This window comes from Nonomuraea sp. NPDC052265 (assembly GCF_044547985.1).
Lineage (GTDB): Bacteria > Actinomycetota > Actinomycetes > Streptosporangiales > Streptosporangiaceae > Nonomuraea.
In genome coordinates this window covers 1-112,016 of record NZ_JBIUBJ010000015.1, presented here as the reverse complement: position 1 = coordinate 112,016, position 112,016 = coordinate 1, and the positions used below count along the sequence as shown (strand labels likewise).

The window sequence follows — 112,016 nt, the reverse complement described above, 5'->3', positions numbered from 1 at the left end:
TCGCGGCGGTCAGGACGGTCGTGTCGGACTTCACCCAGCTCTACCACTCCGGCCGGATGGGCTCCGGGCCCGCCGGCGTCGTGGAGGTCCTGGCCGGGGAGGAGGCCGTCAAGCGGATGATCACCGAGCTCCAGCGCACGGTCGCGATGGAACTGCTCGGCTTCGACCGTCCCCCGTACGTGGGACGCCCCGACGACTCCCACGACACCAACGAGTCCGAGCTGGACGGCACCCGGCAACTGCTGGCGCGCGGCGTGGACATCCGCGTCGTGTACTGCGCCGAGTCCCTGGACCGGCCCGGCCGCCTGGAGACCCTGATCCGGCTGGCCGAGGAGGGCGAGCGGTCCCGGTTCGTCGCCCACCTGCCGTTCAAGCTGCGCATCGCCGACCGCAGGATCGGCCTGTTCCCGCTGGTGGACGGGGTCTACGACAACATCGCCCTGCTGCACCCCTCCCGGCTGCTGGACGCGCTGGTCGAGCTGTTCGACGTCTACTGGGAGCGCGGCCGGCCGCTGGCCGGACTGCCGAAGGCGGCGCAGGAACGCCCGGCGGAGGCGGACCTGCTCGTCCTGCGCCTGCTCAACGCCGGGCTCAAGGACGAGGCCATCGGCCGCCACCTCGGCGTCAGCGCCAGGACGGCCACCCGCAAGATCGCCGCCGTGGTGGAGAGCCTCGGCGTGAGCAGCCGCTTCCAGGCGGGCGCGGAGGCGGCCGCCCGCGGCTGGCTCTGACCCCGTACCGGCGCACTTCGGTCGATCTTCGCTTACTGTGCATCTCGGGGGGTGCGCTGCGGGAGAATGTCCTAGCCGCGCACCGGTGCACGGCCTACGGGGAAATCACGGAGGATGACGTCGAGGATGAGTGCTCAGACGCAGGAGCATCTCGGCCCTTACCGGGTGATCAGGAAGATCGGCGAGGGCGGCATGGGGGTCGCCCACCTCGGTCTCGACGGCGCGGGGCGCCAGGTCGCGATCAAGGTGCTGCATCCGCACGTCGCCGCCGACCTCAAGGCGCGCGACCGCCTGGTGCGCGAGGTGGAGACCATGCGCCGGGTGCGCAGCCGGTACGTCGCCGAGGTCGTCGACGCCGAGTTCGACGCGGACAGGCCCTACGTCGTGACGCGCTTCGCCGACGGCCGCACGCTTGAGCAGACCGTCCTGACCGACGGCCCGCTGGGGGCCCGCGCGGTCGTCCAGCTCGCGCGGGGGCTGTGCCAGGCGCTGGTCGACATCCACGCGGCGGGCGTGATCCACCGCGACCTCAAACCGGCCAACGTCATGCTGGTCGGCGGCGAGCCGCTGGTCATCGACTTCGGCATCGCCCACCTGGTCGACGCGGCCCGGCTCACGCAGTCCGGCATGTTCGTCGGCACGCCCGGCTACCTGGCGCCGGAGATCATCCGGGCCTCGCAGGTCACCCCCGCGGCCGACGTGCACGCGCTGGCCTCGACGGTGTTCTTCGCCGCCACGGGGCTGCCGCCGTTCGGCACCGGGTCGTTCGAGGCCGTCTGCTTCAACACCATGGAGGGACGGGCCCGGCTCGACGAGGCGCCCGCGTGGCTGCGCGGCTGGCTGGCCGGCGCGCTGCGCGTCGACCCGGCGGCCCGGCCCGGCGCCCGGGAACTGCTGCGGCAGGCCGGCGCGCTCGACCCGGGCGACCGTCCGCTCATGGCCGAACGGCCCGCCGCGAGCACGCTGACCATGGACGTCGTCTCCGCCCTGCTCCCGCCGGTCGAGTACGCGCCGCGCGGCCACGAGCAGCCGCCGCCCCCCGCCCCCACCGTCCACGCGGACCGGCCGGAGGAACGCCCCCGGCGTCCCGCCGAGCCCCCGGCGCCCGCCGAACCCTTCGACCTGCGGCGGTTCGTGACCAGCAGCGGGTTCGTCGGCGTGCTGGCGCTGGTGACGCTGTCGGCCTCGACCGTCGTCACCCCGGTCGTCGGCGGCCTGCTGGCGGTGGCGCTGTCGCTGGCGTTGCGCGCCACCGACCACTTCCTCACCGAGGAGCGGCCGGCGCCGGCCCGCGCCGCGCTCGTGGCCATGGGCAACCTGCTCCTGTCGCTGGCCTGCGGCCTGGGCGTGGCCGGCCTGCTGGAGGCGGCCGGGTCGAGCACCAGCCACGCCGAGGCCCTGGCCGCCGGCGGGTTCACGCTGGGGCTGTTCGTGCTGCCCGGCGCGGGTCCGGTGCGGCGCAGGGCCGCGCGCGTGCTGGCCCGTCTCCTGCCCGGCCGCAGCGCGACCGTGGTGACGGTGGCCGTCATGGGGCCGATCGCGCTGCTGGCGACGATCGCGGCGCTGCTCCAGGGCTGACCGGCTCAGCCGGCCGCCGGCGATCCACACCTCGCACCCGGCCGCGCGCACCCGCAGCAGCTCGTCTGCATTGAAGATCATTCGGGGTGGCGTACGGCTCAACGCGGTGCTCGAACAGCAGCCGGGGAAGCGGCGTGTGCATGAGAAGACCCCCTACCGGTGGTTACGCGGAGAGGTGCCGCGTCCCCCCGTTCCTGACATCGTCGTAAATCTGCTGGTCCACGCCTTGGGCCAGCCCATTTTCCTTCGACATGGTGTGGCCCGCACCGGCGCAGCCCTCCCCGTCACCGCTCGGGCCCGGCATCGATGTTGACGTACTGTGGGACCACACGGGGCTACAGCACCTGCTAGGGGCTTGCATTCGACACCTAGGTACAGGTTTACCGTCGAGGTATGACACAGAACGTTGCCCTTGACCTGGGATGGGCCCCTTCCGCCTGCACGCTGCCCACCGCCGAGCAGCCGCTGCGTGTGGCCGAGTTCGACGCCTTGTTCGCCGAGGCGGTGCAGGGCGTGGCACGGCCCGAGCACACCCGGCTGCGGCTGGAGCTCGTCTTCGGCCCGGACAACGCCGCCCGTGCGGCAGAGCTGGCCGCGCGGGAGAACGGCTGCTGCTCCTTCTTCACCTTCACTCTCGCCATCGCCGACGGCAGCCTGGCACTGGAGGTGACGGTCCCGGCCGAGCACGTCGACGTGCTGGACGCACTGGAGGGCCGCGCGGGCGCCGCGGTCTCCCGTTGAGTCCGGAGACGATGGTGAACCACCGCATCAGCCGCCAGGACCTGCTCGCACTCCTGGAGGCTGGGACCGTACAACTGGTGGAGGCGCTGCCGGCCGACGCCTTCGCCGCCGAGCACCCGCCCGGCGTCCGCAACGTGCCCGGCCAGGTGTCCGCCGAGCTGGCCGCGCAGGTCGCCCCCGATCGGGTGGCCCCGGTGGTGGTCTACTGCTCGGGCCCGTACTGCAACCGCTCCAAGATCGCCGCCGCTGCGTTCGCCCGGCTCGGCTACGCCGACGTGCGTGTCTACGCCGGAGGCAAACAGGACTGGGCCGAGGCCGGGCCGGCCTTCGACGGCAGCCGCGCGAGCGCCGGGGTGGGGCGGCCGGCGTGAGACAGCACATCGCACTCCAGGACTCAGGCGGGCCATACCTGCGCAGCGGACAGGTGGCCGAGCAGGCCGGGGTCAACCTGCAGACGCTGCGCTACTACGAGCGCCGCGGGCTGATCGCCGAACCAGCGCGCAGCCCGGGCGGGCACCGCGCCTACCCGCCCGAGGCCGTCACCCTGCTGACGGTCATCAAAGCGGCGCAGCGGCTCGGCTTCACCCTGGAGGCGGTGGCCGAGCCGATCGACACCGGCCGGCGCGGTCACCCCACCCCGGACCTGCGCGAGCGCGCCCAGGAAAAGATCGCTGAGGTGGACGCGCGGATCGCCGACCTGACCACCATCCGGAGCGCGCTCAGCGCGGTGGTCAGCGCCGGTTGCGACAGCCTGGCCCACTGCACCTGCCTCGACTGCCCGCTGCCGTTTGCGGACCTGGCCACGAGCCGTACCCCCGAGGAGAACTGACCACAGTGAGCACTCACCATGACCATCGCGCCCCCGCCGGGCCCGTCCCGGTGATCCTTTCTGCTCCCGGCCGACAGCCTGGAGCGGCGGGCGACCCGGACACCGACGGCGGCGGGCCACCGCTACGCAGCAAGGTCACCGCGGCCCTGGCCGTACTGGCGTGCGCCGCCTGCTGCGCGTTGCTAATCGGCGCCGGACTTCTCACGGGCGCCGGCGCCGCGCTGACCGAACAGACACTGCTGGCCGCCTCCGGGCTCCTGGTCGCCGCCGCGGCGATCATGTGGTGGCTGCACCGCCGCCGCACCTCGCGCGGGGTCGGCGGGGCCGCTGCGGCCGGAAGCTGCGGATGCGGCGGGAACAGCTGCGGATGCTGAATACCTGCCACGCCGCGCCATGACGACTGACCGGTGAATCGCCGGCGACGACGGGGAGCTGGGCCCAAGGTCCGTTGTCCATGTGCACAGGTGCACGATCCGTTGCCGCTCTATTGGCGCAGGCGCGCGCGAACGGCGTGCACGTGCACACTGCGCCAGCGCTCACTGACTGGCCGCCCGGCCGTGACCGGATGCAACTTTTTTCCACAGGATCAGGCGTCGCAGGTCTCGGGCCGCATCATGGGCCGTCAGTCGGCGACCCTGCCGAACAGGTGGTTGGCGGGAGCGTCCGGGTCGTTGCCGTAGAAGAACTCCGTGACCGCCTGATGGAATTCGGCGCGGTCCAGCACACCGGAGCCGTCTCGGTCCAAAGCGGCGAAGACCGCGGCGCAGTCCTCGCCGGGAACGCCGCCGACCGAGTCGAACATCTGCTGGAACTCCGCCTGGTCGATCTTGCCGTCTCCGTTGAGGTCGGCGAGGTCGAAGAAGCAGTCGGTCACCGGCTCGATCTGTTCCGGGTACAGGGCGGGGTCGGTCAGGGCCCGCCTGAACCCTTCGGTCATCTCCTGCAGATCGACCTTCCCGTCACCGTCGTGATCCATCGGGGCGATCACGTTCGTCCAGAACATGTCCATGCTCCCGGTGAGCAGGCGGGCGGTCTCGGAGTCCGGCGCGGCGCCGCGGGCGGCGATGTAACGCTCGCTCATCATCCGGACGTCCCGCTGGGTGATGAACCCGTCGCCGTCGACATCGGCGCCCCTGAACCACCGGCCGTACTTGAGGTTTTGAAGTGCAGTCACGGTTACGTAAAGTATTCGATCGATTACGATGAACGCAAGCGGCCGGAGCCGGCCTGGTACGCGCCGGACGATGTGCAGCGGAAACGCGCTCGAAGCGGCAGCAGGCTTTCGTGTCACTGTTCGAGGTGTGGTGGGGTGAAGGCGAGCACATCGGGATGTGGGCCGCCGTAGGGCTCAACGTCGACCAGCGCGCTGAGAGCACTCGGTCCTTGGGACAGGGTCGAGCACGGCCGATCCGCCGTGAGGACATTGGGGTTGCCGTGGCGGTCCAATGTTCCGCTCACGCCTGGCTGGACCGGATCCCACCACGCTCCGGTGGACAGTTGTACGACGCCTGGCATGACGTCGTCCGACAGGACCGCGCCCGCCAGACAGCTACCGCGGTCGTTGTGGACACGTACGATCATGCCGTTCTCGATGCCGCGCGACGCGGCATCCAACGGATTGATCGTCACGGGCTCACGGCCACGGATCTTTGAACTGAGGCTGTGGCCACCGTTGTCGTACTGGCTGTGCAGGCGTGAGGCGGGCTGATTCGAGATCAGATGCAGCGGGAATCGGCCCGACGGATCGGCGCCGAGCCACTCCACTGGTTCGAACCACATCGGATGCCCGGCACAGTCGTCGTAGCCGAATGAGTCGATCTCCTCGGAGAAGATCTCGATCCGGCCCGACGGCGTCGGCAGGGGGAAACGCTGCGGATCCGAGCGGAGCGCCTCGAAGCTGCCGGGAAACGGTCCGGTCAACTTCGGCAGCTCAGCGGTGGAGCTGTGCCAGAAGTCGTCGAAGCTCGGCAGGGCGGCATCGTCGCCGAGTTTGTCCCTCGTCTGCTCGTACAGGTGTCGGACCCATTCGATCTCGGAGCGCGACTGCGTGAACTCCTGCTCGTATCCGAGCCGGGAGGCCAAGGCGGTGAAGATGTGATGGTCGGTGCGTGACTCTCCCGCCAGCTCGCGGACCTTGGGCATCGCGACGAGGTGCGGATCTGAGAATCCGGCGGCGAAGTCGTCGCGCTCCAAGCTGGTGGCGACAGGGAGGACGATGTCCGCGAACTTGGCCGTGGTGTTCCACCAGGCTTCGTGAACCACCACCGTGTCAGGGGTCTGCCAGGCTCGGGCCAGCCGATGGAGATCCTGGTGGTGGTGGAACGGGTTCCCACCGCACCAGTAGATCAGGCGAAGCTCCGGCAACGTGAGGCGCCGGCCGTCGTAGTCGATGGTCTTGCCCGGATGCAGCAGGGTGTCGGCGATCCTTGCGACAGGGATGAAGTCCGGGACAGGGTTGGAAACCCCGGGTATCCCAGCCACGCTGGGGCGGCCTCGGGCAACGCCGGTCGCGTCCATCGTCGCGTAACCTGCTCCCCAGCCACAGCCTGGCCGACCCATCGAGCCCGCTATGGCGGCCAGCACGACAGACATCCAGATCGGCTGTTCGCCGTGGTCTGCCCGCTGCACCGCGTAGTTGACCATGATGAGAGAACGTTGCGCGGTAAGGCGGCGAGCGAGGTCGATGATCGCCTCGCGACTGATACCCGTGATCCTCGCTGCCCAGGCAGCGTCCTTGGGGACGCCGTCGAGCTCGCCGGTCACGTAGGAGGCGAAGCGGTCGAACCCGACGCAGCACCGGCGAAGGAAGTCCTCATCGTGCCACCCGTTGACCAGCATCGTGTGGGCGATGCCGAGCATCGCGGCGGTGTCGGTGTTGGGGATGACGGGCAGCCACTCGGCGTCGAGGAAGCCGGTGACGTCGCTGCGAATGGGGCTGACGTTCACGAACCGCACCCCGGCCGCGCGGCACTGTCGCTGCAGGTTCTGCGTCTGGTGCCTGGCCAGCCCACCAGGGTTGATCTGGCTGTTCTTGAGGGCCAGCCCGCCGAACGCCACCACAAGCTCACAGTTGTCGGCTATCTCGTCCCACATCGGCATCCGGGATTGGTAGCTCCACGGATGCCCGCCGATCACATGGGGGAGGATGACCTCCAACGCCGCAGTGCTGTAGGTGTTGCGAGAGTCGGTGTATCCTCCGCCCAGCGCCAGGAAACGGTGGAGTTGACTCTGCGCGTTGTGGAACACGCCCGCGCTCGCCCAGCCGTAGGACCCGCCGAACACCGCGCTGTCTTCGTGCTGTGAACGCACTCGACGGAGTTCATCGCTCACCAGCGCGATCGCGTCGTCCCAGCTCACCTCCACGAAGGCGTCCGCGCCTCTGACCATGTCGTGGATGCGCGGCTCGCCGTTGAGCCAGCCCTTGCGCACCGCGGGGCGCAACACGCGAGCGCTATCGTCGGCGGCTGTCACCATTCCGGGGCCGATGGGCGACGGCGCGGGGTCATCGCCCCTCGGCTCAATTCGCACTAACCGCCCGGACTCGACCACCGCGATGAAACTGCCCCAGTGCGTCGCAACCGACATGCGTCGTTCCACCGTGCACCAACTCCATCCCTGAAGTTCCCCGTGCTTTCGACCAGCGGTTGCTCACGTCGCAGGGGCCTGCACCTCAGTCGACGGCCCGCAGGACGGAGACTTCCCCCATGCCCTGCTGCCCAACCCCGCCGGTGCGCACCGGCTCGTTCGGCGATCTCCTGCCCGTGGCCGCCTGCGGTGCGTCTCGCGCACCCGGTGACCCGGAGAGGGTCGGGGCGTACTGGGTGGCCGGGCGGCTCGGTGAGGGCGGCCAGGGAGTGGTGTACGAGGCCTACGACGCCGACGGCCGGAGGGTCGCCGTCAAGGTGTTGCGAGGGGCGCTCGGCGATCGGGTGGACAAGGAGATCCGTGCCGCGCAGCAGGTGGCCTCGTTCTGCACCGCCAAGCTGTTGCACGCCGACACGGAGGCCGAGCCCGCCTACCTGGTCAGCGAGTACGTCGAGGGGCCGAGCCTGCGGCAGGACGTCCGAGAGGGCGGCGCGTTCGAGGGAGATCGGCTGCGCAGGCCGGCGATCGCCGTCGCGACCGCGCTGACCGCGATCCACGAGGCGGGCGTGATCCACCGGGATCTCAAGCCTGACACGTGCTGCTGAGCCCGGACGGTCCCGGCCAGTGTCCTAAACGCGCCCGCGGCGGAGAAGACGGCCAGGGCCATGAGGTGACTCACTCCAGCCAGCAGCACACGCTCCACCACCATGGCCGACGCCGTACGACGTCACGGCCCCAGCTACCACCAATGCTCCCAATCGACAGGACCCGGTCACAGCAGCATGCGGAAGGCGCCGCCGCACAGGGCGGTCATGACGACGTGGCGGCCAGCTCCGCTTCCACCAGGGAGACGATCATCGCGGCCCGGCTCGACGCCGGCGCGGTCAGCGTCAACGACGCCGCGCTGACCGCGCTCGTCCACGAGGGCGAGAAGAACTCCTTCGGCCTGTCGGGGCTCGGCGGCTCACGCATGGGCGCCGCCTCGATCGGCCGGTTCCTGCGCCGCAGGGCGTACCTGATCAACTGGTCAGGGGCCGCAGACCCCTGGTGGCACCCGAGGAAGGGATAGAGCATGGGACTGCGCGCCGAGATGCCACTGCTGGCCCGCCACGAGGGCGAGTGGGCCGGCGAGTACGTGCACGTCGACAAGGACGGCGCCGTGATCGACCGGCACCACGTCGAGATGACCTGCGCGATCGTCGGCGACACCGGCTACCACCAGACCAACCGCTACCGCTGGGACGACGGCCGCACCGAGGTGCACGAGTTCCCCGGCACGTACCTGGGCGGCGGCCGGTGCGCCTTCGACACCGAACGGCTGAGCGGCCAGTTCTGGGAGCTCGACGACAACACCATCTACCTGACCTGGCGCTTCAAGGCCGAAGGCGACGACCTGCGGCTGTTCGAGCTGATCGTGCTGAGCGCGGACGGCGACTCCCGCAGCCGTACCTGGCAGTGGATCAGGAACGGCGAGTGCGTCCGGCGCACCCTCATCGACGAGCGCCGGACGGCCTGACATGACCGCCTGCACCGCCCTGGCGCTCCAGATCCAGGCCAGGGCCGTCACCGACCGCGCCGACCTGGCCGCCGCCGTCGAACGCGTCGGCGCGCGCGTCGGCGGCAGCAAGGCGTGGCTCGGCCCCGCGCTGCGGCTGGTGGTGCTGCCGGAGTACGTCCTGACCGGCTTCCCCGCCCGGCAGGGCCCGGCCGAGTGGCGCGAGAAGGCCGCCCTCGACGTGGACGGGCCCGAGTACCTGGCGCTGGGCGCGATCGCCGCGGCGAACGACGTGTTCCTCTGCGTGAACGCCTACGAGCGCGACGAGCACTTCCCCGGCCGGTACTTCCAGGCGTGCGTGATCCTGTCCCCGGCGGGGGAGGCGGTGTTGCGCTACCGGCGGCTGCACTCGATGTTCACGCCCACGCCGTACGACGTGTGGGAGTGCTACCTCGACCGCTACGGCCTCGGCGGCGTGCTGCCGGTCGCGCGCACCGAAATCGGGAACCTGGCGGCGCTCGCCTCGGAGGAGATTCTGGTGCCCGAACTGGCCAGGGCGCCGGCCCTGCGCGGCGCGGAGGTGTTCTGCGACCCGACCTCCGAGGCGTACTCGCCGGGCCTGACCCCCAAGGCCGTGGCCCGCCGCGCACGACGTCGAACGGCCCGGCGAGCTGGCCGAGGCCCCGGACCGCGCGTTCTACACCGCCCGGCAGCACGAGGTCATCGAACGGCTGCACGGCCGGGAGTGAACGTCAGGCGCGGGCGTAGCGGCGCAGCAGCCCCCGCTCGGCCGTCAGGAAGACCGAGTTGAGCGCCACGCCCAGCACACCCAGCAGCACGATCCCGGCCCACATGGCCGGGATGTCGAACTGGCTCTGCGCCTCCAGCAGGCGGTGGCCGATGCCCTCGCTGCTGCCGTAGAGCTCGGAGATCACCATCATGATCAGCGCCAGCGAGACGCTGAGCCGCAGGCCCGCCAGGATCTTCGGCGCGGCGGCGGGCAGGACGACGTGGAACAGGCGGGTGGCCGCCGACAGGCGGAAGACCTGGCCGGTGTCGAGGTAGCCGCGGTCGACGTGGCGGCCCCCGTCCATCGAGTTGATCAGTACGGGCCACACGACCCCGTACACGATCGAGGCGAGCTGCATCGGGGTGCCGATCTTGAACAGCAGCAGGAACACCGGCAGCAGCGCCGCGGGCGGCACCGAACGGCCGAGGTGCAGCAGCGGCTCGGCCAGCGCCGCCAGCCAGGCCACGCGGCCCAGGGCCAGGCCGAGCGCGACCCCCGCCACCGCCGCCAGCGCCCACCCCGCCACCAGCCGCCCCAGGCTGGGCAGCAGGTCGGCGACCGCCTCGTCGGTCAGGAACAGCCGGCCCGGCGAGCCGGAGAACCACATCTCGCGCAGCCGCGTCAGGATCGTGCTGGGCGGCGGGAAGTAGACGGCCCCCGCCCGCCGGGCGACCAGCTCCCACAACACCGCCACCACGGGCAGCAGCCAGTGGCGGCGCGCCCACCGCCGGATGCCCGCCGCGACCCCGCCCGGCCCGGACCGGGTCACGCCGCGACCTGCGCGCGGGCGTGGTGCCAGCGGAACAGGCGCCGCTCGGCCGTCGTGACCAGCAGGTTGGCCGCCAGCCCGAGCAGGCCCGCCCACAACGTGCCGGCCAGCACCCGGTCGACGTGGTTGGCGCTGCCGGCCTGGAGCAGGAACGTGCCGATGCCGTCGCCGCCCGCGATGAGCTCCACGCTGACGGCGACGATGAGGGTGACCCCGACGGAGATCCGCACGCCGGTGACGACGAACGGCGCGGCACTCGGCAGCGAGACCCGCAGCACGACCGCCGGCGGGCCGAAGCCGAAGCTGCGCAGCGTCTCCTTGGCCTGCGGGTCGACGTCGGACAGGCCGTACATGGTGTTGACGAGCAGCGGCCAGCAGCAGGTGTAGACGATGAGCGAGGTCTTGGCGTCGGAGCTGTCGGGGAACAGGAACATGGCCAGCGGGATCAGCGACACCGACGGGATCGGCCGCAGGAACTCCACCAGCGGCCGCGCCGAGCGCTCCACCGCGGGCACCGTGCCGAGCAGCAGCCCGGCCGGCACCGCCAGCGCGATCGCGATCAGCAGGCCCGCCGCGCACGCGCCCAGCGTGGCCAGCACCTGCGCGCGGAACCCGCCGTCGGCCGCCAGCCCGGCCGCGGCGGCCAGGACGTCGGAGGTGTACGGCAGCACGCCCGGGTCGATGAGCCCCGCCCGCCCCGCGGCCTCGGTCAGGACGAGCACCCCGGCGACCCCCGCGACCCCGAGCACCAGCCGCCTGCCCCGCGTGATCATCCCAGGCCGGTCGCGATCTGCTGGGCGACGACCGGCCTGCTCTTCAGGTAGCCGTAGCCGACGAGCAGGTCGGCCAGCTTCTGGAAGCCCTCCAGGGGCGGCTCCATCGAGAAGGCGCCGAGCTTCATGGCGGCCGCGCTCGCCGCGTCGATCTGCGTGTACGTCGGGATGACCTCGTCGATCGCCCCGCGGTCGGCGGCGGCGATCTGTTGGGCCTCGGCCAGGGCCCGGTGGAAGGCGGCGGCGGTGCGGGGGTTCCTGGTCAGCCAGTCCTCGGACACGCCCCAGCCGTCGATCGGGATGCCCGCGGTCGGGCCCGACATGGTGTCGATCACCTCGGTGCCGCCCGCCTTCTTGGCCGCGGTCAGGAACGGCTCGACCAGCCAGGCGGCGTCGACCTTGCCCGAGGCCAGCGCGCCGAGCTGCTCGTTGAACGGCATCGCCACGTACTTGACGTCGTCGGGCGCGAGGCCGGTCTGCTGGAGGTGGGCGTTGGTGACCGTCTGGCCCAGCGCCTTGAGCACGTTGACCGCGATCGTGCGGCCCTTGAGGTCGGTGGCGGACCTGACCGGCGACCCCTTGGGCACGACGACGCCCGCGACGCCGGGCGCGGACTCCTGGCTGTGCTGGAACAGCTTGAGCCTGGCCGCGCCGGAATCGTTGATGGACAGCAGCGAGACATAGGACGTCAGGAACGCGTCCATGCTGCCGTTCAGTATTTTCGGCATGACCGCCTGAGGGGCCTGGATGATCTCCGTTTTGACGGTCAGGCCCTCGGCCTTGAACAAGCCGCGTTTCTCGGCGATGAACAGCGGCGCCGCCGACGGCACCGGCACCACGCCGACGAGGAGCTGGGTCTTCTCCAGCCCGCCGGAACCGCTGGTGGCGGTGGGGGCCGCGGCGCCGCCGCAGGCCGCGAGGCCCGCGACGAGGGCCAGCGCGGCGGTTGCGTGTGCGATCTTCACGAGGCTCTCTCCTGACTGCCGGCGCGTTTCCTGGCCGGGCAATGCGAGAATCGCGGCACGCGCACGGACAAACGCGGGCCCGAATCGCACGATCCCCCCGACGCATTCGGCACCACCGGAACCCCCGCTGCCACGAATGGCGATCGTACAGCAGGAGCCGCTACCGCCGCCATGAAACAAACGCGGCATTTATCCGAATAGCCTTACTGTCGGTATAAGTTGCGGTAAATCGGTAATCCGCGCATATTTCTGGCCATTGTGGGATCAATTCTCGACCGCCGCGCCCGCCGCCACGGAGTCATTGCCGCTCCTTGGACGTGCGATGAGACCCGGGTTGAGAGCATGTGGGCGGCAGGACCCGGGCGAGACCGGTGAGGGGGTGGGGGCCCTGCGGCCGCTTCGGCTCTCGGTCCAGGCGCGGCTCATCCTGGCCACCGCCGTGTTGTCGCTCATCGTCTGCGCGGCCGTCGGCGCCGCCCTCGACCTGCTGATCCGCGAGAGGATCCGGCAGGACGTCTTCGCCGACACCCAGCGCGCCACCACCGAATGGATCGGCTCGATGGGCACCGCCTTCCCGCCCCCGGTCACGACCTCGTACGTCGACCTCCTCCAACTCGTGGACGCCCGCGGCCACGTGGTCGCGGCCAGCCGCGCCGCCTCCGGCAGGCCGCCCATCAGCACCCTTTGGCCCGCCTCCGACAACCGCATCCGGCACGGCGTGGCCTGCGGGCGGGGCGAGTGCGTGATGTTCACCGCCACCAGGCCCTCGCCGCAGGAGGAGCAGTTCCTGTGGCACGGCGCGCCCCACGTCGTCTACGCCGCACGGACGGAGCCGGCCCTCCTGGCCACCCACCGCCTGGAGCAGATCATCACCGCCGGGGGCCTGGCCGTCAGCGCGCTGCTCACCTGGATCGCCGCGTTCCTGATCGGGCGTACGCTGCGGCCGGTCGAGGCGATGCGGGCCCGGCTGGCCGAGATCACCGTCACCGACCTGAGCATGCGGGTGCCCGAGCCGCCCGGCGACGACGCGGTCGCCCAGCTCGCCCGCACCGCCAACAGCACGCTGGCGCGCCTGGAGGAGGCCGTCGAGCAGCAGCGCAACTTCTCCTCCATGGTCTCCCACGAGCTGCGCACGCCGCTGACCGGCCTGCGCGTCCGGCTGGAGGAGGCCCTGACCTACCCCGACGTCGACGCCCGCGCCGCCCTGCGCGACGCGCTGTCCACGGCCGACCGGTTCCAGGCGATCATCGAGGAGATGCTGCTGCTGGCCCGCGTCCGCACGGCGCCCCCGGGCGACCGGGAGCCGGTGCGGCTGGGCGAGCTGGTCCGGGAGGAGGTCGCGAGCCGGCGGGCGGGGGCGCTGATCCGGGTGGACGTCGCCGAGGATCTCCCGGTGCTCGGCAACCGCGTCCAGCTCGGGGAGGTGCTGACGAACCTGCTGGTCAACGCCCAGCGGCACACCCGTACGGTGGTCGAGGTCCGGGTGGAGCGCCGCGACGGCCAGGCGGTGGTCTCCGTCCGCGACGACGGCTCCGGCGTCGTGCCCGAGGATCGCGAGCGGGTCTTCCAGCCCTTCGTACGCCTGCCCGAGGGACGCCGGCGCGACCCCGGGGGCAGCGGCCTCGGCCTGGCCATCTCCCGCGCCATCGCCCGCGCCCACCAGGGCGACCTGGACATCGAGGACTTCCCGGACGGCCCCCGGTTCGTCCTGCGCCTCCCGCTGCCCGCGCCCGGACCGGACGGCCCGCCGCCCTGAGCAGCGCCGCCCGCCGCCTCGCGCGTCCTCAGGACGCGGTCACTGGCACTTGCCCTTCAGCCACGAGCTGAACTCCGCCGTGTAGTCGGTGGCCACCCGCTTGGCCCCGCTCGCGAGCGCCGACTTCCACACGTTCTGGTTCAGGGTCCAGGAGGGCGGCGGCTCCTCCCACTTGGTCACCTCCGGCCAGATCGGGCCGCCGGTCAGCACCTGGCTCAGGCCCGCGGCGGTCACGCGGCTCTTGAGCTCGGCGGCGATCGCGCTGTCGTGCGAGTACAGGATGATCTCCTGTGACCGGTAGTTCTCCTTGACCGGGTCGAGCACCTCCTTCCACGCCTGCGCCTTGATCGTGGCGTTGGAGCTGAGCAGCGACTGGCGGGCCTCGGTCTTGACCTCGACCAGCCCGATCATGCCGGCCGACCTCATCGCGGCCAGCCACTCGCGGAAGGTGTAGACCGTCTCGCCCTTGAACAGGCCGCGCACGATCGTCCGGCCCTTGAGCGCGGTGTCGCCCGCCGCCCACCAGATCTCGGTGATGTTCTTCTTCGTGCCCGACAGGCCCCACGTCGAGGTGTTGTGCCACATGACGGCCTTGGTGCCGTCCTTGGTGAGCTGGAGGTCGGCCTCGACGCCGGAGGCGCCCCAGCCCTTGTAACGCCGTACGGCGGTGGGGTTGTTGGGCTGGCGCACCTGGTCCCGCTCCCAGGCGTCGGCGCCGGTGGGGTAGCCGCCGTGCCCGAAGATCTGCGGGCAGGCGGGCAGCGCGGCGGACGGAGAGGTGAGCAGGGAGGCCAGCGTCAAGGCGGCGAGGGAGCCGGCGAGGGGGACTGCCAAGGCACGCACCTTTCGATCTTGTGGTTCACCGCACTCTGCCACATTCACGGACGTTCCGTTCTGGGGGAGCGGCTTCGAGGGCGAGGGCTGCGCGGGCGCGAGGCGGGTCGCCGGTACAGTCGTCGGTACAGTGGCGGCCTTGTGGCAGGGTGCCACGGGAACCGGCGCTCGAACCCTGTGGCGGGGTCACTTTTTGTGGGATCCGCACAAAGCAGGAGCCCCGGCGTGCACTATGCGGACATTGGTACACGCGGCGGTGATCGAGCACGGTAGAGACAGTGACGGGCGAGGCCCCGGGGACCACCCCGGACTCGCCTTCTTGTACGGGGTACGTGGGAGGCTCAACCGGTGTTCAATCGTGTCGCCATCGTCAACCGCGGAGAGGCCGCGATGCGGCTCATCCACGCCGTCCGGGATCTTTCGGCGGAGACCGGCAAGCGGATCGAGACGATCGCGCTCTACACCGACGCCGATCGCGACGCGACCTTCGTCCGCGAGGCGGATGTCGCCTACTCGCTGGGGCCCGCCTCGGCGCGCCCGTACCTCGACCACGCCGTGCTGGAGCGGGCGCTGATCGAGACCGGGGCCGACGCCGCGTGGGTCGGCTGGGGGTTCGTCGCCGAGGACCCGGCCTTCGCCGAGCTGTGCGAGAAGATCGGCGTCACCTTCGTCGGGCCGAGCGCGGAGGCGATGCGCCGGCTCGGTGACAAGATCGGCGCCAAGCTCATCGCCGAGGAGGTCGGCGTGCCCGTCGCGCCGTGGAGCCGCGGCGAGGTGGCCACGCTCAAGGACGCCCTGCGCGCCGGCGACGAGATCGGCTACCCCCTGATGCTCAAGGCGACCGCGGGCGGCGGCGGGCGCGGCATCCGCATGGTCGCCTCGGCCGACGAGCTGGCCGACGCCTACGAGCGCACCAGCCAGGAGGCCGCGCGCGCGTTCGGTTCGGGCGTGGTCTTCCTGGAGCGCCTGGTCACCGGCGCCCGCCACGTCGAGGTGCAGGTCATCGCCGACGGCCAGGGCACGGCGTGGGCGCTGGGCGTGCGCGACTGCTCGGTGCAGCGGCGCAACCAGAAGATCATCGAGGAGTCCGCCTCCCCGGTCCTGAGCGACGACCAGACCGACGAGCTGAAGGCGTCGGCCGCGCGGCTCGCCGTGGCCGTCGGCTACCGCGGCGCCTGCACCGTCGAGTTCCTCTACCACCCCGGCGACAAGATGTTCGCCTTCCTGGAGGTCAACACCCGGCTCCAGGTCGAGCACCCGATCACCGAGCTGACCACCGACACCGACCTGGTCCGGCTGCAGCTGCACGTCGCCGCCGGCGGACGCCTGGAAGGCCCGCAGCCGCGCGAGAGCGGCCACGCCGTGGAGGCCCGGCTCAACGCCGAGGACCCCGACCGCGACTTCGCTCCCGCGCCGGGCCGCATCGCCCGCCTGGTGCTGCCCACCGGGCCCGGCGTCCGCGTCGACACCGGCGTCAGCGAGGGCGACACCATCCCCGCCGACTTCGACTCGATGATCGCCAAGATCATCGCCTACGGCCGCGACCGCGAGCAGGCCCTGGCCCGCCTGCGCCGCGCGATGGCCGCCACCACGGTGATCATCGAGGGCGGCGCCACCAACAAGAGCTTCGTGCTCGACCTGCTCGACCAGCCCGAGGTCGTCGACGCCGTCGCCGACACCGGCTGGATCGACCGCGTGCGCGCCGAAGGGCGCCTGGTCAGCCACCGCCACTCCGCGGTCGCCCTGGCCGCCGCCGCGATCGAGGCGTACCAGGACGAGGAGGAGGTCAGCCGCAACCGGCTGCTGGCCACCGCCCACGGCGGGCGCCCGCAGGTGCAGCACGAGAGCGGCCGTCCGCTGACACTCAAGCTCCGCGGCGCCGGCTACCGGCTCCAGGTGGCCAGGGCCGGGCAGCGGCGCTTCCGCGTCGGCATCTCCGACGGCGACCGGTCCCACCCGCTCGACGTCGAGATCGACCGCTTCGACGAGCACAGCGGCCGCATCACGGTGAACGGCCGCCGCTTCCGCCTGATGTCGGCCACCCACGGCCCGATCCACCTGGTCGAGGTCGACGGTGTCACCCACCGCATCAGCCGCGACGAGGGCGGCGTCGTCCGCTCGCCCGCGCCCGCGCTGGTCGTGGCGACGCCCCTGTCGGCCGGTGACGAGGTCGAGGCGGGCGCGCCGATCCTGGTGCTGGAGAGCATGAAGATGGAGACGGTGCTGCGCGCGCCGTTCCGTGCCCGGGTCCGCGAGTGCGGCGTCTCGGTCGGCAGCCAGGTCGAGGCCGGCGCGCCGCTGATGCGCCTGGAACCCCTCGCGGGCGCCGAGGCCGAACAGGCCGCCGCCGCGACCGCCGCCCCCGAGATCGACCTGCCCGCCGCCCCACCGCGGGCCTCGGCCGCCGAACAGGCCGAGCGCGGCGTGCAGGACCTGCGCGACCTGCTGCTCGGCTTCGACGCCGACCCGCACGACCGCCGGCGGATGGTGTCGCACTACCTGGCCGCGCGGGCCGAGCTCGACGACCGCGTGATCGAGGGCGAGCTCGACCTGCTCACCGTCTTCGCCGACCTGTCGGAGCTGAGCCGCAACAAGCCGGGCGGCGAGCTCGACGTCGAGCCGGGCAGCCCGGTGCACAGCCCGCGCGAGTACTTCCACAGCTACCTGCAGAGCCTCGACGTCGAACGCGCCGGCCTGCCGGAGGCGTTCCAGGCCAAGCTGCGCCGCATGCTCAGGCACTACGGCGTCGAGGAGCTCGACCGTACGCCCGAGCTGGAGGCCGCGGTCTTCCGGATCTTCCTGGCCCAGCAGCAGATGACCGCCGGCGTCACCGTCATGTCGGAGCTGCTGCGCGCCTGGCTGGCCGGCGCCTCCCCGCGCGAGTCGCTCGGCGAGCGGGCCGGGCTCGCGCTGGAGCACCTGGTCGAGGCCACGCAGGTGCGCTTCCCCGTGGTCGCCGACCTGGCCCGCGGCGTGGTGTTCCGCTGGTTCGCCCAGCCGCTGCTGCGCCGCAACCGCGCCAAGGTCTACGCCGCCGTCCGCGACGAGCTGCGGCACCTCGACCGCGATCCCGGCGCGCCCGACCGCGCCGAGCGCATCCAGGCCATGGTGGCCAGCTCCGAGCCGCTCGTCCGGCTGCTCGGCCAGCGCATCGGCCGGCCCGAGCGCGACCTGGCCCCCCTGCTGGAGGTCCTGACCCGCCGCTACTACGGCAACCGCGGGTTGTCGCAGGTCACCACCCGCGACAGCGCGGGCTGCCGGTTCGTCACCGCCGAGCACACCGGCCCGCGCGGCGCGACCCGCCTGGTCACCACCGCCGTCGACATCGCCGCCCTGCCCGACGCCATCGACGCCGTGGGCGCGCTGGCCGACGGGGTGGGCGGGCGCGGGCTCGTCGCCGACCTCTACCTCACCTGGGACGACCAGCCCGACGCCGAGGAGATGGCCGTACGGCTCGGGCAGGCCCTGGCCGAGCGCCCGCAGCCCGCGGGCATCCGGCGGATCACGACCACCGTCGTGGGCACCAGCGGCGCGGTGATGCACCACCACTTCACCTTCCGCCCCGACGGCGCCGGCTTCGCCGAGGACCGCCTGATCCGCGGCCTGCACCCGCAGATCGCCCAGCGCCTGCAACTGCACCGGCTGCAGGAGTTCGACCTCACCCGGCTGCCGTCGGCCGACGAGGAGATCTACCTGTTCAGGGCCGTCGCCAAGAGCAACCCGGCCGACGAACGGCTCATCGCCATGGGCCAGGTCCGCGACCTGACGCCGCTGCGCGAGGCCGACGGCCGCCTGGTCGCGCTGCCCGCCGTGGAGGACGCGCTCACCGCCGGCCTCGACGCGATCCGCAACATCCAGGCCCAGCGCCCCCAGAACAAGCGGTTCGACACCAACCGCATCATGATGTACGTCTGGCCCTCGACCGAGCTGACCACCGACGAGCTGAACATGCTGGTCCAGCGCATCCTGCCGACCACGGCGGGCGCGGGGCTGGAGGAGGTCCAGTTCGTGGCCCGCCAGCGCACCCCCTCGGGCGAGCTGAGCGAGGTCGCCGTGCGCATCACCCTCGGCCCCGGCCACGGCGCGAGCCTCCAGGTCGGCAAGCCGTCGGACGAGCCGGTCCAGCCGCTGGACGACTACCGCCTGAAGGTGCTGCGCGCCGCCCGGCGCGGCAACGCCTACCCCTACGAGCTGACCGGCCTGCTGACCGGCCCCGAGGGCCGCTTCGTCGAGCACGACCTCGACGCCGGCGGCGTGCTCGTCCCGGTCGACCGGCCCAAGGGCAACAACTCCGCGGCGATCGTGGCCGGCGTGGTCACCACGCCGACCGCCCGCCATCCCGAAGGCGTCACCCGGGTGGTGCTGCTCGGCGACCCGACCAAGGCGCTGGGCGCGCTGTCGGAGCCGGAGTGCTCGCGGGTGATCGCGGCACTCGACCTGGCCGAACGCATGCGCGTGCCCCTGGAGTGGTTCGCGCTGTCGGCCGGCGCCCGGATCTCGATGACCTCGGGCACCGAGAACATGGACTGGGTGGCGGCGGCCCTCAAGCGCATCGTCACCTTCACCCAGGCCGGCGGCGAGATCAACATCGTGGTCGCGGGGATCACCGTGGGGGCGCAGCCGTACTGGAACGCCGAGGCGACGATGCTCATGCACACCAAGGGCATCCTGGTCATGACCCCCGACTCGGCGATGGTGCTCACCGGCAAGCAGTCGCTCGACTTCTCCGGAGGCGTCTCGGCCGAGGACAACTTCGGCATCGGCGGCTACGACCGCGTCATGGGCCCCAACGGCCAGGCCCAGTACTGGGCGCCCAACCTGCCGGCCGCCCGCGACGTGCTGATGGCCCACTACGACCACACCTACGTCGTGCCCGGCGAGAGCGGCCCCCGCAAGGCCACCACCGCCGACCCGGCCGACCGGGACGTCCGCGACTACCCGCACGCCGTGGCGGGCAGCGACTTCACCACCGTGGGCCAGATCTTCTCCGTCGAGCACAACCCCGACCGCAAGAAGCCCTTCGACATCCGCACGGTGATGCGCGCCCTGTCCGACCAGGACCACCCGGTGCTGGAACGCTGGGCGGGCATGGCCGACGCCGACACCTCGGCCGTCCAGGACGTGCACATCGGCGGCCGGCCGGTCTGCCTGATCGGCATCGAGTCGCGGCCGGTGCCGCGGCGCGGCTTCCCGCCCGCCGACGGGCCGGACGCGTACACGGCCGGCACGTTGTTCCCGCGCTCGTCGAAGAAGACCGCGCGGGCGATCAACGCGGCCTCCGGCAACCGGCCGCTGGTGGTGCTGGCGAACCTGTCCGGCTTCGACGGCTCGCCCGAGTCGATGCGCAAGCTCCAGCTCGAGTACGGCGCGGAGATCGGCCGGGCGATCGTCAACTTCGAGGGCCCGATCGTGTTCTGCGTCATCTCCCGCTACCACGGCGGCGCGTTCGTGGTCTTCTCCAAGGCGCTCAACCCGAACATGACCGTGCTGGCGCTGGAGGGCTCGTTCGCCTCGGTGCTCGGCGGCGCCCCGGCCGCGGCGGTGGTCTTCTCCGGCGAGGTGAACAACCGCACCGCGACCGACCCGCGCGTGAGCGAGCTGCAGCGGCAGGTCGCGGCGGCCAGCGGCGCCGAGCGGGCCGCGCTCAACGCCCGCCTGGCCGAGGTCCAGCCGGCCGTACGGGCGGAGAAGCTCGGTGAGGTCGCCGCGGAGTTCGACCGGGTGCACAACATCCGGCGCGCGGTCGAGGTCGGTTCGGTCGACGCGATCGTCAGCGCCGCCGAGCTGCGTCCGCGGATCATCGAGGCCATCGAACACGGCATCGCCCGCCTGCACCGGGGCTCCTGACCGACGACCCGCCCGGCCCCTCCGAGGGGCCGGGCGCTCCATGCCCGACAGGTCGGGCATAGAGCCGAGGTGGGCAGGGGAGGGCGTGGCCGTCGCCCGAGGGGCCGCGGGGGCGCGGTCTCCGGCACCGGGGCGGTGAACGTCCCGCTCTACGTGAGCCCCATGACGACGAACGTGGCGATCAGGCGTGTTCACGCCCTCCTTTGTACGCCGCCGGGATCACGTCGTCGTGTGGCCCGGCGTGGCGTCTGCCCGTCCCAGGGGCGAAGTGGCCAGAATGGAACCATCTGGTGACTTACCGTGAGGGGAAAGATGCGGTCGATCACATTGCTGGCGGCGGTCGCCCTCGCGAGCGTCCCCGCGGGTCCCGCCGCCCTCGCCGAGGCGGCCTCCGGCCAGGACGGGGACACCTCCTGGAAGAAGCTCACGTCCTTCCGGGTCTCGCCGGCGGCGCCGCACCAGAACGACGCCATCCGGCTGCTCGTCCACTGCCCCACCCAGGCCAACCACGCCGTCGTCGGGTCCACCGCGTTCCCCGTCAAGGGGTCGTGGCGGATGTTCCGCGAGGTGGGGATCGGGCTGGGAGGGATGGGGTTCGGCAAGAAGGGCGTCGTCATCTCCCGGTTCGCGCCGCCGGGGGAGCACGAGGTGCAGCTGAAGTGCGTCAAGGTGACGGCGGACTGGCTGACCGGCCTGAGGAAGGTCAAGGTCCTCAGCCGCTCCTCGGTCCCGCTCGTGGTGCGCCCGTTCCGCCTCGGCCAGTTCTTCTGACACGCCGAGGCCATGGTGATTCGGGGTCATATACCCGTACGGGGTTCTGGTTGCCCGAGGTGGGCGGCTCCCGTATCCTGCTCGTTCGTAAGAGCCGGGGCTACGGGGGAGGGCTGGTGGGGATCCTGCGGCGGGGTGCGCGCGCACTCCTGCTCGTCGTCCTCGCCCTCGGCGTGTGCGGGATGCACACGCTCGGACACGTGAACGCCCGGCACGACCTGGCGATCGCCCACGAGGCCCCCGCCGCCGCGCTCGCGGGGCTGCATCCCGGCCACGAGATGCCGGGGCTCGATCCGGCCGGGGTGTGCCTGGCCGTCCTGACCTCGCTGCTCGTCGTGGCGCTGCTGGCCTTCTGGGTCGGCACACGGCGGCGGACCGGTGGCGGCGCCGGCGCGGAGCCGTCCCTCCGGCCGGTCGCGCGGCCACCGCCACGGCCCACGTCCCTGAGGCTGGCCCACCTCTCGATCCTGCGCATATAGGCCGGCAGCCGGCGCGGACGCCCTCGGCGGCGGTCCGCGCGAACCTGCCGACTGTTCCAGCGAACGAGAGATCACATCAGCATGTCCAGCAACCGTAAGTTCACCCTCGCCGTCGCCGCGGGCGCGCTCGCCCTGCTCACCGCCTGCGGCGGGACCGACGCCGCCTCCACGGCCGCGCCCGAGGCGTCCGCCTCCGCCGGTGCCGCCGCCAGCGCCCAGCCGTCGCGGGGATCGTTCAACGACGCGGACGTCATGTTCGCCCAGATGATGATCCCGCACCACCAGCAGGCGGTCGAGATGGCCGAGCTGGCTCCGCGGCGGGCGGAGGACCCCGAGATCAAGGAGCTCGCGGCCGAGATCAAGGCCGCCCAGGACCCGGAGATCCAGACCATGAAGGGCTGGCTGGCCGAGTGGGGCAAGCCCGTCCCGTCCGGCGGGATGGGGCACGACATGCCCGGGATCATGTCCGGTGAGGACATGAAGAAGCTCGAAGGCGCCGAGGGGGCCGCCTTCGACCGGCTGTTCGCGCAGCAGATGATCGCCCACCACGAGGGAGCGATCGAGATGGCGCGTACCGAGCAGGCGGGCGGGGTGAACCCGCAGGCCAAGGAGTTGGCCAAGGGCATCGAGAGCGCGCAGCGGGCCGAGGTGGCCCAGCTCCGCAGGCTCCTCGAACGCCTCTGATCCCACGTGCCGCCCGGGCGCTCGCGGCGTCCGGGCGGCACGGGGAGCGTCGGCCCGGCGGTCACTGCCGTCGCAGGGCGAGTGATCACGTGCCTGGGCGTAGGGCCGCCTCGCGTGCAGGGGGCGGCCCGGGTCGCTCCCACGTGCGTCCGGGGTGGTGTTGCGGTGCCTGGTCGGCAGCGCGGGGGTTTGTGTGGATTTGGGGGGTGTGTCTGCGGCGGGGATGTGAACGGTAGGGGTTGGTTCGGGGTGAAGGGTTGCGGAAGGGGATGTTCTTGTTTAGCGTCCGCTGTGAGGGTTAGGAAAGTTTCCTAACGCCCGTCCATCGATCACGGTCCACCTGCGGATGGCCCCATGGCACCCCCTATCCGAAGGATCAACGCATGATCAGACGTCCTGAGCGGCGCCCCCGGCGGTCGTCGCTGCTCGTCACGGCCCTGGTCGCGGCACTGATGGCGGCGGCGCCCCTGGCACCGCCGGCCACGGCCGCGGCCGGTTCCGCCAACGCCGACACGCTTCTGTCCCGCGGCAAACCGGTCACCTCCTCCTCGATCGAGGGCAGCGGCTTCGAGGCGGCCAAGGCGGTGGACGGCAACGCCTCCACCCGCTGGGCCAGCGTCGAAGGGCACGACCCCGAATGGATCAGGGTCGACCTCGGTGACACCTACAACGTCTCCCGGGTGAAGCTGACCTGGGAGGCGGCGTACGGCAAGTCGTACAAGATCCAGACCTCTCCCGACGGCGGCACCTGGACCGACGTCTACTCCACCACCTCCGGCAACGGCGCGACCGACGACCTGACGGTCAGCGGCAGCGGCCGGTACGTGCGCATGTACGGCACCGCCCGCGGCACGACGTACGGCTACTCGCTGTACGAACTGGAGGTCTACGGCAGCGGCGGCGGCGGGGGCACCGACACCACCCCGCCCTCCACCCCGGGCAACCTGCGCGCGACCGGCACCACCTCCACCAGCGTGTCCCTGGCCTGGGACGCCGCCACCGACGACGTGGGCGTCACCGGCTACCTCGTCTACCGGGGCTCGACCCTGGTGACCACCGTGGCGGGCACCACGTACACCGACACCGGCCTGACCCCCGCCACCGCCTACGGCTACACCGTCAAGGCTCGCGACGCCGCGGGCAACCAGTCGGCGGCCAGCGGCGGCGTCACGGCGACCACCCAGCCCGGCGGCGGGGGCGGCCCCGCGGTGCCCTTCGGCAGCCACACCATCCCGTACGCGGCGGGCATGCTGCGTCCCACGGGCGACCAGGCCGCGCTGGACGCGCGGGTGGTCGACTACTACAAGCGGTGGAAGGCCGCCTTCGTCCGGCAGAACTGCGGGAACGGCTGGTACGAGGTCATCTCGCCCGACGCCGACCACCCGTACGTGGCCGAGGCCCAGGGCTACGGCATGGCGGTCGTCGCGACCATGGCCGGGGCCGACCCCGATGCCAAGAAGATCTTCGACGGCATGGTCAAGTGGATGATCGACCACCCGTCGTCCATCAACCCCGACCTGCTGGCCGCCGAGCAGGACACCGCCTGCAAGAGCGTCGACGGCAGCGACGGCGCCACCGACGGCGACATGGACGTCGCCTACGGCCTGCTCCTGGCCCACCGGCAGTGGGGCAGCTCGGGCACGTACAACTACCTCGACCTGGCGGTCAAGCACATCAACGCCATCAAGAAGGACGAGATCAACCCGTCCACGAACCTGCTGAAACTGGGTGACTGGAGCAGTTCGGGCGACCAGTACTACTACATCACCCGTACCTCCGACTGGATGATCGACCACTTCAGGGCCTTCAGGAAGGCGACCGGCAACAGCGCCTGGGACACGATCAGGACCGCGCACCAGAACCTGATCACCACCCTCCAGGCCGACTACGCCTCCGCGACCGGCCTGCTGCCGGACTTCGTGGTCAACACCAACACCACCGCCAAGCCGGCTCCCGGCCAGGTCCTGGAGGACCCGAACGACGGCCAGTACTGGTGGAACGCCTGCCGCACCCCGTGGCGCATCGCCGACGACGCCGTGACGAGCGGGGACGCCAAGTCGCTCGCCTCGGCCAGGAAGCTCAACTCCTGGATCAAGAGCAAGACCGGCGGCGACCCCGCCAAGATCGCGATCGGCTACAAGCTGAACGGCACGCAGATCTCCAGCGGCAGCGAGGCCGCCTTCTTCGCGCCGTTCGCGGTGGCGGCGATGACGGACTCCGGCAGCCAGGCGTGGCTGGACGCACTGTGGAACAAGATGCTCGGCACGCCGATCGACGCGAGCAGCTACTACTCGGCCAGCATCCAGCTCCAGGTCATGATCACGGTGACCGGCAACCACTGGGTGCCCTGACCGGCGGCGGAACCCTCGGCCGGGCCCGCGGACGGCGTCCGCGGGCCCGGCCCCCGAAGGGAGGAACCCCATGAGACGGACCCTGCTGACCGGCCTGCTGCCGCTCCTGCTCTCGGCGCCCGCCGCCACGATGCCGGCTGCCGCGACGTCGATCGCCGGAGCGGCGACCGGCGCCGCCGTGGGCGGTATGGGCGCTGTAGGCGCGGCGGTCAAGGTGGGTGATGTGGTCGACGTGTCCACGGCGGCCCAGCTCGCGAGCGCGCTGGCCGGGGCGGTACCCGGGCAGACCATCAGGCTCGCTCCCGGCGAGTACCACGGCGTCTTCGTCGCCCAGCGCGCCGGGACGGCCGCCGCGCCGATCACGCTGACCGGCCCGGCGGGCGCCGTCCTGGTCAACGACGGCCCCTCCGGCACCGCGCCGTCCTGCCCCGCGCCCGGCGGCGGCTGGGACTCCGGCTACGGGCTCTGGCTGTACGGAGCGCCGTACTGGCGGCTCGCCGGGTTCACCGTCAAGGACTCCAAGAAGGGCATCGTCCTGGACGCCTCCGCCCACGTGGTGATCGACGGCGTGTACGTCCACCACGTCGAGGACGAGGGCGTGCACTTCCGGCGCAGCTCGTCCGACGGCGTCCTGAGGAACTCCCGCATCGCCTACACGGGCCTCGTCCAGCCCGGCTACGGCGAGGGCGTCTACCTCGGCTCGGCCGGCTCGAACTGGGGCTGCCACGGCAACACCGGCGGCGTGGACCGGTCGGACCGCGTCCAGGTCACGGGCAACACGATCGGCCCGTACGTCGCCGCCGAGCACATCGACGTCAAGGAGGGCACGAGCGGCGGCCTGATCGGCGGCAACACCTTCGACGGCACCGGCGTCAGCGGCCAGAACTCCGCCGACTCCTGGGTGGACGTCAAGGGCTCCGGCTACACGATCGAGAACAACACGGGCACGTTCACCCCGCCCGGCACCTTCGCCAACGGCTACGAGACGCACAATCCGGCCACGACGCCGTCCTTCCTCAACGGCTGCGGGAACCTCTGGCGCGGCAACCGCTCCGACCTCGGCGGGGTCGGGGCGTACGCCATCAAGATCACCTCGACGTCCAAATGCACGGCCGACCCGAACGTCGTGCACTCCTCCAACACCGTCACAGGCGCCACCCGTGGCCTGACGAACGTCCCGGTGACCCCGGGCTGACGGGCGGCCAAGACCCGCCGCCCGTCAGCCCGGGCGGCGGCCTCGGCGTGCCGTGCGGCGGCCGGGTGAACCCCGCCCAGCAGGGTTAAGAAAGCTTCCTAACTTTGTTGACAGCCCTCCGCGCCCTGCGCCACGATCCCGGTAAGCGGCTCGGCGCGGCTTCCCACGAGGAGGTGACGCGCTCAGCGAAAGACTCCTGACCCGGCCGCCCACCGGACCGTGCTCCGATCTCTCACCCCCAGGAGAATCGCCATGTCCAGAGTCCGCCTGGCCGTCATGGCCGTGATCGGCCTGGTGGCCGGCCTGCTCGTGGCCGCCACCGCCTCGGCCGGCACCGCCGAGACGCTGCTCTCGCAGGGCAAACCCGCCACCTCCTCCTCCAAGGAAGCCTCCTCCTACGCCGCCGCGAAGGCCTTCGACGGCGACCTCGCCGCCACCCGGTGGGCCTCGGCCGAAGGCCACGACCCCGAATGGCTGCGGGTGGACCTCGGCGCCTCCCAGCAGATCAGCCGGGTCAAGCTGACCTGGGAGGACGCCTACGGCAAGTCGTACAAGATCCAGACCTCCGCAGACGGCAGCGCCTGGACCGACGTCTACTCCACCACCTCGGGCGACGGCGGCGTGGACGACCTCGCCCTGACCGCCACCGGCCGCTACGTCCGCATGTACGGGACCGCGCGCGGCACCTCCTACGGCTACTCCCTGTGGGAGATGCAGGTCTACGGCGGCGGCACCCAGCCCACCGACCCGCCCACCGACCCGCCGGGCGACACGTTCGTGGTGGCCGCCGCCGGTGACATCGCCGAGCAGTGCACCGCGAGCTCCTCCTCCTGCGTGCACCCGAAGACGGCCGCCCTGGTCGAGTCGATGAACCCCGAGTTCGTCATCACCATGGGCGACAACCAGTACGACGACGCCCTCCTGTCCGACTTCCGCACCTACTACGACAAGACGTGGGGCAGGTTCAAGGCCAAGACCCACCCGGTCCCCGGCAACCACGAGACCTACGACCCGGCCGGGTCCGAGGCGGGGTACAAGTCGTACTTCGGCGCCATCGCCTTCCCGCAGGGCAAGAGCTACTACAGCTACGACCGGGGCAACTGGCACTTCGTCGCGCTCGACTCCAACCACTTCGACCAGTCGGCCCAGCTCACCTGGCTCAAGAACGACCTCGCCGCCACCACCAAGCCGTGCGTGGCCGCGTACTGGCACCACCCGCTGTTCAGCTCCGGCGAGCACGGCAACGACCCGGTCTCCAAGCCCGTCTGGCAGGCGCTGTACGCGGCCGGCGCCGAGCTGGTGCTCAACGGGCACGACCACCACTACGAGCGGTTCGGGCCGCAGAACCCCAGCGCCCAGGCCGACACCGCGATGGGCATCGTCGAGGTGCTCGGCGGGATGGGCGGCGCGTCGCCGTACCAGATCGAGAACGTGCAGCCGAACAGCCAGAAGCGGCTGAGCGGCACGTTCGGCGTGCTGAAGCTGACGTTCACCGGCAGCACGTTCGGCTGGCAGCTCGTCGGGACCGACGGCTCGGTCAAGGACAGCAGCCCGACCTACTCCTGCCACTAGATGTACATCTCGCTTCTCGGCACCCGGCTGACCAGGGCGGTGCCTGCCAACGTGGTGGCGCTCGGCCTGGTCAGCCTGGTCACGGACGTCTCGTCGGAGATGGTCACCGCGGTGCTGCCGCTGTACCTGGTGGGCGCGCTCGGGCTCAGCCTGGTGCAGTTCGGGTTGCTGGACGGCCTGTACTTCGGCGTCACCGCGCTGGTCAGGCTGGCCGGCGGGCACGCCGCCGACCGGTGGAGCCGCCGCAAGCTGGTCGCGGGGCTCGGGTACGGGCTCTCGGCCGTGTGCAAGCTGGGCCTGCTCGCGGCCGGCGGGTCGGCCGCGGCGCTCGGCCTGGTGCTGGCCGCCGACCGTACCGGCAAGGGGCTGCGCACCGCGCCCAGGGACGCGCTCATCACGCTGAGCGCCCCGCCCGAACGGCTGGGCGGCGCGTTCGGGGTGCACCGGGCGATGGACACCGTGGGCGCCTTCCTCGGGCCGCTGGCCGCGTTCGCGGTGCTGACGGCGACGGCGGGCGCCTACGACGCGGTGTTCGTGACGAGCTTCTGCGTGGCCGCGCTCGGCGTGCTGCTGCTGGTTCTGTACGTACGGGACCGGCGCGGCCCCCTGACCGCCCGGGTACGGCTGCGGGCGGCGGTGGCACGGGAGCCCGGGTTCCGCCGGGCCTGCCTGGTGGCGGTGGCACTCGGCCTGGTGACGGTCAGCGACTCGTTCGTCTACCTCCTGCTGCAACGGCGGCTGGCGATCGCGCCCGAGCTGTTCCCGCTGCTGCCGCTCGGCACGGCGGGCGCCTACCTGCTGCTGGCGGTGCCGCTCGGCAGGTTGTCGGACCGGTTCGGGCGCGCGACGGTGTTCGTCGCCGGGCACGTGGCGCTGCTCGCGGTCTACCTGGTGCTGCTGGGCCCGGCCTGGCTGGTGCCCGCGCTGCTGCTGCACGGCCTGTTCTACGCCGCCACCGACGGCGTGCTCATGGCCCTGACCGGGCCGATGCTGCCCGAGGGCGCGCGTACCGGCGGGCTGGCGCTGCTCCAGACCGGGCAGGCCACGGCCCGGATGGTGTCGTCCATCCTGTTCGGCCTGTTGTGGGCGGGGACGGGGGAGGGGCCGGCGCTGGCGGTGATGGCCGCCGGGCTGGTGACGGCGTCCGTGATCGCCTGGCGGGCGCTGCGAGGACAGGGAGGTGCCGCATGAGAAGGGTGCTCGTTCTCGTCGCCGCGGTGGTTCTGCTGGCGGGCGGCGCGACCGCGTACGCCACCTGGGCGGCGTCCTCGCGCCAGGCCGCGCCCGCCGTCGCGGGGTTCGACGCCGCCGAGCCGGGCCGGGTGCTGGTGCGCAGCGGCGGACGCGTCGCGTCCGTGCCCCTCGCCGACCCGGGCGCGCCGCCGCGGGTCAGCTCCCGGGCCTGCGACCGCTTCTACACGGCGAACGGCACCACCCTCTGCCTGGTCACCCGGCCCGGCCCGCTGCCGAAGACCGAGGCGCTCGTCCTGGACCGGTCGCTCAAGGAGACCCGCCGGATCAACCTGGCCGGGGTGCCGAGCCGGGCCCGCGTGTCCGCCAGCGGCCGGATGGCCTCCTGGACGGTGTTCGTCACCGGCGACTCCTACAGCACCGGCGGCTTCTCCACCTGGACCGGCATCCTCGACACCCGGACCGGCTACCTCATCACGAACATGGAGGACATCCCGCTCTACCTCGACGGCCGCCGCTACCACTCCGCCGACGTCAACTACTGGGGGGTCACGTTCGCCGCCGACGACAACCGCTTCTACGCGACCGTCTCGACCAAGGGCAGGACGTACCTGGTGGAAGGCGACTTCGGGGCCTGGCGGGCGCGCGCGCTCAGGGAGAACGCCGAGTGCCCGTCCCTGTCGCCGGACGGGACCCGGCTGGTGTTCAAGAAGCGGGTCTCGCCCGGCCCGTGGCGGCTGCACCTGCTGGACCTGGCCACCATGCGGGAGAGCCCGCTGGGGGAGCGCGCCAGCATCGACGACCAGGCCGCCTGGCTGGACGACCGCACGGTCATGTACGCCAAGGACGGCGACGTGTGGGCGGCCGACGTCGGCGGCGGCCCGCCCCACCGGCTCGTCCCCGGCGGGACCTCCCCCGCCGCCGTCCGCTGACGCCCGGCCCGGACCCCTGGCGGCCGGAGCGCTCAGGGGAGGCGGATGAGGCGTCGCTCGACCGCGGCCGTGACGGCGGCCGTGCGCGTCTCCACGCCGAGCTTGTCGTAGATGTGCACGAGATGCGTCTTGACCGTCGCCTCGGTGATGTAGAGCCGCCGGGCGATCTCCCGGTTGCTCGCCCCGCTGGCCAGCAGCTCCAGCAGCTCGACCTCGCGGGCGCTCAGCGCCGGGCCGGGCTCGCGCATGCGCCGCATCATCCGGGTCGCCACCTTGGCCGACAGCACGCTCTCGCCCCTGGCCGCGGCCCGGATGCCCTGGAACAGCTCCTCCGGCGGGCACGCCTTGAGCAGGTAGCCGATGGCCCCGGCGTCCACGGCCCGCATGATGTCGGCGTCGCTCTCGTACGTCGTCAGCACCAGCACCTGAGGCGGCGCGGGCAGCTCGCGCACCCGCCGGGTGACCTCCACGCCGTCGATGCCCTCGCCTAGCTGCAGGTCCATGAGCACGACGTCGGGGGACCGGGCGGCGATGCCGCGCAGCGCCTCGGCCCCGTCGGCCGCCTCGCCGACGATCTCCATGTCGTCCTCGCCGCCGAGCAGGGCCGCCAGCCCCGCCCGGACCACCGGATGGTCGTCGACCAGGAACAGCCTCATGCCGGGCCGCCGCCGTCCAGGACGCGCGGGGGGCAGGCGGCGGGCACCCGGGCCGCGACCGCCGTGCCCTCGCCGGGCGCGCTCTCGACCACCAGGACGCCGTGCACCTCCGCCAGCCGGTCGCGCATCGCCCGCAGCCCGTAGCCGCGGCCGGGAGCGGGGGCGGGCTCGGCGAAGCCGACGCCGTCGTCGAACACGTCGAGCGTGACCTCACCGTCGAGATAGGACAGCGTCACCGTGGCCGTCACCGTGGCCGTCGCTGTGGTCGTCGCTGTGGCCGCCGGTGTGCCTGCCGCTGTGGTGGCCGCCGGAGGGCCGGCGTGGTCGCGTACGTTGGCCAGCGCCGCCTGCGCCACCCGCAGCAGCGCCGCCTGCACCTCCGGCGCCAGCGGGTACTCCTCGCCCGACAGCCGGAAGCGCACCCGCGGCCCGGTGCCGTCGGCGTCCGCGCAGAGCCGGGCCAGCGCCTCGGGCAGCGAGACGTCCACCAAGCCGGGCGGCTGGAGGCCGCGGACGAACCGCCGCGCCTCGTCGAGGTTGCCGGCGGCGGCCGCGGCGGCCCGCCGTACGTGGGCGCGGGCCTGGTCGGGGTCGGTCACCCACATGCGGTCGGCGGCCTGGAGCAGGATGCCCATGCTGGTCAGGCCCTGGGCGAGCGTGTCGTGGATCTCCCTGGCCAGCCGCTCGCGCTCCTCCAGGACGCCCGTGCGGTGGCGCGAGTCGGCCAGCGTGCCGCGGGCGCTGATCAGGTCGTCGATGAGCAGTTGCCGGGCGGCGCTCTCGCGTTGCAACTCCCCGAAGATCACCGCCGTCATGGCCGCGATGCCGACCGGCGCGAGGATCAGGCTGACGTCGAGCTCCCGGGCGATCTCCAACTGGGCCACGATCACCACCAGGGTCAGCGCAGCGGCGGCCACCGCGAAGCCGCGCGCGTCGAGCAGCCGCAGGCACAGGAAGAGCAAGGGGACCGCGCACCAGCTGAACGACGGCGCCAGCACCACCAGCGCCAGCCAGACCGCCGCCACGCCGCCCAGCCAGACGAGCCGCCCCTGCCGCCCCAGCCGGTTCCACCACACGATCCCGGCCGCGTACGCCAGCGCGAGCAGGCCGCAGACGGCCAGCGACGTCACTGTCTGCGGGACCATGCCGTGACGGGACACCAGCCGCAGGGCCGAGGCGGCGAGCAGCAGGTAGAACCCCACGTGCATGGCCCAGTTGAGCCAGGTGCGCTCCCTCATCGCCCTCCCCGGTCGCCGCGCCCTCCGACACTATCCCCTGCCCGAGAGTGGCCCCCACCAGCGCGGGAGCGCATCAACCGATCGGTTGACCCGGCGCTCGGCCGGTCGGCGCGCGGGGATCGCCCGCGCTCCCGATGGCCCGGGGCGGTCCGCCCGGAACCCTTGAGGTGTCCGACTTCGCCCTGCCGAACTGGAGAAACCATGAACATCCGTACTCGCCTGGTCGCCGGCTCGCTGTCGGGGCTGGCCGTGCTGGCCGTCGCCGCCACCTCGCCCGCCCGGGCCGCCGACGCCGCCCACACCTCCCGCCTCGCCCGCGTCGCCGCGGCCGAGCCCGTCGTGCAGACCGGGACGCTCTCCGCCGACGCCGCCCTGAAGATCGCCGACGCCGCGATGAAGGAGGCCGTCAAGCAGAAGCAGCGTGTCTCCGTCGTGATCGTCGACCGGTCCGGCGCGACCCGGCTGGTGCTGAAGGGCGACGGCGCGGGCCCGCAGACCGAGGAGTCGGCCAGGCGCAAGGCGTTCACCGCGGTCTCCTTCGGCCGGACGACCGCCGAGCTCGGCAAGGGCCTCACCGGCGGCGGGCCGTCCATCGCCGACATCCCGGGCACCCTCTTCCTCGGCGGCGGCGTGCCCGTCGCCTCGGGCGGCGCTCCCGTCGCGGGCATCGGCGTCGGCGGCGCCCCCAGCGGCGACATCGACGAGTCCATCGCCCAGGCGGGTCTCAAGGCGGTCGCCGGGCAGCTCCGCTGACCGGCCCTGCCCGGCCCCCGGCGCGCGGCCGGGGGCGGGAAGGCGGAAGGATGAGGGGATGAACCGCCGAGCCTTCCTGACCTGGGGACTCGGTCTGATGCTCGCGGCCTGCGGCGGGCGCGAGGTGAAAGGAGCGGCAATGGCCGACGAGGAACTGCTGGCGGGAGCCGCGCGCGGGGACGCCGCCGCCGTCCGGGACGCGCTGGGCGCCGGGGCCGACGTCGAGGCGCGCGACGCGCAACGCCGTACGGCGCTGCTGCTCGCGGCGGCGGCCGACCACGTCGAGGTGGCCAAGGTGCTGGTCGCGGCGGGCGCCGACCCCGACGCCCAGGACTTCAGGAAGGACACGCCCTGGCTGGTCACCGGCGTCACCGGGAGCGTCGCGATGCTCAGGGCGCTGCTGCCGGCCGGGCCCGACCTGACCAAGCGCAACCGCTACGGCGGCGTCTCCCTCATCCCCGCCTGCGAGCGCGGGCACGTCGAGTACGTCCGCGAGGTGCTGAGGACCGGCATCGACGTCGACCACGTCAACGACCTGGGCTGGACGGGCCTGCTGGAGGCGGTCATCCTGGGCGACGGCGGTGAGCGTCACCAGGAGATCGTCCGGCTGCTGATCGCCGCGGGCGCCGACGTCGACCTGGCCGACCGCGAGGGCGTCACCCCGCTCGGGCACGCCGTGTCCAAGGGCCAGAAGGAAGTGGCCGCCCTGCTCCGCGCGGCCGGAGCCCACTGACACCTCACGCAGGAAGGCTCCCGTGATCCCGGCCGGGGGCCTTCCCGGGTGTGAACCGCACGATGGACGCCTGCTATGGTGTGAAATGCTTGTGATCCTCAGCTAGGAGACCAGACATGGCAGGTGACGACGACATCTCCGGGTGATACCGGAGGGTGATCGGCCCCGGCGTGAGCGCGTGAGCGCCGCCGGTGTGGCCCTGTTCGTCGTTTCCTGAATCCCTGTCCTTTCACCGGGCGGCTTCGGCGTGCCCGCGTTCTCCGTTGAGGTCTTCTTCACATGTCCGACGCGTTCATCGTCTGCTCCAACCTGTCCTTCTCCTGGCCTGACGACACCCCTGTCTTCAGCGACCTGTCCTTCAGCGTGCCCGGCGGCCGTACGGGGCTGGTCGCCCCCAACGGCGCGGGCAAGAGCACGCTGCTCAAGCTCATCGCCGGGGAGTACCGGCCGCGCGCCGGCAGCGTGTCCGTCAACGGCGTGCTCGGCTACCTGCCGCAGAGCCTGCCGCTGGCCGGCGACCTGAACGTGGCCGAGGTCCTGGGCATCGCCCCGGTGATCGCCGCGCTCAACGCCATCGAGGCGGGGGACACCGCTGAGGAGCACTTCACCACCATCGGCAACGACTGGGACATCGAGGAGCGCACCCGCGCCCAGCTCGACCGGCTCGGCCTCGGGCACCTCGACTTCGCCCGCACGCTGCGCACGCTGAGCGGCGGGCAGGTCGTCTCGCTCGGCCTGGCCGCGCAACTGCTCAGGCGGCCCGACGTCCTGCTGCTCGACGAGCCCACCAACAACCTCGACCTCGACGCCCGCGACCGGCTGCACGCCGTGCTCGGCGACTGGAGGGGCTGCCTGCTCGTGGTCAGCCACGACCGCGCCCTGCTCGACCGCATGGACCGCATCGCCGAGCTGGAAGGGGGTGAGGTCCGCTTCTACGGCGGCGACTTCACCGCCTACGAGGAGGCCGTACGCACCGAGCAGGAGGCTGCCGAGCGCAACGTGCGCACGGCCGAGCAGGAGCTCAAGCGCGAGAAGCGGGAGATGCAGCAGGCCCGCGAGCGCGCCGAGCGCAGGGCCGGCAACGCCGCCCGCAACCTCAAGAACGCCGGCCTGCCGCGCATCTTCGCCGGGAACATGAAGCGCGGCGCCCAGGAGTCGGCCGGCCGGGCGGGCCAGACGCACGCCGCCCGCGTCAGCGACGCCAAGGCCCGGCTGGACGAGGCCGGCCGCGCCCTGCGTGACGACCAGCGCATCTCCCTGCAACTGCCCGGCACCAACGTGCCCGCCGGGCGTACGGTCTTCCAGGGCGAGCACCTCATGGCCCGCGGCCTGTTCGCCGACCCCGGCCTCGACCTGGTCGTCCGCGGGCCCGAGCGGATCGCGCTGACCGGCCCCAACGGCGTCGGAAAATCCACGCTGCTGCGCCTGATCGCCGGCGAGCTGGAGCCCGACGGCGGCACCACCAGGCGGGCCGACGGCCGGGTGGCCTACCTGTCGCAGCGGCTCGACCTGCTCGACGACGAGCTCACCGTCGCCGGGAACCTGGCCGCCTTCGCCCCCGCGATGCCGGCCGCCGAGCGGATGAACCTGCTGGCCCGCTTCCTGTTCCGGGGAGCACGGGCCCACCTGCGGGTAGGTGTGCTGTCGGGCGGAGAACGGCTGCGCGCCACGCTGGCCTGCGTGCTGTGCGCGGAGCCGGCGCCCCAGCTCCTGCTGCTGGACGAGCCGACCAACAACCTCGACCTGGTCAGCGTGGGCCAGCTGGAGAGCGCGCTCGGCGCGTACGAGGGGGCGTTCGTGGTGGTCAGTCACGACGAGCGGTTCCTGGAGGAGATCCGGGTGGGCCGCAGGCTGGAGCTGTCCGGCGGGCGGCTGCTGGAAGCCGGGGGTCCGGCCCTGGGGTGATGTCCCTTCTGGGGGAACATTTCCGGATATCTTACGAAACTTGGATGGTTCGTTCTCTTGTGTCATTCAGGTTTGTATAGGTAGGTTTGGCGGCTATGACCGCATCGAACGCTCCGACGACCGCCGAGGAGCTGCGTGGCGTCGGGCTGCGGGTGACCGCGGCCCGGGTCGCGCTGCTGGAGACCGTCCGGGACGGTGACCACCTCGGGGTCGAGGCGATCGCCTCCGGGGTGCGCGAGCGCGTGGGTCATATCTCGTTGCAGGCCGTGTACGACGCCCTCCACGCGCTCACCGCCGCGGGGCTCGTCCGCCGCATCGACCCCCCGGGCAGCTCGGCCCGGTACGAGGGCCGCGTCGGGGACAACCACCACCATCTCGTGTGCCGGTCGTGCGGCGCCGTGGCCGACGTCGACTGCGCCGTCGGCCACGCGCCCTGCCTGACCGCCTCCGACGACCACGGCTTCGCCATCGACGAGGCCGAGGTCATCTATTGGGGCCTGTGCCCCGCCTGTTCCACCGGCAGCAGTTCCTGAGCAGCAGATCCGCCTAGTCCGGAAGGATTCCCATGTCTGAGAACCATGATGCGATCGTCACAGACGCCAAGTCGGAGGACGGCGGCGGCTGCCCGGTCGCGCACGAGCGCGCCCCCCACCCGACCCAGGGCGGCGGCAACCGCCAGTGGTGGCCGGAGCGGCTCAACCTGAAGATCCTGGCCAAGAACCCGGCCGTGGCCAACCCGTTCGGCGAGGACTTCGACTACGCCGCGGAGTTCGAGAGCCTCGACCTCGCGGCCGTCAAGCGGGACATCGCCGAGGTGCTGACGACCTCGCAGGACTGGTGGCCGGCCGACTTCGGCCACTACGGCCCGTTCATGATCCGGATGGCGTGGCACAGCGCGGGCACGTACCGGATCAGCGACGGACGCGGCGGCGCCGGGGCCGGGCAGCAGCGCTTCGCGCCGCTCAACAGCTGGCCGGACAACGGCAACCTCGACAAGGCCCGCCGCCTGCTGTGGCCGGTCAAGAAGAAGTACGGCCGCAAGATCTCCTGGGCCGACCTGCTGATCCTCACCGGCAACGTGGCCCTGGAGTCGATGGGCTTCACCACCTTCGGCTACGCCGGCGGCCGCGAGGACGCCTGGGAACCCGACGAGGACGTCTACTGGGGCCCCGAGTCCACCTGGCTCGGCGACCAGCGCTACACCGGCGACCGTGAGCTGGAGAACCCGCTGGCCGCGGTCCAGATGGGCCTCATCTACGTCAACCCCGAGGGCCCCAACGGCAACCCCGACCCGCTCGCCGCGGCCCGCGACATCCGCGAGACCTTCCGCCGCATGGCGATGAACGACGAGGAGACCGCCGCCCTGATCGTGGGCGGCCACACCTTCGGCAAGACCCACGGCGCGGGCCCGGCCGACAACGTCGGCCCCGACCCCGAGGCCGCCCCGATCGAGCAGATGGGCCTCGGCTGGCGCAACAGCTTCGGCACCGGCAAGGGCGGCGACGCGATCACCAGCGGCCTTGAGGGCATCTGGACGGACACCCCCACGACCTGGGACAACAGCTTCCTGGAGATCCTGTACGGCTACGAGTGGGAGCTGTTCGAGAGCCCCGCCGGCGCCAACCAGTGGCGGCCGAAGGACGGCGCCGGGGCCGGCACCGTCCCCGACGCCCACGACCCGGCCAGGCGGCACGCCCCGACGATGCTGACGACCGACCTGTCGCTGCGCGTGGACCCGATCTACGAGCAGATCACCCGCCGCTGGCTGGAGCACCCCGACGAGCTCGCCGACGCCTTCGCCCGCGCGTGGTTCAAGCTGACCCACCGCGACATGGGCCCGGTCGCGCGCTACCTCGGCCCGGAGGTCCCGTCCGAGACGCTGCTGTGGCAGGACCCGCTGCCCGCGGTGACGCACGAGCTCGTCGACGCGGCCGACGTCGCCGCCCTCAAGGAGCAGATCCTCGCCTCGGGGCTGTCGGTGTCGGAGCTGGTGTCCACCGCGTGGGCGTCGGCCTCCTCCTTCCGGGGCAGCGACAAGCGCGGCGGCGCCGACGGCGGACGCCTCCGCCTGCAGCCGCAGAGCGCGTGGGAGGTCAACGACCCCGACCGTCTGGCGACCGTCCTGGGCACTTTGGAGGGCATTCAGAAGGCGTTCAACGGCGCCCAGGCCGGCGGCAAGCAGATCTCGCTGGCCGACCTGATCGTGCTCGGCGGGTGCGCGGGCGTCGAGCGGGCCGCCAAGGAGGCCGGCTTCGACGTCCAGGTGCCCTTCACGCCGGGACGGGCCGACGCCACGCAGGAGCAGACCGACGTGGAGTCGTTCGCCGCGCTGGAGCCGGCCGCCGACGGCTTCCGCAACTACCTCGGCAAGGGCAACCGCCTGCCGGCCGAGTACCTGCTGCTCGACCGGGCCAACCTGCTGACGCTGAGCGCGCCGGAGATGACCGTCCTGGTGGGCGGCCTGCGCGTGCTGGGCGCCAACCACCGGCAGTCGACGCTCGGCGTCCTCACCACGACCCCCGGGACGCTGACCAACGACTTCTTCGTCAACCTGCTCGACCTGGGCACGACGTGGCACTCGACGCAGGACGCCAACGTCTTCGAGGCCCGCGACGCCGCCACGGGCGAGGTGCGCTGGACCGGCACCCGCGCCGACCTCGTCTTCGGCGCGAACTCCGAGCTGCGCGCGGTCGCGGAGGTCTACGCGAGCGACGACGCGAAGGAGAAGTTCGTCCGTGACTTCGTCGCGGCGTGGGACAAGGTCATGAACCTCGACCGGTTCGACCTGGCCTGAGCCTGACCGGACCGCCCGGGGCGTTCCGCCCCGGGCCGTTAGGCGGTGAGCAGGGCGTGGGCGGTGACGCGCAGGTCGGCCACGGCCGCCGCCGCCCGCGCGGTGCCGAAGGCGGGGTCGCATAGGCGTTGTTCCAGGTCGGCCAGCACCACGACGACGTGCAGGTCGAGCACCCGCAGACGTTCCTGCGTCAGGCCGGGCAGCCGCCGCCGCAGCAGGCCGGACAGCTCGCCGACACCGGGATGGTGGTCGCCGGAGTAGGGCCAGGACCGGTAGGCGCCCGACAGCACGTACCGGCTGGTGAAGCGCAGGTACCAGCTCGCGCCGCCGTGGGTGAGCACGTGCTCGGCGAGCGGGGCGAGGTAGGCCCGGAGCAGGGCGGGAAGATCCTCCTCCAGGCCGCGGGCGCGCAGGTCGTCGATCAGCTCGCGGCGGCGGTGGCTGAGGGGGGTCATGCGGTGGGCGTACAGGGCGTCGATCAGGCCGGCCTTGCCGTCGAAGTGGTACTGGACCGCCGAATGGTTGCCCTGCCCGGCCGCGACGGCGATCTCCCGGAGCGAGACGTCGAGACCGCGCTCGGCGAAGAGCCGTTCGGCCGCCAGGAGAATTTTCTCTTTGGCCTGCATTCCCACCTTTTCCGGATCGCCGAGGTATCGTCGCGGATTAAGACAACCCGTCTTACTCTTGTGCCGTCTGCTGTCCAAGACCGTACGCCTGTCCTGGCGGGAGCCTCGCCGTGACCGCAGAACCGGGCTTCCGCCGGGCCGGCCGCCCACCGGACCGCGCTCCACGCCGACTGACGGCCCTTCCCGCGGGACGGGGTGGCGGGTGATGGTGTGGTCCGAAATCGGCCGGTACCTGGGACGTCATGCCTGGTTGGCTGGTTCGCCGTAGATCATTCCCTGTCCGGAACGGAACCATGGCAACCACCACCCTCGCCCCGCCGCGCCCGCCGCTGATCTCCTGGCTCGCGGTCGCCTCGATCACCCTGGGCATCTTCGCCATCGTCACCAGCGAGATCCTGCCCATCGGCCTGCTGACCACCATCGGCGCCGACTTCCGCGTCAGCGACGGCACCGCCGGGCTGACCATGACGCTGCCCGGGTTCGTCGCCGCGGTCGCGGCCCCCGTCCTGACCGTGGCCACCGGCCGCCTGGACCGCCGCGTGATGCTCTGCGTCCTGATGGTGGTGCTGGCCGCCGCCGACGTCCTGGCGGCCGTGGCCGGGGCCTACTGGGTCGTGCTGGTCTCGCGGGTGCTCGTCGGCCTCACCATCGGCGGCTTCTGGTCGATCGCGGCGGGGCTGGCGTCCCGGCTGGTGCCGCCGCCCGCCGTGGGCGCCGCCACGGCCCTGATCTTCTCGGCCGTGCCGCTGGGCTCGGTGCTCGGGGTGCCGGCCGGAACCCTCATCGGCCACCTGGCGGGCTGGCGGACGGCGTTCCTGGTGCTGGCCGGGCTGGCCGTGCTCGTGCTGCTCGCGCTGCTGGCCCTGCTGCCGCCGCTGCCCGCCCGTCAGGTCACCGGCCCGCGCGTCCTGCTGGACCTGCTGCGCCTGCACGGCACCAGGATCGCCCTGCTGGCCACGTTCCTCGTCGTGCTGGCGCACTTCGGCACCTACACCTACGTCACCCCGTTCCTGGAGCACGTCACCCGGCTGCCCCCGGCCGCCGTCAGCGCCGTCCTGCTGGCGTACGGCGCGGCGGGGATCGCGGGCAACTTCCTGGCGGGCCGGGCCGTGGCCACCGGCCCGCGCCTGGCCTTCGCCGTCTGCGGCGGCCTGATCGCGGCGGCCACCGTACTGCTGCCCCTGGCCGGCACCTCGCAGGCGGGCGCGGTCGTGCTGCTGGTGCTGTGGGGGCTGGCCTACGGGGGAGTGCCGGTCTGCTCCCAGGCGTGGTTCCTGCGGGCCGCGCCCGGCACGCCGGAGGCCGCGACCGTCATCTTCACCTCGTCGTTCCAGGCGACCTTCGCCCTGGGCGCGCTCCTGGGCGGCGTGATCGTCGACGCCTTCTCGGTGTCGGTCGTGATGGTCGCCGGCGGGCTGGTCGCGCTGGTGATGGCGGTGTCGTTCTCCTGGCTCACCCGTCCCCGCCGGGCCGCATGATCGTGGCGGGGACGGGCGGTCAGCCGTCGAGGTGGTCGCGCAGCGCGTCGAGGCGGCCGTCCCAGTCGCTCGCCAGCGCGGCCAGGAACTGCTGGGCCACCTGCATCGGGGCCGAGCGCAGCCGGTAGCGCACACGACGGCGCTCGCCCGGCTCGGCCGTCACCAGCCCCGCCTCGGCCAGCAGCGTCAAATGCTTGGCGATCGCCTGCCGGGTGATCGGCAGGCGGGCGGCCAGGTCGGTCGCCGTGGCCGGGCCCCGGGAGGCCAGCGCGGCCAGGATGGCGCGCCGGCTCGGGTCGGCCAGGGCGACGAAGACCTGCTCGGCCACCGCCTCGATGTCAGGCGGCGTCAAGGTGCCCGGCCAGCTCGCCCAGCTCGCTCGCCCACCCCTCGGTGTGGGCGTCGTACGCCTTGCGGTGGTGGTCGTCCGGCAGCTGGGCGAAGCCGGTCTCGACGACGGTCAGCCGCGTGCCCGTGCCGGCCGGTTCGAGGGTGAACTCGACGTACGTGCGGCGCGGGTCGTCCTCCGGCATGCCGAAGACCGGCCAGGTGAAGCCGAACACCGACGGCTCCTCCACGCGCTCCACGCGCAGGTCGACCGCGTGCCCCTGGCTCCAGCTCATCCGCGCCGGCCCGCCGGGACGCAGCTCGATCGCCGCCTCCTGGCCGAACCAGGCGGCCAGCCCCTCGGGGGTGGTGAGCGCGGCCCACACCTTGCCGGGCGCGTGGGCCAGCTCGACGGTCCGCTCGATACGATCAGGGAATCCCATGAAGACCTCCATATGCAGCAGGAAAAGGTTGCCACACCTTGCGGCGACCGGGTGACGGTCACTGCTCCGGCCGCGGGTGCCGGCGCAGGCCGTACGCGATGAGGGCGACGGCGGCGAGCGTCACCGCGACGTCCACCAGCAGCGCCAGGCGGATGCCGGTCAGGTCCCCGCCGCGCGTGGCGGCGACGGCGCCGAGGAGCGGGATGCCGACGGTGATGGCCACCTGCTGCGTCATCGACGTCAGGCCGGTCGCCAGCCCCTGCTCCTCGTCCGGCAGGCCCGAGGTCCCGGTGACGGTGTAGGCGACGATCGCGGTGACGTGTCCGAAGAAGCCGACGAACAGCGCGGGGACCAGCACCGCGAGCGCCGTCCAGCCGGTCCCGAGCAGGACGGTGGGAAGCGTCGCCAGAGCCTGGACCGTCATGCCCGCGACCAGCACCAGGCGGCTGCCGAAGCGCCCGACGAACCGCCCGGCGATCACTCCGGCGCCCACCGACGCCAGCCCGGGGAGCCCGAACACCAGGCCCGTGGCCAGCGGCGACAGCCCCAGGACGCGTTGCAGGTACAGCGTCACCAGGAAGATCATGGCCGGCTCCATGGTGAAGATCACGAACCCGGCGAAGTTGCCCCACTTCACCGTGGGCCGCCGCAGGATGCGCACCGGCGCGAGCGGCGCCGGCGAGCGCAGCTCGATCATCCAGAACGCGCCCAGCAGCACCACGCCCACGACCGCCGCCACCAGGTCGGTCTCGACGGCCGCGTAGATCACGGCCAGCAGGCCGCCGGTCACGGTGACCGCGCCGGGCAGGTCCAGCCGCACCCGCTCCGGCAGCACGCTCTCGCGGATCAGGAACGGCGCCAGCAGCACGATCGCCACCGCGACCGGCACGTTGAACAGGAACGCCGCCCGCCAGCTCAGCAGGCTGACCAGGGCGCCGCCGAGCAGCGCGCCGACGGTGAACCCGCCGGACAGCAGGGCGCCGTTCAGCCCCAGGACGCGGGCGCGCAGCGGGCCCTCCTTGAAGGTGGTGGTGAGCAGCGACAACGCGGCGGGGATCGTCATCGCCGTGGCCAGGCCCTGCAGCACGCGGGCGGTCAGGAGCGTCCCCGGCCCGCCGGCGAAGCCGCCGAGGAGGGAGGCCCCGGCCAGCACGACCATGCCGGCGAGGAACAACTTCCGGCGGCCGAACAGGTCCGCCGTCCGGCCGAACACGAGGGTGAACCCGGCCGCCGGCAGCGCGTACGCCGAGGCGATCCAGGGCCACTGGGCCGGGCTCAGCCCGACGCCCGCGCCGGCCTGGGGGAGGGCGACGTTCAAGATCGAGAAGTCGACCGCCAGCATGAAGCCGGCGCCGAGCAGGACGAACGCGATCAACCGCTGCCTGGTGTCGAGGCGTGGCGGGGTGGTCTCAATGGTCGCGACAGGAACACTCATGGCGGCCTCCAGCTAGTAGCAACCGAACGGTTGCCACGTTATGGCAACCACTTGGTTGCGTCAATGGCGGGCGGTTGGCGGCGAACTTCCGTTTTCCGGAACGGTGGTCTAACCTTCGGAACATGCCCGACAGCGACGCCAGGCTCGTGGGAGCCGACCGCGTGCTGGCCGTGCTGGCCGAGCTCGCCCGGCACCCCGACGGGATCGGCCTGGAGGAGATGGCCCGCGCGGTGTCCAGCCCGAAGCCGACCGCCCACCGCGCCCTGGCCGCGCTGCGCCGCGCCGGGTTCGCCGTCCAGAACGGCCACGGCCGCTACGTGCTCGGCGACGAGTTCCTGCGCATGGCCTTCGCCCACCACGAGGCCCGGCCCGACCACGTCCGCGTCACCCCGATCCTCAAGGCGCTGTGCGACCGCTACGGCGAGACCGTGCACTACGCGGTGCTGGAGGGCGCGTCGGTGGTCTACCGGTCCAAGCTCGACCCGCCGTCCGGCGCGGTGCGGCTGACCTCGGTCGTAGGCGGGCGCAACCCGGCCCACTGCACCGGCGTCGGCAAGGTGCTGCTGGCCGAGACCCTGCGGGACGAGGCCGCGGTGCGCGCCTGGGTGGGCGACCGGCGGCTGGAACGGCCCACCGAGCGCTCGATCGGCACCGCCGAGGAGCTGCACGCCGAGCTGGAGCGCGTCCGCGAGCAGGGCTACGCGGCCGACGACCAGGAGAACGAGCCGGGCGTCAACTGCGTGGCGGTCCCGGCGTACCTGACCTCGCCCACCGTGCCGAGCGGCGCGATCAGCATCAGCGGCCTGGCCTACCGCACGCCCCTGCGAACGCTCGTGGACGACGTGCCGGCCATCCGCGCGCTCGCCGCCGGACAGCACCTTCCCTGATCACCACCGAACTGGAGAGAATCCCTTGTACCTGATGCGCATCGGCGCGCCCGGCGCCGAGAAGCCGGTCGTCCGCGTCGACGACGACCACTACGTCGACGTCTCCGACCTCACCCCCGACTTCGACGAGCGCTTCTTCGCCGCGGGCGGCCCCGCCCGGCTCGCCGACCGGGTCGCCGCCGGCCCGCGGCAGGCGTTCGCCGGCGAGCGGGTCGGCGCGCCGATCGCCCGCCCGCACCAGATCCTGTGCATCGGCCTGAACTACAGCGACCACGCCGCCGAGACCGGCCAGGCCGTCCCCGCCGAGCCGATCCTGTTCACCAAGTCGCCCAACACCCTGGTCGGCCCGCACGACGACGTGCGCATCCCGCGCGGCGCCACCAAGACCGACTGGGAGGTGGAGCTCGGCATCGTGATCGGCCGCCGCACCTCCTACCTGGACTCGCCGGAACAGGCCAGGGACGCGATCGCCGGCTACTGCGTGGTCAACGACGTCAGCGAGCGCGCCTTCCAGATGGAACGCGGCGGCCAGTGGAGCAAGGGCAAGTCGGCCGAGACGTTCAACCCGGCCGGCCCCTGGCTGGTCACCCCCGACGAGCTCGCCGACGTCCGCGATCTGGGCATGTGGCTGGACGTCAACGGCGTACGCCGCCAGACCGGCAGCACCAAGACGATGATCTTCGACCCGTACGTCATCGTCCACCACCTGAGCCAGTTCATGGTGCTGGAGCCCGGCGACCTGATCAACACCGGCACCCCGCCCGGCGTCGGCATGGGCCACGACCCGCAGATCTGGCTGCGGCCCGGCGACGTGATGGAGCTCGGCATCGACGGGCTCGGCAGCCAGCGCCAGCGGGTCGTGGAGCCCCGGTAGTGCGGGCACTCGTCCTGACCGGGCCGGGCGCGGCCGAGGTCCAGGAGGTCGAGCCCCCCTCCGCCGGGCCCGGCCAGGTGGTCGTGGACGTCGAGCGCGCCGGCGTCTGCGGCACCGACATGGAGCTGTTCAGCGGCGAGATGAGCTACCTGCGCACCGGCCGCTCCCGCTACCCGCTGCGCCCCGGCCACGAGTGGTGCGGGCGCGTCGCTGAGCTGGGCCAGGGCGTGGACCCGTCGTGGCTGGGACGGCGGGTCGTCGGCGACACCATGCTCGGCTGCGGGCGCTGCGACCGCTGCCGCCAGGGCCGCCACCACGTGTGCCCCGACCTGGCCGAGCTCGGCATCAGCGGGGGCGCCGCGGGGGCGCTGGCCGAGCGGCTGGCCGTCCCGGTCGCGGCGCTCCACGCGCTGCCCGATACGGTGGACGCGACCTTGGGCGCGCTGGTCGAGCCCGGTGGCAACGCCTTACGCGCCGTCCGCGCGGCGGGGCTGGAGGCGGGGGAGCGGTTGCTGGTTCTGGGCACGGGCACGATCGGCCTGCTGGCCGCGCTGTTCGCGCGCGCCGGCGGCGCCGAGGTGCACCTCATGGGCCGCGCCGAGCCCGACCTGCGCCCGGCCGCGGAGCTGGGCTTCCGGCACGCCTGGACGCGGGCGACGCTGCCCGCCCTGCCCTGGCACGCCGTCCTCGACGCCACCAACGCCGCCGAGCTGCCCGCGTTCGCCCTCGACCTGGCCGAACCCGCCCGCCGCGTCGTCTACATCGGCCTGGCCGGCACGCCGTCCACGCTCGACACCCGCGACCTGGTGCTCAAGGACGTCACCGCGGTCGGCGTCCTGGGCGGCTCGGCGGGCCTGGCCGGGACCATCGACGCCTTCGCCGGCGGCGCGGTGGACGCCCGTCCGCTGGTGGCCGCCACGGTCGGGCTGGCGGACACGGCCGGCGTCCTGGCCGGACGGCGGCCGTCCGGCGCCGGCCCGGGACCCAAGATCCACATCGACCCCCGGCAATGAACCTGGAAGAGAGCACGAGCATGACCCACCGTGAACCGCGACGGCTGAACGCGCCGGACGCCGCCGTCCTGGCGGCGGTCGAGACGGCCGTCCCGGGGATCACCCGCGCCCGCGCGAGCGACCGGCTCGGCATGGCCCACGACGCCTCCCACTACCTGCTGACCCCGCAGGCCGTGCTGGTGGCCGAGAGCGCCGGCCAGGTCGCCGCGCTGCTGCGCACCGGCCTGCCGCTGACCTTCCGCTCGGGGGGCACCAGCCTGAGCGGCCAGGGCGTCAGCGAGCACCTGCTCGTGGACACCCGCCGGCACTTCCGCTCGATCGAGGTCCTCGACGGCGGCGCCCGGGTACGGGTCCAGCCCGGCGCGGTGCTGCGGCAGGTCAACGCCCGCCTGGCCCCGTACGGGCGCAAGCTCGGCCCCGACCCGGCCAGCGAGTCGGCCTGCACGATCGGCGGCGTCGTGGCCAACAACTCCAGCGGCATGACCTGCGGCACGCACGCCAACACCTACCGGACGCTGGAGTCGATGACGCTGGTGCTGCCGAGCGGCACCGTCGTCGACACCGGCGCCCCCGACGCCGACGAGCGGCTGCGCGCCCTGGAACCCGACCTCGCGGCCGGCCTGGAACGGCTGCGCGACCGCGTCCGCGGCAACCCCGACTCGGTGCGCCGCGTCCAGGCCCAGTTCGCGCTGAAGAACACCATGGGCTACGGCCTGAACAGCTTCCTCGACCACGACGGCCCCGCGCAGCTCCTCGCCCACCTGGTCATCGGCAGCGAGGGCACCCTCGGCTTCGTCGCCGAGGCCGTCTTCCGCACCGTCCCCGCCCACCGCCTGGCCGCCACCGGCCTGCTCGTCTTCCCGACGCTGCGGGAGGCGATGGCCACGATGCCGGAGCTGGTGGAGGCCGGGCCCGCCGCCGTCGAGCTGCTGGACGCCGAGTCCCTGCGCGTCGCCCAGACCGACCCCAAGGCCGACGACACGCTGCGCGCGCTGGCCGTCGCCGAGCACGCCGCGCTGCTGATCGAATGGCAGGAGCCCGACGCCGAGCTGCTCACCGAGCGCGAGCAGGCCGCCGAGCGGCTCTTCGCCGGGCTGCGCCTGGCCGCCCCCGCCCGGCTGAGCAGGGAGGCCGGCGGCCGGGCCGCGCTGTGGCACATCCGCAAGGGCCTGTACGCCACCGTCGCCGGCGCCCGCCCCAGCGGCACGACCGCCCTGCTGGAGGACGTCGCCGTCCCCGTGCCCGCCCTGGCCGACCTGTGCGACGACCTGACCCGCCTGTTCGCCGAGCACCGCTACGAGCGCAGCGTCGTCTTCGGCCACGCCAAGGACGGCAACCTGCACTTCATGCTCAACGAGCGCTTCGCCACCGACCTAGACCGCTACGCCGAGTTCACCGAGGACATGGTCGAGGCCGTCCTGGCCAGGGGCGGCACGCTGAAGGCCGAGCACGGCACCGGCCGCGTCATGGCGCCGTTCGTGCGCCGCCAGTACGGCGACGAGCTGTACGAGGTGATGCGCGAGGTCAAACGCCTGTGCGACCCGGCCGGCACGCTCAACCCCGGCGTCGTCCTCACCGACGACCCCGAGGCCCACCTGCGCGACCTCAAGACCGTCGTGACCGTCGAGCCCGAGGTCGACCGCTGCGTCGAGTGCGGCTACTGCGAGCCGGTCTGCCCCAGCCGCGACCTGACCACCACCCCGCGCCAGCGCATCGTGCTGCGCCGCGAGCTGGCCGCGGCGCGGGCGGCCGGCGACGACGCGCTGGCCCGCGAGCTGGAGGACGCCTACGCCTACGACGCCGTCGACACCTGCGCCGTGGACGGCATGTGCGCCACCGCCTGCCCGGTCCTCATCAACACCGGCGACCTGACCAAACGCCTGCGCGCCGAGCGCCACGGCCGCGCCGCCCGCCGGGCCTGGACGAGCGCCGCCCGCCACTGGGACGGCGTCACCCGCGCGATGAACCTGGCCCTCGACACCGCCGCCGCCGTCCCGCCCGCGCTCCCGGAGGCCGCCTCCCGGGCCGCCCGCGCCCTGGCCGGCGCGGACGACGTCCCGAGCTGGAGCCGCGACCTGCCGCGCGGCGGGACCAGGCGCCGCCCGTCCCCGGCCGGGGGCGCCGACGCCGTCTACCTGCCGTCCTGCCTGAACACCCTGTTCGCCCCGGCGGACGGCGGCCCCGGCGTGATGACCGCCTTCCAGCGCCTGGCCGCCCGCGCTGGGCTGACGCTGCACGTCCCGGAGAAGATCGCGAGCCTGTGCTGCGGCACCCCGTGGTCGTCCAAGGGCTTCGCCGGGGGCCAGCAGGCCATGGGCGAGCGCGTCGGGGACGTGCTCGCGCGAGCCACCGACGGCGGCCGCCTGCCCGTGGTCAGCGACGCCGCCTCCTGCACCGAGGGCTACGCCCACCTGGTGCCCGGCCTCCAGGTGGTCGACGCGGTCGCCTTCACCGCCGAGCACGTCCTGCCCCGCCTGCCCGAGGCGCGCCGCCTGCCGTCGCTGGCGCTCCACCCGACCTGCTCCTCCACCCGCCTCGGCCTGGACGCCGCCGTCGCCCGCGTCGCCGAGGCGGTCGCCGAGAAGGTGGTGATCCCGGACGGGTGGCAGTGCTGCGCCTTCGCCGGCGACCGCGGCCTGCTGCACCCCGAGCTGACCGCCTCGGCCACCCGCGCCGAGGCCGCCTCCGTGGCCGAGGCGGGCTGCGCCGCCCACGCCTCGGTCAACCGCACCTGCGAGCTGGGCCTGACCCGCGCCACCGGCCAGACCTACCGGCATCTCCTGGAGCTCCTCGACGAAGCGACCGCCTGAGAGGGGCGCGCTTTACACCGATGGTCAATAAGATCGTCGCTGTTGCGAAGATCCGGCGATCGGGAGCACGATGAGCGACCCCGGCGGTTTCGGCCCCCTGGAGATGGACGAGCACGAGCGGATCGGTCCCTACCGGATCGTGGGCCGGATGGGCGCGGGCGGCATGGGCGTCGTCCACGCGGGGGTCGCGCCCGACGGCTTACGGGTCGCGGTCAAGGTCATCCATCCGGGGCTGGCCGCCGACCCGCACTTCCACGACCGGTTCGTCCGCGAGGTGGAGGTGTTGTCGCGGGTGCGCGGGCGGTGCACGGTCGCGGTCCTGTCCGCCGACACCGCCGCCTCGCCGCCGTGGCTGGCCACCGAGTTCGTGCCCGGCCCGACGCTGACCGAGCACGTACGCGACCACGGGCCGCTGCCGCCGGACGACCTGGTCGCGTTCGGGGTGGACATCGCCGAGGCGCTCACCGACATCCACCGGGCCGGGATCGTCCATCGCGACCTCAAGCCCGGCAACGTGATCCTGGCCGCGTCCGGGGCGAAGGTGCTCGACTTCGGCATCGCCCGCGCCCTCGACGAGAGCGGGCTGACCGGCACCGGCGCGCTCATCGGCTCGCCCGGCTGGATCAGCCCCGAGCAGTACCGGGGCGACCAGGCCGACGCCGCCGCCGACGTCTTCGCCTGGGGCGCGCTGATGGCCTACGCCGCGACCGGGCGGCCGCCGTTCGGCACCGGGGCGCCCGACGTGCTCGCCTACCGCGTCATGAGCGTCGATCCCGATCTGTCCGGGGTGCCCGAGGGCGTGCGCGACCTGGTCCGGATGGCGCTGGCCAAGGACAGGGCGGCGCGTCCCGGGGCGGAGGAACTGCTCGCCGCGCTCCGGTCGGGCACGCTCCTCCTGCCGCGCCCCCCGTCCGGCACGCTCCCCCTGACGCCGCCGCCGCCTCCGCCCGGCACACTGCCCCTGACGCCGCCCCCGTCTGGCGGGCGGGGACCGCTGACGCCGCCGTCGTCCGGGGGGCGGGCGCAGCTGTGGCCGGTGGCGGCCGCCGTGGTCGCGGTCGTCGCGGTCGTGGCCGTCGGCGCGGCGTTCGCGCTGAACGCGGCCGGCACGCCGGAGGCGCTGCAGTCCCCGGACGACGGGCCCACCACCTCCTCCTACACCGACCCGCCCGCCACCTCCGCGGACCCGGACCCGACGGACACCCCCGAGGAGAGCGAGACCCCCGAGGAGAGCCACACCCCGGAGGACACCCCGACCGAGACCGACACCCCGGAGGAGACGCCCGAGGAGACGCCCGAGGAGACGCCCACCAAGAGCAGGCCCCGCACGTTGCCGTGCGCCTCCTCGGGCTCGATCCTGCGCGAGGCCGCCGCGCTGAACGGCGGCAGTCTCCCGCAGGACGCCGTGGTCGCGCGCAAGCGCTGCGTCGGCTCCTGGGTCGCCGCGGAGCTCGACTCCCCGAGCGTCGGCGGCATCGACCTGATCGCCCGGCGCGACGCCACGCGGTTCCTCGACGCCGACATCGGCAGCAACTTCTGCTCCCAGCAGGGCCGCCCGGCGTTGCTGGCGAGCGCGCCCGCCTCGATCAAGAGCTTCCTGTGCCCCCAGGGGTTCGGCTGACCCCGTCCGCGTGCCTTCCGCCCCCCACCGGCGGGAGGCACGCGCCCCCGGTCAGACGGCGTCCGTGCAGACCTGGGAGCCCGTCCCCGCGGCGCGGCGGACGCGCGCAGGCTCGACGCAGGCCCGCGCCGGGACGCTGGGCGCGTACACCTGGTCGGAGTAGATGACCCCGGTGCCCTCGTCGCCGCCCGAATACTGGGTGAGGCTCTTGTCGTCGTAGCCGGCCGAGCGGCCGACCGGCGTGCGCTCCACCCACACGTTGTAGTGCCTGCCCTGCCCCTGCTTGGTGAACCTGGCCCAGTTGACCTGGCAGGTACGGCCCCGGCCGGGGCCGTACCGCAGTTCGAGGTAGCCGTCGAAGGCCTGGACGCGCCTGGACGCCACGGTGTAGGACCCGGCGTTGCAGCCCGTCAGCGCCGGGTCCTTGCCGTCGCAGGCCGTGCCGGAGCAGCTTCGGGCGGCCGCCCGGCCGTTCGCGGGGCCGTCGTCCGCGGCCGCCCCCGTGAACGGGAACAGGGCCAGGGCCGCCACCGCCAGCACGGCCGCCGTCCGGTGTGATCGCATGCCGCCACCTCCAGGGAGAGTTCGGGTTCGTCGGCACGATTGTGGACCGGGCGGCGGGCCCGGGTCTGTCATGCGGCCTGTGGTGCGTTGGCGGGACCTCATTCGCCGGACGGGAGCGGGATGCGCACCGACACCAGCGTCCCCTCGCCGGGAGCGGTCTCGACGTCGGCGCTGCCGCCCACCGCGCGGCCCGCTGCCGACGGCCTGCCGCACGACCTCCTCCAGGGCGGCCACGACGTCCTCGGCCGGATCGCCGTCGTCGCCGCGCAGGAAGGCGCGCAGCCACTGCGACTCCTCCGCCACCCGCGCCCTGACCGAGGCGTCGGCGATCCAGCCGTCGCGGGTCAGCGCCTCCATCGCCCATCCGGCGGCCCACCTGGGCATGGGTGAAGCCCTGGGCGATGTAGGACAGGGTCTCCTCCTACCGGGCCGACAGACGGGGACGGACCTCGGCGTCCTCGGCGTCCTCACCGTCCTCGTCCCGGCGGGCGGGCGGGTGGCGTCGTCCAGCTCGCTCTGCAGGATGTCGGCCAGGCCCGCCGAGAGGTAGAAGCCGCCCGCGGCCACCGTGCGCATGGCGGCGACGATGAGCTCGGAGGGGGCGTCCTTGGTGACGTAGCCGTTGGCCCCGCCGCGGATCGCCGCCAGCACGTCGGCGGGCCGTCCCGAGGCCGACACGATGAGGACCCGCGTGACGGCCGCCAGCTCCTTGACCGCGGCCAGGCAGGGCCGGTCCTCGGCCAGGTAGAGGTCGAGGATCAGCACGTCGTACCCGGCGTCGAAGCCGCGCAGGTCCTCGACGGACGAGCCCCGCAGCACCACCTTCAGGTCCTCGTGCCGGTGAAGGAGGTACTCCAGCCCATGGCGGATCAGCTCGTGGTCGTCGATCACGGCGATCCGGATCACGTCTTGCTCCGCGGCAGGCTGCGAACGTGGTGACATGTCAACAACGGTGATCAGAAGTGCACGGGACCGGCAAGTCCCGCAAAACCACTACAAGTTCGTAGTGTAGATCATCAATCCTGTGGTGCACGGGCCTTCGCGCGGTAGCCGTCGGTGGCCCTGACGAGCTCGTGCAGCGTGCCCGGTTCGGCGCCGCCGTGGCCGGCGTCCTCGACGATCCGCAGCTCGGCCTCCGGCCAGGCGCGGTGCAGCTCCCAGGCGGCGTCGGGCGGCGTCTTCATGTCGTAGCGGCCGTTGACGATGACGCAGGGGACGTGCCGGATCGCCGCCACGTCGAGCAGCTCGCCCTCCTCCAGGAAGCAGCGCTGCGTGAAGTAGTGCGCCTCGATCCGGGCGAAGCCCAGCACCTCCCGGTCCTCCAGGGGCGGGGGAGCGGCGGGCAGCAGCGTGTTGGCCGCCAGCTCCCAGGCCGCCCACGCCCGCGCCGCCGGCAGGTGCACCTCCGGGTCCGGGTCGAACAGGCGGCGGTGGTAGGCGGCGAGCAGGTCGTCCCGCTCGGCCTCCGGGATCGCGTCGCGGAAGGCCGCCCACTCCGCAGGGAACAGCCGGGCCGCCCCCGAGCCGGTGAACGCCCACGCCTCGTCGGCCGCGCTCGCCAGGTAGACGCCGCGCAGCACCAGCTCGGTCACCCGGTGCGGGTGCCGGCGCGCGTAGGCCAGGGCCAGGGTCGTCCCCCACGAGCCGCCGAACACCTGCCAGCGGTCGATCCCGAGCCGCCGCCTGAGCAGTTCCATGTCCGCGACCAGGTGCCAGGTCGTGTTGGCCGCCAGTGACACCCCGGGGTCGCCGGCGTGCGGCCGGCTGCGCCCGCAGTTGCGCTGGTCGAACAGGACGATCCGGTAGGCGCCGGGGTCGAAGAAGCGGCGCTGCACCGGCAGCAGGCCGCCGCCGGGGCCGCCGTGCAGGAGGACGACCGGCTTGCCGTCGGGGTTGCCGCAGGTCTCCCAGTAGATCTCGTTGCCGTCGCCGACGTCGAGCAGACCGGTCTCGTAGGGCTCGACGGGCGGGTAGAACGTCATCAGCGTCATGGCTACCAGACCTACTCGCCCGGGACGCCCGGCGCGCGGCAGATCTACAATGTAAAGGCGGCCAGTTCGGTCAGCGTGCGGCGGACCAGCCGGGCGGCCAGGACCGGTTTGAACCCGTTGTGCCGCAGCGGACGGGCGCCGTCCAGGGCCAGGCTCGCGGCCCGCTCGAAGGAGGCCGTGTCCGGCGGCGCGCCGGTCAGCAGGTCCTCGGCCGCGCGGGCGCGCCACGGCTTGTGCGCCACCCCGCCGAGCGCGACCCGCGCGTGCGCGATCCGGCCGTCCTCGACGTGCAGCAGCACGGCCGTGCTCACCAGCGCGAACGCGAACCCGGCCCGGTCCCTGACCTTGGCGTAGGCCCCGCGTCCCGGCGGCTCGGGCGGCAGGTCCACGCTCGTGACCAGTTCGCCGTCCCGCAGCACGGTCTCCACCTGCGGCGTCGCGCCGGGCAGGAGGTGGAAGCCGCTGAACGGGACGCTTCGCGCGCCCTCGGGCCCCGTCAGGTTGACGGTCGCGTCGAGGACGGCCAGGGCCACGCACATGTCCGACGGGTGGACGGCCACGCAGCTCGGGCTCGCCCCCAGCACGGCGTGCGCGCGGTTGAAGCCCTCCAGCGCGTCGCAGCCCGCGCCGGGCGTGCGCTTGTTGCAGGCGGCGTCGGTGTCGTAGAAGTAGCGGCAGCGCGTACGTTGCAGCAGGTTGCCGCCCACGGTCGCCCGGTTGCGCAACTGCGGCGAGGCACCCGCCAGGATGGCGCGGGCGAGCACCGGATACCGCCGCCGCACCCGTGCGTCGGCCGCGACCTGCGTGTTGCCGGCCAGCGCGCCGAGCCGCAGGCCGCCGCCGGGCAGGTCCTCGACGGCCGACAGCGGCAGGCGCGAGATGTCCACGACCCTGGCCGGGCGCTCGACGTCCTCCCGCAGGAGGTCGACCAGGTTCGTCCCGCCGGCCAGGTAGCGGGCCGGGCCGTCGGCCGAGGCCATCGCGACGGCCTCCGCCACGCTCGCCGCGCGCAGGTAGGCGAACTCCCTCACGTCGCGGCCACCTCCCTGATGGCGGCGGCGATGTGGGGGTACGTCCCGCACCGGCACACGTTGCCCGCCATGCGCTCGCCGAGCTCGGCGTCGGTCAGTTCCCCCGGGGGAGCGGTCAGGTCGGGCGTCGCGGCGCTGGGCACGCCGTCCCGGAGCTCGGTCAACAGGCCGACGACCGAGCAGACCTGGCCGGGCGTGCAGTAGCCGCACTGCAGGGCGTCGTGCCGGACGAACGCCTCCTGCACCCGCGCGCCCAGCTCGTCGCCGGCCAGGCCCTCGACGGTGACGATCTCCATCCCCGCGCACTGGACGGTGAGCAGCAGGCACGCGTAGACCCGCCGGCCGTCGGCCAGCACGGTGCAGGTGCCGCAGGCCCCCTGGTCGCAGCCCTTCTTCGTGCCGGTCAGGCGGAGGTGGTCGTGCAGGAAGTCGAGCAGGGACACGCGCGGGTCCGCCGGAGGCTCGTACGGCTGCCCGTTGACGCGCAGCCGGAGTGGGGCACGGTCGTCCATCCCACCCCTCCGGCCGTACGGACAGTGGTGATCACCGTAACCCGCGCGGGGGCGGAGCGGCGGGGCGCCTGACCTGGTCGAGGGGCAAAAGGGTACCGAACATTGCCGAATACAGGTGGGGGTATAGGTTTGCGCGGGTTGAGATGTGTCTGTTTGAGCTAGAAGGTAGCAATGTCGGAATCAATGAGCCACGGCCGGCATGACCCCGGTCATCACGCCCCCCACCCCCACGACCACGACGCTCCCGGTGACCACGACGCTGCCCACGGCTCTCACGCCCACCGTCAGGAGTCCGCCCACGGTGACCACGCGCGCCACGAGGGTGCGGAGCATGGTCATGCGATGCGCGCGACCTGGGGAGTGGCCGCCTCCGCCACTCTGCACTGCCTCACCGGGTGCGCCATCGGCGAGGTGCTCGGCATGGTGATCGCCACCGCCCTGGGCTGGCACAACCTGCCCAGCGTCGTCCTGGCCATCGTCCTGGCGTTCTTCTTCGGGTACGCGCTCACCCTGCGCGGGCTGTTCAAGGCCGGCGTGGACTGGCGCAACGCGCTGCGCCTGGCCCTGGCCGCCGACACTCTGTCCATCCTCGTCATGGAGATCGTCGACAACGGCGTCATGCTGGTCATCCCGGGCGCGATGGACGCGGGGCTCGCGTCCCTGCTGTTCTGGACGGCGCTGGCGATCTCGCTGGTGGTGGCGTTCCTCGTCACGACCCCGATCAACAAGTGGATCATCGGACGCGGCAAGGGCCACGCCGTCGTCCACGCCTACCACCACTGATCCCGTGCGCCGCGGGTTCCCCGGTGGCGCACCTCCCGCTCATCCCCGGGCGCTCAGGGCCTCGGCGACCGTCAGGCTGTCCTCGTAGATGTGGCTACGGGTGATCAGCCCGTCCTCGACGGTCAGATGCAGCGCGAACGGCGACGTGTAGGAAACCCCGGTGGCGCGCACGGTCTGCACGATCTGCCCCAGCACCACGGCGTCCGGCCCGTCCACCAGAATCTGCCGGACCGTGGTGCCGTTCAGCTCCGGCACGTGATGCGCCCCGAGCGCGCGGTAGTGATCGGCCACCTCGGTCCGCCCGGACCGGGGTCGGATCCACGGCACCGCCGGATGCCCCTCGGCGGGCCAGCTGAGCTGCCAGTCGACCGGCTCGGCGAACAACTCCGACGTCCGCTCGGGATCGCCCTCGACGATCCGCCGCAGCAACTCTTCCACGATGTCCCGCGTGTTCCTCGTCATTCCTCCAGTCTTCCGATGCGCCTGCATGCCGTCGATTACTCCGCAGGTAATGCGATCCGTGCACGGCCGGATTCGAGCTGCGGGGTCAGGTGATCGCCGGCGGATTCCAAAGGAATCCTTGACATCGGGGTGGAGGCGGCCGAACATTCCAAGCATGTCCTTGGAATCCTCGGGACGGCGGCTGGTCCTCAACGATCCCGCCGCGATGCGGGCGTTCGCCCATCCGGTCCGGCTGGCGTTGCACGAGCTGCTGTTGCGGGCGGGCGCGACCACCGCCGCCGACGCCGCCCGCGAGGTCGGGATCAGCCAGGCGCTGGCCTCCTACCACCTACGGCAACTGGCCAAGTACGGCCTGGTGGAGCAGGCCGAGGCGCGCGACGAGCGGGAGCGGCCCTGGAAGGTCACCGTCAGCGTCCAGGTGTGGGACGACGACGTGGCGGGGGCGGAGCAGTCGGCCGCCCGAAGCCTGCTGGAGCAGGTCATGGCCGAGCGGGCGTTGTCGCGGCTGGTGGAGTGGCAGCAGGCCCGGCGGGACGAGGAGGAGCCCTGGCGGGGCGTCGGCGGCATCGGCAACACCTACCTCTACGTCACCCCGGAGGAGGTCGCGGCGCTCGGCAACGCCGTCGCGGACCTGCTGCGGCCGTTGATGGCCCGCGTGGACGACGCGGCGGCCCGTCCCGCAGGGGCCCGGCCGGTGCTGATGACGCAGATGGTGATCCCGCTCGCTCCGACGGCCTCCGGTGACTGAGCGCCCCGGCCTGACCGGGCCGGCCGCCGACCGTGCCGGTGATCGGCCGCCTGCGGAGCAGCCGTTCGCGGAGCAGCCGTTCGGGGGGCAGCCGTCTGCGGAGCCGCCGGGCCGGGATGGTGGGGTTCGGGCGCTGGTGGGTGGAGGGCGGGGGTTCGGGCGGCTGCTGGCCGCGTCCGTCGTGTCCCAGACGGGCGACTGGGTGATCAGCACCGGGCTGGCGTTCCACGTCTACCGCCTGACCGGCTCCACCCTGTCCACCGCGATCATGCTGCTGGTCTCCCGGATGCCCGACGTCCTGCTCGGGTCCGTGGCCGGGGTGCTGGCCGACCGCTGGGACCGCCGCCGGCTGCTGGTCCTCACCGACGTGCTGCTCGGACTCGGGTTGCTGCCCCTGCTGGCGGTACGCGACCCGAGCCAGGTCTGGATCGTCTACGCGGTCGGCCTGTGGACCGGCGTGCTCGGCACCCTGCTCGCCCCGGCGCAACGGGCGCTCGTCCCACAGCTGGTGCCCGCCTCCGGGCTCGTCCGGGCCAACGCCCTGCACGGCCAGAGCGGCCAGCTCGCCCGTCTGCTCGGCGCGATGCTGGGCGGCGTCGCCGTCACGGCGGGCGGCCTGCCCGCGATCGTCCTGCTCGACGCGGCCAGCTTCATGATCTCGGCCGCCCTGCAGGTGAGCCTGCGCGTCCCGGCCCGGCCGCCGTCCGAGGGGCGGGCGCCGTCCGTCCGTGCCCAGTGGGCCTCCGGGGTGCGGCTGGCCATGGGGAACGCCGGGATCCGGCTGCTGGTCGCGTACATGGTGATCACAGGAGTGGGCGAAGGGATCTTCGCCACGCTCGCCGCCCCCTTCGTGGCGGACGTGCTGGGCGGCCAGGGTGACGCGTACGGCCTGTTCCTGTCGGTGCAGGCGGTCGGCGGCCTGGCCGGCGCGCTGGCCGTGGCCTTACCCCGGCGCAGCCTCTCGCCGCGGACGCTCCTCGGCTGGGGGACGGTCGCGTTCGGGCTGCTGGACCTCGCGCTGTTCGCCTACCCCCTCGCACTGGACGCGTTGTGGCCCGCGCTGGTGCTGATCGCGCTGGCCGGGCTGCCCGCCGCGGCCGCGATGGCCGGGTTCGCGACGCTGGCCCAGACGGCCACCACCGACGAGCGGCGGGGCGGCGTGATCGGGCTGCTCGGCAGCGCCCAGGCCGTCACCTCGCTGCTCGGCATGGCGGCGGCCGGGGTGCTGGGGGAGGTCGCGGGCATCGTCCCGGCGTTGTGCGTGCACGCCGCCGGACTCGTCACCGCAGGCATCCTCGTCCTGACCCACCGCCCACCCCCTACCCCCGCCCCGTGCACCCCTCGCCCCACCTGATGCCACCGCTCCCCACTACCTGATCTCCGGGTGACGACCTGGGCCATGACGTTTGTCATGTCGGCGTCTCTGACGCCTGGCACTACACCCGGCGCGACCCCTCCCAGCAGGCTGTTCCCATGCTGAGAATCAAGGACGGCAGCCCCCGGCGGTCGCCGCGCCGGCCGCCGGGCGTTACCGTCGGGCCCTGTGACGGGTGACGCGGCGGTGCGGGAGCTGGAGGTCGGCCGGGGCCGGACGGCGGCGCGCGCCGGGTCGTGCGTGTGGCTGCTGCTGTTGTGGTGGCCGCTGTGGTCGTTCTTCTCCTCGCGTCCCGGCGTGCTCGCGGTGGTGTGGGTGGTCGCGGCGGTGGCGGTCTTCGCGGCGTGCTGGCTGCGGATCATGTGGCGGGCGCTCAGCGCCCTGGGCGCGGCGACGCTGACCTGGCCGCTGGTCGGGCTGGTGGCCGCCGCGCCGGCGCTGCTGCCGGTGCTGCGGGCGCCATGGGCGTACGTCGGGTTCGTGTTCGTGGTCAGCGCCCTGTCGGCCTGCCTCAGGCCGGCCGCCTTCGCCGCGTCGGTGGCGGCGACGACGGCCGTGGTGGTGGCCGCGCTGACGGCGTACGGGCGGCCGTTCGGGCAGGTCTGGTGGGTGCCGCTGGTGATTGTGGTCGAGGCGGTGACGGTGGCGAGCCTGAAGCACCTGGGCGAGATGGTCGCCCGGCTCGACGCGGCCCGCGCCCACGTCGCCCGGCTCGCCGTGGACAACGAACGCCTGCGCTTCGCCCGCGACCTGCATGACACGCTCGGCCACACGCTGACCTCGATCACCATCAGGAGCCAGCTCGCCGCGCGGCTGGCCCGTACCGACCCGGAACGGGCCGCCCGCGAGATGGCCGACGTGGAACGCGCCGCCCGCCAGGCGCTCGACGAGGTGCGCCACGCCGTGGCCGGCTACCGCGCCCCTTCTCTGTCGGGCGAGCTGCGCACGGCGGCCCACAGCCTGGGCCTGGCCGGGATCCGGCTGGAGGTCTCGCCCGCCGGCGGGCCCGTCCCGGCCGCCGCCGAGACGCTGCTCGCCTGGACCGTACGGGAGGCCGCCACGAACGTCGTGCGCCACAGCCGCGCCCGCCACTGCCGCATCGACCTCGGCGTGGACCACCACACCGCCACCGTCGAGATTCGCGACGACGGCCCAGGCCCCGCCGCCGCCACCGAACCCGCCAGGACCGAACCCGCCGCGCCCGAACCCCCCGAACCCCCCGAGGCTCAGGCCGCCGGTGCCAAGGTTCAGGGGGTTGAGGGGGCCGGGGCTGAGGGTGAGGGCAGGGGTGCCGGAGCAAAAGCCGATGGGGCCGGGGGTTCGGGGGCCGTTGGTGGCAACGGCCTGACCGGGCTCGCGGAGCGGGTCGCCGCTGCCGGGGGCCGGTTGGAGGCCGGGGCGCTGCCCGGCGGCGGGTACCGGCTGTACGCCCGGGTCCCCCTGGAGAGCCCGTGATCCGCGTCCTCATCGCCGACGACCAGGACCTCGTCCGGGGCGGCCTGGCCGCGTTGCTCGCCCTGGAGGACGGCATCGAGGTGGTGGCCGAGGTCGGCCGGGGCGACCTGGTCGAACGAGCGGTGGACGAGCACCGCCCCGACGTGGTCCTGCTCGACATCGAGATGCCCGGCATGTCCGGCCTGGAGGTCGCCGAACGGCTGCGCGGCCACCGGGTGGTCATCGTCACCACGTTCGGCAGGCCCGGCTACCTCAGCCGCGCGCTCGACGCGGGCGTGTCCGGGTTCGTGGTCAAGGACGCGCCGGTGGCCGAGCTGACCGCGGCCGTACGCCGGGTGATGGCGGGGGAGACGGTGATCGACCCCAAGCTGGCGGTGTCCGCCCTGACCGTCGGGCCGAGTCCGCTCACCCAGCGCGAGGCCGAGGTCCTGCGGACCGCCTCCGGCGGCGCCACCGTGGCCGACATCGCCCGGACCCTGTTCCTGACCGAGGGCACCGTACGCAACTACCTGTCCTCGGCGATCAGCAAGACCGGCGCGCGCAACCGCGCCGAGGCCGTCCGCGTGGCCGAGTCCCGCGGCTGGCTCTGAATCCCGCAACCCTCTCCGGATCCCGTAACGCAGGCGGGATCCCGCAACCTCCTTAGGATCCAGCAACCCCTTGAAGGAGCTTCGCCATGCCCTCAGACGACTTCCGCCCGCCCGGACCGGAGGTGTTCGACTACCCCGCCCTGTGGGACGGCGCCCCGCTCTGGCTCACCAAACCGGTGCTGCTGGCCGCCGCCGGCGTGCTCGTGGTGTGCGCGCTGGCCTGGGGCGCCTTCTCCCGGCCCAGGCTGGTGCCGCGCGGCATGCAGAACGCGGGCGAGTACGCCTACCTGTTCGTCCGCGACCAGATCGCCCGCCCCTCGCTGGGCGCGGACGCCGACCGCTGGATGCCGCTGCTGCTCACGCTCTTCCTGCTGATCCTGCTCTGGAACGTGATGGGCGTGATCCCGCTGCTCCAGTTCCCGGTCACCGCCCACGTCGCCTTCCCCTGGGTGCTGGCCGGCGTGGTCTACGTGCTCAAGCTCTACCTGGGCTTCAGGCACCAGGGCCTGGCCGGCTACCTCAGGAACGCCATGTTCCCCGAGGGCCTGCCCAAGGCTCTGGCGATCACCCTGTACGCGCCGCTCGAACTGTTCTACATCTTCGTCACCGCGCCCTTCACCCACGCCGTGCGGCTGTTCGCGAACATGTTCGCCGGGCACACCCTGCTGGCCTTCTTCAGCGCGGTCGGCTACTGGTTCCTGGTGGAGCGGCCGACCGTGGGCGGCGTGGCGGTGGGCGTGCTGGGCGTGTTCATGACGTGCGTGCTGACCGCGTTCGAGATCTTCGTCATGTTCCTCCAGGCGTACCTGTTCACCATGCTCACCGCCATGTACCTCGGCCAGTCCCTGCACCCCGAGCACTGAACGGGGTCAGGCCGGGGGCGGCGCCAGGACCCGCCAGGCGGCCGGCCGCACGATCCAGGTACGCCTCTGCGCCACCTGCTCCAGCTCACCGTCCACGCTGGCCGGGACGGGGCCGCCCGCGACGGTGATCCGCCTGCCCCGGTAGGTCCGCACGTCAGGGCGGTCGGGATGCCGGCCCCGCCGCAGCCCGGCGGCGAAGGCCAGCCGCGCCAGCGGTCCCGTGGCGTAGGACACCACCACCTCGGCCAGCCCGTCGTCGGGCCGGGCCGCCGGGGCCAGCGGTGTGCCGCCGCCGATCGTGGCGCCGTTCCCGACGCCGGCCATGAGCACGCGGCGGCGGCCGGTGCACACCTGGGCGCCGTCCACCCTGATCCGCAGCCGCCATCCGCCCGTCGCCGCGCCGGCCAGCACCGCGCCCACCGCGTACGCGGCCCGGCTCAGCAGCGGCTTCAGCGGCGCGGCCCGTTCGGCGGCGTGCGCGCCCACGCCGAGGTGCGCCGCGTTGACCACGATCCCGCCGTCGTCGTCGATCAGCAGGTCCACGGGCCGTTCGTGCCCCGCCAGCACGACGCGGGCCGCCTCGGCCGGGTCGAGCGGGATGCCCAGGGAGCGGGCCAGGTCGTTGCCGGTGCCCATGGGGATCAGGCCGATCGGGCCGGCGTCCAGCCGACCGTGCTCCAGCAGCGCGGCGACCAGCGCGTGCACGCTGCCGTCGCCGCCCATCACCACCGGGACCCGGTCGTCGCGCGCCCGCGCGGCCTCCTCCGCGCCGCCGTCGCAGACCCGCACGTCGGCCTCCGCCCGCAGCAGCCGCAGCACCTCCCGCGTGCCGTCCTCGCCGACGCCGCCGGCCTGCCGGTTGCAGATCACCAGAAGTCTCACGGGTCCTCGCCTTCCCTTCCGCCGGGCGGATGGGTCTCTTCCCCGAGCACCCGGCACAATTCCCCGCCGCCGGAGCTCGTTCGCGGCGGGGTGTGCGCTTCTATGGCGTTTCTAAGGTTCCCCGACGGTGGGGTGAAGGTGGTCGCGGTTGAGTTGCCGCAGCGGGCCGGGCCACTGGGGGCCGGCCGCCAGAAGGGCAACCGACATGAACGCACGAAAGACCGCGCTGGCCCTCGGGACGGCGGCGGCGCTGACGCTGGCCGGCTCCGGGGCGGTACCGGCCGCGATGACCGCCACCGGGACGGCAAGCCCGGCTGCGGCCCGGACAAGACCAGCGGGCTGTCTCCAACCTGGTGGACAACGCGATCAAGTGGAGCCCGCCCGGGGGCGCGGTGCTCGTACGGGTGGACGCGGCGGGCGTGCTGTCGGTGGCCGACCAGGGGCCCGGCATCGCGCCTGACGACCTGCCGTTCGTGTTCGACCGGTTCTACCGCGCCGAGTCGGCCCGCTCGCTGCCGGGTTCGGGGCTCGGCCTGGCCATCGTCCGGCAGATCGCGGAGGCGCACGCCGGATCGGTCCGCGCCGAGCCGCTGCGGCCCGGCGTCCGGCTGGTCCTCGCGCTCCCCGCGGCGACCTGACACCCCGATGAGGGCGCGACCGCGGACGCGGACCCCCGCACCCGCGGCCGCGCCGGTCCTGGAGGGGCCGGTCAGTGGGCCCCCGGCGCGGCGACGGGCACCGCGGGCGCGGCGGGCGCGGCCGGGCGAGGCATCGGGCGCGGCGGCAGAGCCGTCAGGACCAGGCCGAGCACCGCCCACAGGCCGAGCACCGTCAGCGGGACGGCCAGGGCGGCGCCGTCGAAGTAGACCACGCTGCGCACCAGTTCGAGCGCCGACCGGGTGGGCAGCACGTACCCGAGCGCGGCGTACCAGGGCTCGATGAACGCGGCGCCGAACGGGCCGCCGCTGGCCGGCAGGCCGATGGGGATGAACAGCACCGCCGCCGCGATCACGCCGCGCGGCCCGAAGCGGCGCATCAGCCCGTTCACCGCCACCGAGACCAGGAAGATCACCGCGCAGGAGACGGCCAGGAGCCCGAGCGGGGCGCCGGTGAGCGCGCCGAGCAGGCCGTCCACGACCCAGGTGAGCGCCAGGCCGCCGGTCACCGCGCCGAGCGCGAGCACGGCCAGCCGCAGCCCCCGGTTGAGCATCGGCTGCATCCGCATGGTGAGCACGGTCGTCGCCAGCGCCGTCAGCAGCAGGCCCAGTACGTAGAACATGCCGGACACGCCGGAGGAGTCGCCCTCGGCCAGCGGCCGCACGTCCTCGACGGCGAGCTGCCGCCCGGCGGCGCGCTGTACCAGGGCGGTGAAGTGCGGGGCCGCGGTGTCGCCGCCCGCGCTCGCGACCAGGAGGCGGCCCTCGCCACCCAGGTAGGCGGCCTCGACCTCGCGCCGGAGCAGCGCCGCCCGCGCGGCCGCCGCGTCGGCGTACGGGCGCGCGTCCACGGCCCCGCCCGCGGCCTGCTGCAGCCGGGCGGCGTCCGGGCCCACCACGGCGAGCGGCACGCCGTGCGGAACCGGGTGGTGCAACGCGCCGACGAACGAGCCGATGATCACGGCGCCGACGACCGCGGACACCAGATAGGCGACCGCGACTCGAACAGCGGGATTCTTCATGACGCTCCTCAGTTCTCCACCTCGGCTCAGGTCCTGGTGGCGGTCCGCACGACGGGCGCCGCCGCCCTCACCCTGCCGGTTAGAGCGCGCGCTAAGTCAAGGCGTCGCTCTCGGATCTGGCCCGCGAATGTTCCAGGAAGTTGAACGTCATCACCACGAGCACCAGCGCGGCCACGGACAGCAGCGCCGGCGCCTGCAACGCGATCGGGATGATCGCCAGGATGGCCACCGGCATGGCGAGCTGCGGCCTCGACCACTTGCCGAAGATGTGCCAGCGGGCGTAGCAGAACGTCGTGAAGTACAGCGCGCAGCCGCCGAACAGCAACGCGGTCACGGGGGCGCTGAAGACCTGGCCGGGATGGGAGACGACCTCGGCCATGCCCACCGCCATCGCCATGATCGACCCGATGAAGGCCAGGTGGCCGTAGGAGAAGACACGCCGGATCAGGTCGGTGCGGATCACGGCCTCGTCCAGGGCCTTGGGCAGCGACTCGGCGGCGAAGATGAAGTACACCCACCACAGCGCGCAGGCCAGCACGAACGTCGCGGCGACCGCGGTGATCGAGCCGACGGCGAGCGGGCGCGCCGACGACGCCTGGGCGCCGATGGCCAGGATCGGTTCGCCCATCGCGATGATCAGCAGCAGGCCGAACCGCTCGGGTAAGTGATGGGGGTGGAAGGTGACGCGTACCAGGTGGCTGCGGGTCAGCACCGGCGCGGCCAGGTCGATCGCGGCGGCCGCGGCCCAGACCCACACCCGGGTGCCGCTGTCGAGCAGGCCCCCGGCCAGCAGCAGTGGCCCCGTCACGCACACCGAGAGCGTGAAGGGGTTGACCAGCTCGAACGGCCGGCCGCGGAAGTACAGGGCGGCCAGCAGCGAGCGCTGGGCGAAGTAGGCGGCGCCGAACATCAGGCCGCGCTCCTCGTAGGCCAGCGGGGTGGCCAGCGCCATGAACAGGCCGCACAGGCTGAGCGCCAGGATGCCCAGCCGGTCGGGGGTGTTGTTGACGTCGCGGGTGTTGGCGTGCACCGCCATGCCCACCCAGGCCCAGTACGTCGGCACCAGCACGACGACGGCCTGCCCCACGCTGCCCCAGCCGTGCCCCCGGTGGAGCAGGTCGGACAGCTGGGTGACGGCGAACACGAAGACCAGGTCGAAGAAGAGCTCGACCCAGGTGACCTGCTTGTCTGCTTTCGGCTTCATCGAGCGGTGTGACTCCTCGTGCGTCGTGCGGGTGCTCACGCGGGCAGCAGCGCGGGCTCGGCGCCGGCGGCCAGCCGCCAGCGCACGTCGAAGGCGTAGGCGGCCGAGGCCAGCGTGACGTGGTGGTGCCAGCCGTGGAAGGAACGGCCCTCGTAGTCGAACAGCCCGAACCCCCCGGCCAGCTCGCCGATGGCGTGGGCCGCCCGCCAGCGGGACTTGGCCAGCGCGACCAGCTCCCGCGCCGGCACGGACATGTTCGTCAGCCAGAACGCGCGCGGCCGCGGCCGGCCGAGCGGCCACTCGATCAGCAGCCGGCGCGAGCGCGCCTGCTCGTCGGAGACCGGCAGGAGGACGAACTGCGAACGCAGCGACCGCCCCCGCGGCCCCTCCCACCAGGCCACCGTGCGCCGCTCCACGCCGGCCGCGGCCTGCGCCGCCTCGGCCAGCGCGACGCGGGCCCGCGGGCCGCCCCCGCGCACCACGCTCATCGAGGCCCTGACCCGGTGGCGGGCGTCCACCTGGACCACGTAGTCCAGGCCGCGGTCCTCCAGGCCGCGCAGCAGGTCGGCGGCGCCCCGGACGTGGGTGAGGTCGGCCACCAGCGGCGCGACGGGGGTGCCCCAGTCGAGCGTCAGGTCGTCGACCAGGTCGATCACGTGCTCGCCGAAGGGCCGGTGCCGCTCCTGGTCGGGCACGTGCGCCTTGGCCCGCCGGTCGTGGTCGGCCTCCCATGACTGCGGCAGGCACAACCGCCAGTTGACCGGCACGGCCGCCTCGCCGGAGCTCATCAGCACCGCCGCGCCCACCTGGCAGTTGACCGTACGGCCGAGGCCGCGCACGTACTGGCGCTCCACGCCCGCCGACCAGCGGCCGTGCTTGGCGAAGGCCACCTCCTCCACCAGCCACGCGGCCGGGGGCGCGCCGGCCGACAGCACGTCGGCGACGGAGCGGCGGACCGGCCGCGGGTCCCAGCGGCTCTGGTTGACGAACTGCTGCAGCGACTGCCCGTTGTGCGGGCCGCCCACCTCGTCGGCGATGCGCTGGATGGACTTGCGCCCGCCCGCGTGCAGCAGCCCGAGCACGTAGGACTCGGCCGCGCTACGCTGGTCGGAGCGCGGCAGTGAGGTGATCTCAACGAATTGCGAGCAGGTAGTCGTGCTCGAAATGGGTGAGGACAAGTGCCGCGCGAGCGATGTGGCCGATTCGGCTTGGGCTGACGGTGATGTGCTGGAGGGTTCGCCAGCGGCCTTTGAGCAGGGCGAAGCCACGTTCGCCCGGGCAGCGTAGGGCGCGTAGAAGGCGGTTGTAGGTGCGGTTGTCCGGGCTGAGGACTTGGTTGCCTCCCGGCTGTTTGATCGGTGTGTGGATGCCGATTCCGGCGCCGTCGTAGCCGCTGTCGGCGAGGGTGGGCAGGCCGCGTGTGGCTGCGGCGTAGAGCGCGCCCAGCACCTGTGCACGGGCGGCGGTCAGATCGTGGGTGGAGCCGGGTTCGACGTCGGCGATCCACAAGGGCAGCCCGTTCGGTGCGGAGACTGCCTGGAGGTTGCCGGCGTGCTGGTGGGCCTTGCCGGAGTACCAGGCGTCGATGGGTTCGCCCTTGACGCTGAGGGTCTGCTCGGCGCAGCGATCGATGGGGATGAGGGTGCCGTCAAGGATCACGTACGGCAGTCCTTCGATGTGGGCCCGGTCGAGGGCTTGGTGCAGATCAGGGGCTTGAGCTGCGAGAATTTCGATGCCCTCGTGCATGTAGCGGTAGGCGGTGGCCCGTGAGACGCGGTGGTCACGGCCGAGTTTCGGGACATCGTGCTCGCCGCGGAACCAGCGCACTACCATGACCGCCTGCCGGAACGGGCTCAGCGCCCGGCTTCCCTTCGGGGTGCCGCGCAGTCGGCGTTCCTCGTGCAGGAGTCGCGCGACGTACTGAACGAGTGCGCGGGAGACGTCGAGCGTGGCACGATGAGCAATCACGTGGAGCCTTTCGGCCTTGAGTGTTCTTGTGGTGAGACCTCTTCTACCGGGGGCTCCACGTCTGTTTCCGGCCTTCGGCGACTCCTCCCGAAAGGCCCGGAACGCCACCGGCGGCGTCCAAGAAATCCCAATCGCCCGCCTTATTTCGCTGAGATCACCTCAGTGAGCCGAATATCGTGGCGAAGAATTCCGCGAACTCTTCGCGTTCGTTCACCGCGAGTTCTCTCATGACCGCCCCTCACCTGCATTAGAGAAGATCCGTAATGGCGAACGCGGTCAGGATCGCAGTTAAGTTTTGGTTCGCGCAAGAGAGTAACACCAAGGTGGCAGCGGAGCTGTCCGGGAGTATTAAAGGGAGTACTCCGGGAGGCATCTCCGGAGTACTCATCGATAACCCGGTATTACATCACGCGCGGCCTCAGTCAGGTGTGCGGGTAATGGATCGGCCGTCCGATGAGTCTGGAGTGCACTCTTGCATCCGCCGGAATCATGTGATCATATGATGCGGGGATCTGCGCCGGTGACTGAGTAAGGCGACACACACTACGGGGGATGACCAGTGCAGTGCAACATCCAGCCCACGGTTGTGATAGCCGAACAGATCGAGGCCCATAAGGCTGCGATCTTGGCACAGCTGTGCGGCGAAATTGAAGAATCAACTTCCGGTGCCGTTCCGGACGAGTGCGCGGAGTTGGCGGAAGAGCTTCTCGACCTGATCGTGGCCCGGCTCAAGGCCGGTACGGGCCATGCCTCCGGGGCCCTGACCACGTCAATGGACGGCAGCCGGGCCGACGAACGAGAATGGCGGCGAATTTCCCGCGACCTGCACGACCGGGTGGGCCACGAGATCAGCGTGGCGAGCCGGCAGCTGGAGCTCGCCGAAATCGGGCACGCGCGCGGCAGGGACAGTTTCCCGGTGCATGTGAGAGAAGCGAAGGCGGCGCTGCTCCGGGCTCACCAGGAAATCCGGGACGTCTTATCCGACCTGCGCGTTCACGCCCATTGGCCGGGAATGGAGCAAGCGCTTGTGCGGCTCATGACGACCATTGTGGACCCGCGCCTGGAACATCGGATCGTCCTTATCGGCGATGTCGACGGCCTGCCTCCCCGCATTCGGGACGAGTTATTCCTGATATTACGCGAAGCCATTACCAACAGCATCTCCCACGCGGGCGCCGACCTGCTCGAAGTGTGCGTCAAGATTGCGCACGACCGGATCACAGCAATTGTGCGGGACAATGGCCGGGGTTTCTCGGGCTGGCGCGCGAAACATGGGAACGGCCTGACCTCCATGCGCGAGCGCGGGGTCGCCCTGGGCGGCCTGGTGACCATAGAGAGCACCCCCGGGAAGGGCACCGAGGTCGTCTTCCGTGCCCCTGTCCGGGCTGTCCGGGACGAGCGGCCGAAGGAAACATCGGATGCAAAGAGAAGGCAGCATTGACGTCCTCATCGCCGACGACCACACGATCCTGCGGGAGACGCTCAAGCAGACGCTGGAGCTCGAACCCGACCTTCGTGTCGTCGCCACGGCGGGGGACGCGCGCGCGGCGGTGAAGTCGGCCGAGGCGCTGCGGCCGGACGTCGTGGTGCTCGACGTGGAGATGCCGGGCGACGGCGTCGTGCGCACCACCACCCACATCCACCGGGTCTCGCCCCGGTCCCGCGTCATCGTGCTCAGCATGTACGACGACCCGGTGCTCGTGCAGGAGCTCATCGCTCACGGCGTGCGCGGCTACCTGCTCAAGAGCGTCGGCCGGGAGGAGCTGGTGCAGGCCATCCGCGGTGTCTGCGCGGACGCCGAGCGCGTGGTCCTGTCGGTGTCGCGCGAGAGCCTGATGATGTCCCGCCGGCCGCGCGCCGGCAAGCTCTCCGAGCGGGAGCTGAGCGTGCTGTCCCTGGCCGCCCAGGGCCTCAGCAACGCCCAGATCGGCACCCGGCTGATGATCGCCGAAGGCACGGTCAAGCGTCACCTGCGCAACATCTTCACCAAGCTCGACGCCACCTCCCGCCTCGACGCGGTGAACAAGGCCATGGCCGCCTCACTGCTGAGGCTCTGACGCCTCCTCCCCGGGGGCCAGCCAGAGCGTCGCCAGCGGCGGCAGCAGCACCTCGGCGACCGCGGGCCCGCCCGTGACCTGCTCCGTGCACGTGACCGAGCCCAGGTTGCCGAGGTTCCCGCCGCCGTAACAGGCGGCGTCGGTGTTGAGCACCTCCTGCCAGCGGCCGCCGGAGGGCAGCGCCAGCCGGTGCCCGTGACGCGGCACCGGCGACAGGTTGCTCACGCACACCAGCGGCGCCCCCCACCGGTCCCAGCGGACGAAGGAGTAGACGCTGGAGCCGGCGTCGTCGGCGTCGATCCAGGTGAATCCGCCGGGGGAGCAGTCCAGCCGCCACAGCGCGGGGGTGGCGGCGTAGTGCCGGTTCAGGTCCCTGACCAGGTCGCGCACGCCCTTGTGCCGGGGGTCGCGCAGCAGCGCCCAGTCCAGCTCGCGATCGTGGGACCACTCGCTGTCCTGCGCGAACTCCTGGCCCATGAACAGCAGCTTCTTGCCCGGATGCGCCCACATGAAGGCCAGGTAGGCGCGCAGGTTCGCCAGCCGCTGCCACCGGTCGCCCGGCATCTTGCCGGCCAGCGATCCCTTGCCGTGCACCAGCTCGTCATGGCTGAGCGGCAGCAGGAAGTCCTCCGCGTACGCGTACGTCAGCCCGAACGTCAGCGCGTGATGGTGGTAGGGCCGGTGCGCCGGGTCGCGCCGCATGTAGCCGAGCGTGTCGTGCATCCAGCCCATGTTCCACTTGAAGTCGAACCCCAGCCCGCCGGCGGACGTCGGCCGGGTCACCCCCTCCCACGCCGTGGACTCCTCGGCGATCACCAGCACGCCGGGGCAGCGCCGGTGGACGGTGTCGTTGAGCTCCCGCAGGAACGCGATCGCCTCCAGGTGCTCCCTGCCGCCGTGGACGTTGGGCCGCCAGGCGCCGTCCGGGCGGGAGTAGTCCAGGTACAACATCGAGGCGACGGCGTCCACGCGCAGGGCGTCGACGTGGAACTCCGCGCACCAGTACAGGGCGTTGGCGATGAGGAAGTTGCGCACCTGCGGGCGGCCGAGGTCGAAGGTGAGCGTGCCCCAGTCGGGGTGCTCGCCGCGCAGCGGGTCGGGGTGCTCGTACAGCGGTCCGCCGTCGAAGCGGGCCAGCGCCCAGTCGTCGCGGGGGAAGTGCGCGGGCACCCAGTCGAGTATCACCCCGATCCCGGCCAGGTGCAGCGCCTCGATCAGGGCGCGGAAGTCGTCCGGGGTGCCGTAACGGGAGCTCGGCGCGTAGTAGGAGGAGATCTGGTAGCCCCACGAGCCGCCGAAGGGGTGCTCGGCCACCGGCATGAGCTCCACGTGCGTGAAGCCCATGCCGCGCAGGTACCCGGGGAGCTGCTCGGCCAGGTCGCGGTAGGTCAGGCCGCGCCGCCAGGAGCCCAGATGCAGCTCGTACACGCTCATAGGCGCCTCGCGGGCCGGGTTCTCGCCGCGGGCCGCCAGCCACGCGCCGTCGCGCCAGCGGTGCCGAGAGGTGAACACCACCGACGCGGTGCGCGGCGGGTGCTCGGCCGCCAGGGCCAGCGGGTCGGCCTTGCGCCGGGTACGGCCGTCCGCGCCGGTGATCTCGTACATGTACCGGCAGCCGTCGCCGGCCCCCGGCACGAACAGCTCCCACAGGCCGCCGCCGGGCGCCCGGCGCAGCGCGTGCCCGGCGCCGTCCCAGCCGTTCAGGTCGCCCACCAGCCGCACCTCGCGCGCGCCCGGCGCCCACACGGCGAACGACACGCCCGCCACGCCGCCGACGGTACGGGTGCGCCCGCCCAGCGCCCGCCACAGCTCCTCGTGCCTGCCCTCGCCGATGAGGTGCAGGTCCAGCTCGCCCAGCACGGACGGGCCCCCGCCGGTCAGCACGTCCATCACCCCTCCACCGTCAGGATGTGGGCGGGCTGCCGGGACGGGTCCAGCCGCACGTAGTTGCGCGCCCCCCACTGGTAGACCTCGCCGGTCAGCTCGTCGCGCACCCGGAAGGAGGGCCCCAGGTCGGGCAGGTCCAGCGTCACCGTGGCCTGCCGCACGTGGTGCGGGTCGAGGTTGACCACCACGATCACGGTGTCCTGGCCCGCCTGCTTGGCGAAGCAGAGCACGGCGTCGTCGTCGGCGTGCTGGAAGCGCAGGTTGCGCAGCAGGCGCAGGGCCGGATGGCGGCGCCGGACCCGGTTCAGCGCGGCCAGGAAGGGCGCCAGCGTGCCGCCCGCCGACCAGTCGCGCGGCCGGTACTGGTACTTCTCCGAGTCCTTGTACTCCTCGCTGCCCGGCGCGGCCGGCTCGCGCTCGCACAGCTCGAACCCGGCGTACACGCCCCAGGTGGGGGAGGCCGTCGCGGCCAGCGCGGCCCGCACCTGGAACGCGGCGGGCCCGCCCTCCTGAAGGTAGGCGTGCAGGATGTCGGGCGTGTTGACGAACAGGTTCGGCCGCATGTACGCCGCCGCCTCCCCGGCCAGCTCGCCCAGGTAGCTCTCCAGCTCCGGCTTGGCGTTGCGCCAGGTGAAGTAGGTGTAGGACTGCTGGAAGCCGACGGCGGCCAGCGTGTGCATGATCGCCGGCCGGGTGAACGCCTCGGCCAGGAAGACCACGTCCGGGTCGGTGCGGTTGACCTCGGCGATCAGGCGTTCCCAGAAGAACACCGGCTTGGTGTGCGGGTTGTCCACCCGGAAGATCCGCACCCCGTGGCCCATCCAGTGCCGCAGCACCCGCAGCGACTCGGCCAGGATGCCGCCGGGGTCGGCGTCGAAGGAGATCGGGTAGATGTCCTGGTACTTCTTGGGCGGGTTCTCGGCGTAGGCGATGCTGCCGTCGGGCCGGTGCTCGAACCACCGCGGGTGCTCCCGTACCCACGGGTGGTCGGGCGAGCACTGCAACGCGAAGTCCAGCGCCACCTCAAGGCCCAGCTCGCCGGCCCTGGCCACGAAGAAGTCGAAGTCGTCGATCGTCCCCAGGTCGGGGTGGACCGCGTCGTGACCGCCCGCGGCCGAGCCGATCGCCCACGGCGAGCCGGGGTCGTGCGGCCCGGCGATCGGCGAGTTGCCCGGCCCCTTGCGGTTGGTCCGGCCGATCGGGTGGATCGGCGGCAGGTAGACCACGTCGAAGCCCATCGCGGCCACGGCGGGCAGCCGCTCGGCCGCGGTCCGGAAGGTGCCGGAACGCGGCGGGCGGCACCCGGAGGGGTCCACCACGGCGCCCTCGGAGCGGGGGAAGAACTCGTACCAGGCCCCGTACAGCGCCCGCTCGCGCTCCACCAGCAGCGGCAGCTCCTCCCCGGCCGTCAGGTGGTCGCGCAGCGGCCGGCGGGCCAGCGTGCGCAGCACCGGCTCGGCCAGCGCGATCGCCAGCCGCGCCTCGGGGTCCAGCTCGCCGTCGCGCAGCGTCGCGGCGGCCACCCGCAGCAGCCGGGCGTCGGCGGGCGGCACCTCGGGCTGGGCGGCGGCCCTGGTCAGCAGCCGGGCGCCGGCCTCCATCGTCACGGCCACGTCGATCGCGGCGGGGATCTTCACCTCCGCCACGTGCAGCCAGGTCGCGACCGGGTCGCTCCACGCCTCCACCCGGAAGGTCCACTCGCCCTCGCGGTGGGCCGAAACCTCGGCCGCGTACCGGTCGGAGCCCGGGGACAGGGCCGCCATCGGGATCCAGGCGGCCTGCTTGCCGTCGGGATCGGTGAGCACGACGTTCGCGCCCACCACGCCGTGCCCCTCCCTGAACAGCGTCGCCGACACCTCGAACGGCTCGCCCGGCACCGCGCGCGCGGGCCGGCACCCGCCCGCCACGACGGGCCGGACCCCCACGACGGGCACGCGGCCCGCGGCGATCTCGGAGATCTCGGTCAGCACCAGCGTCTCAGTCATGTGTCACGCGTCCTGGAGGTCGGCGAGGGTCTCGATCGAGGTGCCGGCGGCGGCCTCGCAGTGCGCCGGCACGGTCAGCCCCGGGTACACCGTCACCCCGGACAGCCGCACGCCGGCCTGGACCGTCACTCCGTTGCCCAGCGCGCTGTAGCCGCTCAGCACGGTCACGCAGTCCACGAACGACTCCACCGTGGCCATCGTCCCCACGTGGGTGTCGGTGAGCCGGGCCCACGGCCCGATGATCGCGCCGTCCAGGCAGGCCACCCGTTGCAGCCGGCACCCGGTGTGCAGGTCCACGCCGTCGCCGATCGCGGAGTCGGAGACGACCACGCCGGGGCCGATCTCGACGTCCCGGCCGATGTGCACGTTCGGGCCGATCCTGACCAGCCCCGCGCTCATCTTCTCGGCCAGCGTCATGCCCGAGGTCGCGTCCCGCTGGCGCAGGGAGGACTCGTGGATGCGCACGTTGCCCGGGTAGGCCCGCCGCATGCCCTTGAGCACGTGCGGGTAGCCGCCGCTCAGCGCGTCGGTCAGCGTGTCGAGGTAGTCGCGCAGGTTGCCCAGGTCGCCCAGCTTGGCGATGGGCGCGATGCCGACCCGGTGCCCGGCCCCCACCAGCCACGGGAGCAGGTCGTGCCCCCAGTCGAGCCGGTGACGGGCCAGCTCGGCCAGCGCCGGCTCCCCGGCCAGCTTCCGCAGCCGCCCGCAGTCGACCAGGTAGAGCCCGGCGTTGACGGGCACCCGGGCCGGGTCGGCGGCCAGGGCGTGCACCTCGGCCAGCGGCGGTTTCTCCACGAAACGGCGGATCCGCCCCGAGGCGTCGGTGACCATCGTCCCGTACTTGCCCGCGACCTCCTCGGCCGTCCGCTCGACCACGGCCACGGTGACGACGGCGTCGCTGTCGCGGTGGCGGCGTACCAGCTCGGCCAGGTCGAACTCGAACAGCGAGTCGGTCGGGAAGACCAGCGCCAGCCCGTCGAGCTCCCAGTAGTCCAGGCTGCTCAGCGTCGCCTCGCCGGAACCGGTGTTGGTCCAGTCCATCCGGGGCCGCGAGTAGCGCACGCGCACGCCCAGCCCCTCGCCGTGCCCGAGCACGTCCTTGGCCTGGTAGCGGTTCTCCCGGCCGTTGGCGATCAAGTAGAAGTCGCTGACCCCCTGGTCGCGCAGGGCCATGATCTGCCATTCGATGACCGGCCGTCCGGCGAAGCAGACCGTGGCCTTGCTCCGCGGGTGGCCGGGGGCCTCCAGGGTGAGCGGCCGGGCCCGGAGACCCTGTCCGCCCGCCAGTGCGATTCCGGCGATCTCGTTCATTGTCCGTACTTCCCCGTGGGTGTCCTACGTAGAGCGATCATGGTGATGTCGTCGAACTGCTCGGCGGACCCGATGTGCGCGCTGATCTCCCGTTCGAGCCTGTCCAGCAGGTCGTCCGCCCCGGTGGCGGGCTGCGAGACGAGGGTCAGCATGAGCTCCTCGCTGAAGAAGCGGCCGGACTCGTCCCTGGCCTCGGGCACGCCGTCGGTGTAGGCGAACAGCAGGTCCCCCTGGTCCAGGTGGGCCCTGCCGACCTCGAAGACGGAGTCGGGCACCAGCCCCAGCGCCGGTCCGGTGGGACGCAGCAGGGTGTGGCCGCCGCCCGCGTGGCGGATGATGGGCGGGTTGTGCCCGCAGTTGATGTAGACGAGCGCGCCGGTGACCGGGTCGAGCACGCCGAAGAACAGCGTGGCGAAGTAGCCCTGGCGCAGGTGGTTGGCGGTCAGGTAGTCGTTGGTCGCGATCACCGCGCGCAGCAGCGGCGCGACGTCGTCCTGGACGGGGTCGGCCTCGCCGGTCTCCACGTGGGCTGCCGTGTGCCGCAGCAGGGTCCTGATCAGGGCCATGAACAGGGCGGCGCCGACGCCCTTGTCGCACACGTCGGCCACCACCAGCCCGATCCGCGCCCCGCCCAGCAGCTCCAGGGCGTCGTAGAAGTCCCCCGCGACCTCCCTGGCCGGCTGGAACCGGACGGTGAGCTGCCAGCCGGCGCGGGCGGGCAGCGCGTCGGGCAGGAAGCCCGCCTGGATCTCCCGCCCGATCTGCAGCTCGCGCTCGTACTTCAGCAGCGCCTCCTCCTCGGCGCCCGGGAAGCGGCCGAACACCTGTCCCGCCCGCAGCCTGCGGTGCAGCAGCTCCGGCACGAAGGGCGGGACGATGTAGTCCAGCCCGGCCAGCACGTGCGGCGCGAGCTGGCGCAGGTCGCCGTCGGAGAACGCGACCACGACCGGGGGCCGCGCGCCCGCCTGGACGACGCGCGTCACCTCCCGCACCACCTCCACGTCCAGGCTCGCGTTCACCAGCAGCAGGTCGGCGGGCGGAGGCGCCTCGGCCAGCAGTTGCTCGGGAGTGCGCCGGGCCACGGGAGCGCCGTCCGCGGCCAGCAGCAGGCACAACTCTTCCGCGGCTGGTGAGGGGCCGCTGACGACGAGGGTCGCCTCCGCATCCATCGGCACCTCCTAGACGCGGTTCATGATGACGGTCGTCTGGTTACGACCCGAGCTGTACTCGTAGCGGACCTGGTCGGCGACCGTACGGGCCAGGTAGACGCCCAGCCCGCCCGGCCGGCGCTCGCCCAGCGGCCGGTCCAGGTCGGGAACGGCCTCGTAGGCGGTCGGGTCGAACGGCGGGGCCGAGTCGGCCAGGCGCAGCCACACCCGGGTCGGCTCCACCCCGCCGGTCAGCTCCAGCTCGCCCGGCCGGTCACGGTGGCCGTGGGTGATGATGTTGACGATGAGCTCCTCGGCGGCCAGCCGCAGCCAGTGGGCGCGCGTGCGGGTCAGCCCGCCGAGCGCGCTCAACGTCTGCACGTAGGCCATCAGCTCCTCCAGCGACTCGGGCTCGGCGGGCAGGCTGAGCCGCTCCATCGCCTGCCTACTCGGGGATCGCATCGCTGAAGTCCACGCTGTGATGGAAGCCGACCAGCCGGATGGTCTGCTCGATGGCGTCGTTGGCGCCGACCAGCACGATGCGCACGTCGTCGGCCAGCTTCTGGCGGGCGAACACCAGCCCGCGCAGCCCCGCCGAGGACATGTAACTGAGCTGCGACATCTCCAGCACCAGCAGCTCGGCCGCGGCCTCGGCCGCGCGCTCCACCTCCCTCCGGAAGGTCTCGGCGGTCAGGGCGTCCAGCTCGCCCTCCAGTGTGATCAGTGCGGTGCTGCCGTCGTGGGTCAGGATCGCGTTGAACGACATGGGTTCTCCTTCATGGATCTCAGTGATGGGCGCGGCCGACGAGCGCGACCGCGGCCCGCGGGCCGACCACGATCCGCCGCTGGTCGGCCAGCGGCGGCTCCTGGCCCGGCGGGTGGACGTCCTCGGGTGCGGCGGCGCCGGTGTCGGCGAACAGGTGCCACACCGCGCCGTCCGGCAGGGCGGGCAGCTCCAGCTCCCGCGCCTGCCAGTGGGCGTTGGCGGCCAGGTAGAGGTGCTCCTCGCCGCCGCCGGCCGCCGTGCCGCCGCGCAGCATCGCCACCAGCGCGCTGTCTCGCGACCAGTCGGGCTCGCCGGCCCGCTCGCCGTGCCAGGACACCTGCGGCAGGCCGCCGGCGCCCTCGTCGCCGCACGGGTGGCGGCGGTCGCGCACCATCGGGTGCGCGGCGCGGAAGGCCACGCACTCGCGGACGAACCGCAGCAGCTCGCCGTTGCGCTCGGCCAGGTCCCAGTCGAACCACGACAGCGGCCCGTCGTGGCAGTAGGCGTTGTTGTTGCCGTGCTGGGTGCGGCCGACCTCGTCGCCGGCCAGGATCATCGGGATGCCCTGGCTGAGCAGGAGCAGCAGCATCGCGTTCTTGGCCTGCCGCCCGCGCAGCGCCAGCACCTCCCGGTCCCGCGTCGGGCCCTCGGCGCCGCAGTTCCAGCTCAGGTTGTCGTCGTTGCCGTCGCGGTTGTCCTCGCCGTTGGCCTCGTTGTGCTTGCCGTTGTACGCGAACAGGTCCGCCAGCGTCAACCCGTCGTGGCAGGTGACGAAGTTGACCGAGGCGAGCGTGCCGCGGGAGGCGTACAGGTCGGGCGAGCCGACCAGCCGGGTGGCCAGCTCGCCGGCCGAGCCGGGGTCGGCCTTGAGGAAGCGGCGCAGCGCGTCGCGGTAGCGGCCGTTCCACTCCGACCAGCGCTGGTAGCCGGGGAAGGAGCCCACCTGGTACAGGCCGCCGGCGTCCCACGCCTCGGCGATCAGCAGGCAGTCGCGCAGCAGCGGGTCGTGGGCCAGCGTCTCGATCAGCGGCGGGTCGGCCAGCGGCGCGCCGTCCTGGCCGCGGTCGAGGATCGCGGCCAGGTCGAAGCGGAAGCCGTCGATGTGGTACTCGCCGGCCCAGTAGCGCAGGCAGTCGAGCACGTAGTCGCGCACCACCGGATGGTTGCAGTTGAAGGTGTTGCCGGTGCCGCTGAAGTTGTAGTAGTAGCCCTCCGGCGTGAGCATGTAGTACGTGCCGTTGTCCAGGCCGCGGAAGTGGATGGTCGGGCCGTTCTCGTTGCCCTCGGCCGTGTGGTTGAAGACCACGTCCAGCACCACCGCGATCCCGGCCCGGTGCAGCTCCTTGACCAGGTTCTTGAACTCGTCGGACTGCATTCCGTACCTGCCGGTGGCCGCGTAGCCGGCCTTGGGCGCGAAGAAGCCCAGCGTCGAGTAGCCCCAGTAGTTGTACAGGCGCTCGCCGGTGACCGGGTCGACCCGGCTCATGTCGAACTCGTCGAACTCGAAGACCGGCATCAGCTCCACGCAGTTGACGCCGAGCGCCTTCAGGTAGGGGATCTTCTCGATCAGCCCCGCGTACGTGCCCGGCGCCGACACCCCCGAGGACGGGTCCGCCGTGAAGCCGCGTACGTGCAGCTCGTAGACGACCAGGTCCTCCGGCGCCACGCGCAGCGGCCGGTCCTCCTCCCAGTCGAAGTCGTCGGAGGCCAGCACCGACCGGTAGGGGTAGGGGTCGGCCCAGTCCACCTCGGCGCCCCACACGTCCCGGCCCGACATGGTCCTGGCGTACGGGTCGGCCAGGATCCTGGCCGGGTCGAACCGGTCGCCCGGCGCCGGGACGTCCGGGCCGGTGACGCGGTAGCCGTACTCGACGCCCTCGTGGTCGAGACCGAACACGGTCATGGCCCACACGCCGCCGATCCGGTACTCGCCGGGGAAGGGCAGCTCGGCGAACGGCTCCCGCTCGCCGTGCCGGAACAGCACCAGCGAGACCGCGCTCGCGCCGCTGGAGTAGACCGAGAAGTTCACCCCGCCGGGCACCAGCGTGGCGCCGAACGGCATCGGATGGCCCGCCCGCACCCCGAACCCGGCCAGCTCGGCCGTGGGGAAGGAGTCGATCCGGCCGGGTACGCCCTGCGCCTCGACACTCATGTGGCCTCCTCCCGCGGCTCGGCGGCCCGGACGATCTCCAGCGCGTCCGCCACGCAGTCGGCGACGACGAAGAAGCGCAGGAACCCGGTCGCCGCCATCACCCCGCGCAGCTCGGCCGACAGCCCCACCAGGGCGATGAAGCTGTCCACGGTCCGCGCCTGCCGGTAGACCAGCAGCATCGTGCGCAGGCCCGCGCTGGACAGGTAGCCGACGCCGGTCAGGTCCAGCAGCACCGGGCGGCCGGCCGGCAGCAGCGACAGGATGCGCTCCTGCGCGGCCGGCGCCGACCTGCTGTCGAGCTGGCCGGTGAGCCCGATCACCGTGACCGGGCCGATCGTGTCCGTCGTGATCTCCATGGTCGGCACGCTCACTCCTGCACCGGGGTCAGCGTCACCTTGACGCGCAGGGCCTCGGCGGAGACCGGCAGCTCCACGGTCATCGCCACCGGGTCCAGCACCTCGTACGGCTTGCCGTCCACCTCGGCCTCGGTCAGCAGCACCCGCCCGGCCGGCAGCAGGTCCGGCGCGACGCGCAGGATGCGCTCGGCGTCCGGGCCCGGCTTGAAGTGCAGGGTGAGCGGCTGGCGGGTGACCAGCAGCCGCGTGTAGACGGTCGCCAGGAAGCACAGCTCGGAGGAGTGGTACATGCTCATCGAGTGGCTGCCCTTGAACCGCTCGGTCCCGAGCAGGTACGGCAGGCCGTTGGCCAGCACGTTGAAGTAGACCGCGCCCTCGTCGTGGTCGAGGAAGAAGGCGTTGTAGAAGCCCGCCGCCTGCCGCGCCTGCTCCAGGTGGTCGTCGCCGCCCAGCTCGCCGGCGACGATCAGGTACGCCAGGATCGCCTGCTCCTGCTGCCACCACGCCTTGCGGTCGTGCCAGGCGAAGCGGTGCCATTTCTGGCCGTCGGCCCGGTGCCGCTCGACGACGTCGTACCAGCCGCCGCGCTGCTGGTCGCTCCCGACCGCCGGCATGGTCCTGGCCAGGTGCTCGGCCAGCTCCCGGTAGACGTCCTTGGGCCGCGCGCCGTGCATGCGCATGAGGTTCCAGGCGATCTTCAGGTTGTGCCCGACGACCGCGCGGTCCTGCTGCCAGCCGTGCGTCAGGTCGTGGCTCCAGTCGTCGTGGAAACGCTCGTTGACGAACGGGCTCGACGGCTCGGGGAAGTGCTCGACGATGGTGTCGAAGGTGCGCTCCAGCATCTCCAGGTGGCGCTCGTCGCCCGTGGCCAGGTAGTAGTTGATCAGGTAGGCCGGGGCGTGGTCGCCGATGGAGTTCCAGTTCTTGCGCGACTGGTTCGGCCCGAGCGACTCGTGGTGCGGGCTGAGCAGGATCGGGTCGACGTGCGAGTAGTAGCCGCCGCGCCGGTGGTCGCGGAAGAACTTCTCGAACAGCCGCAGCGTGGCGTCGACGTCGGAGGCGATGCGCTTGTCGCCGGTCACCCGGTAGGTCTGCGTCGGGCCGGCCAGGGCGTAGATCTGCTCGTACATCGGGATGGCGTCGTAGTCGTCGCCGAACTCCGAGGTGAACAGCTTCTTCTCGTGCTCGCCGTCCACCTTGATGCCGTGGTACCAGTACACGACGTCGTTCTCGGGGTCCACGAAGCGCATGTGCTCGCGCAGGTAGCGGGTGCCGCGCTCGGCCACCTCCAGGTAGGCGTCGTCGCCGGTCAGCAGGTACGCCGAGGCCATGCCGTACACCAGCCGCGAGATCGTGTCGGTCTCCTGCACGTGGCTGGCGGTCTTGTCGCCGCCCAGGCGCAGGATCGTCCGGTAGTCGCGGAAGTCCACCGGCCCCTGCCCGAACTGGGCGCGGCGGTAGAACGCGGCGATCTCGTCGAGCTGGTTGATCCACCAGTCGGGCTGCTCGAACCGGTACTCGCCGGAGCCGCGGCCCAGGAAGATCAGCCGCTTGGCGGAGAAGACCGGCTCCTCGCCCTCGGGGTAGAAGATCCCGTAGACGAACAGGTGGCGGCCCGGCGTCAGCATGTCGCGCACGTGGTCGCCCGCGTCCACGTACGGCTCGCCCAGGTTGCGCAGCAGCTCGGCCGAGACCTCGCCGTCCAGGCGCACCTCGACCGCGCGGCCGTCGATGGTCGCCAGCCGGAAGGAGCCGGAGCCGGCGTCGAACCGTTCGACCCGCCCGGCCACGGTGTCCATGTAGGTGAAGTTCATCGTTGCTCCTACAGCGTCTCGGCGAGCTGGCCGATGATGGTGTGGGCGAACAGATGGCAGTGGTACACGCTGCGCCCGGTGATCAGGTTCCCGTCGATGACCACGTCCTGGTCCACGTACTCGGCGCCCATGTTCCGCACGTCGCCCACGAGGTTGTTGTGCGCGACGACCTTGCGCCCGCGCATCGTCTCGGGGGCCGCCGCCATCAGCCACAGGCCGTGGCAGATCACGCCGGTGATGATCGACGGCTCCTCCAGCGCCCGCCGCACGAACGCGGTGGCCGGCGCCAGCCGGTTGACGTCGTCGGTGTAGCGCAGCCGGTCCGAGACGATGCCCGAGGGGACGATCACCGCCGCGTAGGAGCGCAGCTCACGGTCCGTGATGTCCTCGAACCCGCGGTCCACGGAGAACGGCACCCGCCACTCGTGGCCGGTGAAGGTGATCGACGGCTGCCCCCACAGGCGGGTCATGAAGTGCACCTCGGCGCCCGCCTCGGCGAAGCGCCGCTCGTAGTAGAAGATCTCCGGCTCGACGTAGTCGCTCTCCATCAGGACGGCGATCCTGCGGCCGTTCAGCGCCGCGCCGGCCCGTGGCTCGATGCCGCTCACAATGGCCTCCCCGGTTCGGTGACGAGGTCGATGAGGAAGGGGCCGTCGTGGCCGAGCAGCCGCTCGACGGCCTCCTCGATCTGGTCGGCCTTCTCCACCCGCAGCCCGTCCACGCCGCAGCCCCTGGCCAGGTCGGTGAACTGGAGATCGGGATAGGAGAGGTCGAAGGAGCGAGGGAGACGGTGGCCGGGGATGCCCCGGCCGCGCCAGTACTCCTCGATGTTGTTGTCCAGCAGCCGGTAGCTGTGGTTGTTGCAGATCACGAACTTGGCGGCGATGTCGTACCGGACGGCGGTGGCCAGGGCCTGGAAGGTGTACATGCTGCCGCCGTCGCCGGTGAAGCCGATCACCGTGCGGTCCGGGTGGGCGAGCTTGGCGCCGATCGCCCCGGGGATGCCCACGCCGAGCGAGCCGCCGCGGGTCAGGAACCAGCTCCCCGGCCCGCGCGGCGGGAAGTAGGAGCCGATCACGCCGGAGGCGGTCAGCCCCTCGTCGAAGACGATCACGTCCTCGGGGGCCCGCGCGGCCAGCTCGCGCATGAACGCGTTGAGGATGGAGTCCTCGGCCGGCGCCGGCCGAGGCGCGGCCGTCCGCCGGGCCAGCCGCGCCGCCGCCGCCTGCCGGTCGGCCCCGCTCAGCGTGCCCTCCAGCTCCGCCGACAGCGCCGCCAGCGTGAGCCGGGGGTCGGCCACCAGGCCCAGCGTGACCGGGTGGTTCTTGGCGATCTCGTACGAGTCCAGATCGATGTGCACGATCCGGGCGTCCTTGCCGAACGGGCTGCTCAGCGAGGGGAACACCTCGGGGAACAGGTACGTGCCCACCACCAGCACGGCGTCGGCGTCCTTGACGGCGTCCGCGCTGACCTGGCCGAACATATGGCCGAGCTGGCCGCGGAAGAGCGGGTGCCGGCCGTCCATGTTCGCCTCGGAGAACTCCACGCCCCACACGTCCGCGCCGAGCTGCTCGGCCACCCGGGTCAGCTCCGCCTGCGCGCCGGAGACCGACACGCCGTCGCCGGCCAGGATGATCGGGGACCGGGCGCCGGACAGCAGCCCGGCTGCCCGGCGTACCAGCTCGGGCGCGGGCAGCGCGGCCGAGTGCGGCACCACCGACGGCTGGACCGGCTCGTGGTTGGGCTGGTCCAGCACGTCGAGCGGGAGCGCCACGAACACCGGGCCGCGCGGCGGCGTCATCGCCATCTTCACCGCCCGCCGCAGCACCCGCAGCACCGAGCCCGGGTCGATCACGCGCATGGCGTGCTTGGTGACGGGCCGGGCCATGGCCACGAGATCGGCGGCCATCTGGGCGTCCATCGCGTCGTAGCCGACCCCGGCCTCACCCGCGACGACCACCAGCGGGGAGTGCCCCCGCTTGGCCTGGTACAGCATGCCGATCGCGTTGCCCAGCCCCACACCGCTGTGGAGCTGCAGCAGCGCCGGACCGCCCGTGGCGCGGGCGTAGCCGTCGGCGATGCCGGCCGCCACCGTCTCCTGGAGGGTGAGGATGTAGCGGAAGTCCTCGAACCCCTCCAGCGCGTCGAGGAAGCCCTGCTCGACCGTCCCCGGGTTGCCGAACATGTACGTGATGCCGTCGCTGAGGAACTGCTCGATGATCGCGGTGTTGCCGTCCCTGGCCATGGCCCGCCATCACCAGCCGAAGCGGCGCAGGCCGCCCTCTAGCACTTCGACGATCTTCTGCCCGGTCAGGAACGAGTCGGGCGTGGACCGGCCGGTGACGAACGGGAAGTCCACGATGACCGAGGTCTCCCGGCCGAAGTTGCCGATGTAGCGCCCCTCGGGCCCGGTGGCGTCCCGCAGGATGTACTCCAGCGGGTACGGCGGCGGCCCCATGTTGAAGTCGGGCACGCCGAGGAACCCGGTGCCGTCCTTGTAGTCGTACTCCTTGCAGTGGCCCGTGACGTGCTTGCCCCAGATGATGCTCTTGCGGTCCTCCCAGTCGCGGGCGAAGGCCAGGCAGGCCACGCCGTAGCACTCGGCGGCCACCGGCTTGCCCGCGCGCGCGAACGCGAGCACGATCTCGTGCACCCGCTCGTTGTTGGCCAGGTCCACGATCGGCCCGCTGCCGCCCACGATCAGCACCGCGTCGTAGGGCACCAGCTCGGCCTCCAGCTTGGCCACCGCCCGGTGGTAGGACTCCAGCCGGCGCAGGTAGTCGGGGCTGCTGGTGTAGGGACGCTCGGGCGCCCACGCCGACAGGTTGAGCGGGTTGGCCAGGCGGCCGGACTCGTCCAGGTCGCGGGTCAGCTTGGCCACCTCGGGCGTGGTGACCGAGCGGCCGAGCGGCGGGTCGACGTAGTCGGGGTCCATGCTGGGCGGCAGGGCGTGCGGCTGCTTGCCGGTCGGCGTGGCGAACACGACGTCGTAGCCGCGCTCGTCGAAGGCCGACAGCGGGCCGACGAGCTCCTCCCCCCAGTAGCCGAACTCCGAGAGGATCACGAGAACACGCTTGGTCATGCCGACTCCCCAGGGATGATCCAGTTTTCCTTGCAGGTCATGGAGAACACGTGGGCCGGGTCGGCGATCGCCTCCAGCTCCGGCTTGACCCGGCGGGCGTGGTGGGCCGAGGCCAGCGCGGCGCGCAGCGCGTCCACGTCGTCGAACCAGAGCTGGTCCACGGCGTCGAAGCCGGCCTCGCCGAAGGTGTACGCGCCGTCCACGGTGTGGCAGTGCAGGTGCCTGCGCAGGCCCGGCAGCCCGGCCACCGCGGCGGCGTAGGACTCCAGGGACTGCTTGCGGTAGGTGTCCAGCGGCAGGCCGGGCCGCCGCTTGATCAGCGTGGTCACCTTCACCCAGCCCTCCGGCCGGGGCTTGGGGCCGGGCACCAGCTCGTGGGCGACGGTGTCCACCACGATCGTGGACCAGAACGCCGCCCAGTTGGGCTCGTCCAGCCGGGCGCCCTGGAGGAACTCCTCGCTCTGCAGCGAGGCGAGCTGCTCCTCGGCGTTGGCCAGCCAGATCTCGGCGATGCCCTGGTGCGGCAGCGCCGGCCGGCCCACGTCGCCGTCGAAGGGGATGCGGGTGTCGACCAGGTACTGCCTGATCTGCTTGATCTTGCTCGCGAACTTCACCGCGTGCACGTTGACCCAGTAGTCCTGGAACTGCTGGGCGGTGAAGCCGGGCTTGGGGGCGCCGAAGATGAACTGGTGGATCATCGCGTGGCCTCCTGTCGGGCCGGGAGGAAGTCCGCCGCGACGAACTCGGCGGCGCGCTCGCCGATCATCACGGTGGTGGTGTGGGGGTTGGCCGAGACGATCGTCGGCATGATCGAGGCGTCGGCGACGCGCAGCCCCTCGACGCCGCGGACCCGCAGCCGGGTGTCCACCACCGCGAGGCTGTCGGAGCCCATCTTGCAGGAGCCGGCGAAGTGGTAGTACGAGCCGACGTTCTCCACCACCCACGCGCTGAGCTGCGCGCGGGTGCGCACGTCGGGGCCGGGCGCGACCTCGGTCAGCCCCCAGTCGCGCCGGAAGGCCGAGCTGGCGTAGATGTCGCGGGCGATCTGCACCATCGTCACCGTGCGCTCCAGGTCCGAGCGCTCGGCGAAGTAGTTCGCGCTGACCTGCGGGTAGGCCGTCGGGTCGGTGCCGGCCAGCCGTACGCTGCCCCGCGACAGCGGCCGGACGAGCCCCGGCAGGGTGAGCACGATCTTGGGGTCGACCAGCTCGCGCACCGGCGTGAGCGGCTGCCCGGTCTCCACCCGCTTGATGACGTTGGCGAAGAACTGGTCGCCGAACGGCGCCCGGTGCACCAGGCAGATCTCCATGTCGGGCACCGGCAGCCCCGGCTCCGACCCCCAGAACAGCCCGACCTCGGTCACCTGGCCGCGCGGGTCGGGCGCGGCCTCGTCCATGTACCCGATCGGGCCGATGACCAGCGGGTGGTCGTGGAAGTTGGCGCCCACGCCGGGCAGGTCGGCGACCACCGGGATGCCGAGCGCGGCCAGCGCCCCGGCCTCGCCGATGCCGGACAGCTGCAGCAGCTTGGGCGACTGGATCGCGCCCGCGGTGACGATCACCTCGTGCTCGGCCCTGACCGTCCGCAGCTCGCCGTCCTTGAGGTACTCCACGCCCACGCAGCGCTCGCCCTCGAACAGCAGCCGGGTGGCCGGCGCGCCCACCTCGACGCTGAGCCGCTCCAGAGCCGGCTCCAGGTAGGCGGCGCGCACCCCGCAGCGGGTGCCCTTCTCGACGTCGATGTCGACGTGGTGCCAGCTCACGCCGAAGCTGTCGGCGTTGAAATCCTCGACCTGCGGGTAACCCAGCTCCACGCAGGCGTCGACGAACGTCTGCGAGACCGGGTTGCCCATGTCCCGGGCGTTGACGATCTTGATCGGGCCCTCGTGCCCGGCCGTCGGGTTGGTCGCGTCCCGCTGTCCCTCCAGGCGCTGGAAGTAGGGCAGGACGTCGGCGAAGGACCAGCCGGGGCAGCCGTCGTAGGCCCAGGCGTCGAAGTCCGCCGGACGGCCGCGCGTGTGGATCATGTGGTAGACGTTCGAGGTGCCGCCCAGGCCGCGGCCCGCCGCCGAGTAGACCTGGCGCCCGCCGAGCCCCGGCTGCGGCTCGCTCATGTACGCCCAGTCCAGCTCGGTCAGCAGCACCTCGTTCCACCGGGCCGGGTCCTCGACCGCGTCGGTGATCTTCGTCTCGCCCGCCTCCAGGACCAGCACGCGGGCCCCGGGCAGCTCGCTCAGCCGGGCGGCGACGACCGATCCGGCCGTGCCGCCGCCGACGACGACGAAGTCGAAGGTCTGTGTCATCTCAGCTCACCTCCGTGCCGATGCGGCGACCAGGTCGGCGGCCTTCTCGGCGATCATGATCGTGGCGGCGTTGGTGTTGCCCCGGGTGATGACCGGCATGACCGAGGCGTCGGCCACGCGCAGCCCGTCCACGCCGCGGACCCGCAGGTCGGGCTCGACGACCGCCTCGCCGTCGCGGCCCATCCGGCAGGTGCCGGCCGGGTGCCACACGGTCGATGCGCCGGCCCGCACGTACTCGGCCAGGGCGGCCGGGCTCGTCACGCCGGGTCCGGGGGCCAGCTCCCGGCCGCGCAGGGAGTCGAAGGCCCCGTCCGCGACCAGCTCCCTGGCCAGCACGATGCTCTCGGTCAGCAGCCGCAGGTCGGCGCCGGCCTCCAGGTAACGCGGGTCGATGAGCGGACGCAGCGGGTCGCCGGGGCGCAGCCGCACCTCGCCCCTGCTCTCGGGCTGCAGCAGGATCGGCGCGAAGGTGAACCCCGGGCCGTCCGTCTTGTACCGGTCGTCGATGAACTGCACCGGGCCGAAGAAGAACTGCAGGTCCGGCCCGTCGCCGCCGAGGACGTTGGTGAACAGCCCCGCCTCGGCCAGCAGCTCGGGGAAGGGCAGCTCGCGCAGGCTCTCGTAGCCGATGCCGAACAGCACGTGGTCCTGGAGGTTGCGGCCCACGCCCGGCAGGTCGGCGACCACCTCGACGCCGTGCTCGCGCAGGTGCGCGGCCGGGCCGAGGCCCGAGCGCAGCAGCAGCGCGGGCGAGCCCAGCGCGCCGCAGGCCACGATGACCTCCTGCTCGGCGGTGGCCCGGTGCGTACGGCCGTCCTTGACATACTCCACGCCGCCGGCCCGGCTCCCCTCGACGGTGAGGCGGGTGACCATGGCGCCGGTCTCCAGCGTGAGGCCGGGCTCGCCCAGCACCGGCGACAGGAACGCCTCCGACGTGCTGGACCGGCGGCCGTCCTTGTCCCGGGTGGACTGGTAGAAGAAGGCCAGGCCCTCCTGCCGGGGGCCGTTGTAGTCGCCGGTGCCGTCGGCGCGGCCGCGGGCGATCGCCGCCCGGACGAAGGCCCGCGAGGCGTCCGACGGCGAGCCGTAGTCGACGACCTTCAGCGGGCCGCCGCTGCCCCGGTACTCCGGCGAGCCGCCCGGGTAGTCCTCCGAGCGCCTGAAGAAGGGCAGCACCTCGTCGTAGGACCAGCCGTCGTTGCCCAGCGCGGACCAGCCGTCGAAGTCGCGGCGGTTGCCCCGCACGTACATCATGGCGTTGACCGAGCTGCCGCCGCCCATCACGCGGCCCTGCGGGATGGGCACGGCCCGGCCGCCCAGCTCGCGCTGCGGGGTGGTCGCGTAGTCCCACACGAACTCCGGCGAGCCCCACATCGAGGTCATCGACGGCACGTCGGTCCGGTGCACGGACTCGGCGACGTCCGGGCCGCCGGCCTCCAGCAGCAGCACCCGGCAGCCCAGCGCGTCCAGCAGCCGCCTGGCCAGGACGCAGCCGGCGCTGCCCGCGCCCACCACGATGTAGTCGTAGGCGCTCACGACGGCTCCAGCAGCCGGGCCCGCTCCAGGGCGGGCAGCAGGTCGCCGACCAGGAACTCCAGGTAGTGCTGACCCCACATCGTCCGCCAGAGCGGGAAGGTGGCGTCGAAGGCGTCCCCGCGCAGGTCGGCCAGGCGCTCCTCCAGCTCCCACACGACGCCGTCGAAGTCGGCCTCGGAGAACGGCAGCCCGTGCTCGGCCGCCGCGGCGATGACCTCCGCCTTGCTCCTGGCCTTCAGCGACTCCAGCACGTCGGCGCGCGAGCCCGCCAGGCGCAGGAACGCGATCAGGTTCGTCCCGCTCATGCCACCGGCCGCCTCTCGTCGGCCGCGAACCCGCGCAGCTCCTCCTCGTCGAACCTGGCCACCACGTGATCGAGCAGGTAGTCCAGGTACCGCCTGCCCCACATGTGCCGCCAGAGCGCGCTGCCGCCGTCGACGGACTCGCCGTCCTTGGCGACGATGACCTCGATCTCCAGGGCCCCGACCACCGACACCAGCTCCTCGGCGGTGAACCGGAAGCCCTCGTCGGATGCGTGGAACAACAATTGACTGAGATTTCTCGCGCTATACTCAGCGCGTCTTTGTGGATTCTCCCGGAGGTCGCCGAGGAATCTCACGAATTCGCTCTTCGCCATTGGCACCACCATTTCGTCCGGCGCTACGGATGCATCATGTTCAGCCGCCGGAAAACGCGTCAACGCGCCGCCCGGCGGCGACCGGGCGGTATGGAGGTAGCCGATCCCATTCCGTCAAGTCCGGGCCCGCATTCACCGGAATTCAGTCGAATGCACTTGACTTGGATCGCGCTCGAAGGGTGACAATGATCGGTATGAGTCAGAGCCTGACGATCGCGGAAGTCGCAGCCGAGACCGGCCTCAGCGCCCATGCGCTGCGTTATTACGAGAAGGCCGGCCTGATGCGGGAGACGCCGCCGCGCGGAGGGAACGGGCACCGCCGCTACACCGAACGTGATCTGGCCTGGATCCGGTTCCTGACCAGGCTGCGGGGCACCGGGATGTCCATCGCCGACGTCCGCCGCTACGCCGAGCTCGTCCGCGCGGGCGAGAGCACCGCGGCCGAGCGCAAGCAGATCCTGCTCACCCACCGCGAGGAGGTGGCCAAGCGCATCGCCCAGCTCAAGGACGACCTGGCCGCCATCGACTACAAGATCGAGATCTACGAGAAGCTCGAGGAGAAGTACCAGCTGTGACCGCGCCGCCGCGGCCGGACAGCGAGCCCGGCCAGGCCGCCTTCGGCCCCCGCTTCGTCACGGCGGTGTCGGTCGGCTCGCTGCTGAACCCGATCAACTCCTCGATCATCGCCATCGCGCTCGTGCCCATCGCCCACCACTTCGGCGTGGGCGCCGACGCCACCTCCTGGCTGGTGTCGGCCCTGTACCTGGCCACCACGATCGGCCAGCCGGTGCTGGGCCGGCTGGCCGACCGGCTCGGCCCGCGCCGCGTCTACCTGGCCGGGCTGGTCACGGTCGCGGCCGGCGGGCTGCTCGGCTACTGGGCGCCGACCCTCGGCCTGCTCGTGGCCGCCCGCGTGGTGATCGGCCTCGGCACCTCGGCCGCCTACCCGGCCGCCATGAGCATGGTCCGCCGCAGGTCGGAGCGGTCCGGCGGGGCCGCGCCCGCCTCGGTGATGGGCGCGCTGGCCATGGCCGGGCAGGTCAGCATGGTGCTCGGGCCGCCGCTCGGCGGGCTGCTCGACGCGCTCGGCGGCTGGCGCTGGATCTTCCTGGTCAACCTGCCGATGGCCGTGGCCGGGGTGGTCTCGGCGCTGCTGTGGCTGCCGCGCGACGAGCCGTACGAGCGGGCCCGTACGGGCGGCGGCGGCAGCCTGCGCGACCTGGCCCGCAACCGGCCGCTGCTGGTGACCTATCTGCGCAACGCGGTGACCTTCATGGCCACCTACGGCTTCCTGTACGGCTGGACGCAGTGGCTGGAACAGGGCAGGGGGCTGACGGCGGCGGTCGCCGGGCTGCTGCTCATGCCCACCTCGGCCGTGGGCGCGGTGGTCTCCGGGCTGGCCGCGCGGGCCGACGGCACGTCAGGCAGGGCGCGCTGGATGTTGCCGGCCGGCGCCGCGGCCCTGCTGGCGGGCTGCGCCTGGCTGCCGGCGCTCGACGGCGGGGCGTCCATCCTGTCGCTGTGCCTGCTCAGCATGGTCTTCGGGGTGCAGAACGGGCTGAACATCGTGGGCAACCAGGCCGCCATGTACGCCCAGGCGCCGCCCGGCCAGATCGGCATGGCCGCCGGCCTGCTGCGCACCTCGCAGTACGCCGGGGCCATCTGCTCGGCGCTGCTCATCAGCGTGACCTACGGCGAGCGCGCCACCGACGAGGGACTGCACCGGCTGGGCGTGGTCCTGACGGCCGCCTCGGCGCTGTTGCTGGCCGGCACGCTGCTCGCGGCGGTCCGCGCGGGCGGCGGCAGGCGCGCGTGAGCGGGGAGGGACCTGCCGCCCCGCCCCGCCCGCGCGCCGGCCCGCTCAGCGGGGGCTGATCAGGTCACTGATCGCGAACCCGGTCAGGTTGGTCACGTTGGCACCGCCCACCGACAGGATCGTGGACGTGCCGGGCACGCGGTCCACCGCGTACGCGCCCGCGTACCCGGCCGACGGGCGGGCCGGGCCGCCGACCCTGGTCCACGAGGCGCCGTCGAAGTACAGATAGGCGGGTGCGGTGGTGCCGCCGCCGGTCGGGATGACCAGGTGGCCCTCGCCGTCGCCGCTGATGCTCGCCGAGCCGTTGCCGGGGTCGCCGGGCAGCGCCGAGACGGTCCAGGCGCCCTGGCGCAGGCGCAGCACGGAGGTGTCCGGCGAGCCGTCGTAGCCGCGCCAGCCGACGGCGTAGGCGTGGGTGGCGTCCAGCACGTCGACGTTCCAGAGGGTGGTGGGGTCGCCGGGCGGGTCCACGGCCCGGAAGGCGGGGGCCGGCGCGGCCGCCGCCATCGCGGCGGTGACGGCCAGGGCGGCGGCGGAGGCGCGGAGGACGCCACGGAAACGGGTCATGTCTTCTCCTGTGGGCGCGTTCCTGCGGAAAAAGGCACGAAGGCGGCGCGGACGGACTCCGGGCACGAGAAGGCGGGCCGGTCGTCACCGGCCCGCCCGGGATGGCCCGCTCAGTCGTCGGATCTGCGCCCGTCGGGGCCGATCGGGCCGAAGAACGAGCTGAAGTTGGCGGTGCCGTCGCCGAAGATGCCGCCGCGGCCCTCCACGACGCGGCCGTTCTCCCACCGCATCAGGTCCACCCCCTCCATCTGCAGGTGCTCGTAGAAGGAGGTGCCGTCCGAGCCGGTGCGCCTGCGTACGGCGGTGCACCGGTTGACGTCGATGGTGTAGCCGTCCACCGGGTTGACCAGGCAGGCGACCTGCTCCATGCGCAGGGTGCCGCCGGCCAGCCGCTGCCAGGTCTTGATGAAGCCCATGAAGGCGTCGAGGCCGTCGTGCCATCCGGCGTACGGGTGGTTGCCGGGGGACTGGAACCGCACGTCGGGGTGCCAGTACTCCAGCGCGCGCTCGCGGTCGCCGGACCGCAGCGCCTGGTGTGCCGCCGCCAGTCGCTCAGCCGTCAGATCCGACATCGCTCTCCTCTCACTGCGTCGGGTGCTCCTGCGTCGGGTGCTGCTGCGTCGGGTGCTACTGCATCGGGTGCTTGGCGAGGAAGGCCGAGACGCCTTCGCCGACCGCTCTGGGGTTCATGATCTGCAGGCCGTGGGTGGCGCCGACGATGCCGCAGCGCTCGGCCTGGGGCAGCCAGTTCATGAGGAAGTGCTGCGCCTCGCGGAAACCGGGCATGGCCGCCTCGCTGTCCAGGCCCATCACGGCCAGCACCGGCATCTGCGGCTTGTCCGGCACGAGCTGGTCGGCCTTGGACATGCGGAAGCCCCAGCCGCCCAGCGCCGGGAAGTCCACCTTGAACGTGACGTCCGCGCACTCCTCGACCCGCTCCCACACGTCCAGGGGGCAGGTCATGTCGACGGAGCCGAGGTAGCTCGGGCCGCAGACGGCGGCCATGAAGTCGCAGGCGGCGGTGAGCTTGTCGCCCTTCTGCACCAGCTCGATGGCCGTCATCACGGCGTCGTTGTTGGCCTTCTCGGCCTCGGCGCCCTCACGCGGCAGGTACGGCTCCAGCAGCACCGCCGAGTGCGTGCGCTCGGGGTAGGAGAGCATGAACTGGAAGCCGATCACCCCGCCGAAGGAGTACGACATGACGTGCGCCTTGTCGATGCCCAGGTGGTCGAGGAGCTGCTTGGCGTGCTCGGCGCCCTCCTCGATGCTGAGGCTGTCCTTCTCCAGCGTGCTGCCGTTGTAACCGGCACGGTAATAGCTGATGAACTGGTACTTGTCCAGCAGCTCCGGGTTGTACTTCAGGAGCGGCGTGATGAGACCGTCCGAAATGGAGGTGCAGTGGATGCACAGGACCGGCTCGCCGCGTCCCACGACCGTGTAACGCAGTTCCGCGTCGCTGACCTTGACCCGCTTGTCGTGGTCGAGTTTCCAGTCTCGACCGGCGTACAAAGCATTCGCGCTCATGCCATTCCTCTCACGCGATCACTCGACCGTTTCTCGTGCCCGCTTGGCCATACTCAAGAATGGTTGTCATGGGCCATGGGGACGGTCAACGAGAGAGCCCGCGCCGGGGTATTCACCGCGAAATACGCCGGGGAACTCTGTCAAGTCGGCACGCGTGGGAAGAGGGCCGGGGTCAGGGGAAGGACAGCTCGTACTCGACCTGCTCGACCGGGTTGCCGTCGCCGTAGTCGTAGGCGCGGGCGGCGCCCGACTCGGTGAAGCCGCTCTTGGCGTAGAAACGGCGTGACCGCGGCGTGTCGCGCAGCGTCCACAGGTGCACCCGGGTGAAGCCGTCGTCGCGGATGCGGCGCAGGGTGTCGGTCATCAGGGCGGCGGCCACGCCCGTGCCCCAGCCGTCGGGATGGCCGTAGAAGCCGAAGATCTCCGCCGCGCCCGTCCGGGACGGCGAGGGCCCGAAGGAGGAGAAGGCCAGCCGCCGCCCGTCGAGCGCGGCGAGCACCAGGCCGCCCGGGGTCGCGGCGAGCACGTCGTGCCATTTGCCGCGCCGGTGGCTGACGGCCTGGTCGAAGAACTCCCGGGAGAAGAAGCCGGCGTAGGCGGCCTTCCATGATTCGGCGTGGATCTCTCCCAGCGTCTCGCCGTCGCCCGGCGAGGCTGGGAACACTGTGAAAATTCCGGTCACAAGATCACACTAGTCGAGGGGGCCCGGGGGTGTCCGGCGGCGGTGCGCGGGCACGTACCGGGATGCACGCACGCGGGGCGGCGCTCGGCGCGCCCGCCGCCGCACGAGGCGTTCGAGGAGGTGCGGGCGGAGAAGCTGCGCGAGACGGCCGCCCGGGCGTGGCGGCCGGGTCGGTCGATCACGCGATCCCGGCCGCCGTGCCGCGGCCGGAGGTCATCCATAGCGCTGGAGCGCGGAATGGAGGCTCGATGAGGTGGCTGGCTCGCGGGGAGGGGCAACTCCCGGCGGGGGAGGGCCGGGCGGGCGACGGGCGGCCCGCCGAGCACCCGCTCGCCCGCTGGACCGCCGGTCAGGCGCTGCGCCTGGTCTGTCCCGGCCCCGCCGGTGATCCGGACCTGCGGCGGCGTCCCGACGGCGCGGCCGAGGCGTGGCGGGACGGCCGCCCGCTGCCGGTGGGCATCTCGCTCACCAGCCGCGCCGGATGGGCGGTGTGCCTGCTCGGCCTGGAGCCCGGGGCCGTCGGCTGCGACCTCCAGATGGTCGAGGCGCGCGGGCCGGGGTTCGTCGCCGACCGGTTCACCCGCCAGGAACAGCGGATCATCGGCAGCGATCCGCTGCTCGGCAGCCTGCTGTGGTCGGCCAAGGAGAGCGCGGCGAAGGTGCTGCGCCGCGCCGACAGCCGGGCGCTGGAGGTCTCCCTCGGCTGCGGCCGGCCCTCCGACGGGTGGAGCGGGCTGACCGTGCGGGCGGGCGGGCGCGGGGTCACGCACGGGTGGTGGCGCAGGTTCGGCCCTCTCGTGCTGACCGTGGCGGCCGACCGTCCGACGCCGCCGCCGCGCGGGCTGGAGGAGCCGTCGGCCCTGTCGTCGGTGCTGTCGTCGGGCCAGTCGTCGGTCGGGGCGGTCCGGCCGTCGTACGCCGGTTGCGGCTGACCGGCCGCGGCGTCTCAGGCCGGGGACGGCGTCTGCGAGCGGTAGGAGTGGCCGAGCTCCGGCCCGAGGCCGAAGTAGTGGCGGAAGTTGTACAGCAGCGGGCTCCACGCGGACGGGTCCACGTGATGCGTGCCGGGGACGACGATGCGCGGGTCGGCGTGCACCTTGCGCACGACGGCCTCGACGATGACGAAGTCCCCGGACTCGTTCGGCACGATCCGCGCCGCCACGGCCTCGAACTGGAGGGGGCACTCGGCCACGCGCGGCGGCCGTACGGTCTGCGACGGCTCGGGACGAAGGCCCGCCGCGCCGAACTTGTCGGGCTCGAACCGGCAGCCGGCCGCCTTGGTGTCCGGTACCGGGTCGCGTCCGGTGAGCGGCGCCAGGCGTTCCACCTGCGGCCACAGGTGCGGGGCCGGCAGGTTGATCACCAGGTCGGGCCGGCCGGCCAGGTTGCGGGCGGTCTGCCCGTCGGCGCCGAGGCCGAGCACGACGGTCCGGCCGAGCGCCCAGGCCGACGACATCGGGGCCAGGTTGGTGGAGCCGTCCGGGTTCTCCGTGGTCAGCAGCACGACCGGGGTGCCGAAGTAGAGGATGCTGGGTTCGATGGCGACGTGGCCGAGGGTTGCCGTGTTCATGAGGGGAGCCTAGGAAGGCGACGTTCAACCGGCGGCCGAAATGTCGCCGTCGTACGGATCTACATCGTAAAGGCGCCCGGCTGGGCCACGTACGCCACGCCCTTGCCGGACAACCCCGCGGCCACCACGGCCGGGACGAACGCCGACTCGCCCGGCCGCAGCGCCAGCTCGCCGAGCCGGGCCTCGCCTTCCAGGCACAACACGATCCTGGGCAGCCCGCCGGGCAGCTCGAAGGAGGCGGCCCCGGCCAGCTCGTAACGCGTGAGGGCGAACTCGGGGGCCGGAGGCAGATAGCGCCGCTCGCCGGAGGCGGGACGCTCGGGCTCGACCAGGTGCGGCTCGGCGGGCGTGAAGTCGACCACCCGCATCAGCTCGGGCGCGTCGACGTGCTTGGTGGTCAGCCCGCAGCGCAGGACGTTGTCGGAGCTGGCCATGATCTCCACGCCGAGGCCGCCCAGGTAGGCGTGCGGCACGCCGGCGCCGAGGTAGAGGGCCTGGCCGGGCAGCAGCTCGACGTGGTTGAGCAGGAGGGCGGCCACCACCCCGGGGTCGCCGGGGCAGGCCGCTGCTATCTCGGCGTACGGGGCCAGCTCGGGGTCGGAGCTGCCGGCGAGGGCGCGTTCGACCTGGGCGCGCAGCGGCGCGGAGGCGTCGTCGAGCATCTGCGCGAAGACCGTGCGAAGGGCCTCACCGGCGGGCCGGACGGCGAGCACGTCGATCCACGGCTGGAGGCCGGGCACGCCGAGCCGGGCGAGCAGCCCGGCGGTGACGACGGGGGAACGGAAGCCGCACAGCCCGTGGAAGGGCGTGATCGCGCAGACCATCTCGGGCTTGTGCGAGCGGTCCTTGTAGGTGCGGGCCGGGTCGCCGATCGGGACGCCGCGCGCCTCCTCGGCGGCGAACCCGGCCTCGGCCTGCGCGATCGTGGGGTGGACCTGGAGCGACAGCGGCCGGGCGACCGCGAGCACCTTCAGCAGGTACGGCAGCGCGGGCCCGAACCTGGCGACGGCCGGCGCGCCGAGGGCGGCGACGGGGTCGCCCGCGATGAGCCGGTCGAGGGGCACGCCGCCGGCGATCGACGGCTCGGCGGGGTGGGCGCCCATCCAGAGTTCGGCCTGCGGGCGGCCGGTCGGCTCGGTGCCGAACAGCTCGGGCATGGCGGTGACGGAACCCCAGTCGTAGGGGCGGATCGTGGTGTCCAGGCGCAGGGGCAGTTCGAACGTCGGCACAGGGCAGGAGCGTAGTCGTCGGCGGCCGGTCCCGCGCGGCCGGGGCCGGGCAGTACTGCACGCCGGTATAGGATGCTTTTCCGGTGAACAGTCCGCTGTACGAATCGGTGGTGTGATGACAACAGTCCAGGATCCGGAGGACCTCACCGCGCGGGCCCGCATCCGCGACGCCGCGATCCGGCACATCGGCGAGCACGGGTTCGAGCGGGCCACGATCCGCGACATCGCCGAGTCGGCGGGGGTCTCGCTCGGCCTGGTCCGCCACCATTTCGGCTCCAAGCAGGCGCTGCGCGAGGCGTGCGACGAGCACCTGATGAAGACGGTGCGCCGGCTCAACGCCGAGGCCGCCGGCAGCCCGCCGGCCGGTTTCAACCCGGTGGCCGCCCTCGGCCCCTACCGCGCCTACCTGGCGCGGGCGCTGACCGAGGGCTGGGCCTCAGCGCTGTTCGACGAGATGACCCGGATCGGGGAGCGCTGGCTGGCCGCCGCCGACCGGGACCGGCCCGACCCGCCGGACGTGCCGCCGCGGGCGCGGGCGGCCGTGATGGCCGCGATGGCGCTGTCGGTCACGGTCCTGTACCCGCACGTCTGCCGTGGCATGGGTGCCGACCTGTCCACGCCGGAGGGCGAGCGCCTGCTGATGCGCACGCTGATCGAGGTCTACTCCCAGCCGGTGCTCGGCCCGGAGGCCGCCGCCGAGGCCCGCGCCTGGCTCGGCTGACCCGGGATCAGCGCGGCCCGGCTGCGCTCGTCCGGCCAGACCGACGAGAGGTCGACGTACGGGCGCAGCAGGCCGGTCAGCTCGGGGTCGCCGCGGCCGTTGAGCTCCTCTGAGGCGATCTTGCGCGCCACGCCGGCCACGATGTCGGCCACCTGGACGCGGGGGTCGAGGTGCGAGGCGACCAGCGTCAGGCTCGTCAGCACCAGCGGGCCCGCGGGGCGGCCCGGCCGGGCCAGCAGCAGCCGCAGCCGCTCGATGCGCTCCTCGGTCAGCGTCGTCTGCCGGTCGTGCACGACGGAGACGGGCCGGCCGCCCGCGCCCCAGAGCGCGACCGCGTGCGCGATGGCCGGGATCAGCGGGTCGAGGGCGGGGAAGACGTGGGGGGCGTCGAGCGGGCGGGTGGTGAAGGCGTCCACGAGCGGCCTGGCGGCCCACAGCTCGTCCATGATCTCGCCGGCCGGGCCGGGGGTCGTGCGCAGGGCGGCGACCAGTTCGAAGACCGAGTCGGCGGAGACCTCCGGGCCGCGGCCGTTCCTGGTTCTGAGCAGGTGGTTGAAGGCGTCGAGGAAGGTCGTCCAGCGTCCGGGGCCGAAGGCGCGGCGGCCCTGCCGGTAGAGGGTGACGGCCATGGCCGCCGACCGTTCGTCCTGGTCCAGGCCGAGGCTGGAGTGGTGGCCGGTGAGCAGGTCGGTCAGCTTGCTCACGGCGAAGTACGCCTTGTCGGTCAGGTGCACGCGCGCCCGTCCGAGGATCGGGCCCGACGGGCCGAGCAGCCAGACCAGGGTGGCCCGGTTCTTCTCGCGCAGCACGTGTTCGGCCTTGTACTCGGTGACCGGTGAGGGCGCCCGCAGCCGCAGCTCCCGTACGCAGTCGGCCGCGGCGGCCCAGTCGAGGGAGACGCCGGCGTGGGCGAACACGTCGGTGTTGCCGCCGACGAGCTTCTCGCCCTCCGCGCCGGACTCGTCGCAGGCGATCTCGACCGGACGGCCGTCCGGCGCGAGGTCGGCCTGCGCGGGGCTTGGCATGACTTCCATGGTCACTGGCGAACCTACCCAAACCCTCCTTCCTTCCGCGAGACATTTTCCGCCCGTCCGCCTCACCCGTCGGGTGCCGCGGGGCTGTGACCGGGGTGCCGGGCGGGTAGGGACCGGACGGCAGGTGCGGCAGGTCCGGAGGGAGAGCATCGCGCGTGAGCATCAACGTGACCGTCTGGGGCGAGAACGTACACGAGCAGCGGGAGGAGGAGGTGCGCCGCCGCTATCCCGGCGGCATGCACGGCGCGATCGCCGACGGCCTGCGCGAGCACCTGGGGGAGCGGGTGCGCGTGCGCACCGCGACCTTGCAGGACCCCGAGCACGGCCTCGACGCCGCGACGCTGTCCGGCACCGACGTGCTCACCTGGTGGGGGCACGCGGCGCACGAGGAGGTCGGCGAGGAGGTCGTGGCGCGGGTGTGTGAGCGTGTCTGGGCCGGGATGGGACTGCTGGTACTGCACTCGGGCCACTACTCCAAGGTCTTCCGCGCCCTCATGGGCACCACCTGCACGGTCAACTGGCGCGACACCGCCGACCGCGAGCTGGTCTGGACGGTGGAGCCGGCCCATCCGATCGCGGCGGGCGTGCCGCAGCCGCTGGTCATCCCCGAGCAGGAGACCTACGGCGAGCCGTTCGGGGTGCCGGCGCCCGACGAGCTGGTGTTCGTCAGCTCCTTCTCCGGGGGCGAGGTGTTCCGCAGCGGCTGCTGCTACCGGCGCGGCAAGGGGCGCGTCTTCTACTTCAGCCCCGGCGACCAGAACTACCCGGTCTTCCACCAGCCGGGCGTGCGGCGGATCCTGGCCAACGCGGTGTCGTGGGCGGCGCCCGCCGAGGGCGTGGGCGAACCGCTGCGCAACGCCCGCGTGCCCGCGGGGGACTGGTGATCTAGTTCGCGCCGGGCATGACCATGATGATCTTGCCTGTCACGTGGCCCGACCGGAGGTGGTCCATCGCGTCGGGGAAGTCGGCGAGCGGGAAGGCCCTGCCGACCACGGGGGTGAGCTCGCCGGTCGCGGCGAGGCCGGCCAGGTGGCGCAGGTCCCGCGGGTCGGTCCTGGCGATGGGGGCGCGCAGGGTGTGCCGGACGAACGGTGACAGCGCCGTCGCCCGGAGCTGCCGGCCGGTGCCGTGCAGCCAGCGGCCGGAGGCGTTCTCGCCGCCGACGATCACGAGCGTGCCCCGGCGGGTGAGCACGCGCCGCAGGTCCGGCAGGGGACGGTTGCCCGCGGTGTCGAGGACGACGTCGTAGCGGCCGGGGCCGGTGGTCGGGTCCTCGCGGGTGTAGTCGAGGACCTCGTCCGCGCCGAGTGAGCGGACGAGGTCGGCCTTGCCGGGGCCGCAGACGCCGGTGACGTGCGCGCCGTACGCCTTGGCGAGCTGGACGGCGAACGTGCCCACCCCGCCGCCCGCGCCGATGACCAGGACGCGCTGCCCCGGGCGGAGGCGGGCGTGGTCGCGCAACGCCTGGAGCGCGGTCAGGCCGCTGGTCGGGACGGCGGCGGCGGCCTCGAACGACAGGCCGGCCGGTTTGGGGACGAGACGGTCGGCGCGGGCGACGGCCTGCTCGGCGAGCGCGCCGTCGCAGACGCCGAAGACCTCGTCGCCGGCCGCGAGGCCGGTGACGCCGGGACCGACGGCCTCGACGGACCCGGCGACGTCGCGGCCGAGGAGGGGCGAGCGCGGGCGGCGCAGCCCGGTGGCGAGGCGGACGGGGTAGGGCAGCCCGGCGCCGAGGTGCCAGACGCCGTGGTCGAGGCAGGCGGCGTGGACGCGCAGGAGCGCTTCGCCGGGGCCCGGGGCGGGACGGTCGAGGTCGGTGAGGGCCGGGGGGCCGTAGACGTGACGGGTGATGGCCTTCAAGGCAGGTCTCCATGTCAAAGAAAGTAGACATGGTGAACGTAAAAGAAAGCGGACATCGTGTCAAGAATTTTGGACATCGATCGAGACGAGGGTGCGGACCGTAGGGACGTTCTTCAGGATTTGGGTCGATAACGCGAAATATCGGTATCACTACCGATAACGGTACGGATGGGGTGCGGAGTTACCCTCTGGCCACCCCCCACCACGGCGGGCCGCCTGTTCGCCGGAATCGCCTGCCCTCTCCGCCGGCGCGGCCTACACGCCCGGACCGGGCCCGGCACCCGGCGACCGGCGGCCTGCTTCGGTCACCCCTCACGTGGAGGTGTCCCCCCGCATGAGTCCTTCCCGATGGAGAGCGGCGGCCACGGCGTTGATCGCCGTACTGGCCGTCCTCGCGCCGGTGACCCCGGCCCCCGCCCTCGCGCAGGCCCCCGCCGCCCTACCCCAGCGGACGCAGACCGACAGCCGGGTCTCACCGGCCGGCGAGGAGGTCCTCGCCGACCTGTCCCTGCCCTACGGCGGCGCCGGACGGAGCTGGAGCACGCGCGTCACCCGGCCCGGCTCCCGCTACATCAAGGTGCACTTCGCCGCGCTCACCCTCGTCCCGGGCGACTACGTCACCGTCGCCGCGCCGGACGGCCGCGAGATCCACACCTACTACGGCGACCCCACCCGCGGGCGCTACCCCACCGGCTCCGGGTACACGCTGCACGGCGTCCCCGGGTTCGCCGCGCTCTCCGTGGACGGCGACACGGCGGTGGTCACCCTGCACGCCTCAGGGCCGCGTGACGCCGTCCGGCTGGCCCGGCAGGGCTTTGGCGTACGCATCGACCGGTACTTCCGCGGCTACACCGCCCAGGAGGCCGCGGCCCTGGCGCCCAAAGCGTTCAGCGTGTGCGGCACCGACGCGCGCCGGGACGTGGTCTGCTACAAGGACAGCAACCCCACCGAGTACGCGCGCAGCCGCGCCGTGGCCCGCCAGCTCCTCAACGGCCTCGGCTACTGCACGGCCTGGCGGGTCGGCAACACCAACCGCATGCTGACCAACCACCACTGCATGGAGAGCGCCGCCGACCTGAGCGCCAGCGAGTTCCAGTTCGACTACGACTGCGCGACCTGCGGCGGGAACAACCCCGGCGCGGGGACGAAGGTCGGCGGCGGGCAGTTCCTGAAGACCAGCGCGCTCGAAGCGCTCGACTACACGCTCTTCAGCGTCGCCGACTTCGCCGCGATCCAGTCGTTCGGCACCCTGTACCTCGATCCGCGCACCCCCGTGGCGGGCGAGCGCATCTACATCCCCGGCCACGGCGACACCCTGCCCAAGCGCCTGTCCCTGTACGAGGACACGCAGGGCGGGGCCGCCTGCAAGATCGACGTGGTGTCGTCGGGCGTCAACACCGGCTACCGCTGCGACACCTCCGGCGGGAACTCCGGCTCCCCGGTGATCGCCGCCTCCAGCCACAAGGTGATCGCGCTGCACCACCTCGGCGGCTGCCCCAACTGGGGGACGCGCATCACCGAGGTGTACAACGAGATCTCCGGAATGATCGACAACACCCCGCCGACCGGCGGCGACGACGACTTCGCGATGTCGCTCGCGCCCCCGAGCGGCGGCGCGACGCCGGGCGGGTCGGTCACGAGCACCATCAGCACCTCCGTCACGCGCGGCGGGCCCCAGCAGATGCAGTTCTTCGCCGCCGGGCTGCCGTCGGGCGCCGCCGCGACGTTCGCGCCGCCCTCCGTCCAGTCGGGCGGCACGTCCGTCATGACGATCTCGACGTCCGCGCAGACGCCCGGGGGCGTGTACCAGATCACGGTGACCGCCACGGGCCCGGCCGCCACCCATTCGGCCGCCTTCACCCTCTCCGTGGCCGCCGCGGGCGGCTGCTCGGGCTACGAGACCACCAAGAGCGGGACGCTGGCCTCCGGGGCCGAGCAGTACCAGCCCGACGGCGGGTACCTGCAGACCACCGTCACCGGCCCGCACCAGGCGTGCCTGGACGGCCCGTCCGGCGCCGACTACGACCTGTACCTGCAGCGCTGGAACGGGTCTACGTGGGCGACGGTCGCCCAGAGCGCCGGATCGGGAGCCGGCGAGACGCTCACCTACACCGGCGCGGCCGGGTACTACCGGTATCGGGTGCACTCCTACTCCGGGTCCGGTTCGTACATCTTGGGATACAACGCTCCCTGACCCATGGACAGGCGGCCGGGCGGCGTCGAGATTGGGCGGCAGGCACGGTTCGCACGGACGCGGGGAGCGCGGATGAGGATCATGGAGCTCGTCTCGGTGGACGGCTGCATCGCTTTCGACCTGGACTGCCAGGTCAGCGCGGGTGGCACCCGGCTGGCGCCGGACGTCACCCGCGAGGAGGCGGGGCTGCTGGCGCGGGCGATGACGTACAAGCTGGCCGTGCTCGGCGAGCGGATCGGCGGGGCCAAGGCGGTGCTGCGGGCCTCGTCCGGCGACCGGGCGGGCACGGTGGCGCGCTTCTGCCGGGAGGTCGCGCCGCTGGTCGAGAAGGGCGCCTTCCTCACCTCCTCGGACCTGGGCACGCGGACGCGGGACTTCGCGCCGCTGCCCGGGTACCGGGCCGACTCGGTCATGCACGGGGAGCTCGGCGGCGAGCTGGTGGACACCGTCGTGACCGGGCTGGGCGTGGTCGTCGCCGCCGAGACGGCGCTCGGCGGGCTGGCCGGGCGGACGGTGGCGGTGGAGGGCTTCGGCAAGGTGGGCAGCGCCGTGGTGCGGGAGGCGGCGCGGCGCGGTGCGCGCCTCGTCGCCCTGTCCACCCTGCACGGGTGCGTGAGCGACCCCGCCGGGCTGGACGCCGCCGCCCTGGAGGAGCTGCGTGTCGGGCACGGCGACGCGTGCGTGACCCGGCTCGGCCTGCCCGTGCTGCCGCCGGAGGCGTTGTACGAGGTGGCCGCCGACGTGCTGGTCCCCGGGGCGCGCACCGGCGTCCTGTCGGCGCGGCGGGCGGCGGCGGTGCGGGCCGGCCTGGTCGCGCCGGCCGCGAACGTGCCCTACACCGGAGAGGGGCTGCGGACGCTGGGGGAGCGGGGCGTGATGACGCTGGCGGACTTCGTCTGCGGTGCGGGGGCCACGATCGGGTACCTCGCCGAGCGTGCGGGGGCGGTCTCCGACGTCGACGGGCTCCAGGCCCTGGTGGAGCGGCGCGTCGCCGATCTCACCGCCGCCGCTCTCGCCCATCCGGAGGGCCCGTACGAAGGGGCGTGCGCGCTGGCCGAGGACTTCCTGGCGACCTGGCAGACCCCACCCGGCCCGCCCCTGGCCCCCGACCCGGCCACCTCCCGCCCCCCTCTCTGACCCCCGACGACCCGACCGCGCCCACGCGACCGACCCTTGCGGCCTGACCGTCGAGCCCCCTCGGCCGGTCTCTGCGGTCTGGCCGTTCGAGCCCCTCGGCCGGTCTCTGCGGTCTGGCCGTTCGAGCCCCCTCGGCCGGTCTCTGCGGTCTGGCCGTTCGAGACCTCCTCAGCCGGTCTCTGCGGGCTGGCCGTCGAGGAACTCCTGGACGAGTGCCGCGAACTCCGCCGCCTGATGTTCCAGCGGGATCACGCCGCCCTTCACCACCGCCCGGGTGCTGTGGGGAAGGGCGGCGGCCAGGCGTTCCAGCTCGGGGAAGGCGAAGGGGTCGTCGGTGGCGCCCACGACCAGCACCGGGCAGCGGACCAGCCCGACCCGTTCCTCCATCCGGTACGCGGCCACCGCCTCGTGCCCGCTCTCCACCTCCGGCAGGACGGTCAGCGCGTCGCGCACGAAACGGGTCAGCAGTGGCCACGGGTAGTAGGGGGCCCGCCGGCTCCACAGCTCGCCCAGATGGGAGCCGTCGGACTGTTCGCGCACGGCGTCGATGGAGGGACGGCCCGCGCGGCGCCGCCGGCCCTCGGGGTCGATCATCGGCGTGGACGACAGCACCAGGGCGGTGACCCGTTCGGGGGCGCGCGCCGCCGTCTCGACCGCGATGACGCCGCCCGTGTGGTGCCCGGCCAGGGCGGCTCGCGGCAGGCCGAGGGCGTCCATCAGGGCTAACACCCCGGCGGCGTAGGTCTCGATCGAGTGCTCGGGCGGGCGGGCGGAGTTGCCGAAGCCGAGCGTGTCCATGGCGACGGCCCGCCGGGTGCGGCCGAGCAGGGGCAGCACCTCGCGGTACTCGTCCCATGAGCGGGGTGTCTGGTGCAGCAGGAGCACCGGCTCGCCCGTGCCGCACGAGGCGTGGTGGATCTGGCCGAGCGGGGTGTCGGCATAGCCGAATCTGATCATGGCGTCTCCTCCTGCCTGGTCACCGGGCCTCGTCACGTGGGCGACGGCCGCCGGGGCATGCGCCCGGCCGATCTCACGCCTCACGATCGCAGACGGGACGCCGCCGCGCATCAGCCCCTGGTCTGATGTCGAGCCGGAGCATCCGGGACGCGCCGGAGGACCCGTCAGCCGATCCGGTAGCCGACGCCCGGCCGGGTGGTGATCACCGGAGGATCGCCCAGTTTGCGGCGCAGGCGGCCGACGGTGACGGTCACGGTGTTGGTGAACGGGTCGGCGTGCTCGTCCCAGACCTGTTCGAGCAGGGCCTCGGTGCTCAGGAAGCCGGGCGACGCGCGCAGCAGCGCCTCCAGCACGGCGAACTCCTTGACCGACAGCTCCAGCGGGCGGCCGTCCCGGGTGACGGTGTGCCGCAGCGGGTCGAGCTCGATCCCGGCCCCGCGCAGCGTACGCGGCCGGGCGGTGGGCCTGCGGCGCGCCAGGGCCCGTACCCGCAGGACCAGTTCGGGGAAGTGGAAGGGCTTGGCCAGATAGTCGTCGGCGCCCAGGGTCAGCCCGCTCACCCGGTCGCCGGGCGACCCGGCCGCGGTCAGCATCAGGACCATGGGGCGTTCGTCCTGGTCGGTGACCATCTGACAGAGCGTGTCGCCGTGGATGCCCGGCAGGTCGCGGTCGAGCAGCACCACGTCGTAGGGGTTGAGGTCGAGCTTGGCCGCCGCCTCCAGGCCGTCGTGGGCGACGTCCACGGCCATGCCCTGGTCGCGCAGGCCCTCGGCGAGCACGGCGGCCAGCGCCCGCGCGTCCTCCACCACCAGCACCCTCATGCCGGCAGCCGCACGGTGGCGCGCAGCCCGCCCTCGGGGCGGGCGGCCAGGTCGAGGCCGCCGCCGTGCGCCTGAGCGACGGCCGCGACGATCGACAGGCCGAGCCCCGAGCCGTCCTGCGATCCGGTACGGTCCGCGCCGAGCCGCTGGAACGGCCGCCCCAGCCGCGCCACCTGCGCCGGGTCGAGCCGGTCGCCGCCGGACTCCACGACCAGGCGCGCCCACCGGCCGTCGGACGTGGCCTCGACCCTGATCCAGCCGCCGTCCTGGTTGTGCACGATCGCGTTGTCGATCAGGTTGTACACCATCCGGGTGACCAGCGCCACGCTTCCCCACGTCCGGACCTCGTCCTGGACGCCCTCGCCGTCCAGGGTGAGTCGCCGGGCCGCGAGGTCGGCGGCGCGGGCGTCGAGGGTGCGGGCCGCCAGGTCGCCGAGCGCGATCGCGGCGGCGTCGGGCAGGCTGCCGTGCTGGGCGCGGGCCAGGGCGAGCAGGCTCTCCAGGAGGCGGTCGACCTGGTCGAGGTCGGTACGCAGCCGGTCGGCCAGCGTCAGCGTCTGCGCCGGTACGGGCTCCGGCTTGGCCACGGCCACGTCCAGCCGCGCCCGCATCGTGGCCAGCGGGGTGCGCAGCTCGTGCGAGGCGTCGGCGACGAACCGGCGTTGCGCGGCGAAGGCGCCCTCCAGGCGGGCGAGCAGGCCGTCGATGGTGTCGGCCAGGTCCTTGACCTCGTCGGCCGGGCCCGGCACGGCCAGGCGTTCGTGCAGGTTGTCGGCGGAGATGCGGCGCGTGGCGGCGGTGATCGTGCGCAGCGGGCGCAGCACCCGGCCCGCGACCACCCGCCCGAGTACGACCGACACCACGGCCATGACGGCCAGCGCGAGCACCGACCCGGCCAGGAGCTGGCGCGACTGGGTCGCGTGCACGTCGGCGAGCTGGGCCTGGAGCAGGGCGATGTGCTGCTGTGCGGCGGCGAGGGTCGTCCCGTCGCCGGAAGGCCACGGCGCGGGCTCGGTCCGCGACAGCGGCATGCCGGCGAGGTTGACCAGGACCAGCAGGCCCGCGCCGGAGGCCAGGAACAGCCCGCCGTACAGGACGGTGAAGCGCAGCCTGGCCGTGCGAGCGGGCAACCTGGGACGTGGCGGCATCGTTCTCCTTTCCGGGACTCCAGGATGCCGCCACGGACCTAACACCGGCATGACGGGGTGACCAACCACGCAAGTCCCGTGCCGTTGAGGGCGCGGCGCGCCGCGAAGGGGTGGCGCGAGAGCGGTCAGGCGGTTGCGACGAGGGCCTGGCTGCGGTCCCAGAGACGGCGTGCCAGGCCGGGGTCGTCCGCCAGGCGGTGGACGGCCGAGGGGCGGCGCTTCTCGTAGTGGCCGCCGGGGGAGCAGTCGGCGCCCGGCTGCGAGGTGGCCAGCCAGAACAGGGTGTCGGCGCCCTGCTCGGGCGTGAGCAGGAGCCGCTTCAGGGGCGTGTGGTAGAGCAGGCGCGCCGCCACCCCCGCCACGCCGCCCCCGGAACCTCGCCGAAGAGGGTGGGCGGTCAGTGGTCGGTGGTGTGGAAGCGGGCGGCCGGGTCGTCGGTGAGGGCGGCGTCGAGGCGGGCGCGCATCTCAGGGGACAGATCCGGCAGAGCTCGCAACGGGAACCAGCGGGCCTCGCTGTTCTCGCCGTCCGCCGGGTACGGGTCGCCGGACGCCCAGCGGCAGCGGAACACCAGGTCCAGGTAGCGGGCCCGGTCACCGTTGGGGTAGGTGACCTCGCGCGTGACGTGCACCAGGGCCAGCCGTTCCGCGACGGCCCGTACGCCGGTCTCCTCGGCGACCTCGCGCAACGCGGCGTCGGCCGGTTGCTCGCCCGGGTCGATGATGCCGGTCACCGGCGTCCAGGCGCCGGTGTCGGCGCGGCGGACCAGCAGCACCTGAGCCTCGCGCAGCACGACCGCGGTCACCCCGGACAACCACAGCGGCTCCGTGCCGATCTTCTCCCGCAACGCGAGGACGAACTCAGGGGTCGACATCCACCCAGCATATTCATCGACGCCCACCCGCCCCCCGCCCCCCGCCCCCCGCCCCCGGACACCGAGGACGACCGCTTCTGGACGCCGCCCACGACGCGAGATCGCGCCGCCCTCGCGCGCCGGACGGCTGCCACGAGCGGGCCGAGAAGCGCGGTCCTTCCGGCGTGCCGGACATGCGGCGGACGGCCATAACCCCATAAAGTCTATAGGTAATAAGGATAATCCCAAGGAGAGGTAAGCAGCCATGTCCGGCTCCACGTCCTGGCCTAGCCTCGGTTCCATGCCGATCGACGAGAACGCCCTGCTGCCCGATCCCGGCCGCGCCGTCGTGGCGGTCGAGCCGCCGGTCCCGGCGCACGGCCATTGGGCCGGGGCGCCGAGCGCCGTCGCCGCGGACGGGCTGATCTACCTCGCCTACCGCCTGCGCCGCCCGGTCGGCGAGGGCCGCGGGTACGCCGTCGTGGTCGCCCGCTCGTCCGACGGCGAGCGTTTCGAGCCGCTGACGACGATCACCCGCGAGGAGATGGACGCCGAGTCGCTGGAGCGGCCCGCTCTGGTCCGCACCCCCGAGGGACGCTGGCGGCTGTACCTGAGCTGCGCCACGCCGGGCACCAAGCACTGGCGGGTGGAGGTCGTGGAGGCCGACGACCCCGCCGCGTTCGACCCGCGCACCCGCACGACCGTGCTGCCCGGCGACCCCAAGACCGGGGTCAAGGACACCGTGATCATGCGGCGCGGCGACGTGTGGCACCTGTGGGCCTCCTGCCACCCGCTGGCCGACCCCGACGAGGCCGACCAGATGGTGACCGACTACGCCACCAGCGCCGACGGCCTCGACTGGACCTGGCACGGCACCGCCCTGGCCGGCCGTCCCGGCCTGTGGGACGCGCGCGGCGTCCGGATCAGCGCGGTGCGCTTCGACGGCGACCGGGTCGTGGCCTTCTACGACGGCCGGGCCGGCGCCGGGGAGAACTACGAGGAGCGCACCGGCGTCGCCGTGGGCGCCGACCCCGACGCGCTGACGGCCCTGGGCGACCGGCCCGCCGCCATGTCGCCGCACCACGGCGGGGGCCTGCGCTACCTGAACTTCGTGGACCTGCCGGACGGCCGCCTGCGGCTCTACTACGAGTACACCCGCGCCGACGGCGCCCACGACCTGCGCACGGAACTGCGCCCAGCCCCCTGACCCAGCCCGCTGGCCCCGCCCACTGAGCCCGTCCCCGACCACGGCCCGTCCGGCTCCGGTCAGGGGGCGCGGCCGTTCCTGGCCTGCCGCTGGCCGGGCGGCCGGCTGCCGACCAGGCCACCCGAACGCTCCCGAGGCCGCAGCCAGTCGCTGAAGTCCTCGCCGGTGATCTGCTGGAGCAGCTCGACGTCCGGCGCGAAGTGGCGGATCAGCAGCTGCCGCTGCTCCCACTCCAGCGGCCGGCGGGCCCGGCCGCTGCGCTGCAGCAGCCGCTCCAACGGCCCGGACAGGGGCGCGGGCAGGGTGCGGCGCAGGGTGGACAGCAGCGCGTGCCGCGCGCCGGGGTCCGGGTGCGCGGTCACGTTCTCCCTCGGGACGCCGCTGAGCAGGCCCTGCCGTACGCCGAGGAAGCCGCAGATGCGGTCCAGGGTCTCGGCCGGCCGGTCCACGATGTCCCGGTAGCGGAAGATCAGCACCTGGTCGCGGGGGAACAGGGTGAACAGGTGGGCGAGCTGCCCGCCGTACCGTCCGAGTCCGGTGTAGTGCCAGAAGTGCGCCCATCCGGCCGCGACCCGCTCCGGCTCGGCCTCGCAGGCACGGACCAGGTCGCCGATCGGCTCCAGGCCGGCCGACCATAGGTGGGTCCAGTTGGAGTGGGCGCGCTCGACCGGGTCGCGCAGGCTGACGATGAGCCGGACGTGCGGGATCGTCTCGCGGATGCGCCGCTGGGCGTCCAGGTCGTACAGGTAGAAGGGGGTGGACTCGCCGGCGAGCGTGCCGGGGGGAGCGGCGGCGAACAGCGCTTCGTAGTCCGCGCGCCGCCAGACGTGTTCCCGGTAGGTCTCGGCGTCGCCCGGTCCGCCCCGGACGGGCGGTGGCCCGTCGGTGAGGAAGAACTTCGGCTCCTTGATGGGCGACAGGAACAGGTCGGGATGCGGGTGCAGCGCGGTGTGCAGCGCCGTCGTCCCCGCTTTGGGCACTCCCGCGATCAGGAAATCAGGCAAGGGCACTGTCTTCCTCCCAGAGACGAGAACCGCTATTGCCTAACTTTCCTACCAATAGTGTAGGAAATTCAAGGCCGGAGCCGCTCCGCTCGTTCGATCGCAGTCTCTGTCCCCGTTCCTCGGTCTGACCGCTAGGTTGATCATGATCCACCACAATGGCCGAACGACCAGCAGGGTGATGCACTTGCGTGAAAATCCCCACATCAGCGGAACGTCTGCCGTGAGCCGTCGCGCGCTCCTGCGAACCGGGGCGGGGGTGGCGGCCGCCGCCGCGGGCGGCGGCCTCTCGCTGCTCGCGACCGAACCGGCGTACGCGACCGTCCCGGCATCGCAGCGTTTCGTCTTCGAAGGGGCCGGCGGCGACCCCGTCGTACGGGCCACACTCCACCAGCCTTACTGGGCGATGCAGTCCTTCGCCTTCGACCACGTCCACGGGCACATCTACTTCGTGCAGACCAAGGTCGGCAGCACGAACGGCGACCTCTGGGTGACCAGGACCGACCTGCACGGCAAGGTGCTGGGCGCCATGGCGCTGCACGGGTTCGATCACGGCTCGTCGATGGCGATCCAGCCGGACACGGACGAATCACCATATATCTGGCTCGCGGGCGACTGGAGGAGCCTGTCCTCCGGCACGGCCCCGAACAGCCACACGATCTGCCGCGTCAAGTACAGGGACGGGGGCGCGCTCGACTACAAGGACGCGGGGGTTCGGAACTTCCCGATCGGCCTCTCCGACTTCCGGGACTGTCCGAGACCCTCGATCGACCCCTACACCAACCGGTTGCTCGTCCGGTACATGGGAACGACGAGCCCGTGGCGCCTGGCGATGTTCGACCTTTCCGCCGTCCTCGGCAAGGGCATCAGCGACACCACTCCCGCCCTCACCAAGCGCGCTCTGCCGACCAACGCCCAGCTCGGCCTGTCCGAATCCGACCACTTCCAGGGCGTGACCTCGTACGGCCAGTACGTGTACCTCTCCTACGGCGGCCCGCCCGCCAGGCCCTCGGACCCGGCCAAGCCCTCCTACCTGGTCCGTCTCGACATGAACAAGGCCGGGGCCTCGGTCGAGGAGGTCTACCGGACGAGAGCGGGCGAGTCCCTGCCCGGCCGCGAGCCTCAGGGAATGGCGATCTGGCGATCGCCGGACGGGCCGCGCCTGGCGTTCGGCTTCTCCAGCAAGATCAGCGGCAGTCCCGACGAGTTCCGGGCGACCGTCTTCTACAAGAGCGACCTCACCGGCTGAGCCGTCCGAACCGCCGCGGCCGCGGCGATCGGTCGCGAGGATCGATCCCGGCGATCGGTCGCGGAGGCCGGCCCCGTCCCGCCGTCAGCGGCGGGCGGGTGAGGCCGGCGCGGCGGCCTCCTCCCCGGCCGCCCGGCCGCCGGGACGGGCGGGCAGCGCCATGGTGACGGCCGCCGCGGCCAGTGCCGCCCCGCAGCCGACCAGCATCCCGATGCGGAAGCCGGCCTCCGAAGGCAGCGTGTGCGCGCCCAGGCGGATCGTCATCTGCGACAGGATCGCGCCGACGACCGCGGCCGAGACCGTCGTCCCGATCGAGCGCATCAGCGTGTTGAAGCTGTTGGCCGCGGCGGTCTCCGACCGGGGCACCGCGCCCATGATCAGGGCGGGCATCGCCCCGTAGGCCAGGCCGACGCCAAGGCTGCAGACGCAGGTGACGACCAGCATGCCCCAGGCCGAGCCCAGCAGCCCCATCGAGGAGCCGTACCCGACCGCCATGACCAGGCTGCCGGCGATCAGGGTGACCTTGGGGCCGCGGGCCGCCGACAGCCGGGCGCCGAGCGGCGAGACCAGCATCATCATCAGGCCCGAGGGAGCCATCCACAGCCCGGCGGCCAGCATCGACCGGCCCTCGCGGGGGAGCGGGGGAGTGGGCGGCACCAGCAGCCGGATCAGCACCGCGATCAGCACGCTCAGCACGGCCGAGCCCCAGAACAGCACCCGCCAGCTCGCGTACTCGGCGACCGCGGCCGAGATCGGCAGGCCCAGCGCCCCGCCGATGCCCATGGACGAGCTCATCAGCGCGATCGAGGCCACCGCCATCACGCTGACGATGCCGCCGGGGCGGGCGGTGGATGTGGAGCCCCCACGTTGTTCTCCCGTCGTCGAAGGATGTGCACGCTACACATCATGTGTTATGTACACAATTCATGTAAGGTGCACATACCTCGCGAAAGGGGGGATTGGGATGGAAAAGCCCACACATCTCATCGAGTTCGAGACGATGCTGCTCGGTCGGCACCGGCACTACGACCGTAGTGCCCACCTCCTGCTCAGGCGGCTGCACAGCTCGGGCCCGATGTCCATCGGGCAGCTCAGCGACGCCTTCGGCCTGGACGCCTCCACCCTCAACCGGCACACCTCCGCCCTCCTGCGCGCCGGTCTCGTCGAACGAATCCCCGACCCCGGGGGCGGCATCGCCCGCAAGTTCCGCCTCACCCCGGACGGCGAGCGGAGCCTCGTCGAGGAGCGCGAGAGGAACGTCAGCGGCCTGGAGAAGGTGATGGCCGACTGGACGCCGGAGGACGTCGCGGCCTTCGCCGCCTACCTCAGGCGCTTCAACACCGACATCGAACGCCTGGCCGGCCGCCCCTGGCCCCGTACTTGAGCCCGGCCGCCAGCCCCTGACGCGCGCGAGGGCCCCCCGCCGGGACGGGCGGGGGGCCCTCAACGCGTGCGTACCGGTGCGCGTGTCGCCTCTCGGCGAAGGGCGCAACGCGGCTCCAGCCGAACGGTAGTCCGCGAAGGCGATAGGTGAGGCCCGGGGACACTGGGCACACCGGCCACGAAGCATGTAACGGCGACCGCCTCGGGGATGTTCCCGGCAGATCAGGCGAAGTGCATCACGATGGCCAGGCCGACGAGGTGCGTGACCACCACCACGACGAGCAGCGTGACGAACACGAACTTGGCCGGGCCGTGCTCGAAGTGCTTGCCCTCCTTCAGCGGAGGCAGCTTCGCCTGGCGCTCGGCGATGCGCTCCTCCAGCGGCTTGCGGTGAAACATGAGGTGTCCCTCTTTCGGCGGCCCGGCCACGGGTACGATTTGTGTGGCATCGATTTGCAGGCTATTAGTTTGTACACAAAGTAAGTTACCAGACGGCATCGGAGGCGTACACGCATGGAGCCTGTGACAGAGGCGACAGACCTGCTGGCGCTCGACCGGCAGGTGTGCTTCGCGCTCAGCATCGCCTCGCGCAGCGTGATCGGCCTCTACCGGCCGCTCCTGCAACCCTTCGGGCTCACCCACCCGCAGTACCTGGTGATGCTGGCGCTCTGGCAGCACGAGCCGCTGTCGGTCAAGGAGCTGGGCGAGCTCCTGCAACTCGACCCCGGCACGCTGTCCCCGCTGCTCAAACGGCTGGAGGCGCTGGGCTACGTCCACCGCGAGCGCAACAGCAAGGACGAGCGTGTCCTGGCCGTCACCCTGACGCCCGCCGGCCGGCAGCTCAGGGTCGAGGCGGAGAAGATCCCGCCGGCCGTCGTCGCCCGGCTCGGCATGGACCTCGACGAGCTCCAGGACCTGCACGCGGCGCTGATGCGGCTGATCGCCTCGGCCCGCCGCGACGCCTGACCCTCCCTGGCCTCCGGCGGAGCCTCCCGCGCCCGCAGTAAGCAACCGTGATTGACTGTCTGCCGATAGTCAACTACGGTTGCTTGCGTTCGCGAATCCCCTTCCTGTCGCTGGAGGCAACATGCCCATGGTTCAAGCTGGCCGTCCGAGATTGCGGCGGGTGCTCGACCGGCTGGCGGCCGACGATCGCGGGCCCGGGATCGTGGCCGAGGTCCGGGACGGCCGCGAGCCGCCGTGGTTCGGCGCCGCGGGCGTGGCCGACCTGGAGACCGGTCGCCCCCGCACGCCCGGGGAGCACTTCCGCATCGGCAGCTTCACCAAGGCGTTCGTCGGGACGGTCGTGCTCGGCCTGGCGGCCGACGGCAGGCTGGCCCTGGACGCGCCGGTGACCACCTGGCTGCCCGGCGTCGTCGAGCAGTACTTCCCCGGCGCCGACGCCGGCCGCATCACCCCGAGGCTGCTGCTCAACCACACCAGCGGCCTGCCGGACGCACTCCCCGGCCAGGAGAACCCGCCCGTGGGTGAGCCGGGGAGGCGGTTCGTCTACTCGAAGGTCAACTACAACCTCGCCGGGATGATCGTCGAGGCGGTGTCCGGTTCGACGCTCGCCGAGGAGATCGACCGCCGCGTCGCGGGCCCGCTGGGGCTGACCGGGACGTACCTGCCCGCGGCCGGCGAAGGGCTGCGCGACCCGCACGCCCGCCACTACTCCGGCCAGGACGAGACGGGCCAGGAGGTCGGCCGCCATGACGTGACCGACGCCGACCTGTCCTGGGCCTGGGCCGCCGGGGGCATGGTCTCGACCACGGCCGACCTGCACCGCTTCCTGACCGCCCTGCTGGGCGGGCACCTGCTCCCGCCGCAGCAGCAGGAGGAGATGTTCACCACCGTGTCCACCGAGGGCGCCGACTGGGTGCCCGGCACCCGGTACGGGCTCGGCGTCTACTCCCAGCATTTCCCGTCCGGGGTCACGCTCTGGGGCGGGGGCGGGTTCATCCAGGGGTCGATGACGTACGCGATGGGCGACCGCCAGGGCACGCACACGCTGACCGGCAACGTGAACGGCGACTGGGGCGACTTCCTGGAGACCTGCGCCGACCTGTTCCAGGCCGACTTCCGCTGACCGGCCGGCGCGGGCCCCCGCCGGAGAACCGGCTCAGCCGATCCCCGGGACGGCCACCGCGGCGGTCCGGACCTCGCCCGTGCGGGCGGCGAACATCTCCGCCATCCGCTCGACGCCCGGGAACACCGCGACCGTCATGAACAGCGTCCGGCCGTCGGGCCCGCCGAGGGCGGAGGCGAAGCAGGCCCGGTCGAGCTCGATCCGGTCGGTCACCTCGCCGCCCTCGCGCACCCGTACGCAGGCGGCGCCGTCCTCGTCGTCCACCTGGGTCCAGATCGCGGATCTGGATCAAAGGTTGTGGAGCGGTGACGGAGCGCTACCCGGCCGGCGACGGTACTGGTGATCGCGATCCTGTAACAGGCTGTGCGTGAAGG

General features: G+C 72.7%; 109 protein-coding genes (1 of these 109 running past the window's edge). 52 read left to right on the top strand and 57 right to left on the bottom strand.

Going from position 1 to position 112,016, the window contains the following annotated elements:
- The 6 genes from ACIHAD_RS34400 to ACIHAD_RS34375 all read left to right on the top strand — a co-directional run.
- A protein-coding gene (locus ACIHAD_RS34400) for a hypothetical protein (RefSeq protein WP_397358879.1) crosses the window boundary here: on the top strand, positions 1-731 show its 3' portion. The gene continues 268 nt to the left of window position 1, outside the view; 731 of the gene's 999 nt are visible here — the last part of the coding sequence; its start codon lies off the left edge, out of view; the stop codon is at positions 729-731.
- Positions 732-857: 126 nt separating this feature from the next.
- Complete coding sequence (locus ACIHAD_RS34395) at positions 858-2,309, top strand: serine/threonine-protein kinase (RefSeq protein ID WP_397358878.1); 1,452 nt, start codon at positions 858-860, stop codon at positions 2,307-2,309.
- A 393-nt stretch (positions 2,310-2,702) separates the two neighbouring features.
- Positions 2,703-3,050, top strand: a complete 348-nt coding sequence (locus ACIHAD_RS34390) for a hypothetical protein (protein ID WP_397358877.1) — start codon at positions 2,703-2,705, stop codon at positions 3,048-3,050.
- Positions 3,047-3,421 carry a rhodanese-like domain-containing protein gene (locus ACIHAD_RS34385; RefSeq protein ID WP_397358876.1) on the top strand — a complete coding sequence of 125 codons (375 nt, stop codon included), beginning with the start codon at positions 3,047-3,049 and terminating at the stop codon, positions 3,419-3,421. Before ACIHAD_RS34390 ends, ACIHAD_RS34385 begins: the two co-directional genes overlap by 4 nt.
- Entirely contained in the window at positions 3,418-3,879 is a 462-nt protein-coding gene (locus ACIHAD_RS34380; protein WP_397358875.1) for a MerR family transcriptional regulator, read from the top strand. Before ACIHAD_RS34385 ends, ACIHAD_RS34380 begins: the two co-directional genes overlap by 4 nt.
- Before the next feature lie 5 nt (positions 3,880-3,884).
- A complete protein-coding gene (locus ACIHAD_RS34375) occupies positions 3,885-4,253 on the top strand; it encodes a hypothetical protein (protein ID WP_397358874.1) in 369 nt (122 codons plus the stop codon).
- 248 nt (positions 4,254-4,501) lie between these two features.
- On the opposite strand, the gene ACIHAD_RS34370 is transcribed toward ACIHAD_RS34375, so the two are convergent.
- Together ACIHAD_RS34370 and ACIHAD_RS34365 are read right to left on the bottom strand one after the other, a co-directional pair.
- A complete protein-coding gene (locus ACIHAD_RS34370; protein ID WP_397358873.1) occupies positions 4,502-5,053 on the bottom strand; it encodes an EF-hand domain-containing protein in 552 nt (183 codons plus the stop codon).
- Between the two features lie 113 nt (positions 5,054-5,166).
- Complete coding sequence (locus ACIHAD_RS34365; protein ID WP_397358872.1) at positions 5,167-7,476, bottom strand: molybdopterin-dependent oxidoreductase; 2,310 nt, start codon at positions 7,474-7,476, stop codon at positions 5,167-5,169.
- Positions 7,477-7,583: 107 nt separating this feature from the next.
- On the opposite strand from ACIHAD_RS34365, the gene ACIHAD_RS34360 reads away from it, so the two are divergent.
- The 4 genes from ACIHAD_RS34360 to ACIHAD_RS34345 all read left to right on the top strand — a co-directional run bounded on the left by ACIHAD_RS34360 (position 7,584) and on the right by ACIHAD_RS34345 (position 9,770).
- Positions 7,584-8,069: a protein kinase gene (locus tag ACIHAD_RS34360; RefSeq protein ID WP_397358871.1), complete on the top strand. Its 486-nt coding sequence runs from the start codon at positions 7,584-7,586 to the stop codon at positions 8,067-8,069.
- Between the two features lie 215 nt (positions 8,070-8,284).
- The gene (locus ACIHAD_RS34355; protein ID WP_397358870.1) at positions 8,285-8,533 is read left to right on the top strand and encodes a hypothetical protein; all 249 of its coding nucleotides are present in this window, start codon (positions 8,285-8,287) and stop codon (positions 8,531-8,533) included.
- A 3-nt stretch (positions 8,534-8,536) separates the two neighbouring features.
- Positions 8,537-8,980, top strand: coding sequence for a hypothetical protein (locus ACIHAD_RS34350; protein WP_397358869.1), 444 nt, complete (start codon positions 8,537-8,539; stop codon positions 8,978-8,980).
- Between the two features lies 1 nt (position 8,981).
- Complete coding sequence (locus ACIHAD_RS34345) at positions 8,982-9,770, top strand: nitrilase-related carbon-nitrogen hydrolase (protein ID WP_397358868.1); 789 nt, start codon at positions 8,982-8,984, stop codon at positions 9,768-9,770.
- On the opposite strand, the gene ACIHAD_RS34340 is transcribed toward ACIHAD_RS34345, so the two are convergent.
- Genes ACIHAD_RS34340 through ACIHAD_RS34330 form a run of 3 tightly spaced genes read right to left on the bottom strand, consistent with a single transcriptional unit; the run spans position 9,712 to position 12,256 of the window.
- The gene (locus ACIHAD_RS34340) at positions 9,712-10,518 is read right to left on the bottom strand and encodes an ABC transporter permease (RefSeq protein ID WP_397358867.1); all 807 of its coding nucleotides are present in this window, start codon (positions 10,516-10,518) and stop codon (positions 9,712-9,714) included. The genes ACIHAD_RS34345 and ACIHAD_RS34340 overlap by 59 nt on opposite strands.
- Positions 10,515-11,291 carry an ABC transporter permease gene (locus ACIHAD_RS34335; RefSeq protein ID WP_397358866.1) on the bottom strand — a complete coding sequence of 259 codons (777 nt, stop codon included), beginning with the start codon at positions 11,289-11,291 and terminating at the stop codon, positions 10,515-10,517. The genes ACIHAD_RS34340 and ACIHAD_RS34335 overlap by 4 nt, the downstream gene beginning before the upstream one ends.
- Positions 11,288-12,256, bottom strand: coding sequence for an ABC transporter substrate-binding protein (locus ACIHAD_RS34330; protein ID WP_397358865.1), 969 nt, complete (start codon positions 12,254-12,256; stop codon positions 11,288-11,290). The genes ACIHAD_RS34335 and ACIHAD_RS34330 overlap by 4 nt, the downstream gene beginning before the upstream one ends.
- Positions 12,257-12,578: 322 nt before the next feature.
- On the opposite strand from ACIHAD_RS34330, the gene ACIHAD_RS34325 reads away from it, so the two are divergent.
- The gene (locus ACIHAD_RS34325) at positions 12,579-14,012 is read left to right on the top strand and encodes a sensor histidine kinase (RefSeq protein ID WP_397358864.1); all 1,434 of its coding nucleotides are present in this window, start codon (positions 12,579-12,581) and stop codon (positions 14,010-14,012) included.
- Between the two features lie 39 nt (positions 14,013-14,051).
- Here the strand turns inward: ACIHAD_RS34325 and ACIHAD_RS34320 are convergent, their stop codons facing one another.
- On the bottom strand, positions 14,052-14,846 hold the full coding sequence (locus ACIHAD_RS34320) for a hypothetical protein (protein ID WP_397358863.1): 795 nt from the start codon (positions 14,844-14,846) through the stop codon (positions 14,052-14,054).
- Positions 14,847-15,194: 348 nt separating this feature from the next.
- Here ACIHAD_RS34320 and ACIHAD_RS34315 point away from each other — a divergent pair, with 348 nt between their 5' ends.
- The 9 genes from ACIHAD_RS34315 (at position 15,195) to ACIHAD_RS34275 (ending at position 29,868) form a co-directional block, all read left to right on the top strand.
- Positions 15,195-20,693, top strand: a complete 5,499-nt coding sequence (locus ACIHAD_RS34315) for a biotin carboxylase N-terminal domain-containing protein (protein ID WP_397358862.1) — start codon at positions 15,195-15,197, stop codon at positions 20,691-20,693.
- Positions 20,694-21,005: 312 nt separating this feature from the next.
- The gene (locus tag ACIHAD_RS34310; protein WP_397358861.1) at positions 21,006-21,464 is read left to right on the top strand and encodes a hypothetical protein; all 459 of its coding nucleotides are present in this window, start codon (positions 21,006-21,008) and stop codon (positions 21,462-21,464) included.
- Between the two features lie 116 nt (positions 21,465-21,580).
- A complete protein-coding gene (locus ACIHAD_RS34305) occupies positions 21,581-21,943 on the top strand; it encodes a hypothetical protein (protein WP_397358860.1) in 363 nt (120 codons plus the stop codon).
- Positions 21,944-22,024: 81 nt separating this feature from the next.
- Positions 22,025-22,627 (top strand): DUF305 domain-containing protein, encoded by a 603-nt coding sequence (locus tag ACIHAD_RS34300; protein ID WP_397358859.1) that lies wholly within the window; start codon positions 22,025-22,027, stop codon positions 22,625-22,627.
- A 383-nt stretch (positions 22,628-23,010) separates the two neighbouring features.
- Positions 23,011-24,978 (top strand): glycosyl hydrolase family 8, encoded by a 1,968-nt coding sequence (locus ACIHAD_RS34295; protein ID WP_397358858.1) that lies wholly within the window; start codon positions 23,011-23,013, stop codon positions 24,976-24,978.
- A gap of 70 nt (positions 24,979-25,048) precedes the next feature.
- Entirely contained in the window at positions 25,049-26,173 is a 1,125-nt protein-coding gene (locus tag ACIHAD_RS34290; RefSeq protein ID WP_397358857.1) for a right-handed parallel beta-helix repeat-containing protein, read from the top strand.
- A 252-nt stretch (positions 26,174-26,425) separates the two neighbouring features.
- Positions 26,426-27,745, top strand: coding sequence for a discoidin domain-containing protein (locus ACIHAD_RS34285; protein ID WP_397358856.1), 1,320 nt, complete (start codon positions 26,426-26,428; stop codon positions 27,743-27,745).
- On the top strand, positions 27,746-28,936 hold the full coding sequence (locus tag ACIHAD_RS34280; protein ID WP_397358855.1) for an MFS transporter: 1,191 nt from the start codon (positions 27,746-27,748) through the stop codon (positions 28,934-28,936).
- A complete protein-coding gene (locus tag ACIHAD_RS34275; protein WP_397358854.1) occupies positions 28,933-29,868 on the top strand; it encodes a TolB family protein in 936 nt (311 codons plus the stop codon). The genes ACIHAD_RS34280 and ACIHAD_RS34275 overlap by 4 nt, the downstream gene beginning before the upstream one ends.
- 32 nt (positions 29,869-29,900) lie before the next feature.
- Here the strand turns inward: ACIHAD_RS34275 and ACIHAD_RS34270 are convergent, their stop codons facing one another.
- Together ACIHAD_RS34270 and ACIHAD_RS34265 are read right to left on the bottom strand one after the other, a co-directional pair.
- Positions 29,901-30,524 (bottom strand): response regulator, encoded by a 624-nt coding sequence (locus tag ACIHAD_RS34270; protein ID WP_397358853.1) that lies wholly within the window; start codon positions 30,522-30,524, stop codon positions 29,901-29,903.
- Positions 30,521-31,762, bottom strand: coding sequence for a sensor histidine kinase (locus ACIHAD_RS34265; RefSeq protein WP_397358852.1), 1,242 nt, complete (start codon positions 31,760-31,762; stop codon positions 30,521-30,523). The genes ACIHAD_RS34270 and ACIHAD_RS34265 overlap by 4 nt, the downstream gene beginning before the upstream one ends.
- 201 nt (positions 31,763-31,963) lie before the next feature.
- Between ACIHAD_RS34265 and ACIHAD_RS34260 the strand changes: the two genes are divergently transcribed.
- The 5 genes from ACIHAD_RS34260 to katG all read left to right on the top strand — a co-directional run bounded on the left by ACIHAD_RS34260 (position 31,964) and on the right by katG (position 37,947).
- Entirely contained in the window at positions 31,964-32,515 is a 552-nt protein-coding gene (locus ACIHAD_RS34260; protein WP_397358851.1) for a heme-binding protein, read from the top strand.
- A gap of 139 nt (positions 32,516-32,654) precedes the next feature.
- The gene (locus tag ACIHAD_RS34255) at positions 32,655-33,248 is read left to right on the top strand and encodes an ankyrin repeat domain-containing protein (RefSeq protein ID WP_397358850.1); all 594 of its coding nucleotides are present in this window, start codon (positions 32,655-32,657) and stop codon (positions 33,246-33,248) included.
- Between the two features lie 279 nt (positions 33,249-33,527).
- On the top strand, positions 33,528-35,153 hold the full coding sequence (locus ACIHAD_RS34250; RefSeq protein WP_397358849.1) for an ABC-F family ATP-binding cassette domain-containing protein: 1,626 nt from the start codon (positions 33,528-33,530) through the stop codon (positions 35,151-35,153).
- 95 nt (positions 35,154-35,248) lie between these two features.
- Entirely contained in the window at positions 35,249-35,686 is a 438-nt protein-coding gene (locus ACIHAD_RS34245) for a Fur family transcriptional regulator (protein WP_397358848.1), read from the top strand.
- 32 nt (positions 35,687-35,718) lie between these two features.
- Positions 35,719-37,947 (top strand): catalase/peroxidase HPI, encoded by a 2,229-nt coding sequence (gene katG / locus ACIHAD_RS34240; protein ID WP_397358847.1) that lies wholly within the window; start codon positions 35,719-35,721, stop codon positions 37,945-37,947.
- 38 nt (positions 37,948-37,985) lie between these two features.
- Here katG and ACIHAD_RS34235 read toward each other — a convergent pair whose 3' ends face one another.
- Complete coding sequence (locus ACIHAD_RS34235; RefSeq protein ID WP_397358846.1) at positions 37,986-38,573, bottom strand: TetR/AcrR family transcriptional regulator; 588 nt, start codon at positions 38,571-38,573, stop codon at positions 37,986-37,988.
- Between the two features lie 293 nt (positions 38,574-38,866).
- On the opposite strand from ACIHAD_RS34235, the gene ACIHAD_RS34230 reads away from it, so the two are divergent.
- A complete protein-coding gene (locus ACIHAD_RS34230; protein ID WP_397358845.1) occupies positions 38,867-40,051 on the top strand; it encodes an MFS transporter in 1,185 nt (394 codons plus the stop codon).
- Positions 40,052-40,070: 19 nt separating this feature from the next.
- Here ACIHAD_RS34230 and ACIHAD_RS34225 read toward each other — a convergent pair whose 3' ends face one another.
- Genes ACIHAD_RS34225 through ACIHAD_RS34215 form a run of 3 tightly spaced genes read right to left on the bottom strand, consistent with a single transcriptional unit; the run spans position 40,071 to position 42,256 of the window.
- Positions 40,071-40,403: an ArsR/SmtB family transcription factor gene (locus tag ACIHAD_RS34225; protein ID WP_397358844.1), complete on the bottom strand. Its 333-nt coding sequence runs from the start codon at positions 40,401-40,403 to the stop codon at positions 40,071-40,073.
- On the bottom strand, positions 40,390-40,821 hold the full coding sequence (locus ACIHAD_RS34220; RefSeq protein ID WP_397358843.1) for an SRPBCC domain-containing protein: 432 nt from the start codon (positions 40,819-40,821) through the stop codon (positions 40,390-40,392). Before ACIHAD_RS34220 ends, ACIHAD_RS34225 begins: the two co-directional genes overlap by 14 nt.
- A gap of 58 nt (positions 40,822-40,879) precedes the next feature.
- Complete coding sequence (locus tag ACIHAD_RS34215; RefSeq protein WP_397358842.1) at positions 40,880-42,256, bottom strand: MFS transporter; 1,377 nt, start codon at positions 42,254-42,256, stop codon at positions 40,880-40,882.
- 122 nt (positions 42,257-42,378) lie between these two features.
- Here ACIHAD_RS34215 and ACIHAD_RS34210 point away from each other — a divergent pair, with 122 nt between their 5' ends.
- From ACIHAD_RS34210 to ACIHAD_RS34190, 5 genes are all read left to right on the top strand, one after another.
- Complete coding sequence (locus tag ACIHAD_RS34210) at positions 42,379-43,143, top strand: IclR family transcriptional regulator (protein ID WP_397358841.1); 765 nt, start codon at positions 42,379-42,381, stop codon at positions 43,141-43,143.
- Between the two features lie 25 nt (positions 43,144-43,168).
- A complete protein-coding gene (locus ACIHAD_RS34205; protein ID WP_397358840.1) occupies positions 43,169-44,017 on the top strand; it encodes a fumarylacetoacetate hydrolase family protein in 849 nt (282 codons plus the stop codon).
- A complete protein-coding gene (locus ACIHAD_RS34200) occupies positions 44,017-45,030 on the top strand; it encodes a zinc-binding dehydrogenase (protein ID WP_397358839.1) in 1,014 nt (337 codons plus the stop codon). Before ACIHAD_RS34205 ends, ACIHAD_RS34200 begins: the two co-directional genes overlap by 1 nt.
- 20 nt (positions 45,031-45,050) lie before the next feature.
- The gene (locus ACIHAD_RS34195; RefSeq protein ID WP_397358838.1) at positions 45,051-47,840 is read left to right on the top strand and encodes an FAD-binding and (Fe-S)-binding domain-containing protein; all 2,790 of its coding nucleotides are present in this window, start codon (positions 45,051-45,053) and stop codon (positions 47,838-47,840) included.
- A 70-nt stretch (positions 47,841-47,910) separates the two neighbouring features.
- On the top strand, positions 47,911-49,461 hold the full coding sequence (locus tag ACIHAD_RS34190; RefSeq protein ID WP_397358837.1) for a serine/threonine-protein kinase: 1,551 nt from the start codon (positions 47,911-47,913) through the stop codon (positions 49,459-49,461).
- Positions 49,462-49,512: 51 nt separating this feature from the next.
- Here ACIHAD_RS34190 and ACIHAD_RS34185 read toward each other — a convergent pair whose 3' ends face one another.
- The 5 genes from ACIHAD_RS34185 to ACIHAD_RS34165 form a co-directional block, all read right to left on the bottom strand.
- On the bottom strand, positions 49,513-50,931 hold the full coding sequence (locus ACIHAD_RS34185; protein ID WP_397358836.1) for a response regulator: 1,419 nt from the start codon (positions 50,929-50,931) through the stop codon (positions 49,513-49,515).
- 110 nt (positions 50,932-51,041) lie between these two features.
- Positions 51,042-52,010, bottom strand: a complete 969-nt coding sequence (pip, locus tag ACIHAD_RS34180) for a prolyl aminopeptidase (protein WP_397358992.1) — start codon at positions 52,008-52,010, stop codon at positions 51,042-51,044.
- A 50-nt stretch (positions 52,011-52,060) separates the two neighbouring features.
- A complete protein-coding gene (locus ACIHAD_RS34175; RefSeq protein WP_397358835.1) occupies positions 52,061-53,047 on the bottom strand; it encodes an FAD binding domain-containing protein in 987 nt (328 codons plus the stop codon).
- Positions 53,044-53,559 (bottom strand): (2Fe-2S)-binding protein, encoded by a 516-nt coding sequence (locus ACIHAD_RS34170; protein ID WP_397358834.1) that lies wholly within the window; start codon positions 53,557-53,559, stop codon positions 53,044-53,046. The genes ACIHAD_RS34175 and ACIHAD_RS34170 overlap by 4 nt, the downstream gene beginning before the upstream one ends.
- A 180-nt stretch (positions 53,560-53,739) precedes the next feature.
- Positions 53,740-53,892 (bottom strand): hypothetical protein, encoded by a 153-nt coding sequence (locus ACIHAD_RS34165; protein ID WP_397358833.1) that lies wholly within the window; start codon positions 53,890-53,892, stop codon positions 53,740-53,742.
- A gap of 9 nt (positions 53,893-53,901) precedes the next feature.
- Here ACIHAD_RS34165 and ACIHAD_RS34160 point away from each other — a divergent pair, with 9 nt between their 5' ends.
- Positions 53,902-54,342: a DUF4396 domain-containing protein gene (locus ACIHAD_RS34160; protein ID WP_397358832.1), complete on the top strand. Its 441-nt coding sequence runs from the start codon at positions 53,902-53,904 to the stop codon at positions 54,340-54,342.
- A 39-nt stretch (positions 54,343-54,381) separates the two neighbouring features.
- On the opposite strand, the gene ACIHAD_RS34155 is transcribed toward ACIHAD_RS34160, so the two are convergent.
- Entirely contained in the window at positions 54,382-54,804 is a 423-nt protein-coding gene (locus ACIHAD_RS34155; protein ID WP_397358831.1) for a nuclear transport factor 2 family protein, read from the bottom strand.
- 154 nt (positions 54,805-54,958) lie between these two features.
- On the opposite strand from ACIHAD_RS34155, the gene ACIHAD_RS34150 reads away from it, so the two are divergent.
- From ACIHAD_RS34150 to atpB, 5 genes are all read left to right on the top strand, one after another.
- Complete coding sequence (locus ACIHAD_RS34150; protein ID WP_397358830.1) at positions 54,959-55,552, top strand: winged helix-turn-helix domain-containing protein; 594 nt, start codon at positions 54,959-54,961, stop codon at positions 55,550-55,552.
- Positions 55,545-56,906 (top strand): MFS transporter, encoded by a 1,362-nt coding sequence (locus ACIHAD_RS34145; protein WP_397358829.1) that lies wholly within the window; start codon positions 55,545-55,547, stop codon positions 56,904-56,906. Before ACIHAD_RS34150 ends, ACIHAD_RS34145 begins: the two co-directional genes overlap by 8 nt.
- Before the next feature lie 189 nt (positions 56,907-57,095).
- Complete coding sequence (locus ACIHAD_RS34140) at positions 57,096-58,382, top strand: sensor histidine kinase (RefSeq protein WP_397358828.1); 1,287 nt, start codon at positions 57,096-57,098, stop codon at positions 58,380-58,382.
- A complete protein-coding gene (locus ACIHAD_RS34135) occupies positions 58,379-58,972 on the top strand; it encodes a response regulator (protein ID WP_397358827.1) in 594 nt (197 codons plus the stop codon). The genes ACIHAD_RS34140 and ACIHAD_RS34135 overlap by 4 nt, the downstream gene beginning before the upstream one ends.
- 86 nt (positions 58,973-59,058) lie before the next feature.
- On the top strand, positions 59,059-59,835 hold the full coding sequence (gene atpB / locus ACIHAD_RS34130; protein ID WP_397358826.1) for a F0F1 ATP synthase subunit A: 777 nt from the start codon (positions 59,059-59,061) through the stop codon (positions 59,833-59,835).
- Between the two features lie 6 nt (positions 59,836-59,841).
- Here atpB and ACIHAD_RS34125 read toward each other — a convergent pair whose 3' ends face one another.
- Complete coding sequence (locus ACIHAD_RS34125; protein WP_397358825.1) at positions 59,842-60,717, bottom strand: diacylglycerol/lipid kinase family protein; 876 nt, start codon at positions 60,715-60,717, stop codon at positions 59,842-59,844.
- A 314-nt stretch (positions 60,718-61,031) separates the two neighbouring features.
- Between ACIHAD_RS34125 and ACIHAD_RS34120 the strand changes: the two genes are divergently transcribed.
- Entirely contained in the window at positions 61,032-61,355 is a 324-nt protein-coding gene (locus ACIHAD_RS34120) for a sensor histidine kinase (protein ID WP_397358991.1), read from the top strand.
- Positions 61,356-61,426: 71 nt separating this feature from the next.
- Here the strand turns inward: ACIHAD_RS34120 and ACIHAD_RS34115 are convergent, their stop codons facing one another.
- From ACIHAD_RS34115 to ACIHAD_RS34100, 4 genes are all read right to left on the bottom strand, one after another.
- Complete coding sequence (locus tag ACIHAD_RS34115; protein ID WP_397358824.1) at positions 61,427-62,395, bottom strand: hypothetical protein; 969 nt, start codon at positions 62,393-62,395, stop codon at positions 61,427-61,429.
- Positions 62,396-62,486: 91 nt separating this feature from the next.
- Entirely contained in the window at positions 62,487-63,599 is a 1,113-nt protein-coding gene (locus ACIHAD_RS34110) for a low temperature requirement protein A (protein ID WP_397358823.1), read from the bottom strand.
- Between the two features lie 35 nt (positions 63,600-63,634).
- Positions 63,635-64,777 carry an IS701 family transposase gene (locus tag ACIHAD_RS34105; RefSeq protein WP_397358822.1) on the bottom strand — a complete coding sequence of 381 codons (1,143 nt, stop codon included), beginning with the start codon at positions 64,775-64,777 and terminating at the stop codon, positions 63,635-63,637.
- A complete protein-coding gene (locus ACIHAD_RS34100; protein ID WP_397358990.1) occupies positions 64,731-65,567 on the bottom strand; it encodes a transposase family protein in 837 nt (278 codons plus the stop codon). Before ACIHAD_RS34100 ends, ACIHAD_RS34105 begins: the two co-directional genes overlap by 47 nt.
- Positions 65,568-66,126: 559 nt before the next feature.
- On the opposite strand from ACIHAD_RS34100, the gene ACIHAD_RS34095 reads away from it, so the two are divergent.
- Positions 66,127-67,008: a sensor histidine kinase gene (locus ACIHAD_RS34095; RefSeq protein WP_397358821.1), complete on the top strand. Its 882-nt coding sequence runs from the start codon at positions 66,127-66,129 to the stop codon at positions 67,006-67,008.
- Entirely contained in the window at positions 66,986-67,624 is a 639-nt protein-coding gene (locus ACIHAD_RS34090) for a response regulator (RefSeq protein WP_397358820.1), read from the top strand. The genes ACIHAD_RS34095 and ACIHAD_RS34090 overlap by 23 nt, the downstream gene beginning before the upstream one ends.
- Here the strand turns inward: ACIHAD_RS34090 and glgB are convergent.
- From glgB to ACIHAD_RS34005, 17 genes are read right to left on the bottom strand one after another with little or no spacing between them, the layout of a single operon-like run.
- Complete coding sequence (glgB, locus tag ACIHAD_RS34085) at positions 67,607-69,514, bottom strand: 1,4-alpha-glucan branching protein GlgB (RefSeq protein ID WP_397358819.1); 1,908 nt, start codon at positions 69,512-69,514, stop codon at positions 67,607-67,609. The genes ACIHAD_RS34090 and glgB overlap by 18 nt on opposite strands.
- Positions 69,514-71,496, bottom strand: coding sequence for an alpha-1,4-glucan--maltose-1-phosphate maltosyltransferase (locus tag ACIHAD_RS34080; RefSeq protein ID WP_397358818.1), 1,983 nt, complete (start codon positions 71,494-71,496; stop codon positions 69,514-69,516). Before ACIHAD_RS34080 ends, glgB begins: the two co-directional genes overlap by 1 nt.
- Positions 71,497-71,499: 3 nt before the next feature.
- Positions 71,500-72,807 carry a sugar phosphate nucleotidyltransferase gene (locus ACIHAD_RS34075; RefSeq protein WP_397358817.1) on the bottom strand — a complete coding sequence of 436 codons (1,308 nt, stop codon included), beginning with the start codon at positions 72,805-72,807 and terminating at the stop codon, positions 71,500-71,502.
- Positions 72,804-73,976, bottom strand: a complete 1,173-nt coding sequence (locus tag ACIHAD_RS34070) for a PP2C family protein-serine/threonine phosphatase (RefSeq protein WP_397358816.1) — start codon at positions 73,974-73,976, stop codon at positions 72,804-72,806. Before ACIHAD_RS34070 ends, ACIHAD_RS34075 begins: the two co-directional genes overlap by 4 nt.
- 9 nt (positions 73,977-73,985) lie before the next feature.
- Positions 73,986-74,417: an ATP-binding protein gene (locus ACIHAD_RS34065; protein ID WP_397358815.1), complete on the bottom strand. Its 432-nt coding sequence runs from the start codon at positions 74,415-74,417 to the stop codon at positions 73,986-73,988.
- On the bottom strand, positions 74,401-74,721 hold the full coding sequence (locus tag ACIHAD_RS34060; RefSeq protein WP_352329001.1) for an anti-sigma factor antagonist: 321 nt from the start codon (positions 74,719-74,721) through the stop codon (positions 74,401-74,403). The genes ACIHAD_RS34065 and ACIHAD_RS34060 overlap by 17 nt, the downstream gene beginning before the upstream one ends.
- Positions 74,722-74,740: 19 nt before the next feature.
- Positions 74,741-76,873, bottom strand: a complete 2,133-nt coding sequence (gene glgX / locus ACIHAD_RS34055; RefSeq protein WP_397358814.1) for a glycogen debranching protein GlgX — start codon at positions 76,871-76,873, stop codon at positions 74,741-74,743.
- A complete protein-coding gene (locus ACIHAD_RS34050; RefSeq protein ID WP_397358813.1) occupies positions 76,870-77,229 on the bottom strand; it encodes an anti-sigma factor antagonist in 360 nt (119 codons plus the stop codon). Before ACIHAD_RS34050 ends, glgX begins: the two co-directional genes overlap by 4 nt.
- Before the next feature lie 11 nt (positions 77,230-77,240).
- The gene (locus tag ACIHAD_RS34045) at positions 77,241-79,043 is read right to left on the bottom strand and encodes an AGE family epimerase/isomerase (RefSeq protein WP_397358812.1); all 1,803 of its coding nucleotides are present in this window, start codon (positions 79,041-79,043) and stop codon (positions 77,241-77,243) included.
- An 8-nt stretch (positions 79,044-79,051) separates the two neighbouring features.
- Positions 79,052-79,651 (bottom strand): DJ-1/PfpI family protein, encoded by a 600-nt coding sequence (locus ACIHAD_RS34040; protein WP_397358811.1) that lies wholly within the window; start codon positions 79,649-79,651, stop codon positions 79,052-79,054.
- Positions 79,648-81,288 (bottom strand): thiamine pyrophosphate-binding protein, encoded by a 1,641-nt coding sequence (locus ACIHAD_RS34035; protein WP_397358810.1) that lies wholly within the window; start codon positions 81,286-81,288, stop codon positions 79,648-79,650. The genes ACIHAD_RS34040 and ACIHAD_RS34035 overlap by 4 nt, the downstream gene beginning before the upstream one ends.
- Before the next feature lie 9 nt (positions 81,289-81,297).
- Entirely contained in the window at positions 81,298-82,125 is an 828-nt protein-coding gene (locus ACIHAD_RS34030) for a type 1 glutamine amidotransferase domain-containing protein (protein WP_397358809.1), read from the bottom strand.
- Positions 82,122-82,823, bottom strand: coding sequence for an EthD domain-containing protein (locus ACIHAD_RS34025; protein WP_397358808.1), 702 nt, complete (start codon positions 82,821-82,823; stop codon positions 82,122-82,124). Before ACIHAD_RS34025 ends, ACIHAD_RS34030 begins: the two co-directional genes overlap by 4 nt.
- On the bottom strand, positions 82,820-84,427 hold the full coding sequence (locus ACIHAD_RS34020; protein ID WP_397358807.1) for a GMC family oxidoreductase: 1,608 nt from the start codon (positions 84,425-84,427) through the stop codon (positions 82,820-82,822). The genes ACIHAD_RS34025 and ACIHAD_RS34020 overlap by 4 nt, the downstream gene beginning before the upstream one ends.
- A 6-nt stretch (positions 84,428-84,433) precedes the next feature.
- On the bottom strand, positions 84,434-85,963 hold the full coding sequence (locus ACIHAD_RS34015; RefSeq protein WP_397358806.1) for a GMC family oxidoreductase: 1,530 nt from the start codon (positions 85,961-85,963) through the stop codon (positions 84,434-84,436).
- Positions 85,960-86,268 (bottom strand): Nif11-like leader peptide family natural product precursor, encoded by a 309-nt coding sequence (locus tag ACIHAD_RS34010; protein WP_397358805.1) that lies wholly within the window; start codon positions 86,266-86,268, stop codon positions 85,960-85,962. The genes ACIHAD_RS34015 and ACIHAD_RS34010 overlap by 4 nt, the downstream gene beginning before the upstream one ends.
- Positions 86,265-86,510, bottom strand: coding sequence for a hypothetical protein (locus ACIHAD_RS34005; protein ID WP_397358804.1), 246 nt, complete (start codon positions 86,508-86,510; stop codon positions 86,265-86,267). The genes ACIHAD_RS34010 and ACIHAD_RS34005 overlap by 4 nt, the downstream gene beginning before the upstream one ends.
- A gap of 284 nt (positions 86,511-86,794) precedes the next feature.
- On the opposite strand from ACIHAD_RS34005, the gene ACIHAD_RS34000 reads away from it, so the two are divergent.
- The gene (locus ACIHAD_RS34000; RefSeq protein ID WP_397358803.1) at positions 86,795-87,175 is read left to right on the top strand and encodes a MerR family transcriptional regulator; all 381 of its coding nucleotides are present in this window, start codon (positions 86,795-86,797) and stop codon (positions 87,173-87,175) included.
- Positions 87,172-88,416, top strand: a complete 1,245-nt coding sequence (locus ACIHAD_RS33995) for an MFS transporter (RefSeq protein ID WP_397358802.1) — start codon at positions 87,172-87,174, stop codon at positions 88,414-88,416. The genes ACIHAD_RS34000 and ACIHAD_RS33995 overlap by 4 nt, the downstream gene beginning before the upstream one ends.
- Positions 88,417-88,461: 45 nt before the next feature.
- Here the strand turns inward: ACIHAD_RS33995 and ACIHAD_RS33990 are convergent, their stop codons facing one another.
- The 4 genes from ACIHAD_RS33990 to ACIHAD_RS33975 form a co-directional block, all read right to left on the bottom strand.
- Positions 88,462-88,983: a hypothetical protein gene (locus tag ACIHAD_RS33990; protein ID WP_397358801.1), complete on the bottom strand. Its 522-nt coding sequence runs from the start codon at positions 88,981-88,983 to the stop codon at positions 88,462-88,464.
- 110 nt (positions 88,984-89,093) lie between these two features.
- Complete coding sequence (locus tag ACIHAD_RS33985) at positions 89,094-89,555, bottom strand: nuclear transport factor 2 family protein (RefSeq protein ID WP_397358800.1); 462 nt, start codon at positions 89,553-89,555, stop codon at positions 89,094-89,096.
- A 55-nt stretch (positions 89,556-89,610) separates the two neighbouring features.
- A complete protein-coding gene (locus tag ACIHAD_RS33980; protein WP_397358799.1) occupies positions 89,611-90,507 on the bottom strand; it encodes an alpha/beta fold hydrolase in 897 nt (298 codons plus the stop codon).
- A 172-nt stretch (positions 90,508-90,679) separates the two neighbouring features.
- On the bottom strand, positions 90,680-91,171 hold the full coding sequence (locus ACIHAD_RS33975; RefSeq protein WP_397358798.1) for a GNAT family N-acetyltransferase: 492 nt from the start codon (positions 91,169-91,171) through the stop codon (positions 90,680-90,682).
- 266 nt (positions 91,172-91,437) lie between these two features.
- Between ACIHAD_RS33975 and ACIHAD_RS33970 the strand changes: the two genes are divergently transcribed.
- Positions 91,438-92,121 carry a hypothetical protein gene (locus ACIHAD_RS33970; RefSeq protein WP_397358797.1) on the top strand — a complete coding sequence of 228 codons (684 nt, stop codon included), beginning with the start codon at positions 91,438-91,440 and terminating at the stop codon, positions 92,119-92,121.
- A 14-nt stretch (positions 92,122-92,135) separates the two neighbouring features.
- Here the strand turns inward: ACIHAD_RS33970 and ACIHAD_RS33965 are convergent, their stop codons facing one another.
- Positions 92,136-92,759 carry a flavin reductase family protein gene (locus ACIHAD_RS33965; RefSeq protein WP_397358796.1) on the bottom strand — a complete coding sequence of 208 codons (624 nt, stop codon included), beginning with the start codon at positions 92,757-92,759 and terminating at the stop codon, positions 92,136-92,138.
- Positions 92,760-92,818: 59 nt separating this feature from the next.
- Positions 92,819-93,988, bottom strand: a complete 1,170-nt coding sequence (manA, locus tag ACIHAD_RS33960; RefSeq protein ID WP_397358795.1) for a mannose-6-phosphate isomerase, class I — start codon at positions 93,986-93,988, stop codon at positions 92,819-92,821.
- Between the two features lie 115 nt (positions 93,989-94,103).
- Here manA and ACIHAD_RS33955 point away from each other — a divergent pair, with 115 nt between their 5' ends.
- A complete protein-coding gene (locus tag ACIHAD_RS33955) occupies positions 94,104-94,709 on the top strand; it encodes a TetR/AcrR family transcriptional regulator (RefSeq protein WP_397358794.1) in 606 nt (201 codons plus the stop codon).
- On the opposite strand, the gene ACIHAD_RS33950 is transcribed toward ACIHAD_RS33955, so the two are convergent.
- Positions 94,649-95,734 carry a hypothetical protein gene (locus ACIHAD_RS33950; protein ID WP_397358793.1) on the bottom strand — a complete coding sequence of 362 codons (1,086 nt, stop codon included), beginning with the start codon at positions 95,732-95,734 and terminating at the stop codon, positions 94,649-94,651. The two genes, ACIHAD_RS33955 and ACIHAD_RS33950, sit on opposite strands and share 61 nt — an antisense overlap.
- A 164-nt stretch (positions 95,735-95,898) precedes the next feature.
- Here ACIHAD_RS33950 and ACIHAD_RS33945 point away from each other — a divergent pair, with 164 nt between their 5' ends.
- Complete coding sequence (locus ACIHAD_RS33945) at positions 95,899-96,627, top strand: ThuA domain-containing protein (protein WP_397358792.1); 729 nt, start codon at positions 95,899-95,901, stop codon at positions 96,625-96,627.
- Position 96,628: 1 nt separating this feature from the next.
- Here ACIHAD_RS33945 and ACIHAD_RS33940 read toward each other — a convergent pair whose 3' ends face one another.
- The gene (locus tag ACIHAD_RS33940; RefSeq protein ID WP_397358791.1) at positions 96,629-97,603 is read right to left on the bottom strand and encodes an NAD(P)-dependent alcohol dehydrogenase; all 975 of its coding nucleotides are present in this window, start codon (positions 97,601-97,603) and stop codon (positions 96,629-96,631) included.
- A 334-nt stretch (positions 97,604-97,937) separates the two neighbouring features.
- Between ACIHAD_RS33940 and ACIHAD_RS33935 the strand changes: the two genes are divergently transcribed.
- Complete coding sequence (locus ACIHAD_RS33935) at positions 97,938-99,797, top strand: trypsin-like peptidase domain-containing protein (RefSeq protein ID WP_397358790.1); 1,860 nt, start codon at positions 97,938-97,940, stop codon at positions 99,795-99,797.
- A gap of 72 nt (positions 99,798-99,869) precedes the next feature.
- Positions 99,870-100,934, top strand: coding sequence for a Glu/Leu/Phe/Val dehydrogenase dimerization domain-containing protein (locus tag ACIHAD_RS33930; protein WP_397358789.1), 1,065 nt, complete (start codon positions 99,870-99,872; stop codon positions 100,932-100,934).
- Positions 100,935-101,102: 168 nt separating this feature from the next.
- Here the strand turns inward: ACIHAD_RS33930 and ACIHAD_RS33925 are convergent, their stop codons facing one another.
- From ACIHAD_RS33925 to ACIHAD_RS33905, 5 genes are all read right to left on the bottom strand, one after another.
- A complete protein-coding gene (locus ACIHAD_RS33925) occupies positions 101,103-101,891 on the bottom strand; it encodes an alpha/beta fold hydrolase (protein ID WP_397358788.1) in 789 nt (262 codons plus the stop codon).
- A gap of 164 nt (positions 101,892-102,055) precedes the next feature.
- Positions 102,056-102,712, bottom strand: coding sequence for a response regulator transcription factor (locus ACIHAD_RS33920; protein ID WP_397358787.1), 657 nt, complete (start codon positions 102,710-102,712; stop codon positions 102,056-102,058).
- Positions 102,709-103,860, bottom strand: coding sequence for a sensor histidine kinase (locus tag ACIHAD_RS33915; protein WP_397358786.1), 1,152 nt, complete (start codon positions 103,858-103,860; stop codon positions 102,709-102,711). The genes ACIHAD_RS33920 and ACIHAD_RS33915 overlap by 4 nt, the downstream gene beginning before the upstream one ends.
- Positions 103,861-103,985: 125 nt before the next feature.
- Entirely contained in the window at positions 103,986-104,222 is a 237-nt protein-coding gene (locus ACIHAD_RS33910; protein WP_397358785.1) for a hypothetical protein, read from the bottom strand.
- A 35-nt stretch (positions 104,223-104,257) separates the two neighbouring features.
- Positions 104,258-104,734, bottom strand: coding sequence for an NUDIX hydrolase (locus tag ACIHAD_RS33905; RefSeq protein WP_397358784.1), 477 nt, complete (start codon positions 104,732-104,734; stop codon positions 104,258-104,260).
- Between the two features lie 280 nt (positions 104,735-105,014).
- On the opposite strand from ACIHAD_RS33905, the gene ACIHAD_RS33900 reads away from it, so the two are divergent.
- On the top strand, positions 105,015-105,920 hold the full coding sequence (locus tag ACIHAD_RS33900) for a hypothetical protein (protein ID WP_397358783.1): 906 nt from the start codon (positions 105,015-105,017) through the stop codon (positions 105,918-105,920).
- A 59-nt stretch (positions 105,921-105,979) separates the two neighbouring features.
- On the opposite strand, the gene ACIHAD_RS33895 is transcribed toward ACIHAD_RS33900, so the two are convergent.
- A complete protein-coding gene (locus tag ACIHAD_RS33895; protein ID WP_397358782.1) occupies positions 105,980-106,930 on the bottom strand; it encodes a sulfotransferase family protein in 951 nt (316 codons plus the stop codon).
- Between the two features lie 214 nt (positions 106,931-107,144).
- On the opposite strand from ACIHAD_RS33895, the gene ACIHAD_RS33890 reads away from it, so the two are divergent.
- On the top strand, positions 107,145-108,170 hold the full coding sequence (locus ACIHAD_RS33890) for a hypothetical protein (protein WP_397358781.1): 1,026 nt from the start codon (positions 107,145-107,147) through the stop codon (positions 108,168-108,170).
- An 84-nt stretch (positions 108,171-108,254) separates the two neighbouring features.
- Here the strand turns inward: ACIHAD_RS33890 and ACIHAD_RS33885 are convergent, their stop codons facing one another.
- The gene (locus tag ACIHAD_RS33885; protein WP_397358780.1) at positions 108,255-108,989 is read right to left on the bottom strand and encodes an MFS transporter; all 735 of its coding nucleotides are present in this window, start codon (positions 108,987-108,989) and stop codon (positions 108,255-108,257) included.
- 145 nt (positions 108,990-109,134) lie between these two features.
- On the opposite strand from ACIHAD_RS33885, the gene ACIHAD_RS33880 reads away from it, so the two are divergent.
- Complete coding sequence (locus ACIHAD_RS33880) at positions 109,135-109,554, top strand: MarR family winged helix-turn-helix transcriptional regulator (protein WP_397358779.1); 420 nt, start codon at positions 109,135-109,137, stop codon at positions 109,552-109,554.
- Between the two features lie 221 nt (positions 109,555-109,775).
- Here the strand turns inward: ACIHAD_RS33880 and ACIHAD_RS33875 are convergent, their stop codons facing one another.
- Positions 109,776-109,952 carry a hypothetical protein gene (locus ACIHAD_RS33875; RefSeq protein WP_189650423.1) on the bottom strand — a complete coding sequence of 59 codons (177 nt, stop codon included), beginning with the start codon at positions 109,950-109,952 and terminating at the stop codon, positions 109,776-109,778.
- A gap of 114 nt (positions 109,953-110,066) precedes the next feature.
- Between ACIHAD_RS33875 and ACIHAD_RS33870 the strand changes: the two genes are divergently transcribed.
- Positions 110,067-110,519, top strand: a complete 453-nt coding sequence (locus ACIHAD_RS33870; RefSeq protein ID WP_397358778.1) for a MarR family winged helix-turn-helix transcriptional regulator — start codon at positions 110,067-110,069, stop codon at positions 110,517-110,519.
- Between the two features lie 121 nt (positions 110,520-110,640).
- Positions 110,641-111,642, top strand: coding sequence for a serine hydrolase domain-containing protein (locus ACIHAD_RS33865; protein ID WP_397358777.1), 1,002 nt, complete (start codon positions 110,641-110,643; stop codon positions 111,640-111,642).
- 33 nt (positions 111,643-111,675) lie between these two features.
- Here ACIHAD_RS33865 and ACIHAD_RS33860 read toward each other — a convergent pair whose 3' ends face one another.
- Positions 111,676-111,906, bottom strand: coding sequence for a hypothetical protein (locus tag ACIHAD_RS33860; protein WP_397358776.1), 231 nt, complete (start codon positions 111,904-111,906; stop codon positions 111,676-111,678).
- Between the last annotated feature and the right edge of the window lie 110 nt (positions 111,907-112,016).

Excerpts from the sequence above, each read along its gene's own strand:
- ACIHAD_RS33985 (WP_397358800.1), bottom strand. The coding sequence starts at position 89,555 with ATGTCGGATCTGACGGCTGAGCGACTGGCGGCGGCACACCAGGCGCTG.
- ACIHAD_RS33925 (WP_397358788.1), bottom strand. The coding sequence starts at position 101,891 with ATGATCAGATTCGGCTATGCCGACACCCCGCTCGGCCAGATCCACCAC.
- ACIHAD_RS34275 (WP_397358854.1), top strand. The coding sequence starts at position 28,933 with ATGAGAAGGGTGCTCGTTCTCGTCGCCGCGGTGGTTCTGCTGGCGGGC.
- ACIHAD_RS34300 (WP_397358859.1), top strand. The coding sequence starts at position 22,025 with ATGTCCAGCAACCGTAAGTTCACCCTCGCCGTCGCCGCGGGCGCGCTC.
- ACIHAD_RS34030 (WP_397358809.1), bottom strand. The coding sequence starts at position 82,125 with ATGACCAAGCGTGTTCTCGTGATCCTCTCGGAGTTCGGCTACTGGGGG.
- katG (WP_397358847.1), top strand. The coding sequence starts at position 35,719 with ATGTCTGAGAACCATGATGCGATCGTCACAGACGCCAAGTCGGAGGAC.
- ACIHAD_RS34250 (WP_397358849.1), top strand. The coding sequence starts at position 33,528 with ATGTCCGACGCGTTCATCGTCTGCTCCAACCTGTCCTTCTCCTGGCCT.
- ACIHAD_RS34195 (WP_397358838.1), top strand. The coding sequence starts at position 45,051 with ATGACCCACCGTGAACCGCGACGGCTGAACGCGCCGGACGCCGCCGTC.
- ACIHAD_RS34010 (WP_397358805.1), bottom strand. The coding sequence starts at position 86,268 with ATGAGCGGGACGAACCTGATCGCGTTCCTGCGCCTGGCGGGCTCGCGC.
- ACIHAD_RS33875 (WP_189650423.1), bottom strand. The coding sequence starts at position 109,952 with ATGTTTCACCGCAAGCCGCTGGAGGAGCGCATCGCCGAGCGCCAGGCG.
- ACIHAD_RS33915 (WP_397358786.1), bottom strand. The coding sequence starts at position 103,860 with ATGCCGCCACGTCCCAGGTTGCCCGCTCGCACGGCCAGGCTGCGCTTC.
- ACIHAD_RS34170 (WP_397358834.1), bottom strand. The coding sequence starts at position 53,559 with ATGGACGACCGTGCCCCACTCCGGCTGCGCGTCAACGGGCAGCCGTAC.
- ACIHAD_RS34115 (WP_397358824.1), bottom strand. The coding sequence starts at position 62,395 with ATGAAGAATCCCGCTGTTCGAGTCGCGGTCGCCTATCTGGTGTCCGCG.
- ACIHAD_RS34215 (WP_397358842.1), bottom strand. The coding sequence starts at position 42,256 with ATGAGTGTTCCTGTCGCGACCATTGAGACCACCCCGCCACGCCTCGAC.
- ACIHAD_RS33920 (WP_397358787.1), bottom strand. The coding sequence starts at position 102,712 with ATGAGGGTGCTGGTGGTGGAGGACGCGCGGGCGCTGGCCGCCGTGCTC.
- ACIHAD_RS34245 (WP_397358848.1), top strand. The coding sequence starts at position 35,249 with ATGACCGCATCGAACGCTCCGACGACCGCCGAGGAGCTGCGTGGCGTC.
- ACIHAD_RS34020 (WP_397358807.1), bottom strand. The coding sequence starts at position 84,427 with ATGACACAGACCTTCGACTTCGTCGTCGTCGGCGGCGGCACGGCCGGA.
- ACIHAD_RS34045 (WP_397358812.1), bottom strand. The coding sequence starts at position 79,043 with ATGAACTTCACCTACATGGACACCGTGGCCGGGCGGGTCGAACGGTTC.
- ACIHAD_RS34295 (WP_397358858.1), top strand. The coding sequence starts at position 23,011 with ATGATCAGACGTCCTGAGCGGCGCCCCCGGCGGTCGTCGCTGCTCGTC.
- ACIHAD_RS34110 (WP_397358823.1), bottom strand. The coding sequence starts at position 63,599 with ATGAAGCCGAAAGCAGACAAGCAGGTCACCTGGGTCGAGCTCTTCTTC.
- ACIHAD_RS34210 (WP_397358841.1), top strand. The coding sequence starts at position 42,379 with ATGCCCGACAGCGACGCCAGGCTCGTGGGAGCCGACCGCGTGCTGGCC.
- ACIHAD_RS34390 (WP_397358877.1), top strand. The coding sequence starts at position 2,703 with ATGACACAGAACGTTGCCCTTGACCTGGGATGGGCCCCTTCCGCCTGC.
- ACIHAD_RS33870 (WP_397358778.1), top strand. The coding sequence starts at position 110,067 with ATGGAGCCTGTGACAGAGGCGACAGACCTGCTGGCGCTCGACCGGCAG.
- ACIHAD_RS34325 (WP_397358864.1), top strand. The coding sequence starts at position 12,579 with ATGAGACCCGGGTTGAGAGCATGTGGGCGGCAGGACCCGGGCGAGACC.
- ACIHAD_RS33900 (WP_397358783.1), top strand. The coding sequence starts at position 105,015 with ATGCCGATCGACGAGAACGCCCTGCTGCCCGATCCCGGCCGCGCCGTC.
- ACIHAD_RS34050 (WP_397358813.1), bottom strand. The coding sequence starts at position 77,229 with ATGGAGATCACGACGGACACGATCGGCCCGGTCACGGTGATCGGGCTC.
- ACIHAD_RS34360 (WP_397358871.1), top strand. The coding sequence starts at position 7,584 with ATGCCCTGCTGCCCAACCCCGCCGGTGCGCACCGGCTCGTTCGGCGAT.
- ACIHAD_RS34000 (WP_397358803.1), top strand. The coding sequence starts at position 86,795 with ATGAGTCAGAGCCTGACGATCGCGGAAGTCGCAGCCGAGACCGGCCTC.
- ACIHAD_RS34290 (WP_397358857.1), top strand. The coding sequence starts at position 25,049 with ATGAGACGGACCCTGCTGACCGGCCTGCTGCCGCTCCTGCTCTCGGCG.
- ACIHAD_RS34395 (WP_397358878.1), top strand. The coding sequence starts at position 858 with ATGAGTGCTCAGACGCAGGAGCATCTCGGCCCTTACCGGGTGATCAGG.
- ACIHAD_RS34025 (WP_397358808.1), bottom strand. The coding sequence starts at position 82,823 with ATGATCCACCAGTTCATCTTCGGCGCCCCCAAGCCCGGCTTCACCGCC.
- ACIHAD_RS34220 (WP_397358843.1), bottom strand. The coding sequence starts at position 40,821 with ATGGGATTCCCTGATCGTATCGAGCGGACCGTCGAGCTGGCCCACGCG.
- ACIHAD_RS34190 (WP_397358837.1), top strand. The coding sequence starts at position 47,911 with ATGAGCGACCCCGGCGGTTTCGGCCCCCTGGAGATGGACGAGCACGAG.
- ACIHAD_RS33955 (WP_397358794.1), top strand. The coding sequence starts at position 94,104 with ATGACAACAGTCCAGGATCCGGAGGACCTCACCGCGCGGGCCCGCATC.
- ACIHAD_RS34165 (WP_397358833.1), bottom strand. The coding sequence starts at position 53,892 with ATGCTCCGCACCCTCGTGGCGCGCGTGGTCACCGTGGGCGGACTCCTG.
- ACIHAD_RS34065 (WP_397358815.1), bottom strand. The coding sequence starts at position 74,417 with ATGCGATCCCCGAGTAGGCAGGCGATGGAGCGGCTCAGCCTGCCCGCC.
- ACIHAD_RS34060 (WP_352329001.1), bottom strand. The coding sequence starts at position 74,721 with ATGTCGTTCAACGCGATCCTGACCCACGACGGCAGCACCGCACTGATC.
- ACIHAD_RS34075 (WP_397358817.1), bottom strand. The coding sequence starts at position 72,807 with ATGAACGAGATCGCCGGAATCGCACTGGCGGGCGGACAGGGTCTCCGG.
- ACIHAD_RS33950 (WP_397358793.1), bottom strand. The coding sequence starts at position 95,734 with ATGCCAAGCCCCGCGCAGGCCGACCTCGCGCCGGACGGCCGTCCGGTC.
- ACIHAD_RS34345 (WP_397358868.1), top strand. The coding sequence starts at position 8,982 with ATGACCGCCTGCACCGCCCTGGCGCTCCAGATCCAGGCCAGGGCCGTC.
- ACIHAD_RS33930 (WP_397358789.1), top strand. The coding sequence starts at position 99,870 with ATGAGGATCATGGAGCTCGTCTCGGTGGACGGCTGCATCGCTTTCGAC.
- ACIHAD_RS33905 (WP_397358784.1), bottom strand. The coding sequence starts at position 104,734 with ATGTCGACCCCTGAGTTCGTCCTCGCGTTGCGGGAGAAGATCGGCACG.
- ACIHAD_RS33970 (WP_397358797.1), top strand. The coding sequence starts at position 91,438 with ATGAGGTGGCTGGCTCGCGGGGAGGGGCAACTCCCGGCGGGGGAGGGC.
- ACIHAD_RS33990 (WP_397358801.1), bottom strand. The coding sequence starts at position 88,983 with ATGACCCGTTTCCGTGGCGTCCTCCGCGCCTCCGCCGCCGCCCTGGCC.
- atpB (WP_397358826.1), top strand. The coding sequence starts at position 59,059 with ATGCCCTCAGACGACTTCCGCCCGCCCGGACCGGAGGTGTTCGACTAC.
- ACIHAD_RS34090 (WP_397358820.1), top strand. The coding sequence starts at position 66,986 with ATGCAAAGAGAAGGCAGCATTGACGTCCTCATCGCCGACGACCACACG.
- ACIHAD_RS33885 (WP_397358780.1), bottom strand. The coding sequence starts at position 108,989 with ATGGCGGTGGCCTCGATCGCGCTGATGAGCTCGTCCATGGGCATCGGC.
- ACIHAD_RS33880 (WP_397358779.1), top strand. The coding sequence starts at position 109,135 with ATGGAAAAGCCCACACATCTCATCGAGTTCGAGACGATGCTGCTCGGT.
- ACIHAD_RS33965 (WP_397358796.1), bottom strand. The coding sequence starts at position 92,759 with ATGAACACGGCAACCCTCGGCCACGTCGCCATCGAACCCAGCATCCTC.
- ACIHAD_RS34270 (WP_397358853.1), bottom strand. The coding sequence starts at position 30,524 with ATGAGGCTGTTCCTGGTCGACGACCATCCGGTGGTCCGGGCGGGGCTG.
- ACIHAD_RS34070 (WP_397358816.1), bottom strand. The coding sequence starts at position 73,976 with ATGGATGCGGAGGCGACCCTCGTCGTCAGCGGCCCCTCACCAGCCGCG.
- glgX (WP_397358814.1), bottom strand. The coding sequence starts at position 76,873 with ATGAGTGTCGAGGCGCAGGGCGTACCCGGCCGGATCGACTCCTTCCCC.
- ACIHAD_RS34080 (WP_397358818.1), bottom strand. The coding sequence starts at position 71,496 with ATGACTGAGACGCTGGTGCTGACCGAGATCTCCGAGATCGCCGCGGGC.
- ACIHAD_RS34255 (WP_397358850.1), top strand. The coding sequence starts at position 32,655 with ATGGCCGACGAGGAACTGCTGGCGGGAGCCGCGCGCGGGGACGCCGCC.
- ACIHAD_RS34230 (WP_397358845.1), top strand. The coding sequence starts at position 38,867 with ATGGCAACCACCACCCTCGCCCCGCCGCGCCCGCCGCTGATCTCCTGG.
- ACIHAD_RS33980 (WP_397358799.1), bottom strand. The coding sequence starts at position 90,507 with ATGAGCGCGAATGCTTTGTACGCCGGTCGAGACTGGAAACTCGACCAC.
- ACIHAD_RS34035 (WP_397358810.1), bottom strand. The coding sequence starts at position 81,288 with ATGGCCAGGGACGGCAACACCGCGATCATCGAGCAGTTCCTCAGCGAC.
- ACIHAD_RS34150 (WP_397358830.1), top strand. The coding sequence starts at position 54,959 with ATGTCCTTGGAATCCTCGGGACGGCGGCTGGTCCTCAACGATCCCGCC.
- ACIHAD_RS34310 (WP_397358861.1), top strand. The coding sequence starts at position 21,006 with ATGCGGTCGATCACATTGCTGGCGGCGGTCGCCCTCGCGAGCGTCCCC.
- ACIHAD_RS34155 (WP_397358831.1), bottom strand. The coding sequence starts at position 54,804 with ATGACGAGGAACACGCGGGACATCGTGGAAGAGTTGCTGCGGCGGATC.
- ACIHAD_RS34280 (WP_397358855.1), top strand. The coding sequence starts at position 27,746 with ATGTACATCTCGCTTCTCGGCACCCGGCTGACCAGGGCGGTGCCTGCC.
- ACIHAD_RS34350 (WP_397358869.1), top strand. The coding sequence starts at position 8,537 with ATGGGACTGCGCGCCGAGATGCCACTGCTGGCCCGCCACGAGGGCGAG.
- ACIHAD_RS33935 (WP_397358790.1), top strand. The coding sequence starts at position 97,938 with ATGAGTCCTTCCCGATGGAGAGCGGCGGCCACGGCGTTGATCGCCGTA.
- ACIHAD_RS34335 (WP_397358866.1), bottom strand. The coding sequence starts at position 11,291 with ATGATCACGCGGGGCAGGCGGCTGGTGCTCGGGGTCGCGGGGGTCGCC.
- ACIHAD_RS34285 (WP_397358856.1), top strand. The coding sequence starts at position 26,426 with ATGTCCAGAGTCCGCCTGGCCGTCATGGCCGTGATCGGCCTGGTGGCC.
- ACIHAD_RS34260 (WP_397358851.1), top strand. The coding sequence starts at position 31,964 with ATGAACATCCGTACTCGCCTGGTCGCCGGCTCGCTGTCGGGGCTGGCC.
- glgB (WP_397358819.1), bottom strand. The coding sequence starts at position 69,514 with ATGGACGTGCTGACCGGCGGGGGCCCGTCCGTGCTGGGCGAGCTGGAC.
- ACIHAD_RS34160 (WP_397358832.1), top strand. The coding sequence starts at position 53,902 with ATGCGCGCGACCTGGGGAGTGGCCGCCTCCGCCACTCTGCACTGCCTC.
- ACIHAD_RS34265 (WP_397358852.1), bottom strand. The coding sequence starts at position 31,762 with ATGAGGGAGCGCACCTGGCTCAACTGGGCCATGCACGTGGGGTTCTAC.
- ACIHAD_RS33865 (WP_397358777.1), top strand. The coding sequence starts at position 110,641 with ATGCCCATGGTTCAAGCTGGCCGTCCGAGATTGCGGCGGGTGCTCGAC.
- ACIHAD_RS34235 (WP_397358846.1), bottom strand. The coding sequence starts at position 38,573 with ATGCAGGCCAAAGAGAAAATTCTCCTGGCGGCCGAACGGCTCTTCGCC.